Source organism: Flavobacterium degerlachei (assembly GCF_900106645.1).
Classification (GTDB): Bacteria; Bacteroidota; Bacteroidia; order Flavobacteriales; family Flavobacteriaceae; genus Flavobacterium; species Flavobacterium degerlachei.
In genome coordinates this window covers 115,343-230,685 of record NZ_FNMV01000002.1, presented here as the reverse complement: position 1 = coordinate 230,685, position 115,343 = coordinate 115,343, and the positions used below count along the sequence as shown (strand labels likewise).

Genomic DNA, 115,343 nt, shown 5'->3' with positions numbered 1-115,343 from the left:
AGCTGTTCCTGCTTTCATTCTGGAGCTTCCAGTTACAAATTCAGGACCTACAACTACGTCGATAGGAAACTGTGCTGTTTGCGAAAGCGGACTTGCTGCATTACAGGAAATACTTCCTGTGATAATGTTGTTTTCATTACAAGTCTGCAATCCTCCAATCACATAAGGAGTTGTTCCTGAGGCTGCAATTCCCACTACAACGTCATTCTCATTTATATGATATTCTTCTAAATCTTTCCAAGCTTGGGTAGCATTGTCTTCGGCATTTTCTACCGCTCTACGAATCGCCGTGTCACCACCTGCAATAATACCTACTACCATATCAAAAGGAACGCCAAAAGTAGGCGGACACTCTGATGCGTCCACAACTCCCAATCGTCCTGAAGTTCCTGCACCAATGTAAAAAAGTCTACCTCCTTGTTTCATTTTAGCGACAATTTGAATCACCAAAGTTTCAATTTGTGGTAGGGCTTTTTCAACAGCTAATGGAACCGTTTTGTCTTCCTGATTGATGTTTGTAAGCAACTCTTGAACGGACATTTTTTCCAAATGTTCGTATTTTGAGGATTGTTCTGTGGTTTTAATGAATGTCATTTTTTATAGCGGTTCAAAGTTGCAAAGATTCAAAGTTACAAAGTTTTACATGAAGTAACAATTCATGGGTTGTGACTGATTATTTTGCGTGAGGGAGTACCTCACTTTTATTTTTTTTTATCGGAGTTCGGTGAACTTCGTTTGCGGCGTAAATCCTTTTTGTTTTTTTAAATAAAAAGATTACTTCATATTATTTTTATTTTAGTCGGAATTCGGTGAATTTCATTTGAAGCGTATAGCCCGACCGCGCTGTAACGATAGTGGAAGTGTGGTCACGCCCAAAATCATAGAAAATATGCCAATGCAATTCCTAGAACAATCATGGAAACTTTGGCGATATTGAATTTATGTCCTTCGCTGCTTTCAAAAATAATAGTCGATGAAATATGGAATAATATCCCAATGACAACGGCTGTAATTTGTGTAGTATACTGATTTAAAACAGGTAAATAATCAGATACAAAGGTTCCTAATGGAGTCATAATTGCAAAGGTAATCATGAAGGCAAAAATGGCTTTTTTGTTTAAGTGTGAGTTAATAAAAAAGGTAGTCAGGATAATGGCAATAGGCAAATGATGAATAGCTATACCTATGGCGAGATTATCATGATGATGACCTACAGGGAAACCTTCCAGGAAAGCATGTATACAAAGGCTAACGAATAACAACCAAGGGATGTGAGACATATTTACATGACCGTGTACGTGACCGTGTTCTGCTCCTTTTGAGAAGAACTCGAGTATGATTTGGAATAAAATTCCCAGCATGATAAAGACACCAATGTTCTCTTCATGGCTTTCGTAAACATCCGGTAAAAGATGCATTACGGTTAATGAAAGTAAGAAAGAACCACTGAAAGCCAACAATAGCTTAAGGTTGGTTTTGTTTTTTGGTTTTAAAACCAATGCTATAACATATCCTAATAGTACGGATAGTAATGGTAAAAGATAATTCATGTTTTTGCTTACCCGTTTATTTGTTTAACCGTTTAATCTATCTGTTATTTAAAAATCATAATTAACCTTTCGCTTTCCGCCTTGTGGAATTTTTTCAATTTGTAATCTCCAAAAATGTCCAACAAATAGATGCCAGCTTCTTCCATTAAGGTTTCAAAATCTTGAAGGGTCAAGGCTTTTACCTTTTCAGTGAAATGAAATTTTTGTCCTTTGTCCTCAAAGTCAATTTCTTTATAGATATGACCGTCTTTCAAATAGCGTTTGATATGAAAATCAATATCATCAACTGTTTTTGTTTCTTCAGGAACTAAGGAGTTTAGGACTTGAGCCACGTTCATAAAGTCAATCACGGCAAATCCATATTCAGATAAACTCTCTTTGATTGCTTTTAAAGTCGTAAGATTGTCTTCGTCATTTTCAAAATAGCCAAAACTGGTAAATAAATTGAAAATAGCATCGTACTTCTCTTCAAAAGGCTCGCGCATGTCGTGCACTTTAAAATGCAAAGTTTCATTGGCATTTTTATTGGCTTCGGCTATACTGTTTTCTGATAAATCAGCACCCAAAACATCAAAGTCTAATTGGTTAAGGTAAATAGAGTGACGCCCTTTTCCGCAGGCCAAATCAAGCACTTTTGCTTTTTCCGGAAGGTTAAGGTAGTGCGTTAGATTATCCATGAAAATCTGCGCTTCCCTGTAATTACGGTCTTTATAAAGGATGTGGTAGTAAGGTGTATCGAACCATGAACTGAACCAAGTTTGAGTTGGTTGATCTTGATTTATTATCGTTGGTTTTTGTTCTTCAGACATTTATTCTTTTTCAATTTATTCTATCCGGCAAATTTAGTGTATTTTTGCTGAAAAATAACGAATACGGGTATATACAAGGACATTCTCGTAACAAATACTAAAATTTTTATTACAGGCAGAATTTTATATAGAAAATGCTTGTTTTAATTGACACAAAAAGATGGAAAATAATTTTAAGATGGTTGCCAAAACCTTTTTTGGTTTTGAAGAAATATTAGCAAAGGAATTACTGATGTTAGGCGCACAAGACGTTGAACAAGGGGTAAGAATGGTAAGTTTTAAGGGGGATAAAGGATTTATGTACAAAGCGAATTTATCTTTGCGTACGGCATTAAAAATCTTAAAACCCATTTATTTTTTTAAGGCAAACAACGAACAAGCTTTATATAAAGGAATTTCTGGTGTAAACTGGTCAAGATATATTAACGCCAATCAGACTTTTGTGATTGACGCTACCGTTCACTCGGATAATTTTAATCATTCTGAATTCGTTTCACAGAAATGTAAGGATGCGATTGTAGATCAATTTAGAGAAAGAACAGGACAACGTCCAAGTATTGATAAGATACATCCTGATTTAAGAATCAATATTCATATTGACAGAGACCAAGTTTCAGTAGCATTAGATACTTCAGGAAATTCATTGCACCAACGTGGATACAGAACAGCAACGAATATTGCACCTATCAACGAAGTACTAGCAGCAGGAGTTTTATTACTTTCAGGTTGGGACGGTCAAGGTGATTTCTTAGACCCGATGTGTGGTTCTGGAACTTTTCTTGCTGAAGCGGCTATGATTGCTTGTAATATTCCGGCAAACATTAACCGTAAAGAATTTGCTTTCGAAAAATGGCATGATTGGGACAATGAATTGTTTGACAATATCACAGACAGTTTATTGAAAAGAGTGCGTGAATTTCATTACACGATAAAAGGTTTTGACAAAGCACCATCAGCAGTTCAAAAAGCCAAAGACAATATCAAGAATGCTAATCTTGACGAATACATCACTATTGAAGAGCAAAATTTCTTTGATACTGAAAAAACTACTCAAGGAAAACTGCATATGGTTTTCAATCCGCCGTATGATGAACGATTGGATATTCACATGGAAGAATTCTACAAAAACATTGGCGATACGCTTAAGAAAAACTATCCTGGAACTAACGCTTGGTTTATTACTGGAAATCTAGAAGCTTTGAAATTTGTTGGACTGAAACCTTCAAGAAAAATCAAACTTTTTAATGCAAGTATTGAAGCACGTTTAGTAAAATACGAAATGTACGAAGGAAGTAAGAGAACTAAATTTCAGGTGACTGAAAAGGACGATGAAATTGAGGGAAAAGAGATTGAAGAGAATAAAGAATAAAGAGTAAAGAATACAGAGTATAGAAAAAAGAATGATGGGTGTTTGTGGAGCGTAATCATTTTCCAACTTTTTTAAACCTTAAAACTTAAACTTTAAACGAAAAATAAAATATAATATAATGACAAAATTACAAATAAGAGCATTTTTATACCAACTAGGGTGTTTCGCAATATTATTCATTTCAGCACGCTATTTAGTGGAACGTTATACTGAATTAACTGGATTGTGGATTCCTGGTACTGCATTTATTGTAGGTACGCTTTTATCTCCAAAGTTTCAGGCAGTAAAAACCAAAGACGGCGAGAGATTATTTATGAAATGGATTTTTGCCAAAGGGGTGAAAGAAATAGGATAATTTGTTGATTGCAACATAAAAAAAAAGGAGCTAATTATATTTTTATAATTAGCTCCTTTTTACTGTTCTATAGATTAGAAAATTTATCTTTTTGGCTGTGGTTTTTTAGGAACGACAACTGCTTCTACTTTCTTTTTATAAAGAGGAATGAAATAGCTAACGGTATAATTGAATCCTACTCCAAAATCACCATCATAAGTTCTATTGAATCCAGGGATGTATAGGTTCTCAAAATTGTCTGGCGTTTTATTGGAAACTAATAGGTTTAAACGAAGGCTGAAACCCATAAATACGTTGTCAAACACTTTTGCTTTGACACCTGCCACCACTTCAATCCAGCTTGCAGTTAATCCGTTGAATTTTTCTCCGGATGCAATTGATGGTATTTCACCAAAATAAGGATTGGCATTGTATATTTTGTAACTGTTGAGTTCTTGGTTGAAAGTACTGAAACCATATCGCAAACCAATAGAGATAATATTCTCCATATCTAACCAGTTTTCATAGGCATTGTAATCAAAACCTGCTTTTAGATAAGAACCTTTAGTGGTAAAATTCAATCGAGTGTCATCAGTAGTTTTATTTTCATTACCTAATTCGGCAGCCAAATAATATTTTTTTGTCAGTCGGTAATCTCCCACAAACTCAATTCCTTTATAGTCACTGTCATACAAACCGCGAGTCAGTTTATATAAATCAACACCTACACGCAAGCCGTATCGATTTGTTTTAGCAGGAACCACTACCTGTTGTTGTTCTTCAGGCAATTTTACGGTCTTTAAATTCCCGTTATCAGGAATTATAGCCTCCGTACTAGTGCTGTCAATAGTGTTTTTCAGTGTGGTAGTCTCCTGTGCTTGAACTAAAAACAGAGAAAAAACGAGGCAAATACTAAAAATATATTTCAAGGTGTGTTTCATTTTCGTTATCGATCGTGCTGTTTTTGACTGCAATATATTGAATCCACTTTTCATCAGCTACCGCTGCGTCAGTATGAACATAAGGCGTTATAGGGTCTAAAGTGAATTCTGTTTTAAAACCACAGGCTCTAGAAACAAAAACATTTTCTCTAGAATAATTAAGTTTTAATTCGTCTTCATTTACCAAGGCAGTATCTGAATTGCCATAATTTAAAATAAAACTAAAACTAGTGGCATCAGCGTCTATTTTTAATGGGATCGAAACGGTACTCCCGTTAACGAGGGTGCTCTCATTGAAAGTAATTCCTTCGGTCTTTCCTTCTCCAATTATGGTTAGATCAGTAACGCTTTTCAATTCAGATGGATTGTTTATGTCGTAAAACGAAATGACCAATCGGGGAGTGGTGATTGTATCTGCATCACAAATATCATCTTTCTCACAACCGGAGAAAGTGAAGGCAATAGCTAATACTAGAAGAATTATTTTTTTCATATAATAATATTGAATGAAGATTGTAGATTAACGATTGCTGATTTCAGATCTTTAAAAAAAAAATCAGCAATCAAAAATCACAATTCTTAAATCAGAAACCTTATCTCTTTTCAAGAAGTACTACGTTTTCAACGTGATGCGTTTGTGGAAACATATCTACAGGTCGCACGCGAGTTACTTTGTATTTCTCGTCCATCAACGCTAAATCACGTGCTTGTGTGGCCGAGTTACAACTTACATACACCACTTTATCTGGAGCAATTTTCATGATTTGTTCAACCACGTCTTTATGCATTCCGTCTCTTGGTGGATCAGTAATAATAACGTCTGGATGACCATGTTGTGCGATGAACTCATCGTTAAAAACCACTTTCATGTCTCCTACAAAGAACTCACAATTTGTGATTTCATTGCGCACCGCATTCGCTTTAGCATCTTTAATTGCATCAGGAACACTTTCTACACCTATTACTTTCTTTGCTTTTTTAGAAACAAACTGAGCAATAGTACCTGTTCCAGTATATAAATCATACACGATTTCATTTCCAGTAAGTCCTGCAAAATCACGTGTTATTTTGTATAGCTCGTAAGCTTGGTCTGAATTGGTTTGGTAAAAAGATTTAGCATTAATGCTGAATTTCAAACCTTCCATTTCTTCTAGGATATAGTCACGACCTTTATACAGTTTTATATCTGTATCATATAAGGTATCATTTGCCTTAGCGTTCACCACATATTGTAATGAAGTAATTTGCGGGAACTTCTCGTATAAATGATCTAGGATTAATTCTCTGTTAGCTTTGTCATTTTCAAAAAACTGAATCAAAACCATGATTTCGCCAGTTGAAGACGTACGTAACATTAAAGTTCTTAATAAACCAGAATGTTCTCTTGGGTTAAAGAAAGTCAGCCCGTTTGCATTAGCAAAATCTCTCACTTCGTTTCTGATCGCATTTGATGGATCTTCTTGAAGGTGACATTTGTTGATGTCCAGGATTTTATCCCACATTTTCGGAATGTGAAAACCAAGTGCATTTCTGTTTCCTAAGTCTTCGGTACTTGCAATTTCTGCTTCAGTTAACCAACGGCTGTTAGAAAACGAAAATTCCATTTTGTTTCTGTAGAAAAACTGTTTTTCAGAACCTAAAATAGGTTCAAATTCAGGAAGTTCTACTTTTCCTATGCGTTGCAAATGGTTCAAAACCTCATTTTGCTTGTAATACAACTGTTGGCTGTATTTCATATTTTGCCATTTACAACCTCCACAAACACCAAAGTGCTCGCAAACAGGTTCAGTACGATGTTCTGAATATTCATGAAAAAGTACTGCTTTCCCTTCATAATAGGACTTGCGCTTTTTAAACGTTTGCACGTCAACCACATCACCCGGAACCACATTTGGGATAAACACTACTTTCCCATCAGGAGCTTTCGCAACTGATACGCCTTTTGCACCTGCATCAAGGACTTTTATCTGATGAAAGACAACTTTGTCTGTATTTTTCTTAGCCATGGCGCAAAAATAAGCGTTTGTAAACTTTTATAAATTTAATTTGGCAAATATTTTCAAAAAGAAGTGTTTTTTATTTGGGCCAAATCCCGCTTTCCGCTACAAATCCTCGTTTCTACAGCCCAGATCCGGCCATAAAAGGAGCTTCCTGCGGTCGCTCTTTTCTTGCACGGCTTTGTAGGCTGTCGCAACTGCGGGTTTTGCGCTTCAATCGGGGGCAGGGAGATGGGAACAAATTGCATTTTGTTGTTTAAAATTATTTTTTTTCCAATCTCTTGAAAATAGGCAATTATTTCCTTCATAGAATGTAATCCCTTTGACAGTAAGTAATACTATTTATAGGTAAAACAACTTAGAACTAAGATACTTTACCTGTTTAAATAGTATGTCGCCAATAGTAATTATAACTTTCTAATTATTTATACCTTCTAGTTCTATTACCTTTTTAAACATTGGATCATTGTTAAAAAGAAACTCTTTTCCAAATACATTTTCTTTTGTAGTAGTACGCAAATACAAATTATCAATAGAGTATTGAACTGGGAACTCCACGTTGTTTTTAAAGCAGTCTTCCACTTTTTTGTTGTCTGTAAAATCAATTTGTGGCTCTACTCTAAAAATGACTTTACTATGTGGTAGCATCATAATAAAAGGGTCTCTTTGCATCCCACCCAGTAAGTCAGGTGTTTCTCCTATGCTGATTAGTTGTTCGGTGTTTTTTGCTAAAGCGGACAGATTACTGGATGCGGAATAAATGTACCTGTCTTGTAAAATATAAATTTTGCCTTCAAAAGGATATTTAATACTATCAGGAACTATTAAAGCACTAGCAAATGTGATATAAAACATTTCCGGTTCTTTTAAAGTAGGAACATCCACTTTAAAACTAAATATAGGCTCTTTTTGTATAGAATCACGATTGTATTCATAATAATTACGTGTGTATGGACTCCAGTTTATACCTAATACCACGTTCAGTCGTAAGGTATCCTTGATGATTGATTTTAAAGCGTTATTGTAAGTTTCGTCATTTCCACCGCCATTTCCACGGATATCAATCACAACGGCGTTTACATTGTGTTTGTTAATAATCGTTCCTAAACGTTGATTTATAGAATCGCCTAATGGTACGTCCATCCTTGGCAGTTTAGCGTAAAAAACACCTTGTTTTTCAAAAAAATGTGTTGCTAAAGAATCCTTAGCCTGATTGTAACCGTATTTCCAATTTCTTTCTTGCAAGAAAGTTACTTTATCATTTTTAATGATGGATATTTTGTGATTTTTAAATCCTTTATCTTGAAAAACCAGTTTTAGTACATTGTTTTTATAAATTTCAGAATTTCGGTAAAAATCTTCTTTATAAGTTCTATTATTTGTTCTATCCCAACGTAAAGGAGAGGCTAATTCGGTAAGACTATTTACAAATTGATGGATTTCTATTCCATTACAACTAATAAGTTTCATTGCAGTAGGATAGTTTTTTTCTTTGTAGGAGAATGGCAATAAGTTGTAATACGCACCGTTTGTATAAATCAGATTCAAATCTAATTTTGTATATACTTCGTTTTTAAAATAGTTGTTATATGTATAACTATTTTTGGCATCTGTGCTATCTATGCCCTTTATAGCTCCCAATGGAATACCATATTTTTTCATGTGATCTAGTAATGCATCATTCAATCTATTTGTATGTCCGTCTTGTGCCGCATTAAGTGTTTTGTCTACTATTTGAAGGAATTGTTGTGTTGTAGTCTTGGTATTAATTTGCTTTCTAAGAGTAGTTGCATGTTGATTAAAGTCTATGCCTCTAACTTCTTTATTGAAATAGATTATCGGACTTGTTTGCTTGATTTTAGACACTAAGGTATCATGGTCTTCCAGCATTTGTTGGTAAGATAGTTTAGGTAAACTTTCTGAATTAGAAAGGGTATGTTTAGGACTACTGCAAGCAATTAATAAACAAACTAAACTAATGGAAAAAAACTGTTTCATTTTACTTTATTTTTTAGAATACAAATGAAATCAATTGCTAGTGTCTAAAATTGTAAAAATCATTCACGATTCATTTTATTATAAATCCAAGTCAAATCATTTTGTTGAACAGATACTTTTTCGATCAAACTTTTTGGAGAATAGCCTGTATGTGTTTTGAAATCATTTATGAAGTGTGCTTGGTCGTAATATTGATTGAGGTAATCTACTTCAGTATGTGTATTCTGTCCAAGCATAATTTCATCCAGAATATTTCTAAATCGGATTGTTTTTAGGTATGATTTTGGATTTTGTCCTAAATTATTTTTGAATAATCGAAATAAGGAGCTTTCACTTATTTTAAGGTTTTTACAAAGTGTTTCAACCGTAAGATTTTCGTTATTGTTTTTTGAGATAAAATATAATCCTTCTTTCAATTTATCGGGAATTTCGTGTTTTAAATTCCCTAAAAGCAATGATTCTAATTTTTGAGTCCTTTTGGCAAAATCATCTTCTTCAAAAATTTGTTCTAAAAGAAAATCATTGTTGTTTAAAAAAATATCCTCAAAAACAGTATCCGATTTCATTAAATCAGTATAAGAAGCATTAGTGAACGATCGCAATGCTGAAGGGTGAAAAATGATACAAACTTGGTCAAGACTTGAGTTAATGTCAACTTGAAAAGGGGTTTTATGAAATCCATAAAGTTTACTTACAAACGGTTTGCTTCCTTGAGTAATGATACAACGATTTGTTTGTGATTTATTTACGTGTTTTATTTCATTTTGTTTATAAATAGCCAGACATAGATTATTATTAGGGAATGTAGTATAGCTGAGAATAGCGTTTTCTGTATTTTTAAAAAACAGAAAATATTGAATATACTTTCTCAGGATTTCATTTTTTGGTTTAATGATTATAGATTCCATATCTTTAAATTGTATTGAAATAAAAGTGTTAAAGTAATTGCATTAGCTGAAATTTTGCAACTTTGTAATTCTGATAACTAAAGTAATGCTTTTATAAATAAAGCATTATGATTATTAATGACTTGATATCGCTCCATTCTAATTTCTGATCAAAACTAGTTGCAAATAGTAAAGGGTGGCACTATCAATAAATACTACTTTAATTTCACATATAATTTTATTGCTTATTAATAGTGTTATGTTTCACGAATTAAATTTATTCATTAGACTAAAATATAAAAAAAAGTTACAAAATAACGATTCAATCATTATGAAAACAGCAGGTTAGTAGTGTCTATTTCAGCTAAAACATTCAAAAGGAATTGTTTTGCATTTTGGAATTTATAAAAAGAACTAAATTCAATCATAAATTCTGAAAAAGCATTGTGCTTGTTGTTCGTATCGAATTTCTTCTATATTAAAATTCCTATTTGACTTAAAAATGATTTTTGCGCTTCATCCATTCGTAGTTCACAATAGAGAGAAAGTAAAACAGGAAATCAGCGCAAAGTTTTCCCGCCATGATTCCCGTTACCGCATTTCCTGTCAAAATAGGCAACCAGTACATACAAAACGGACGTACTAATAAAATATCTAAAAGGGCAGGGTAACCAAATTCCAATACTAAGTTTTTGACAATCCTTAAAATGTCATTTAAAGAAGTCTGTTTTTCTAGGTCTTTATTCTTTTTGGCGAGTTGAATGTAGGCCATGCTAATAATAACCCCATAAAAAGCAAAGTACTCCATAAAGGTAATCAAGTAAGCCGTAGTCAAACCACTAAAAATCCTGCTGAACTGCGAACCCAATAAGGCAGCAGTAGTCGCAGCCAATTCGGCATATTTATAACGATCAAACCATTCTTTAAACTGTACTTTCGAAAGCATAATTGGGTGTTGCTATTTTTACAAAAAGCAAAATTAGACTAAATTAGGAATAAGAAGAGGAAAAACTACCTTGTTTAAAGGAAGGGATTGTACTTTAGTTTGCCGTATTTGTAAATGTTTTTTTGTCTTTCAAAATTTTAAAAACGTCACTAATATTGTTTTCTCCGCGATGCGAATAATAGTTTCCATAAGAATCTATTATAACGGTGCTATTACAAGGATAATGCACAGGAAAAAAAATAGTTTCTATTAATTTGTTTTTATCCATGATCCAATCAATATTTCCATAAGCTGCTGTTCCTTCGGGGGATTTATAGACAAAAAACTGTTTGATATTTTGGTTCTTTTTAAGCTTTTTTAAATACTCTTGATAGTTCTGTCTCGTCATTTCCTTGTCACCACTACTATTACAGGCATCTTGGCCAGGATAATAATAGATGACTATTTTATCCTCTTTATCATAATAGGCTGAACTAATTGCTAAATCTGCTTTTAAGGCGTTAAGTTGACTGTTACTTATTTTTCCTTTTTTAATTCTTTTAGCGCTAACATTTAAGTAGATAGAATCAGCATCAAATTTTAGATTCAAATAATCGTCGCCTGAATTGCGGTCGTAGTCTTGTTGAGTAATCAACTCTAAGTCGTCGTTTACATAAACTTCCTTTTTTTGCGCAGAAACAATCGAAATGCTAATAGTAATAAATAGAATTATAAACAGCTTGCTTTTTCTCATTTTGTTTAATTTACAGCCTTGAATTGCTTCATTTCTTGCAAGGGTTCGATGGCATTGTAGTCTTTCCAAATCTTTGGATCGTAGGATTTGATATTTATATATTTAAAATCTTCCTCTTTAATTTTTTCAATTGCTGACTGCGATATTTCAGTGCGGGACATATTTAGAAACTCTGTTTTATTGCGCATATTGGCTTCCATTTTAAAATCAAGTGCTAAAACATCTTTTTCACCCTTAGCTAACTCTATAAGTTTAAGTGGGCGATTTAGGTAAAAGTAATTTCCGCTTTCTGTTGCGGCATACTGCATGTAGTAGTTATCGTCTTCGGCTCTTTTTTTATAAATAATAGTTCCTTTACTTACATTCTCAGAGACTTTAATTCCTAAAAGAAACTTCATATTAAAATTACTCACTTTCTCTCCTTCATCTAGGACATAATCAGCTCTCAGAACGGCATAATCGGTTTCAGAAATATATAATTTCCCCACATACATCGCTTTACTTTTTCGAGGTTTAAAACTCAGTACATAAGCAAATTCATTTTGGTTTGTGTAGGTCGTTCCTTCATAAGCATAGTCATATAGCTTCGGATTTTGTATAAAATCAAATCTCTTGTTCTTTAAAAAGTTGTTTTCATTCATGAAGCTGTTCAAATTAATTTTTGCAGCAGTTAATTGATTCTTTTCTTCTTTGTCTTTAGAGGTTTTTTTGTTGTTGAAGTCTTTACGTAATGATATCGTATCTCTAGATCCTATAAGTCCACTTTTTATGCGGTAATATTTAGTAGTATCTAGGTGTTGTAGCATCAATTTTTCGGCTGTTTTTTCTAAATCGTCTATGGATATAGATTCTCCTGCATTTTTTAAAATAGTGGCTTTTAACACATCTAGTTTGGATCTAAACACAAACTTATCTGCTTTTTTTGTTTTAACTGAATAGTAATTGCAAAGCACATCAGTAAATGATACTGGTGGCCTCGAAATTAATTTAGTAGAGAAAGACTGCAAGTCGTTGTTGACTTTTGATAATGCTTGCTTGCTAAAGCCAGTTGATTTGTTAATTTCGATATCAATTATAGAAGGATTGAAATAATTAGATTTTCTGAAAAAGAACATTTCTTTTGACCCTTTTTCACCGGTAGTATAATTTTGGCTCAAGTTGGCTTTTACATTTGCCATAATCTCGTAAGGATTTGGTTTTATGTTAGACACCGCAACATCGCTCAATTCATAAATTCCGGCTAAGAGTTTAATAGTAAAGTCGAGTTTTTTCAATTGGGCAACACTCAATTGCTGATTAACAAAACCCAAATAAGAAACAGTAAGTACGGTTTCATCACGACTGTTGTTTTCAGATAAAGTAAAATAACCTTCCCCATTAGAAACTAAATTCTCTGATTCGTTTACTCTAATGTTTGCATAGGGAATACTTTCCCCAGTATTAGAATCAATAATTTTCCCCCTGATGTTTTGGGCAAATGCTGTTTGAATCAAAAATAGAATGAAAAAAGTATATAGTAAGCTAGGTTTCATGTAAGGTATCTTTATTATAAACAAGACGAAGAGAAGGGGTTTTTGTTACAGCATTTATGAGTTTAGAACTAGTTTGTGTTGGAATCATGATTTATTTGCCGTGCAAGATTTACCACACGAAAGGATTCGTGCCTTTACTTTGTGAAATTTCGAATTTCATTTGCAATTTCTTTCAATAAATCGTTTGAAACATTTGCACTTAATTGTCTTGTATGAATTACCAATTTTGTCTTGTCAGAATTATAGTGTGTCCAAAATAATTGTTTCCCATTACCATATTGTTTATCAAAACTCACATCAAAAATTTCTTTAATTTCATCGCCATTGATATAGTTGCTACAAGCTAAAACAACAACAGCAAAACTTTGAAAGAAATCACTTTCTTTGAAAAAAATTTTCTAGATGGAATTCCGCTTTTGTTTGCATCTTTAGTAAATTTAGCAGGAGAACTATTCATTTCGGTCAAAAAGAAATTATTGTGAAAATCAATCTCTTTTTCTTTTAGTGATGATAGATCATTTAAAAATATTAAGTCGTGTAGTTTTTGATATTTACGCCAAGTTTGTCCTTCTTTTAGTTCTGTCGGATGCAAACTTTTATAAGGAAACAATGGATTTGAAGTTAAAGGAGAATCTTTACCGCCAATCCAATTAGGAATTGAATTTACTACAACATTATTTTTAATATTTAAATCCCATTTGACGGCATTTTCTTTAAAATCTTGTAAATTCTCTATCTGAAACTTAACATAATGTTCATCACGATTTGCTTTGTTTTCTATATCAGTTGCTGTTTCCTTTCCAATAATTAAAATTTTACTATTTGGATTTCCTGTTCCAATGTAGGTTTCCGTTTTTTTACATTCTGATGTATTTTTCACAAAAATTTGTTGGTATTCCATTGATTAAAAATATTTCATTTTGGTTGATTTCATAGTGTCGGCGGTAAACTAGCCTATAACGTTATGCCACTTAGCGATGTTGCGAACTTCGTGACCTATTATTTGCCGTTAAAGATATAATTTCTTACGAAACGTAAACGTGAATTTACCACAAAACTCGCAATATTGCTAAATGGCTGTTATGCAACGTTTTTATTTTAGTAAATTATGCAATCAGTAGTTTTAAAATAAAACCCATTGCTTTTTGTGTTTTCGATATTTCCATTGTTATTGATAGATAAAGTAAAACTCTCTTTTGATTCTGGACAATTGTTGTATTTCATCATTTTAAGTTTGTAACCATCTTTTTGCTTTACAAATCCATTTCCTTTTTCTGAATTTTGGTCAATGTCGTATTCATTTATTTTTCCGATCAAATAGGCTTCATACACATTATCAATTTTATCAATGAAAGTTTTCAATTCTTTTTCTGACTGTATGATTTTCCACTGGTCTTTTTCCAAATAAGTAATTCTGTAAGCACAAAGTGATGGATGACAACCTGAAAAAAATCCATTTAAATTAAATTCGTTTTTCGGAATGGATATATTTTCCGTATTCCCTTTTGAAAATAAAATTTCAAAATCCAAATCCTCAGTTTTATAATTTGGAAAGTGTTCAACTTGCCAATATTTAACGTTTTTATTTGGTATAATTTTTTTCAACAGAACTCCGTTTTCTGTATTTTTTGCTGATAACATTTCAAATTTTTGATTACATGAGCAAAAGAATAAAATATAAAAAATGGTTGTAATTATCTTAAATTTCATTTGTCAAGGCATGTTTTAAATGTTGCATAACTCGTAAATAACATCTAGAACATACGTGTTTTAATACATTATTTACTTAATTGTAAATAAACACTTTAAAAACCACAACCACAATACCCACTTTTAGTGATATGTACAAATACTTAAAAACTAAGTGTTAAAATTAGTTTTATTCTAAATATCTTTACGCTTTTATAATTAGCTATTATTCAAATGAAAAAACTATTATTTATTGCGTTTTTCGCAATTACTGCAGGCGTTTTTGCCCAAGACAACAGTCTAAGTACTGTTGGCGAAAATTACACCAAGAAAGAGGTGCATATTAAAATGCGAGATGGCGCTACTTTGTTTACCGCCATTTACACGCCAAAAGACAAATCAAAGAAATATCCTATCATCATGCAACGCACGCCTTACAGCTGTGCGCCTTATGGGGAAAACGAGTTCAAAAAGAGCATTGGTCCCAGCGAAACAATGATGAATGAAGGCTACATTGTCGTCTATCAAGATGTACGTGGGCGCTGGATGAGTGATGGTTTGTATGACAATATGCGTGCTTTTATCCCTAATAAAAAAGGAAAAACCCAAGTTGACGAAGCTTCAGATACTTATGATACTATTGATTGGTTGGTGAAAAATGCAACAAACAATAACGGAAATGTAGGTGTTTGGGGAATTTCGTATCCGGGATTTTATTCTACCTATTCTTTGTTGAGCAATCACCCGGCTTTGAAAGCAGTTTCGCCACAAGCTTGTATCAGTGATTTCTTTTTTGATGATTTTCATCACAATGGCGCTTATTTATTGAGCTACTGGAAAGCAACACCTTTATTTGGTATTCAAAAATCAGAAAAAACCAGCAAATCGTGGTATACCTTTCCTGATTTAGGAACTAAGGATGACTACCAGTTTTTTCTGGATGCAGGACCTTTGTCTAATCTGGATAAATATTATGGTAAAGAAGATGAATTTTGGCAACAGCTAAAAGACCACAGCAGCTATGATGATTTCTGGCAAAAACGTGGGATTCTACAACATTTAAAAGATATCAAACCTGCAGTAATGACTGTAGGAGGTTGGTTTGATGCCGAGGATTTATACGGCCCTTTAAACACTTACCAAGCAATCGAAAAAAGCAGTAAAAACTACAATACAATCGTTATGGGACCTTGGAGTCACGGTGATTGGGCTAGAAATAGTGCAACAGCTACCATTGGAAATATAAAATTTGGAGATAGTGTTTCTAGTTTTTACCAAAAAAATATTGAAGCTAACTTCTTTCGTCATTTCCTTAAAGACAATGCTAAAGGGGAGAACAAATTGCCAGAAGCTTATGTTTTTGATACTGGCGCTAAAGATTGGAAAACCTACGATGCATGGCCTCCTAAAAACACACAGAAAGAGGCGTATTTTTTAACTCAAAATACTATTACTGAGGAAACAGGTAAAAGTAATGCTTTCGCAGAATTCATCAGTGATCCTAAAAAACCGGTTCCGTTTACCGAAGATATCAATCAAAAAGGGATTACCCCAAGAAAATACATGACCGATGACCAACGTTTTGCTGCAAGACGCCCAGATGTTCTTGTGTATGAAACGTCAGCTTTAAGTAAGGATATGACGCTTGCCGGAGATATCCTAGCGCAATTACAAGTGTCTACTTCAGGAACTGATTCTGATTGGATTGTGAAATTAATAGATGTTTTTCCTGCAGACGAACCTGAAACTGCTGAGGTCGCACCATACTTAAAGATGAGCAATTACCATATGATGGTGCGTAGCGAGGTAATGAGAGGCCGTTTTAGAAATAGCTTCATCAATCCGGAACCTTTTGTAGCGAATCAAAAAACAGCGGTGAATATCAAACTGCAGGATGTAATGCATACATTCAAGAAAGGACATAAAATTCAAGTGCAGATTCAGAGCACGTGGTTTCCTTTGATAGATTTGAATCCGCAAACCTATGTAGACAATATTTTCTATGCTAAAGAATCAGATTTCAAAAAGCAAACGCAACGTGTGTATGATAATTCTAAAATCATTTTTACGGTATTGAAATAATAGAAATTCCCAAAAAGTAAAAAACCCAATCCTAGAAATAGTGATTGGGTTTTTAGTTTATATCGCTTTTTGACTATCGTGTTTGCAGCGTAAATTGGATGGCTTTTTCAACCAGTGGCGCCATAATTTCATAACCTACTTTGTTAGGATGGACACCATCGCCTGAGTAGGTTTTAGGTAATCCGTTTTGGTTATCAACCATCACCGAAAAGTAATCGACAAAAGTGATTGCGTTATCATCAGCATAATTTATTAATAAACTGTTTAGCGCCATAATTTTATTAGCCGGATCCTGATCAGGTTTCCAAGGAAAATCAGCTGCAGGTAATACGGAGCAGAGAATCACTTTTATATTATGGGCTTTCGCCAAATCAATCATAGAGAAAATATTATTTGTAATCATTTCTAAGGTTGCCGGGCCAGTATTACCGGCAATGTCATTGACTCCCGCTAGAATTACTACAACAGCAGGTTTTAAAGCGATTACGTCAGCCCTAAAACGAAGAAGCATTTGTGGTGTTGTTTGCCCGCTAATACCACGATTAATATAATTATGGGTTTGAAAATATTCAGGTGCTTCACGGCTCCAAAACTCAGTGATAGAATCTCCCATGAATACCACTCTGTTAGGATTAGGCTGCGCATTTTGTAGTAAGAGGTTGACTTTTTGGTATTTGTTTAGATTTGGCCAGTCTTGTGCCTGTAGTTTTTGTCCCATAAAAAATGATGTAAATAGTATTCCGAAAAATAATCTGTAAGCTTTCATAAGTGACTAGATTAGGTAGTTGAAAATAAGTGCTGTTTTTTGGAAGAAACAAACTTAATAATTTCGAAGCAATAAACAAGATGTCAGTATTGAGGCTTAAATTTCTGATAGGGTAGCAATTTAGATTGGGTAGTTAAATAGGAGTTAGGGAAAGCAGATTAAATTTTCGTTAAAAAAATGATGGACTGAAAAACTTACATTTTAAAAAGGTTAAATTTGAGAAAACTAAAAAAGAACCCATTATGAAAAGACATGCAACCGCAGTGTGGAACGGTTCCCTAAAAGAGGGAGCAGGAAAATTGACCACCCAAAGTACACTTATAGAAAACGCACAATATTCATTCAAATCTCGTTTTGAGCAAGGTGTAGGGACAAACCCAGAAGAATTAATCGCAGCAGCACACGCAGGATGTTTTACAATGCAGCTTTCGGCTTATATTGGCGAATTGGATTTTGAAATTGAAAGTATCGAAACAAAATGTGACATTGACTTGGTTGATGGTGCAATCGTAACTTCTCATCTGACTGTTAATGCTAAAGTAAAAGGCATTTCAGATGATGTTTTCCAACAACAGGTTACAAAAGCGGAGAAAAACTGTCCAATTTCTAAAGTGTTGAATGCAGCAATTTCTACTTCTGCGACTTTAGCACAATAATTATTGCTTTGGTTTAGAAACGAATTTCTTTTGAAAATGTATCAAACCGACAAAAAAAGCAGATAAATAAATTACCACTTATGTGGTGAAACTGTATAAAAAAGGGCTCTACTAAGTAGAGCCCTTTTTGTAATTTAAATAATGCTGGTTTTAAGAGATTGTCTTCTGGAAACAAACACTATCTTCAACTAATTCATATTGTCCGTAATTAGCGGTTATGCTGTATCCATTTTTCTTGTACAGAGCAATGGCTTCAGGGTATCTTTTGCCTGTTTCCAGTATGCAGCTATTGAAGTTTTCTTCTCTTGCCCATGATTCCAGTTCTTTCAGTATTTTTGAGGCAATGCCTTTACCGCGGTCTTCTGGATTAACAAACATCCTTTTTATTTCGGCAACATCGCCTTTATAAAATTTAAAAGCACCACAACCAATGGCTCTTTGGTCTTCATAAACCACAATTGCATGTTTGATGTTGTCCGTTTTGTTAAACTGCGCGTAGAAGCTGTGTTCTTCTCCGTCACGTTTTTCAATATCGTTGTCAAGTTCCTTTATGAGGGCAGTAAAATCAACATTCTCCGGGCTAGTTCTTGTAATTGTTATCATTTTAATCAAATAAATCAGATGATAAATAGCGATCGCCTCGATCGCATATGATGGCTACTATCACTCCCGATTCCAGTTCTTCAGCAATTTTAAGCGCCGTAGCAACTGATCCACCGCTGCTCATTCCTGCAAAAACGCCTTCCTCAAGAGCTAAACGTTTGGTCATCGCACGGGCTTCTTGTTCGCTCACTTCAACGATACGATCTACCTTAGAAGCATTAAAGATTTTAGGCAAATATTCCTGTGGCCATTTCCTGATTCCTGGAATTTGTGAGCCGTCACTAGGTTGTGCACCTATGATTTGTATGGCTGGATTTTTCTCTTTCAAATAAGTAGAAGTCCCCATAACCGTTCCAGTGGTTCCCATTGCCGCAACAAAATGGGTTACAGTTCCATCAGTATCGTTCCAAATTTCTGGACCGGTAGTTTTATAATGGGCTTTCCAGTTGTCATCATTAGCAAACTGGTTTAGCATCACATATCCACCTTCGGCCACTTTCTTGTCGGCATAGTCTCTAGACCCTAGAATTCCTTCCTTTGCGGAGGTTAAAATGACTGTTGCACCATAAGCTCTCATCGTTTGAGTACGCTCTTTAGTAGAGTCTTCTGGCAGGACTAATTCTATTTCAATATTGAATAACTGCGCAATCATTGCTAGTGCTATTCCTGTATTTCCGCTGGTGGCTTCAATTAGTTTGTCTCCTTTTTTAATGTCCCCTCTTTCTAAGGCTGATGCAATCATGTTGTAGGCTGCGCGGTCTTTGACACTTCCTCCAGGATTGTTCCCTTCGAGCTTCAACAAGAGTTTTACATTCTTGTTTTTGATTAAATTGACAGTCTCCATTAAAGGCGTATTGCCAATTAATTCTAATAATTTTTTTGGCTCCATATTATCTTAGCTCTTTTATTTTTACTTCTGTAGTTGTAGTATTGGTAACCAATGATCTTGGGGGAATGGACTTGGTAATCCATGCGTTTCCGCCAATAATACTGTTTTTACCAATTACTGTTTCTCCTCCTAAAATTGTTGCATTCGCGTAAATACAGACGTTTTTTTCTACAGTAGGATGTCTTTTGTTATCTTTCATTTCTTTGCTGACACTTAATGCTCCCAAAGTTACTCCCTGATAAATCTTTACGTTTTTTTCGATCACGGTAGTCTCACCAATTACAATACCTGTAGCGTGGTCTATAAAAATAGGCGAATCAATACTGGCACCTGCGTGGATATCCGTTCCAGTGATGCGGTGGGCATATTCACTCATTAATCTGGAGAATAACAGCAGGTCTAAAAGGTATAATTCATGACTCAGACGATAAATCGCAATGGCATAAAACCCAGGGTAAGCAAGGTATACTTCTTGTACGCTATTTGAGGCAGGGTCATTTTCCAAAAAGAAATTGGCATCTGCATTTAGCTTTTCGAGTACGGAAGGTAATTTTTCAAGAAAACTATCCCAAATAGAATCGCATATTCCCTTTGGCTTTTTGCATGCTACTACTGATATTTCTTTGAAAAGAACCTTCAGTTCGTCAATGCTTTCGCTTAATGGAGCATTCGAATCAAATAAAGTATAGAAGAGTTTCTCAGTAAATACTTCCGTTTTTGTTTTGATTCCGTAATTAATATTGGTGTGGCTTTTTAAAGCGGCGATATTTTTGATAATCAGATCTTTTGTCATGATTATGGGGTTGAATTGTTAATAGAAAGGACGTAGAAAATGATGTTTTTAGTAATGGCAACAACAATTCCAGTAGGAATTTGAAACGTTTAAGTTGAAAATAAGTTGACTGTTGCTCATGACTGTATTTTTTGGTTTAAATAAAAAATGAAACAAATATATTGAACTATTTCGAATAATTCTGAAAGAACTGATAGACTCTGCTAATAGAGGTATAAATAACAGTTGCATGAAACTTGGATGTAGTATTATTTTAACATAAATAATTTTAAATGCGTAAATTAGCTTGTTAAAAACAGTTTAAATGAACGCTATTCCGACATTTACAAGTGATCTATCAAAGAAGGAGTTTCCACTGACTGACAAGGTTTCTGGGAAAATAGTTCGCAAGCCTATTTTATCTTTGATGAAAACCGACTTTCCTGATTTCAGTACCGATCAGTTTTTGTCTATTACAGAACTTAATTTGTATCGGGAAAAATATATTTCTGATTATTTGTCCAATGAAATAGGGGAGTTGTCTAAAATAGAAGATGCTGTTTCGGAAGAATTTATGGAGTCTGATTCCATGGTCAGTAAAATGGAAGAGAAGTTGGAAGTGAGAACTTTTGGACAGTTGGTAGCAGATAAAGTTGCTAATTTTGGCGGAAGCTGGAAATTTATCATTCTGTTTGGCGTGTTCATCCTGCTCTGGATTTTGGCTAATATTTATATTCTATACAATAAAGGCTTTGATCCTTATCCTTTTATTTTATTAAATCTGATTTTATCTTGCCTTGCGGCTCTTCAAGCTCCAGTTATCATGATGAGTCAAAATCGGCAGGAGGAAAAAGATCGGGAAAGGGCCAGAAAGGATTATATGATTAATTTAAAGTCAGAACTTGAAATTAGAATGCTGCACGAAAAACTGGATCATTTGGTAAGGCATCAACAAGAAGAATTGATAGAAATTCAAAAGATTCAGATCGAAATGATGAATGATATATTGAGTAGAATTAATAAGTAATTCCGTTTTTTAGCTAATATATTCGGCTCAAAAGTGTTTGTAAATATAGCCGGCAATCATAAAAAGAACGTTTATAATTGCGACTGCAAAAATTAATTTTTGAGAAAAAAAGCGTTTGAATATTAAATGAAATCCCAGTAAGCCCAAAAATAAAAGTGTTGAAAATAGCGCTGGATACATTTCAAAAGAAGCGGCAAATTCTCCGTTCAAAAGAAGCAGGAATGATCGCTGAAAACCGCAGCCCAAACACTCCACTCCAAAGAGTGTTTTGCTCAAGCAAGGGAACATATATTTTTCTAAATCCAATGGTTTTATTTTTTTACAATTTACAAAATAACAGGAATCCTTTTCAATAAAAAAGAAAGGCAGTTTTAAATTTATTACTTTTGGAATCTGATATGTAAAGAAATGAAAAAAATAATAATTCCAATTATGATTGTTGCGATACTGGTTGCTTTTTTTGAGCAGGTGAGTGACGATAAAAACGTGTATATAACGGTAATTGCAATCGCTATATTTATGTTTGGGATGATGAGGTTAAGTGCCAAAACGCCAAGTAAAAATCAAGAAAAAGACGATAAAGATGTTCAATAAGGGAGACAAGGTTACAGTGCTCGACGAAGCCATTAATGGAGTGGTCTTGTCAACCAAAGATAAAGAAGTAACGGTAGAAACAGAGGATGGATTCGTGATGACATTTCTTGTCAATGAATTACTTAAAGTAAACGATTCCAATAACTTAATGGATTCTATTAGAAGAATTAATGTAGATGAAATTTCGAAGGAGAAAGAGATTCCAAAACCACGTAGTTTTGTAAAAGAGCGCAAGGATAAACACGAAGTTTCGGCTCCTGAGTTCGATTTGCACATTGAAAAACTAGTGCCTAACAAACGTGGAATGTCAAATTATGATATTCTGACTTTACAATCAGAAACGGCAAAACGGCACATCGAATTTGCTATCCGTAATCGTATACCTAAAATTGTTTTTATTCACGGAGTTGGTGAAGGAGTGCTTAAAGCAGAGCTTGATTTTTTATTAGGACGATATGACAATATCGCTTTTCAAGAAGGCAATTATCAAAAATATGGGCAAGGTGCCACCGAGGTTTTTATTAAGCAAAACAGCAAATAAAAGCATACCATTTTAAATAAAAAAGCTCCCATTTGTGATTGCAAATGGGAGCTTTTTTATGAGGTATTTTGAGTTGAATTATGAGGCTTAATTTGTCGTTAAAAGTTCCCCGTAAATGTAATTATCACCAAGTAAAAAATTGTTATTTCCTTTGGCCAAAGATGCTTTTTTAAGCACGATTGTATGCTTAAAACTACTTGGTCCGTTAGTTGTTGTTGTAACCTCGATGATACCACTTATTCCAGATATACCCGCTACACCATTCCATTCTTGACTCAACGCAGGAGTAGTTGGTGTTGTTGCATTACAAAAATAGGCTGAGGTAAGTAATCCCGAAAATAAACGATACTTAAGGATGTTTGTAGTAGTTCCAATAATTCCTGTTCGCGGACTATTTAATGGAGTTACTTCATTAACGATTAAACTAGGATCTATAGTTAACATTAAAGCCTCGCTACTGGTATAGTTATATATTTGATTTGAAGTAGAACATTTTTCTAGCGTTTCATCAAATAGGAAAGGCAAAGTGGTGGCAGTTGTTACGTAATCGCCAAAAGCGAAAGTTTCATAAACCTGCGTTCCGCTACTCTTAGCAAATGTGATGTTCTTGAAAACAATATTATGATTGTATCCAGTAATTTTAGTACTATTATCAGTAGTATTTGTCGTTTTTACTGCTGTAGTGAGTATTTGAATAGTACCGTCAGTTGCAGTCCATTGGTCCGTTACAATAGGTGCTGCTGCTGGTATGGTCTCACAGATATTATCTGCTGATACGGTACCGTTAAAAAAGCGGTAAACAACGCGATTACTAGTGCTACTGATGCTTAGCTCCGTAGGTGTATTAGTAGAAGATGGCTCAGTTGTAAAGGAAGTTTCCGGAATTTCAACTAGTAAAGCTTCTTTTTCGTTTAGCTTGTAAATAATATTATTAGTACTACAACTTTGCATAGTTGCAGATTCAAAATCGATATCTTCTTGAATTAAATTACCGTCATCACAACCATTCAATAGTACCACAAAAACCAATAGGCTTAGAACTCTTTTCATCGTAAAATATATTTTGACAAAAATAGCGAAAAAAATGGCAATTGATAATTGAGAATACACAATTGATATTTCATAACTTTGCAGTAATGAAAAAAGTATATCTCGATAACGCATCAACGACAGCCATTCGTGCCGAAGTCATTCAAGAAATGACCAAGGTAATGGCAGAAGATTTTGGAAATCCTTCTTCAACACATAGTTTTGGCCGCAATGGAAAAAGCGTTTTGGAGCTCTCTAGAAAATCAATCGCCAAGCAATTGAATGCTGCGGCTCAGGAAATTATTTTTACTTCCTGTGGAACAGAAGCTAACAATTGGATTCTTCGTTCAGCTGTTGTGGATTTGAAGGTAAAACGAATAATAACAAGCAAAATTGAGCATCACGCCGTTCTATATACCGTTCAGGCATTGCAAAAAGAATTTGGTATTCAGGTCGATTATGTTGCCGTCAAGTCTAATGGTGATATCGATATTACTGATTTAGTGCAGTTGTTATCACAGGATGATAAAACTTTAGTGAGTTTGATGCATGTGAACAACGAAACTGGAAATGTTTTAGATATAAAACGAATAGGGGTGATTTGTGCAGAGCATAATGTCTTGTTTCACTCTGATACTGTACAATCCATAGGAAAAATAGAATTGGACGTGCAAGCGTTTCCAATAAATTTCCTAGTTGCCAGCGCACACAAATTTCACGGACCTAAAGGTGTGGGATTTGCATTTGTAAGGAAAAATTCAGGATTGCAGCCACTTTTTTATGGTGGCGAACAAGAAAAGGGATTGCGTGCTGGAACGGAAGCGGTACACCAAATTGCAGGAATGGCAAAAGCATTAGAGCTTTCGTATGCCAATTTAGATACAGAAAGGGCACATATATCCGAATTAAAGAAATATTTGATTGAACAGCTTGAAATTGAGTTTGCGGGCTATGTTGTAAACGGAAGCCAAGATGGACTTTATAATATGCTAAATGTTTTATTACCTTTTTCAGCTGATAAAACGGCAATGATTTTATTTAATCTGGACATGAAGGGGATTGCAGTTTCTAGAGGAAGCGCTTGTCAGAGCGGTAGCATTAGAGCATCGCATGTTTTAGCGGAAATGCTCTCTCAGGAGGATTTGAAAAAACCAAGCCTACGAATTTCCTTTAGCCATTACAACAGCAAGGAAGATGTCGATTTGCTAATAGCGGCATTAAAAAATATCTAAAAACAGAAAAACCGCTTCAAAGCGGTTTTTCTGTTTTTAGATAGTATAGATTTGATTTTATTCTACAACTCTTTCTAAAGCTTCTTTAGCTTCCTTTTCCTCTTTAGCTTTTTGTCTTTTTAACAAAATTGATTCTCTTGTTTTGGCAGTTACCATTAGGCCAACCATCATAACCAAGGCGGTTAATAGTATAACCTGAATAATAACTGATTTATTAATCAATAATATCTTGTGCTCAGGAGCGATCGAAAGGAATAATAAGATGGTTATAAGTCCTCTTGGTGCCACAAATAACAAAGGAAATAAGGGGATTTTTGAGATTTTTAGTTGAATGATTCTCAATATAAAAACGCCTAATACTATTCCAACTGACCATACTAATGTATCTAGGTTTATTATTTCAGAGGTCTTAATCAAATACCCAAACAAAAGAAAGAATAGCGCTCTAACAAGAAAAGTAGCTTCAACTATAAGTTCTTTAAATTTAGAAACCTCCTTGTTTAATAATAATAAATCAAGTCTAAAGTTTTGAATCCATTTAAAATGTTTTAGTTCATCTAAATTCCCAATTGATAATCCAAACACCAAGATAAAAATAAGTGCTGGCAAATGGAATATTTTTGAAATTTCATATATCAATATGATTAGCAATATGATAGGTACAAATTTGATATGATGGTCAATTTTCTTTAGAAGAAAAGAAAGCAAAATAGTAGCGACAAATGAAATCGCGATAATAATTAAAATCTCCAGACAAAAATACCCAAAAGTTTCTAAGCCAAAACTAGTGTTATAGATGATGAAGTTAAAAAATATTACCCCAAAAATATCTGACAAGCTACTTTCGTAGATAATAAATTCTTTTTGACTTGAAGATAGGTTTCTAACGCTTGGAATGGCAATGGCGCTGCTAATCACACAAAAAGGGATCGCATTTGTAAGGCTATCTTTAAACGAATATCCCCCGTAATAATGCAATAAGTAAGCTAAGGAAAAGGCCAAAATAATCAAAGGCAGAAATGCTCCCAATGAAGATTTTTTTATGAGTCCAATTTTAGACTTATTGAGTTCAAGTTCCAAGGAGCCTTCGAGTACGATAAGGATTAGTCCTATGGTACCTAATACAGGTAGGGTAGAGGAAAGGTCAGGAATCTCAATACTAAATAAGTAGGTAGCTTCTCTTACTATCCATCCCAATAGCAGTAATAATATTACAGAAGGTATTTTAGTCCTTGCAGCAGTAAGATCAAATAAATAAGCAACCAGTAACAATAGACAAAGTGAAATTATTATTGTCATAGAAAATTATTTTTTTTTTAATTTTAATGTGTATCCACTAATTATAATGGATGCAGCCGACCCGAAATATAGTACATTTGATTGTCAAAACATAAAAATTAGTTTAAATATCAAAAAAAAAGTTACCATCTGTTAATTCTATTTCTTTCACTTAGCTGTTTATCAGGCAGTAATTCTTTCCGTTCTTTTTTATTACATATAGGTATTGTTGATTAGCTGGAATATTTTTCCATTATCAGGCGGGCTTTAAAAAAGCATAATGTTGACTCAGCACCCTGATTTATGTTAATGCATTTGTCTTCTAGTCCGTCATAAGAGGCACCATTCTCAGGATTATACATAATTTGCTGTAGATGGTTATTGCCTAAAAACCAAATGAAAGCGAGCTTGAGTTGATCTTTGTATTTTCTATTCCTTGTTACTTCATTAAACAAATCTAAAGTGATTATCGTTGTAGCCACTTCGATGGGCTGTTCTCCATAAAAGGTCCTTGCGTTTTCTTTTTTAAACCAACTTCTGTTTGAAACTACCTTTAACTGCCCTTTCATGAAATAATGGGATAGTAGAAAGTCAAAGGTGATTAGTGCGATTTTTTTATATTTCATTTTTCCTGTTACCAGATAACTGTACATCATTGCTTCCGGCAGCACATTATTAGCATAAGTCATATAATCTTCATACCAACACCAGTTCACTTCTGAGTTAATTTGATAATGGCGTAATAATTCATTAGCTAATTTTTCAATATGTTTCTCGATTGCTTCATCTTTATGGGTAGAGTAATAATTATATAGTCCCTTTATTGCATAGGCCATGGCCCTCGGTGAATTGATATCGGCAAGTCTTAGGATTGCTTTATCCCAGCATTTTTTTGCTCTTAGTACAATTTCAATAGGCAGCGTTTCCTTATGACCAATTACAGTTCCCAAACTCCACAAAGCTCTTCCATTAGCATCTTCTAAATTGACTTCGCCATTCTGCTTTGTCAGTTGATTGTCGAAATCCTTATAGTTGTCAAACCAACCGTTTTCCCTTTGAATATCTTCAATGTATTTAAGATAGGTGCTTGCCATTATCAAGCTTTCATCATCTGGAAAAATTTTATTGTACATAACCATATCAATTAGCGCCCTTGCATTATCGTCTAAAGTGTATCCAGATTCCGGATCAGGTTCAGAAAATTTTGAAAACTGTAATATACCAAGGTCTGTTGTTAGTTTCTTAATATGATCTATTTTGAGTGGTGGCATATTGAACTGTAAATCCTCTACTCTGTTTGTCAATTCACCAAACATCAATCCATATTGTATGGCTATGTTCTCCCAAGCCGGGGCATGTGATAAGGAAAAAGCATTTTTCCCCATCGCAATTCGCTCTTCTTTATTTTCAACAAGTCGCAATATTGCGGCTTTAAATTCTTCTGGATTATCAAATTCTTTTAATAATATACCAGCATTATGTTCAAGCGCTTCAACGGCATGCGGAATTGGGGTCGAAATAACTGCACATCCGCAACTCATAGCGTAAGCAAAAGTACCGCTCACCGCCTGATTAGGGTCTTTTGAGGAAAAAAGATAGATATCGGATAATGTTAAATATTCCAAGAGTTCCTTCAATTCAAGATATTCATTGATGAATACAACGTTGTCTTCTAATTGTAGTTCCTGTACTGTGGCAATTAATAGATTACGATATTTCTCTCCCTCCTTTCTAATAATTTCAGGATGAGTTTTACCAATTATGAAATAGACAATTTGTGGATGTTTTTTTACGATTTCTGTTAAGGCAAATAATGTTGTTTCAATATTCTTGTTTTCGCTTATGAGACCAAAAGTGGACAGTACTATTTTATCTGATAGTCCATACTTATCTTTTAGCTTTGCTTTCTGCTCCCAAAGTATGCTGTGATTGCCATGTGGAATTACTTGGATTTTGGACATGGAACAGTCATAATGAGATGTCAAAATCTCACGAGATTTTTTAGTTAGCACTATTATTTTGTCTGATAGATCTGCTATGGCATGAACTATTTTTTTTCGTTTTTGATCAGGATTTGGTAATACTGTATGAAAAATAGTAGCGATTGGTTTGTTTAAAGCCAATATGAATGCAAGGACATAATCACCGTATTCGCCACCATAAAGTCCAAACTCATGCTGAATGCAAACCAACCCAATATCTTTTCGTTCGTTTATTTTTTCGGCTATAATTTGGAATTCTTCTAACTTGGAAGAAGTTATAGTGTAGACCACTTCCTGATTGTATTGGTATTGGTCTTTTTTATTTTGTAGAGCGCACACTTCAATAGGCAATGTATCACCAAATACATTTTTTACTGCATTGACAATGTCATTTGAAAAAGTTGCCAATCCACACTCTCGAGGGGGATAGGAACTTACAATTAGCATTTTTATTTCTTTTTCAAACTTCATTTCCGTAATGTTTTAAGGTTGTTTTTTTAATTCAAGAAGTACTTCATTGATATTCATTTTTGCCACAGCAATGTGCTTGTCAGCGGCACCGTAATAGATGTAAAGATCATTTTCAAATAATGCATGACCTGTAGGGAAGACAATGTTGTTTACCACGCCATTTTTTTCCCATTGTTTTATTGGTGAAAAAAGAGGGTAGGGCAATCTGGAAATCTCCATTTCAGGTTTGTCTAAATGCAATAGAGCGGCTTTTGCATGGTAGACTTTACCAGTTGTTGTTTCGTGTACACCATGATATATTAATAACCATCCGTCTGGAGTTTCAATTGGAGGTACTCCCGCTCCGATATAATTCATTTCATAAGAGTCTTTCGGGTCCAGAATAATATAATCGGTTAAATTTCTGAGGTATTCTACCCAAAAACTGAGAGTCAATTCGTTCCAGTCGTTAAACTTTACTATTTGGATTCCCGGCCATATTCTGTGCAGAAGCACAAATTGACCATTGATTTTTCTTGGGAATAACACCACATCCTTATCTCGTAATAACCGAGTCTCATCACCTACGACTCCTATTTGGGCAAATAAGTTATAATATTGATGGTATTTAGGGTTCAATTTGTTTTCATTGCAATAATTCACATGGCTTTCATATTGCTCGTAGTTGACTTTTGGGGTGATGATTCCTTGTTTTTCAAAATGGATTAAATCTTTAGACGTGGCTAGTGCTCCCATGGCATTAATACCGTCAAAAGCAGTATAAGTTATGTAAAAGGTATCTTCAATTTTTACAATTCGAGGGTCTTCGACTCCTTGCTTCTCATATTCAAAATCTCTTGTAATCAAAGGCTTTTCCATTCTCTCGACAATAGTCGTCGGGCCATCTGTTTTGGCGTAGCCAATGGTGGATGAATTTCCGTCTTGGACTGCCCGATATAGAATATGAAGTGTATTTCCGTCTTGATATACGGCTGGATTTAAGACACCAGTGTTTTCAAATTCGAAATTAGTGGGACTTAGTATAGTACCAAGTTTTTCTATAGTAATCATAATTGGCTGTTTTGGAATTTTAACTCTGTACTATTTCAATTGCCTATTTTTTTTGCTCCCGCAATTTTTCTCTTTCTAATTTTCTAAAGTATCCGCGAAATAGAAAATTGTGTTTTAAGGCTTCTAAATCTTCATTCAAGCGTATGCTGGCCTCATTCACATTTGTCATTGTCGAATCTATTTTTCGAACCAACCCAGGATCATTGGAAAGGTAGTTCAGCGCGCCTTTACCGTCTTTTATGTTTAAAACAGTTTTATTCACATTGCTAACCGCTTTATTTATTTCGATACTTGTATTGTCTAAATTGCCTACTATATTTCGGATCCTATTGGCTACAGCCGTATCCTTTAAAATACCAACAACATTATCCTTATTGTTTAAAGTGGCAATTAGTCTATTCAAATTTGAAATCGATTCGGAGGTTTTTTGACTCGATACTTTCAAATAACTCATGGTTAACTTTAGGTCCTTTGCCATGGCGATATCATTGACCAGTAATCCCACAGTTCCTTCTCCATCATTAATTTCATTTGTGATTTTAAGTAAATTCTCTGTTAGCTGTTCGGCATTTTTATTTGTTTTGCTAAACGTATTTAAAAGGTCATCTGTACGGATGCGATTTAGGGAGCTGATTTCATAACCTGGCTCAACTAAATCTGCCATGCCTTTGCCTGGTAAGATATTTATAACCATACTTCCCACTAATCCATCAGAACCTATGGTGGCGACTGCATTTTTTTTAATGTGTTTAAATATTTCTTTATCGATGATCATTTCTACTCGAATATTAGTATCTCCAATCATTTCGATGTTTCGTACCGTTCCCACATTTACACCGGAGTAGCGTACATTATTTCCTAATTGTAAACCATTTACGTTGTTGAAGCTGGTTGCTAGTTGCACGGTATTACCAAACATTTTTTGCTTATCGCCAATTAGATAAGTGGCTAAAACGAAAATTAGCAGCCCAATTATTACAAAGAGGCCTAGTCTTATTTTTTGTGTTGTTGTTTTTTCCATGTCTGTAGTTATTTAAAGAAAGCCTGAACCTGAGGATCAGTAGATTTTGATAATTCTTCAAAAGTGCCTTCTGCATAATTGATACCGTCGACGAGCAAAATCATTCTATTCGAAATCACTCGAGCACAATCGACGTCGTGGGTAATTATAATTGCTGATGTATTGTATTTATCTTGGATTGATTTCATAAGTATCAATATTTCCTTTGCTGTTATGGGATCTAGTCCTGTTGTGGGCTCATCATAGAGTATGATTTTTGGTTGCAGAATCAAGGTTCTGGCAAGAGCAATTCTTCGTTTCATTCCTCCTGAAAGTTCTGCAGGCATTAAGTTTACTGCATGTGCTAAGCCTACACTCTCGAGAGCCTCCATTACTAAGGGCGTTGTGTCTTTTAAGATTCCAAATTTTTTGGTATGTCGTCGTAACGGGAACTCCAAATTTTCGCGAACAGTCATAGAGTCATAAAGTGCACTTCCTTGAAAAAGAAAACCAATCTCTGTTCTTAGTTCGTCTAGTGTTGTCCGACTTAGTTCCCCGATAGTTTCTCCCATAACAATAATGGTTCCGCTGTCTGGTCTTTCTAGTCCGATTAAGCATTTTATCATTACAGATTTTCCAGAACCAGATTTCCCCATGATAACCAAGTTTTCTCCTTCATTTAATACCATATTAAAACCATTCAAAACATGATTGTCACCATAACTTTTTCTCAAGTCCTTGATTTCTATAATGGGTTTCTTATTTGGCATGGTTGTACTCATAATTAGTTATAAATCATAAAAAATGTCGGTTACGAAAACAGCTATAAAGTCAATAATGAATAGGAGCATGGAGGTAAAAACTACCGCTGAATTAGCGGCAACACCTACACCCGCTGTACCCTTTTTACAATAGTAGCCCTTGAAACAGCCTACTAGGCCTATTGCAAAACCAAAAAAGAACGTTTTGATTGTTGCAGGCATTAAATCTCCAAATTCCAACGCATCAAATACCTGATTGAAATACAATAAAAAGGAAACGTTCCCTTTTATATTTTCAACGAGATACGAACCAAAGAGTGCTATGGCGTCTCCAAAAAACACTAATATGGGTAGCATAAATGTCGTTGCCATAATTCGGGTAACAACTAGATATTTAAAGGGATTTGTACCTGACACTTCCATGGCATCAATTTGTTCCGTTACTCTCATAGAACCTAATTCAGCTCCTATTCCAGAGCCTATTCGACCCGCGCAAATCAGTGCCGTTATAATGGGACCAATCTCTCTTATTATGGAAATACTTACCATCGAAGGCATCCAGGAGACGGCTCCAAACTCCTGAAGCGTTGGACGTGATTGAAGGGTAAAAACTAATCCAATAATAAATCCTGTAACCGCAACAAGTAATAGGGAACGATTACCCATATTATAGCATTGGCGAAGGAATTCCTTGAACTCTACTGGACGTTTAAATGATTCTCTAAAAAAGCGCGCAGCGAAAAAAGAGAGTTCACCAATTTCAAGTAAAAAGGATTTGAAAAGTTCTATTATGTTAAAAACAGCATTCATAGGCATAATGAAATAATTTTTAATAGTAAAGGGGCTACTCAAATATACGGACTAATTTATTGATTATCAGACATTTCAGTTGTTGTTAATCTGTTATTTTGATGGTTTTGTCGATAAAAGGAGTTTGCAGAATGAACAATATGAACTTTAGCAGGTAAATTCTTATAAAGTGTAGCGAAGAAAAAAATAAAATGATTTTAGTATTGCAGTAGATTCTTGCCATGAAAGGAAGGGAAGGCAATAGCTCATAAGAGTTGAGGTAAAATTGTAAATTGAAAGCAATTTGGTGACTTTATATTCAGTTATTATGAAAAATCGGTATAACTTTTTAGATTATAAGCTCAACAAATCGCTAATATCGATTTGATTGCTTTTATGAGGAATGGTATTACATGTAATGATTTCCTTTGCACCAGAATCTTTAATTTCCTGAAATGAATTTCCTGCGAAAACGGCATGGACACCAATGCAAATAGCTGGCTTCATTCCTGCAGCTTTCAAATGACCTATGGTTTCTAGCATGGTTCGTCCCGTTGAAATAATGTCATCTATTAAAACGGGGATATGATTTTTGTAAATGTCAATATGAGGAATAGAAACTTCTACGTCGCGATCTCCACGTCTAATTTTAGTCAATATTATATAGGGAGCATTAGCCTTTTTAGCCACTTCAGATACCCATTGCTCACTTTCTCCATCTGGCCCAATTAATAGTGGGAAATCAATATTGGTTTTTATCCATTCAGAAATATGGTTTGCGGCATGCGCTACTTTTGTAGGGATGGTATAAATTTCAGATAATGAAGATCTTCTATGTAAGTGTGGATCAATCGTAATCAAAGAATCTACAAAACCAGATACTAAATGGGCAAAATAAGTAGAGGTGACTGCTTCCCCTGGATTAAAAATGGTGTCTTGCCGCATATATGAAAGATATGGAGCGACTAGGGTAAGAGTATTCGCACCCATCTCTTTTACTTTTTTAGACAAAAAATAAAGAGGGAGTAATTTAGCGTCTGGTTGATGAAGCGTGCAAACTAAAACCACTATCTTATTCTTTACACTTGATAGAATCCTAATATAAGTTTCTCCATCGGGAAACTGTCTCAGTTCAAAGGCGCCCTTTTCAGCATTTTCTCTTTGAATAAGTCTATCAGTCAGATTTTCGTTTCCTGGTAATGCAAAAAATATTTTTTTCATGACACTGATTCTATTAAAATAATATCCGGTTCGCTTTTCATATACTCTATTGCGTATTTCAATTCCCCTTCCGTTTCCGCATAAATGCAAAAGAGCAAATCACCTTTATTCACTTTTGTATTCAAAGGGGTTTGCAGAAAAACGCCTGCTTTGCGATCATGTGGAGCTCCGGCAAGCTTAGCAATTTTAGCCAGTTTTCGGTTGTCAATTTCGATTACAATTCCCGATTTCTCTGCATGAATTTCCATTTTATAGATGGCGTATTCAGGCTCCTTAAATCCACCTTGGGCTTTACAAATAGCCATGAATTTTTCATATGCCTGTCCAGAGGAAAGTATTTTTTCGGCTATATCTAACCCATTTTCATGTGGTTTGCTATGTACCAGATCGATTATATTAGCAGCAAGATATAACGCTTTATTTCTTAAGTCTTGGGGAGCATTTTTTTCATTTCGCAATACACTTAACACGTCCATGGCTTCAAGTGAAGGGCCAATTCCCCTACCTATGGGTTGCGAACCATCAGTAAAAAGTACTTTTACTTCTATACCAATTGCTTTTCCTACGACATTGAAGTAGTATTTCAATTTTTCGGCGTCTTCCTCTGTTCTGACCTTGGCTGTTTTTCCAATTGGAATATCAATAACTACATGAGTGGAACCTGCCGCTGATTTTTTGGATAATACGGAAGCAATCATTTGTCCTTCGCCATCGACATCAAGGGCTCGTTCAACGCGTATTAAAATGTCATCGGCAGGACTTAATTTTATTGAGCCTCCCCAGACAAAGCAACCATTTTGTTTTTCCACCACTTTTTGGATTTCTTTAATCGAAAGGTTAACTTCTGTCATCGTCTCTAATGTATCAGCAGTCCCAGCTGGAGATGTAATGGCACGGGAAGAAGTTTTAGGTATTGTAAGCCCAAACTCAGCTATGATAGCGACGACAATTGGTGTTGTTCTATTTCCCGGAAGACCACCAACGCAATGTTTGTCTACTACAATTTTTTTTCTCCAAGAAAGCTTTTTACCTGAATTAACCATTGCTTTCGTAAGGCCAATTATTTCATGAATGCTGAGGTTGTCTCCACCACAAGCAGTTATGAAAGCGGCAATCTCAATATTAGAATATTGACCCTTTACAATATCATCAATAATGTTTTGGAAGGCCTCATAATTTAGTTTTTTTCCATACATTTTAGCACGTATACTCCGCATAGAAATGACTGGTTGGACATGAGAAAAGCTGATTTCATCATCATCTTTTGCATTTAAATTGTACCATGCACTTTCAGATATTCCTGCTTTCCCAGGTTTCAGAATTCCATCTGTAATAATATATAAAGTCGCGATTAAAGATTTTCCTTTAACTGTTATTAACACCCTATTAAGTGCCTCAAAACCTTCTGATTTGCATATATAGCAGTCCTTACGAATGAATACGACATGTTCTTTTTGGGTATCGATACCAAGATGAACCAGTTTTAAAGTGTTATATGGTACAGACATCTAATTCTAGTTTATGGAGTTAAATAACTTATTTTTTTAATGTAATAAAGGAATCAGTACCTATAAAAGTACGAAATAATAAGTTAGTAACTATTTAGTAACTCTGTAGTTGTATGAAGAGTGAAATTTGTTGAGTGTTACTATATGAATTAAAACGTATGTTTTAGCTCAACTTAAAAAAAGGTGTTGGATGACTAAAGGCAATAAAAAAATGACACAAGCTTTTCCTTAGGTTATAAAGGAATAAGTAGTCTCATTTTTACTATTTAAAGAACTGTTTTAGGAAAGTAATTAAACCATCATTTTCTTTAATTCTTCCATCGTTATTGGTTTTACTATATAATTACTCACTAAATCATAGGATTTTGCTTTCTCAACATCCGCAGGGTCAACTGAACTTGTTATGATATAAATTGTAACGGGTCTATCATTTGGTATTTTAATAAACTCATCAAGAAATTCCCAACCGTCCCAAATAGGCATATTTAAATCTAGTAAGATTAAATCAGGTAGTTTTTCCTCATTAATTATAATAGCTTTTAATTTTTCATAAGCATCTTTTCCGTTATGAAATACCATGAAGCTTTCACAAAAATTAGCTAACTGCATAATTTTTTTTGTACCAAATACGAAAATGGGATCGTCGTCTATAATGCATGCAATATCAATTTTTTTCATTTTTGAAATATATTTTAAATGTTGTTCCTTTATTTAATTCACTATTGACCTCTATTTTTCCACCTATGGCTTCTATCTGGTTTTTAGTTATAAAAAGTCCAATTCCACGGGCGTCCGTATTATTATGAAACGTTTTATACATGCCGAAAAGTTTGTTTCTATTTTTTTTAAGATCGATTCCTATTCCATTATCCTCAATATGAAGTATAATATATTGATCTTCTTCGGTACAATGCATTTTAATGTAGCTATCTCTTTCTTCTGATTTATATTTTATTCCATTTGTCAAGAAATTTAATAGAATACTATCTAGATAGGCAGGTACTCCCTGAATCATTATATCTGGATTAATTTGATTTACGATTGTAACATTGGCGTTTATTGCTAGAATATTAATGTTTGTTAATGCGGATTCAAAATAATTATTCAAATTTAAATTAACTAAATTATCTTTTATAGAGGTGTTTATTAATACAACTTCATTTAGATGTTGTATTGTTTCTTTAAGATTATTTGAAGCAACACCTAATAATTCTATGAATTCGTTTTTTGCAAATTCGGGGTTTTCATAAATTAATAAGTCTAACATCATAGCCATGTTCCCTGAATGTGACCTAAGATTATGTGAAACAATATGCGTGAAATTCTTTAACCTTTCATTCTGGTCTTTGGTGACATGAAGTAAGGATTGAATTTCTTTTTCGGCTTCTTTAAGGCTGCTAATATCAACTGCAATTCCTAAGTAACCCGTTATTTCTCCATTTGTTTTTATGGAAGTGACGGTTAATTGTACTGGGAATTGAGTTCCGTTTTTTTTAATATATGTCCATTCACGAGTGTCAAAATTCCCTTTATTTGCTTCGTAAGTAAAAACACTAAAATCGTGAATCGAGTCACTAGGCTCATTTGAGATTTCTAACTTGCGTTTTTCTATCTCATCTTTTATATGAATTATTATAGGTGTTTTTTTGTTTAAAATTTCACTTTTACTGTAGCCTAATAAATTTTCGGCACCTTTGTTAAAAGTTGTAATGGTTCCATTTATATCGGTTTCAATTATAGAAACATGTGTACTGGCATCTAGTATTCCCTGTATTTTACTTAAAGCTTCGGCTAAGTTTAGATCGGCTTTTTTTTGCTGTGTAATATCAATTATTTGAGAAATAAAATACAATGGCTTATTGTTCGCATCTCTAACTAAAGATGCGGCAAGTATAATGTTAATGATACTTCCATCTTTACAAATGTATTTTTTTTCTAGATGATAGAATTTGCGCTCTCCTATAATGAGTTCGTTGAGTAGTTTCAGGTCGGCTTCTAAATCATCTGGATGGGTAATGTCCTGCAATGTTAGTTTCATTAATTCCTTGTCTGAATACCCCAATAAATTGCAAAAGTTTTGGTTGACCTTAAGCCATTGTCCTTTTTCATTAAGTAAGGCCATTCCTATGGCTGCGTTTTCAAAATTTCCTCTAAAAGCTTCCTCGCTAATACGCAGTTGTTCTTCGGTTTTTTTTCTTGCAGTGATATCTGCGGTATACATAATTAATCCAGCAACAACACCCTTGTCATTGTACCATGGTTTAACTTCCCATTCTAACCATTGTAATTCTCCGTCTTTTTTAATGAATTTATCTTCGTCATTCTTAAAGGATGTACCAGCGAGACATTTTTGATGAATTTCTTTCCATTCATCTGATATTTCTGGGAATATTTCATAATGAGATTTTCCTATAATCTCTCTATCGATGAGTTTATATTCTTTTTTCCATTTTTCTGATGCTGCTAAATAGTTCATTTCAATATCAAACATGGCAATGGCATTTGGTGTTTGCTCAATAAACATGATATTTCTTTGAATAATCATTTTTTGTTCACTGATATCTGTGTGTGTTCCAAACATCATTAAAGGGCTGCCATCATCTGTCCAGCTAATGATTTTACCTTTATCTAAAACCCATACCCAGCTACCATCTCTGTGTTTTAATCGATACTCACAATTGTAATATTCTGTTTTCTTTTCAAAACAATCATCCATTCTGCTTTTCGAGAGTTGTATATCATCAGGATGCACTAATTTCTCCCATTTTTCTGTGGTAATAGGATGTAGTTCGTCTAATCGATACCCGATGATTTTTGCCCAAAGTTCACTATGATGCGTTTCTCCAGTTTGTATATTCCATTCCCAAGTTCCAGAATTTGTAGCATGTATTACACTTTGGAGTTTTTCTTTTTCTTGAAGTAGTGCAATATGGTTTTCCTTTGCTAAAGTGATATCTTGAAATGTTCCATATATTCGGATACATTTCCCATCTTTTATGACAGATTGACCAATAGATCTTACCCATCGGCTATTGTTTTTCGCTGTTTTTAATTGCAGTTCAAGATCAAATGCTTGGCCCTTTGAAATTGCTATTTCAATAGTTGCAGTGATTTTATTTCGCGACTCTCCTTCTTTAAAAAAATCAATGGCGGTTTCAAGTTGAGGTTCGTAATCTTTAGGCACTTCATGAATTACCTTTGTCATGCTACTCCAATGTATCTGTTGCTTTATTAGATTGAAATCCCAATATCCTATAGAAGCTGCAGAATTGATTTTTTCAATAAAATCTTCTTGCTTTTGAAGTTTTTCAACTTGCTCTTCTATTTTTTTATCTTTTAATGTAGGTTGATTGGGGGTATTGATTTTTGTGAATCCTTTTAAAATACTTATAACTTCACCTTTTTCGTTTTTAACAGCGAGTGTTTTACACAGCATCGATATGGTAGTACCATTTTTATGTGCAAATTGTTGAGTATGGAGTAAAGACAGATCAGTATCTGAATTAATATCTATTTTTTTAAAACTGTTTAAGTCTTGTAGATGTGATCCGTCATTGTTTTTTTGTAGGGTTTCTTGATTTTTATAACCTAAGGTTAAGCATAACTTAGGATTTTTCCACTCCTGTGCATTGTTTTGATATGACAAGCCGTCTATTGCATGTTCTTGGATAAAATCAAAAAACCTACTGTCATTCCTTACAAGCTGATATAATTCTTCTTTGAGATAACTCATTTTACTAAAGGGACTTTTTTATAATATTATACACCTTCATAGCGATGTATTTTAATTTATCTATTTTTTTAAATATAAAATTTTATACCGCTAAAAACGGTATAAAAAAACAAAATTAAAGAAGAGTTTTGGAATTTTATAGGGCATGAATTATTAATATTAAATATAATTAATAATTATAAATAGGTATCGTGGTACTGATCCCAAATATAGCAAATAAATAAAGTTTTCGTTTAATTAATAATGGTAAAAAACAAATAAAATGGACATAATTAACTTTAGTTTTCATAGAGTAACAATCTATTTCTTACAGAAAGCAACTCAGCTTGTAAAGAATCTATTTTTTGTAGTAAATTAAAAACCACATCAATACCTTCGAGATTAACATCTAACTCTTGATGCATTCGAATCATTTTCTCAATTTGATAAATAGAATCTTGGTGAATATATTGTGTTTGCTCAACCATTTGGATTTCAATCAATCCAATTTCATCTAAATTGGAGAAAAAGGATAATTCCACGTTATAATGGCTACATAAGGTTTCTAGGGGAATGAAGTTTTCTGTGCTCATATGTTTCTTAACTTTGAAAGTTCGGTGAATAGTTCTTTCTCTTTTTCAGAAAGGGATGTGGGTATTTGTATTTGATAGCTGATGTATAAGTCGCCAAATTGACCTTCCTTTTTATAAACCGGAAAGCCTTTTCCTTTCAGTTTTACTTTTGTGTCATTTTGGGTTCCTGCTGCCACTTTTAATTTTACTTTTCCGTCAAAAGTATCTACAGTTATTTCGCCCCCTAAAATGGCGGTATACAAATCTAAAGCTACAGTTGTATATAGATTGCTTTTGTCTCGCTTGAAATTAGTGTGGTTTTCTATGGTGAAGGTGATATACAAATCTCCCTTTGGGCCACCGCCAGATCCCGCAGCACCATGACCAGTAATTTTTATTACCTGACCATTTTCAACCCCTGCCGGAATCGTAAGCCGAATGTTTTTGCCATTAATGGTTAAGGTTCGCTTGTGTGTAGTATAGACTTCCTTTAGATCAAGGTGAAGTTCAGCATTAAAGTCTTGGCCTTTAAATTGAGCACTACGACGCCCACCACCTCCTCGAGCGGATTGACCTCCAAACATTGATTCAAAAAAGTCAGAGTAATCGCCACCGCCACTAAAACCTCCAAAACCGCCTTGTTGACCACTTCCTTGGTATTGTTGCTGTTGCTTTTTCTGTTGTTCATACTGTTCAGCATGTTGCCAGTTCTCCCCGTATTCGTCATATTTTTTACGGTTTTCAGCGTTGCTCAATACTTCATTGGCTTCATTTAATTCCTTGAATTTTCTTTCAGCTTCCTTATTGTTTGGATTCAAATCAGGGTGGTATTTTCGAGCCATCTTACGGTATGCCTTTTTTATTTCAGCTTCCGTCGCTTTTTTGTCTACCCCAAGAACTTTGTAATAGTCTATAAATGCCATTTAGAATATATTTTATAATTATTTAATTGCAGAATTTCCTTAGAAATAAAGGTTCATCTAAATCGAAAAGTGCACTATCAAATTTAATCAATTTTTAACGGATAAGTTGTAATAAAATGTTTTATTTCAATAAGTTATAGTAATGAAATTGTTTGGTACACTACCTTTTGTGGTTTGAAAAATATTGAGTTTGTCAGTTGAATCAAAAAATAGTAATTCTAGATGTTTCCATATTTATGTATGATAGAAATTTGTCCAGCATGATATGCCGTATGAGAAATAATTCTTCCAAAAGCTTCGGCTTTTGTTTTAGTGCCAGCTTCTTTGATTGTAATTGTGGATTCCCAATCTGCATCTGTTTGTTTTTCGAGAATAGACAATAAACTTTTAAAGGCATAATCAGAATAGTCTTTTAAATCAGCGAGATTAGTCCAATCTCTAGTGTCTTTTTGTGCAATATCTGTTTTTACAATTGCCTTAATGTCAGTGGATCCTAATTCATTTTTTGCAAAAAGCAATTCCATGTCACCGATATGACGTATGAGAAATCCAAGATTATACGGACAAGGAGCTAGCTTCTTTGTTAAATCATTTTCTGTGATTTGTTGTAACTTATTTGTAAAACGAGTTCTGGCTTCTTGCCAAAGTTCAATAAGTACTTGTGTTGTTGCTTTCATATTAAATGGAATTTATAAATTAGGTAGTATTTAAATTCTGAAATCATATGTGATATAATATTGCAATTCAAAGCTAAAGAGAAGCAGTTTTTTAAGCTTCATTTCGCGACTCGATAAATAGTTAGTATAATTATAATAACCATGATTCCTGAGTAAATGCGTTTGTTGTATTTTGCTAGCCAATTGGGTAGATAAATATCAAAATTGTCTTTTGTAGAATCGGAATATTTTCGAGCAATAATGGTTAGTGGGCAAAAGAATTTAAAGATTAATAAGGTAATGCCTTCCGAGACTATTAGAGTATATCCAATCCAGAGGCAAATGTCGATTTTGTCTAAAATAACGGCATAAAGCATATAAAAAATGACAAAGTTGAAAAATACCTAAATCAAAGTATGTATTATGATCTTAATAAGTGTCAGTTTTGTTTTGACAATCTATACTGTACTTTAATTCTTTTTCTATATTCAATGTACTCAAATTTAGAAATGAGAACGTCCTACGAGGGGACGTTTTGGAGGTTTAATTTCAGTAAATGGAAAAGCGGCATTACATCAACAATGGCATAATTCTGTTATTGCTTGCTTCCCTTTTCTTTTTTAAGTCTTTAAGAAAAGATTTGTATCCTATAAACTCTGAGTCTTTTGGGTTGATCTGAAGGACAAAATTTATTTTTCCCAGCAGGTGCTCTAGGTAGTTGGCTTGATTGATTTCCTTATATTCGCGATGTTCATCAATACCAAATTTCTGGATGTAGTACATTGCTTGTCGCAGCGCGTTACGTTTGTGAAATACTACCTGCGGTTTTTCATTGACAACAATTCCTGTCACGGTTTGTCTAGAGTCAGGAGTCATCAATTTTGTTTTACTTGGGTTTATTTTTAGTTTCAGTTTCTCAACTGCTTCAGTCACTATATTAAATAGTTCCTTTTCGTCAAAATCTCCTGAAAAACTTAGGTCATCTGCGTAGCGGGTGTACCTGATTTTTTTTTGAATACAATATTGAGAAATGACTTTATCAGCTTCTTCAAAAATCAGGTTCGAAAGATAGGGGCTGGTTGGAGCTCCCTGTGGCAAGCTCCCATCTCGAGTGCATAATTTCGACAATAAATCGGAAATACTTCTAGTATATCCCACATCGGCAAAGACTTTTTCAACGCTTTCGATGCCAATGGAGGGAAAGAAATTTTCTAAATCCAGCGTAAAGACCTTAGCTTGATTTTTATGAAATTTCAAGTTTTCGATAAGGCTCACATTAGGCTTATAGGCTTTGGCGAAAGCACTGACTGGACGTTTATATAATATGTTTTTTAGAATCCAATGCTGAATTTCTTTCAAACTAGGTAAGGGCTCGGAGATTGGTCTTTTTTTGCCGTTCTTTTTAAGGATCTCAAAATCACGGTAAAAATATTTGGTATGAAGAGCTGCTTTTTTTAGGTATTCTTTTTTGTATCCCACTAGTCCCGCTAGATGCGATGAATTATAAATCACCGGCACATCATTAGAATACAACATTTCGGCATAATCCAAGCAGCGTTCGATACGCTGTGGACTGTAGCCCATTTTTGTGGCTTCCTTTGTAAAAGCATCTTCGTATTGTGAAAAATCCATAACGTTAAAATCGATAATGGAGTGAGGATTTTTACGTCTCTCACTCCAGTTAGGAATACGGGTTTAAAAGGTTCGGAGCTCTGCGGAGGGCCTTTTAAACCCAGTGCTTGAAAAAGCATTCAATTACAGAACAGTGACTCACTGCTCCGATGTTAGCTAAGCTAACAAAATCGTTAAAAATGATTAGAAAGGCAATTCGTTCTGAAGAGGTACGTATATTGTTTTCTTATCCAATTTTGGAATTTTACTCTTCATATCTTTTGAAATCCATTCTTCTTTTCTTTTTCGTTTCAATCTCTTGTTTGTTTCCATTTTATGAAAATTTTTATGGAGTCGTTGAAAATGTTATTTATTTATAAGTATCTCTATATAAATTATTTAGCCGTAAATAGTGCTTAATAAAGTTACGAAAAAATATATTTGCAAGCCTTGTTTTAAGTAATTTTTTTATAATGTTAGTTTAAAATAAAAAGCCTCCAAAATAATTATTTTGGAGGCTTTAGTTTTAGACAAAAGTATATTGTTTCTCTATTTTATAGGAAGCATTATCTTTTTACCAAGTATTTGATGTTTTTGATTTTTCCGTTCACTACTGTTTTTAAGAAATAAAATCCTTTTCTTAATTTGGATAATTCTAAATTCGTTACTGATTTTCCTGCACTTACTTCTTGTGTAGTCTGGCTAACTAATTGCCCAAAGAAATTATATACTAAGAAATCTACTTTGCCATTTGTAGAACTATTAATGCTAACGTTTACATTATTTACAAATGGATTTGGATACACATTAACGTTTGTAATATTGATTTGGCTATCATTTCCTGAACAACTTCCTAAAAGATCTCCGTGAGCCAAATGCCATTTTACTGCATGTTCATCCACACAAATAGCTTTTCCATTGTGGCAAATTTCGACTTTAGGGTTTCTAGGGTTATTTCCGCAACGCACATCTTCTACGATTACAGTTCTTTCAGAAACAGCAATGCAACCATTAGCATCAGTTACAGTTAGCGTATAAGTTGTAGTTTGTTCTGGACATACTTTAATAGCATTTGTTGTCGCGCCATTGCTCCAAGCATAAGAATAAGGTTGTACACCACCCGAAATACCGTCGTCAGTTAGAGTAGTACAGGATTTTTCACTGTACCCGCGATAAACAGTTACATCTTCAGCTGTTGGTATCTCAATTGCTGTAGCTTCAGTAACTGTAACCTCTTTGGATATTGTATTCTTTAATGCATCTTTAACAATAACAGAATAAGTTCCAGCCGCAATATTTGTAATACCGTTTGTAGTATCATTTGTACTCCATGTATAAGAGTAAGGAGAAATTCCGCCAGAAACAACGATACTAGCTGTACCATTTTCTTCACCGTTACAAGTAACATTGGTTACATTTAAGCTATCAACATTCATCAGTTTCATTTGTAATCTCACTGAAACTGGGAAGTGATCTGATGCTGTTTTTGTATAATCACTAGAATAAAATTCGTAATGAACTCTTGCTGATTCTGGTATATATAAATCAGTTAATTCATTTGAAAGTGTAATATGGTCAATCATGTTTTCATAAGTCACATACGATCTATAACCAGCATCGCTTAATGATTTTGTAGGTACAAAATATTTTGCAGCATCATTTACATAGGCTTCATAAGAAGACACAGTTGTAGAAACATCTGATACAGTTTGATCTACATCATCATTATAATCTCCTAGTAAAACTAAGTTAGCATTTGGATATTGTGCATCCAATGTGTCTTTTAAGACCTCAACATCAAATTTACGCATGTCGTATTTGCCTTGAGCGTCACCACTAGTATTTGCTCTAGCATGAAGGTCAATGATATTAATTTGTTTTTTGTTACCATCAATAGTAACATTGGCAGTTAACATAAAAGGCAATCTTCCGCTAGCAAAAAAGCGAGATTTATCAGTATCTGGATAATTAGCTAAAGCAGCTGCGTCACCACCATTATAGTAAGGGTGAATTGTTTTTAACAACACTTTAGTACTAACAGCGGCAACTGTTTTGTTTTTATAAATGAATCCTACTTTTTGTTTTGCCCCTGATGTATCATTAGGATATGAAGTAGCTTCAGATAAAATAAAGCTGTAATCATTCATCTCGCTTACCATTTGTGCTAATAATGCATCATCAGAAACTTCTTCGATAGCATAGATATCAGCATCTAAAGTTTGCAATACATTTTTTACAGCTTCTTTTTGGATAGCATCTGAATCTGGTTTTCCAGCTGCAGGCGAATTCGTTTCATCTCCAAACCAAGCTACATTCCACGTAGCGATATCTAAAGTTTTATCTTTAGAAATACTCAAATCACTTCCTGATTGTTGAAATTTATCTGCACAAGGCAAGTCGGTTCTCATTCTTGGTAAAAGTTGTTGTGTTGCAAAATAGTTACCCACAACTCCAATGATTTCTGAACAAGTTTCTGGTTGACCAAAACCTACAAGATCATTCACATCTGCATCAATTCGTAATTGAGCCGTTCCGCTTGCATCTGTAATATCAGTATTTGAATTACCAAATAGTATTGCTCCTGGTTTTGGGAAAGTGGTGTTTTCTATTCGAACTAATTCAGCAGGATGATTTACCATTTCACTCAAAGTGATCGTAATTGGTTGAATAGGCTGATTAGCTAATCCATTATTGGTAACAGCACTTACAGGACTAATTTGAACTTGGTCACTATAATTACTTCTTGTACCTGTAACAGTAATTGAATCACCTATTTTGAAAATACCTGTTCCATGAACCGTTTTGTCAAAAACAGCAATCGCTCCAGTTGTATCTTGAATATATGCAGAACCTGCAAATTGATCTGAAACAGTTAAAACACCAGTTACAGTCACGATTTCTCCTTCTGCTTTTGTTCTAGCTTCTGCAATTGGAATTACAACTAATATATCAGCAGCATCTCCAAAAAATTGTCCTGCATTTACTGCACCAAAAGTGTTTTTAGTAGCTTGCCAAGTAAAATCAGCATAAGTATAACCAGCGCCTGTCAATTGAAGTGAAGTTCCAATGGCAGCAGTACTAGCCTCAGGTACTCCAATATCAATACTTGTCATTCCGATTGCAGGACCATTGGTTGCTGTAAAACTACCTTCGTAGCTTAAAAATTGAATTACTTTTCCTGCGGCATCAACTAATGCAAGACCATCAGGCGCACCATTTTGCAATCCAGGAATATTTACGGATACCGTTCCATATCCATTTAATTGGTTAGGGATAATTCCCGAAAGGTTACCAGTAGGAGTATAGCTTGCCCCACCAGAACCGTTGTAAGGAATAATACTCCAACCCGTTAAATCAGTTCCTGCATATCCAGCAATTTCTACTGCTTCGTTAACATCTGTTCCAGCATTATCATAATGGATTTCGTTGATAAATACTAAATCACCAAATTTTTGTCCCTTATTTACTTTACCAGAAGTACTAACTGCAGCTTCCCAAGTAAAGTCAGAATATTGAGTTCCTTTACCTACTAATTGTAGAGAAGTTCCAACAGTAGCAGTACCTGCCTCTTCAATGCCAATGTCAGTACTAGTCATACCAGCAGCAGGACCATTAGTAGCTGTAAAACTACCTTCATAGCTTAAAAATTGAATGACATTATTACTAGCATCTACTAGTGCGATTCCGTCAGGAGCACCATTTTGTAAACCAGAAATACTTACAGAAATGGTTCCGTAACCATTTAATTGATTTGGAATTGTTCCTGATAAGTTTCCTATTGGCATGTAGCTTGCACCACCATTACCATTATAAGGAATGATTTTCCAACCTGTTATGTCAGTTCCAGCAAGTCCGGCAATTTCAACTCCTTCATCAATATCAGAACCCGCATTGTCATAATGAATTTCATTGATAAATACGGTTCCAGTTGGAGTAGGTGTAGTTGCGTCCTTGAGTGTAGTTATGGTAACTAGATTACTATCTTCAGAAGTATTGTCATCTGCATCAACCGCTTTAACGGTTAAGTTATAAGTAGTATTTAAAGTTAAACCAGTAAGTTTATAAGTTGTAGCAGTTGTAGCAGCAATTTCTGATGTGCCGTTCAGAATGATATAGGAAACTCCATTGGAAGCATCCCAAGACAAATCAACTGTAGTTTTTGTAATATTATTAGCTACTAAATTTGTTGGAGCGGCAAGGGCAACAGTAGTTGTTGAGAACGTTTGGCCAGTATTAATACTACCATAAGTACTTGCAGTACTTGTTTGCCATGTAAAATCACTATAATTTGTACCAGAACCAGTTAATTGCAAAGATAAGCCTACTGCTTCAAAACCTGTTTGAGAGACACCAATATCAGTACTTGTCATGCCATTAGCAGGACCATTTGTAGCAGCAAAGCTTCCTTCGTAACTTAAAAACTGAATTACATTACCTAGATTGTTAACTAATGCAAGACCATCAGGAGCTCCATTTTGCAAACCATTTATAGATACGAACACGGTACCAAAACCATTTGATTGGTTAGGAATAATTCCTGATAAACTTCCTGCAGGTGAATAAGAAGCTCCGCCATTCCCATTATAAGGAATAATGCTCCAGCCGCTAAGATCAGTACCGGCAGTACCAGCAATTTCAACACCTTCACCTACATCTGTTCCTGCATTATCATAATGTATTTCATTCATGAAAACGACAGAATTAGCAGGAGGTGTTCCCGCTGTTGTTGTTATTGAAATACTATTACTAGAGTTCGAAATATTGCCAGCTGCATCAAATGCTTTTATCGATAAAGAGTAGTTTGTATTTGAATTAAGCCCTGATAACACATAATTTGCCGTTGAGGAAGATCCTATTTGTACGGTACCATTGTAAACTCGATATCCTAAAACACCTATATTATCAGTAGATTGTGTCCATGATAACGTAGTCTCAGTTTGTGTAGTATTAGTAGCATATAAATTTGCGGGAGTAGTTGGTGCTTCAGTATCTAGTATAACACTTCCGTCAAATCTATTTTGAGCTTGTGGTCCACCCCAGATTATAGTTGCAAAAGCGGGGTTATCAATAAAAGGATTTCTGTTTCCTTGAACTCCCTCTAGAATTGTATTTCTATTAATTTCTACTTGAGAAACTGGATCTTCGGCATTCCATTGTAAGAATATATCTGACATGTCCGAACTGTAATTTTGTGCGCTTACAGCAACTGCACTGGGTAAACATTGGTCTCCGTAGCGTAAATGCATGTACATTACCATACGAGCTACATCACCTTTCCATTCATCTCCTGGATACCAGTAAGTTCCGTTAATTAATGTTGCATTACCTGAACCAGCACCAAAAGGATAGTTGTTTCTTGTTGAATTCAAAGTAATATCAGAAGCTCTAAGGTGATGCGCATCACTTCCAGGACCTGTAGTTCCTAAATTAGGATTCCCCAGTGATTTTGCAAATACGTGTTCTCTGTTCCATTGTCCCTGGTTTCCACCGTTTAGATCTTTTGAGCGAGTTCGGTCATTAGTGATGTCCCCATCAGTGTCATTGTAACCGTAAATTAATAATACTTTGGTCGGATCATTAGGATCTAAATCTGTTTGCTTTAATGCGTCCCACACTCCTGGGGTATAACTCAAATTTGTTGTATTACTACTAATTAAAGTGGCAAGGCTCGATTTTAAGGCATTTCCCGTTTGGTTTATGTTGGTTCCATTATAATAGGAGGGAACCTGACCAAATGATAAAAGACTTAAAAAAGAAAATACAGCGACCAATAACAGCTGCTTTTTTAAGTAAAAGTGTTTCATATATTTATAAGTTTATTAAAAAAGTAAAAATATAAATATTAATAATTACCTAAGAAAAATAGTATTAACAAATTGTTATTATTGTTAGCAAAAAGCACTCAATAATAATTAGTTATTTAACTAAAAGGGATGCTATTAATCAATAATAGCTATTGCCCATTTGTTCTTTTAAACGGAACCAGTTTGTGGATTCTAGTAAAATTTTTTGAGTCGCTTATGAGGGAAATAGGTGACAATGCTTAAAATCATTCTTGCAGTCCAATAAGACAGCCAATTAATGAAACCTGAGGGAATGGTGTTTCTTTTTTTTAGCTGATCTGGAGTTATCCTTTGGCATTGTGCTATTATATCTTTGAGATGCATGGAGTAGGCGCTTGAAAATGCAGCAGATTTAATTTCTACATTCATTTCCAGACTTCCGTAAGTACTTAAATTATTTAGGTTAAAAGAGCCAATGGTGGACCAGTAACCATCAACTACGGCTGCTTTTCCGTGTAGTACCGTTTTATTCCACTCGTATAATTCAATATCACTCTCAAGAAGCGCAGAGTAAATATGATATGTAGCTCTTCTAGAAAGGGGAATATCTGAAATTCCAGACAGAATTAATTTTACTTTAATCTTATTCCGTGCTGCTTTTTTAAGCGCATTATTCATTCTACTACCTGGAAGAAAATAACTGCCTACTATGATTATTTCTTCTTGTGCGTTATTAAAGGAATTAATATAAGCATCATAGATTTCGTTTTTTCTTTTCAGCCAATCGTTTTGAATAATGCGAATGACAGTTTCTTCTTGACTATGTAAAATGGATTCTATTTTTTTTTTGAATAAGTACCTTTTTTTGAAAAAAAGATCCCTGCAAAGTAATTGAAGCGCTTTTGCAATTTTTACATCATGTACCTGCACGGAATAATCTAACCAAGGTTTTTTTGTAGGAGTGCCATGATATTTATCCGCAATATTAATTCCTCCAATTAAAATAACTTCTGCATCGGCAACCACCACTTTATGATGCAATCTTCGGCCTATGTAAAAAGAGTTTGCTGAAAAGAAAGGAGAAAATAGCCGAAAGTTGATTCCAAGTTTTTTTAAGTCAATAATCACTTCTTTTGAAAAGGAGAAGGAACCAAAACCATCTAGTAAAATATATATTTTTACGCGACGGGATGCTGCTTTCTTTAATTCTTCCAAAATTTTTGTACCTATAGAATCATTACTGAAAATATAAAACTGCAAGTGAATCTCATATTGGGCGTTTTGAATAATATGTTCCAATCGTGAAAAATAGTCTGTTCCACTGTGCACTAATTCCACGCTTTCATCAGAAGCAGTAAAGTAGTTGTTAAGTGGCATAGGCTTTTTTTGATTTTACCCCTTTTATCAAAAGGAATTCCAAAAGGTTTTCAGTATCCAGTGTACCTATTAGTTCATTGTTTTCTAAGACTAGCATTAAATTGTTTTTGTTTTTGTAGACCAATTCGAAGATGTTTTCTAAAAGTGTTTCCACATCCAGATAAATTAAGTTCTCGTTCATTGCAGAATGAATTGTACTATTTTCACCTTTTTCGGAAAGTGCCACTATAATTTGATCTCGATTTAATGTCCCTACGGGTGCATTATTCTCAGTAATCAAAAAAATCTTAGATTGGGAATCTAGTAATAAAGCAATAGCCGTTTTTATAGGTTCACGAGCATCAATGGTAATATATTGCTTCATTAACACATCTCTCACTTTGTATCCTTGGAGAGAGTACTTAGAATCGGCATGTTTACTCTCCATTTGCGCACCCATAATGACAAATAAGCCTATAAAAATCAGAAAAGGGTTATATAGAAAACCGAGAAGCATAAAACCAATCGCTAAAAATTGCCCTATTCGTGCCGCTATTTTTGTTGCAATATGCCTTTCAAATTTAAATGATAATAATGCTCTGAGTATCCTTCCTCCATCCATTGGAAAAGCAGGGATCAAATTAAAAATAGCGAGTATGATGTTTACGATAAAAAAATTAAGGAAAAAATTACTGGCATTTACACCAGCCGATAATTCTTGAGCCAATTCTTCTGATGTAGCCGGGAAGCTTATAAATAGGCCCGTTATGAGTGCCAGAACGATATTGACTAACGGCCCCGCAAAGGTGACTATCAATTCCTCTTTAGGTTTCTCAGGAAGACTTTCTAATCGTGATACTCCACCTATTGGCAATAGGGTAATGTCTTTTGTTCCAATATTAAATAATTTTGCAGCAAAAGAATGGCCAAGTTCATGCAAAAAAACGGTTACAAAAACACAAAGTATGAACAATACAGACCAAGTTATTTGTAAGGCAGTATATCCTGTCCTGTAATTAATATAAATGATAAAAGCGATAAGCAATGAGAATGTCCAATGTACAAATATGCCAATGCCTCTTATTGTTCCCAGTTTCAGTGATCCTTTCATTTTTTTTATTTTTTTATTTCAATTAGTTTAAAGGAATTTAAAAAAAAATGCACAATTTATTTAAAATCAATAACTTGTAAGTAGGTTGTGGGAGTTTTGGGTTCCCAACAGCTAAACTAAAATACGACAATTTTTTGTACAAAACACCAAAAATTTGGTTTAGAATACTTCTACTATTTTGCTAAACAGCAACTTTATGCTAGTTGTTTTTATATCGAAAGATCCATTTTTCTATTTCCACAGCCCAAAAAACGACACTTGATGCGACTACCGTTATTGTTAACTCAAAAAGAGAAAGCGGTTGGGTTTTGAAGACAACATTACAAAAAGGGATGTAAATAATCAGTAACTGTAATGCAACAGTAATTGACAATGCTACTAAAAGAGGTTTATTTGACAGTAAACCTATTTTAAACAAGGAATTATGTTGGGATCGGATGGCCATAACATGTCCCATCTGGCTAAAACAAAGAACTGTGAATGCAATGGTTTGCCAATGCTGAATCTGTTGTTGTATTGCCCAAGCTTGAACTCCTAGGGTTACTGCAGCCATTAAAAAGCCGACGCGTAAGATGTGAAATGCCATTCTTTTCGTAAAAATATTTTGTTTAGGGTCTTTGGGTGGACGTTTCATAATGTCTAATTCTTCTGGCTCTGAAGCAAGAGCCAATCCAGGAAGCCCATCAGTTACCAAGTTGATCCATAGAATATGAATAGCTAGTAACGGAAAAGGTAAGCCGAAAAATGGCGCTAGGAAAATGGCGCATATTTCCCCGAAATTTCCCGTAAGAATGTATTTTATAAATTTCAAGATATTGTCAAAGATCATTCGCCCATGTTTAACAGCAACTACGATGGTGGCAAAATTATCGTCTAATAATATCATGTCGGCTGCTTCTTTGGCAACCTCGGTTCCGTTTATTCCCATAGCAATCCCAATGTTGGCACTTTTAAGAGCGGGGGCATCATTTACACCATCACCAGTCATGGCAACAAAATGGCCTTTGACTTGTAAAGCTTTGATTATTTTTAATTTTTGCTCCGGATTGACACGGGCATAAACCCGAACTCTCTCGACCATATCCTCAAACTGCTGATCTGTTAAAGAAGCCAGTTTCGAGCCTCCCAATATTATGTCTTCTTCAGAAGTGATTATTCCAAGCATCATCGCGATAGCTTTTGCAGTAAGTTTATGATCGCCAGTAATTAAAACAGGAATAATACCTGCTTCTTTGCACTCTTTTACTGCTTGCTTCGCTTCTTTCCTTGGCGGATCAATCATTCCCGCGATCCCTATAAATTGCAGTGATGATTCTAAGATTTCAATATCGAGAGTCTTCGGTAAAGTATCGATTTCTTTAATCGCATATCCAAGGACGCGGTAGCCCTTTGTAGCCATTTTGTTTGCTTTTTTTTGAAAATCAGAAATCAGTGGCTTTTGAGTTTCAACTAAATTGGTTAATAAGACATCTACAGCCCCTTTGGTGATGGCTATAAATCCTTTTTCCGTTTGATGTATTGTCGTCATGCATTTTCTTGAGGGGTCGAATGGAAATTCTGCTACTCTTGGAAATATTTTTTCCAACTCAATTTTTCCCACGTTTTTATTAAAAGCATATTGAACTAAAGCGATCTCAGTGGAATCTCCAAACCAACTATCGTTACTTTTTTGTGAGACATCATTATTAAGTGCCATTGCATTGAGTAGTGCATTATTTTGGAAAAGGGGTGATTTGGTTTTTATGTCGGGTGCAACGTAAATTTCCTGTACTGTCATTTTATTCTGGGTTAGGGTTCCAGTTTTATCTGAACAGATATAGGTAACTGAACCCAGGGTTTCAACTGCTGGAAGATTTCTGATGATTGCGTTTCTTTTAATTAACCGCTTAGCTCCATAGGCTAGAGCAATGGTTACTAAAGCAGGTAATGCTTCAGGTATGGCCGCTACAGCCAGTGCAATAGAAGTGAGCAGCATGCTCAGAATATTTTCACCACGCAACCAGCCAATTGTAAAAATGGCAGCGCAAATTAGAAGAATAACAATGGATAATTGTTTTCCAAAAGTGGCTAGTCTGATTTGTAAAGGGGTTAATGTTTCGCCACTTTTAATCATTTCAGCAATGTGGCCGAGTTCTGTTTTCATACCAGTAGTAGTCACATAGGCAGAACCACGGCCGCTTGTGATAAAAGTACCTTTGAAACCTAAGTTGACACGATCACCTAAGGGGTAATTCCCTTTTGGTAACTGTTGCACTATTTTTTCCACTGAATGTGATTCACCTGTAAGTGTTGATTCATCCACTTTTATTTGGTAGGTTTCAACAAAGCGAACATCTGCGGGAATCCTATTTCCAGCTTCAAGTAAAATTAGATCACCAGGAACTAAATTGGCTGAAGGTATTTCAATGGTATTGCCTGCCCTAATAACCCTTGTCTTGTTTGGGATTATACTTCTCAAGGCTTCCATCGCTTTTTCGGCTTTGTATTCCTGTATAAACCCGATAGCTGCATTGACTATAATTATAGCCAAAATTATAATCGTATCTGTTATACCTCCTATAAAACCAGATATAATGGCTACGACAATAAGAATGAGAATCATAAAATTAGTTAATTGCCTAAATAAAATAGATGCGATATTCTTTTTTTTATTGTCAGCAATCTTATTTTTGCCATATTCGACCAAACGTTTTGAGGCATTTGTTTGCTCAAGGCCAGAAGGACTTGTATCTAGCAAACGGGATACTTCGGAAAGAGGAAGTAAGTGCCAATTCATTTGAATTTATTTTAAAAGTTATTTCTTTCCATTTTTCAAAATTATAATTTACACTAATGTCTGATATTAGGGATAACATTTGAAAAGCAATATTTAGTTCAGTTCGTTTTCACAAATGCCATTGTATGCCCAAGCATTTAAATTAGCAATAGTTGTATTTGCAATTCCCTGCAATGCTTCATTGGTTAAAAATCCCTGATGCCCCGTTATCAAGACATTGGGAAGGGAGCGCAGAATGGTATAAATCTCATCGTCAATATTTTTGTCGATGAGGTCTCTGAGGAATATTTTTTTATCACCTTCGTAGGCATCCAAGCCTGCTGCATGAACATTTCCATGCTGTAAAGCATCTATCAAATCCTCTGTATTAACAATTTTTCCGCGAGCGGTATTAATAAAGACAACTCCTTTTTTCATTAAAGAGAAAATCTTTTTATGGAACATATATTTTGTTTCCCTGTTCAGTGGACAATGTATTGATATCACATCAGAGTTTATACAAACTTCTTCCAGAGTAGTGTAAGAAATATATATTTGTTGCTTCAATTCTTCGCTTTCGATGGGATCATGTGCTATAATGGAACAGCCAAAACCATGCATGATTTTAGCAAAAGCACTTCCGATTTTCCCAGTACCAATAATTCCAACCTTTTTTCCATGAAGATCAAAACCAATCAAGTGGTCTAAGCGGTAGTCACCCATATTCATCAGTTTTTGACCTAATACAATTTTTCTATTTAAAGTCATGAGCAAGGCAACAGCATGCTCAGCTACTGAATAAGGAGAGTAGGAAGGCACATTTGCTACTTTAATCCCCAATGCTCTAGCTCTTTTTAGATCAATGTAGTCATAAGCAACAGAACGTAGTGTAATATACTTGACACCATAGAAATATAATTTTTCTAGTATTGCTGCTGAAGCATTATCAGGTGTAAAGAGTGAGATGCCTTCAAAGCCTTCCGCTAGTTGTACAGTATCCTCATTGAGGGGCTGTTCTGAATAGACAAATTCAAGTTTTCCATGCATCGCATTTTCGATAATTGGTCTGTCAAATTCATAGCTGCTGTACATTAAAATTTTCATGATTTGTTTTTTTAGATTTTCATATTGAATACTGTTCGTTTATCTTTTGAATCTTGTTTCCCATTTTTTAATTAAGGCCGTTTTTATAAAATAATATCTTAGGTGGCTTTCCAACGGTTTAAGTTAGGCAAAATATTGATAGTCTGTTGTATAGCGTCGTCAGGAAGGTCTAGTTTTTTCATTAAGGTTTCTACGTTTTCCTGCATTTCTGACAATTTTAAGTTGGGATTCGTGAATGCCCCCTGATGATAACAGAACTTACAAAATTCTTCACTTTTTAAACCGTTTATTTCGACTCCTTTTATCGCTTCATTATCAAGCGGGATGCCGCAGCTTTGACATAATATTTTAATTTCCATAGTAATGAGTTTTAAAATTCATTTGTTTATTTATTATTGACCTCTGAGATATGCTGGGATGTCCTTTTTTCTCTGCTAAATTGTGTTGAAATCTCTATATTCAGTCCTTTTTTATATTCCAAAGGCATAATAATAGATAGCGGAGTCTCCCGCATATTTTCCTTCCAGCATTATTCCTCCTTGTTGCGCTCTCACAGCTTCAACAAAGGCCTTCACCGTGTTTACAGGTTTTCTGTTAACGGATGTAATTACAAACCCTTCCTTTATATCAGTATTGCTCTTCAATTTACCATCATAGAGTTTTATTACTTTTAAACCGTTTTTGACATTATAGTTTTTGCGGTCCTGCGCATTAATCTCGACTAGGTCGACTCCTAATTCCTTGAGCAATTCGCTTGTTTCAATTAGTGGTGTGCTACTGATTTCAGTTGGTTTTTGTAATGTCGCTGTTAGCTCTTTTTTTTCATTACCGTTTCTAATTAGAGATATTTTGACTTTTTCTCCTGGACGTTTTCGCATTACAATTTCCTGTAATTTAGATGCGGTTACGGTTTCGATATCATCAATTCCTATTATGACATCTTTCGCTTTCACTCCAGCTATTGCTGCAGCACCGTTAGCTATAACATCATCAACATAAACCCCGTTAGCTCGGTCAATTTTTATCTCCTTTGCAAGGCTGCTATTGAGATCACGAATGCTGATTCCTAAAACGCCTCTTTCGACTAATCCATAATTCATTAGATCATTAGTAACTTTTTTTACGATGTCTACGGGAATCGCGAAAGCATAGCCAGCATAAACTCCCGTGGGCGTTGCTATGGCAGTATTAATGCCAATCAATTTTCCTTCTAATGTTACTAAGGCGCCACCACTATTTCCAGGATTTACAGCGGCATCCGTTTGGATAAAAGATTCTATTGCACCTTGATCCCTTAATATGTTTATATTTCGTGCCTTGGCACTTACAATTCCTGCAGTAACAGTTGATGCTAGATTAAATGGATTTCCTACAGCAACAACCCATTCTCCTACCTCTATGTCATCACTTTCTCCAAATCGAATAAATGAAAGTTTCTTTTCCTCAATTTTAAGTAGCGCAAGGTCCGTTAGTGGATCAGCACCAATAAGTTTGGCTTCATATGATCGGCCATCGCTTAAAGTTATGTTGATTTCAGAAGCGCCTTTTACCACATGATTATTGGTAACGATATATCCATCTTCGGTGAGGATTACTCCTGATGCACTACCAATTAAAGGCATAGATTGATATCCTTGTGAATTTGGCGTTTCTAATTTAAACTGTCTGAAAAAAGGATCATCCCCGAAAAACTCTTTTAATGGATCAGGTAAATTATAAAATGGGGTTTGATCTCCGTTTTCTAATTGTTGCCTTTGCGATTTGAAAGTGCATTTGATGTTCACCACTCCGGGCGTAGCTAATCTAGCAGCGTTTCTGAAATCGACAATGCCTGTATAGGAAACTTTACTGGTAGTGGCGGTGGCATTATTCTGAATCGTTTCAATATCTTTTTCGTTTTTTTTATCTTGGGCCTGACAGCCCTGAAAAACCAGAATGATGATGAGTAGATAGAATCTGTTATTTTTAAAATTCATTTTGTTTAATGTAGTCATGATTAAAATCGATTTTAAAAATTAATTACTGAGCGACAAAACCCCCATCTACAGCCATAGCGTGTCCAGTCACAAATGAAGCTTCATTAGAACACATCCATACTACAGTATTTGCAATTTCCTCAGGTGTTCCCATACGAGCCATAGGTTCTAGACTAATAAACTGATCTTCTACCTCTTCTTTCTCTCCGGTTAAGCGGTCCATCATAGCCGTTTTTATTACACCTGGACAAACGGCATTCACTCTAATTCCATCTTTTGCATATTCTAATGCTGCAGTTTTTGTTAAGCCTATAACACCATGTTTAGAGGCTACATAAGCTGGTAAACCTGCAAATCCAACTAATCCGGCTACTGAGGAACAGTTGATAATCACTCCTTTGCTCTGTTTGAGCATTTCGTGGATTTCATATTTCATGCAGAGCCAAACCCCTTTCAGATTTACCCCAATTGTCTTGTCCCAATTCTCTTCTGAACAATCTTGAACGGGTGCCGACTCACCTTCAATTCCTGCATTATTAAAAGCAAAATCCAAGTGGCCGAAAGTGGCAATTGTTTTGCTGACCATCGCCTTTACATCTGACGATTTTGACACATCGCATTTAATGAAAAGGACTTCTCCTCCAGATTTTTTGATAAGCTCAATTGTTTCGGGATTTTCTTTCCTATCCACTACAACGACTTTCGCTCCTTTTTTGGCGAAAGCCAGAGCCGTTGCTCTACCAATCCCAAATGAACCACCTGTAACAATCACCACTTTATTTTTGAATTCAGTTTCCATAATTGATTTTGTTTAAAAATGATTTATAAGCGAACCATATTTTTCTTTTCGGCTACTAATATATTTTCAATGCCTTTTATCATCGCGTCAGGATTAAAGGAAATACTATCAATTCCTTCCTCTACTAAAAATTGGGCAAATTGTGGAATGTCACTTGGTGCTTGTCCGCACAATCCAACTTTTATTTTGTTTCGTTTTGCGGCACTAATGGTTTCTCTAATTAGACTTTTTACGGCTGGATTTTGTTCGCTAAATAAATAGCTTACTAATGAAGAATCGCGATCCAATCCTAGAGTTAATTGCGTTAAATCATTCGAGCCAATTGAAAATCCGTCAAAAAGTTGGGCAAATTCGTCAGCTAGTATCACATTGCTTGGAATTTCAATCATTACATATATTTCGAGATTGTTTTCGCCTTGAGTCAATCCGTTTTTTTTCATTTCTGCGATTACCTTTTTCCCTTCTTCGATAGTTCTGCAAAACGGAATCATCAGTTTTACATTTTGAAGCCCCATTTCGTTGCGTACTTTTTTCATAGCCTCACATTCCAAAGCAAATCCTTTTCTGTAAAAGTCACTGTAGTAGCGCGAAGCACCGCGAAAACCAATCATAGGATTTTCCTCATCAGGTTCAAAATATTTTCCACCAATCAGATTGGCATATTCATTACTTTTAAAATCACTCATTCGTACAATAACATCTTTAGGGTAAAAAGCGGCTGCTACGATGGATACGGCTTCGGCTAATTTATCGATGAAATAATTTTTGCCGTCTGTATAGTCTTTAGTCAATTCGTCAATTTCGGTTGCTATTTTCGCATCAATTATTTTCTCCGGCTCACACAAAGCCAGCGGGTGGATCTTAATGCTATTTGAAATGGCAAATTCCATTCGCATTAAACCAACGCCTTTGTTGGGGTAATAACTCAATTCGAAGGCTCTTTCTGGGTCGGCAAGAATAAACATAGGGTCTGTTTCCGGCATGGCTAATTGACTAAAATCCTGTTCCGTGATTTCCCATTTTAGTTTGCCGTCATAAATGTTTCCGTCCTTGCCTTCTGCACAGGATACCGTAATTTGTTGTCCGTTTTTGATAGATGTTGTGGCGTCTCCACATCCCACCACGGCGACAGTTCCAAGCTCTCGTGCAACAATAGCCGCATGGCTGGTTCGTCCCCCTTTGTTGGTAATGATGGCGCTTGCTTTTTTTAATATGGGATCCCAATCGGGATTTGTTAAATCGGTAACAAGAATTTCACCTTCCAGCAGTTGATGTCCTTCTTGTGGATTATGAAGTATTCTTGCTTTTCCAGAGGAGATTTTGTCTCCCAATGCGATTCCTTGCGTGATAAGCGTTCCTTTTTCCTTGAGTTTGTAAATCTCCCGAACTTGCTTTTTATCGATTCCATAAACCGTTTCCGGACGTGCCTGAACAATATACAGCTGGTTGTTTAAACCGTCTTTGGCCCATTCGATATCCATGGGTTTTTTATAATGTTTTTCAATGGCATAACACCAATGTGAAAGTTGGATGACTTCGGTGTCCTTTAAGGTAAATTGGTGTTGTTTTTCTATTGACGTTTCATTATTTAGGGTAGTTTCTTCGGCAGAATTTGCTGTTGATTGCTGTGCATAAATCATGGTAAATTCTTTTCTGCCACAATGCCTTTTTAAGATGGGGTTGTAGTTTTTATTTTGTAAAGTAGGCTTGAAGACCATCCACTCATCAGGAGTTACGGTTCCTTTTACAATGTTTTCTCCTAACCCCCAACTGCTGTTGATAATGATTGTGTTTTGAAATCCTGTATCAGGATCAATGGTGAAGGCAACACCCGAGGCCGCTTTATCGCTTCGCACCATTTGTTGAACACCAACAGAAATAGCTATATCCATTTTTGCAAATCCCATATCATGACGGTATTTTATGGCGCGGTCCGTAAACAAGGAGGCATAACAGCGATGTATAGCATCTTCTAACTGTTTTTCGCCACTAATATTTAGGAAAGATTCCATTTGTCCCGCAAAACTTGCTGTTGGTAAGTCTTCCGCTGTGGCGCTACTACGAACTGCTACTGCCATGTTTTCAATACCACTTTGTTCGCAAAGGGATTGGTAGGCAACATGAATTTCCTTTTTTATCTCTGTGGATAGTTTAGCTGATAAAATGTGTTTCCTAGTTTTATCTCCAATTTCCGATAGGTTGCTGTAAGTTTTTGAATCAAGAGTAACAAGTAATTCCGTTAGAACAGCTTCAATATTGTTTTCTTTTCGAAACAATCGGTACACATCTGCAGTCAAGGCAAAACCGTTAGGGATGTTGATCCCCAATGGATTCAATTGATTATACATTTCCCCTAAAGAGGCATTTTTGCCGCCCACTTTTTCAATATCAGTTATATTAATTTTATTAAAAAACAGAATGTGTCTTGAATTTTCCATGACTTATTTTAATTTATGCATTAGTGATAAAAAATGATGAATTATGCTAAAGCGATTCAAAAGGGCAAACAATAGTGTTTTTAATGTCACTTGGACCGTAGGTGATTGTAAAAGAAGGTAGTAGGAGTTCCCGCTTGTTGTATGCTTTATTGTAAATTTAGTAAATTTATTTTTTTTTAGAAACAAAAAGGACTATTTATTTCAGGGTTTTTTAGTTGTAAGTAATTGGTTAGTAATATGTTATTTAAATCGTATGTGTGATTTTGTTATTTGACAGGAAAATGTGTTTGAGTTTTTATCATTTCCTTGGAGGATAATAAGGATAGAATTTTCAGATAGGAATTTAAGCTTCTTTTGTACCGCGTATAATAAATTCGTGTCTGAATGATATAAAGAATGAAAAGGCACTGTTAATACAAAAATAATTTTATTTTTGTATTAACTCAAAAAGTATTATTACTGCTAATTAGGAATTTACCCCATTTTCTAATTTAAAAAAAAATATTCTACATGAAAGAAATTCCTACTATTTCTAATGAGCAAGATCGTCTTAAGGCACTTGAAAGTTATTCAATTATGGATACTTTGCCTGAAAGGGAATATGATGCTATAACTCAGCTGGCCTCTTATATTTGTGGTACCCCGATAGCCTTAGTGAGTTTATTAGATAAAGACAGACAATGGTTTAAATCTAGTGTAGGTCTAGAAGTAGAAGAAACTGCTAGAGACATTTCCTTTTGCCAATTTACCATTTTACAAGATGAGGTTTATGAAGTAAATAATGCATTAGAGAATAAATTATTTGCTAAAAACCCGTTAGTCACCGGAAATCCTGATATTCGATTTTATGCTGGAGCACCTCTTAAAGATGCTGAAGGTTTTAATTTAGGATCACTTTGTGTAATTGATACAATTCCAAGAATATTAAAAGAAGAACAAAGGAAGGCCTTGAAACTGCTGGCAGATCAAGTGGTTTTATTATTGCAATTACGAAAAAGGAATGTTGATTTATATACTACCCAAAAAGAATTTCAGAATTTTATAGAACTTTCAAAGGATCTCGTTTGTATTGCTAATGTAGATGGCAAGTTTCATAAAGTAAACCCTGCTTTTACGGACGTATTAGGATATTCAAAAGAAGAATTAGAAGGAGTCCCTTTTGTTAATTTTATTCATCCAGATGATTTAGAAAAAACTTTTATAGAAGTCGAAAAATTATCAATGGGAGACAAAACCATTAGTTTTGAAAATCGTTATAGATGTAAAGACGGAGAATACATTGTTTTAAGTTGGAATACCTCTCCGGATCCGGTTACTGGCAATTTATACTGTATCGCGAGAGACATGACCGTGGAAAAGCAAAGGGAGAATGAAATTCTTGATGTTACTGCTGATTTAACAGCCATACTAAACGCTTCTGAATTTTCTATGATAGCAACTGAGCTAGATGGAACTATTAAGGAATTTAATAGGGGAGCAGAAATATTATTGGGCTATAAAGCCGAGGAAATTGTAGGGAAGACTTCTCCCGCAATTTTTCATATTTTAGATGAAGTAATAAAACGTTCTGAAGATTTAAGCATTGAGCTTGGAGAAATGCTGGAACCTGGATTCGGGACCTTTGTTATTAAAGCATGTAGGTCCGGGATAGCTGATGTAAATGAATGGACGTATAAAAGAAAAGATGGTAGCACATTTCCGGTACAATTGTCAGTTACACCTATCAAGAGTGTTGCAGGGGATGTAACAGGATATTTAGGCATTGCGAAGGATATTACAAAAGAAAAAGAAGCGGAGCTAAATTTAATCAATAGTAATAATTTGTTAGACGAATCTCAAAGTATTGCCAAAACGGGGAGCTGGAAATTTGATTTGAGCACGAAGGAATTAGTTTGGTCAAAAGGAAATTATAAAATTTTCGAATTTGAGGAATTACCTCCAAATAAGCTATTTGACGCGTATCGAAAACTACTTCGTCCAGAAACTGTGATTCGACTTGATAAAGCAATAGCAAAAAGTGTTGCCTCGGGAAAGAATTTTGAGTTTCTCACTAATATCGAGTTTCCTGATAATAGAGTGAAATACATTTTAACCTTAGGACAGCTTATTAAAAATGAATTTGGAGAAGTGATTGCTGCACAAGGAAGTACGCAGGATATTACTGAGAAAAAACTTGTAGAGCAAAATTTAATAAACAGCAATACTTTATTAGACGAATCGCAAAGTATAGCAAAAATTGGAAGTTGGAAATTTGATTTGGCTACCAATGACCTGATATGGTCTAAAGGACATTATAGGATATTTGAGTTGGAAGAAACAAGTTCTGACAAACTATTTGAGGCATATCGTGCAACAATATTTCCCGCTGATTTGCAGATTTTAGATAAGATAAAAGGGGATAAAGACTTTAGTACTGAATATAGGATTTTACTTCCAGATGGTAGAATAAAATATATATCAGAAGTAGGTCAGCCTTTTAAAAATGAAAAAGGAGAAACAATAGGTTTAAAAGGTTCTATTCAGGATATTACAGAGAAAAAAGTTGCGGAACAAAAGATAGTAAGTAGTAATACCTTATTAGATGAATCACAGCGAATTGCCAAAATTGGAAGTTGGAGATTTAATTCAATCACAAAAGATCTATTGTTGTCTAAGGGGCATTCTACAATCTTTGAATTAGATGATGTAGCTGCAGATAAATTGTATGGAGCATATCGAAATAGAATACACCCAGACGATTTGGTTTTATTGGATAAATTAGACGAAAATGTCATAAAAACTGGGGAGGATTACAGCACTGTGTATCGAATTTTATTTCCTGATGATAGAATAAAATACATCTCAGAAATAGGAAGGCCTTTTAAAGATAAAAAGGGAGATATAGTTGGTCTCCAAGGTTCTGTTCAGGATATTACTGAAAAAACTTTAGCTGAACTAAAAATTCAAGAAAAATCGAAAGAAGTAAATGATATCAGGGCAGCATTAGATGAATCTGCTATCGTAACAGTTACAGATCACAAAGGTGTAATTACTTTTGTTAATGAAAATTTTTGTTCCATATCCAAGTATGAAGAAAAAGAACTTATTGGGAAATACCACTATGTTGATAATCCCGAATATCAATTAAATAAATTTATTAAAAATATTTGGACTACTATAGCTAATGGAAATGTCTGGAAAGGCGATATTAAAAATAGGGCAAGAGATGGTTCATATTATTGGGTGAACTCCACGATTGTTCCCTTTTTAGATGATAAAGGAAAACCCTATCAATATATAGCTATAAGTTCTGATATTACGCAACAAAAATTAGCCAAAGAAAATTTAGATAACGTATTAGTAGATCTTGAAAAAAAGAACAGGGAACTAGATCAGTTTGCCTATGTTGTATCACATGATCTCAAGGCGCCGCTAAGAGCCATAAATAATCTCTCAGAGTGGATTGTTGAAGATATGCCAGAAATGCCAACGATGGTTAGTGATAATTTTGGACTTTTGAGAGGACGTGTTCAACGAATGGAAAACCTAATCAACGGGGTTTTAGATTATTCAAGAATTGGGCGAACAAAAATAGCCACAGAAGAGGTAGATTTGAAACTGATGTTACATCAAATTGGCGAAACATTAGTTCCAAAGAAGGGTTTTGAAATTTCCATAACTGAAAATTTCCCTGTCATTACCGCAGCAAATATTTTGTTATACCAAGTTTTTAGCAACATAATTAGTAATGCAGTAAAATACAATGACAAGCCACATGGAATAATAGAATGCCGCTATGAATCCCTACCTAATTTTCATGAATTTACGATTGCTGATAATGGTCCAGGGATAGCTGAAGAATACCATGTAAAAGTATTTAAAGTCTTTCAAACCATTGAAGCTCGCGATAAAAAGGAAAGTACAGGTATTGGATTATCGATTGTACAAAAAATAATCGAAGAAAAAGGGGGGAGTATCAAAATCAAATCGAAAGAAAACGAGGGAGCAAGCTTTATTTTTACGCTTCCCAAATAAATGGATATGAAGGAGTCAGTAAACAATTGTGAAGAAGAGTTAGAAGCACTTAAAAAGGAATATGAAGAGTTTGTTTATATTGTATCTCATGACATTAAAACACCTATGAGAGCCATTATAAACATAACAACTTGGATTGAAGATGACCTAGGTAGTAATGTGGATCAGGATATTTTAGATAATTTCAGTTTATTGAAAAATAGAGTAGGTCGTCTTGAAAATATGATGAACGCTTTACTTGAAATTTCAAGGGTTAGTAGAACCAATATGGAATTATATGAAGTTAATATACCAAAATTGATTAATGACTGTGTAGAGATGTTAGATAATAAGTCAAATGTTGAATTTCACATGACTTATCATCTGAAAGAAGAAAAATGCATTACCTTGGGGAAAAAATTGGAAAAGGTGGTTTTTAGTTTGTTGGATAATGCGATTCGATTTCATGATAAAGAAATGAAGAATGTGATTATTGAAGTAAGTGAAAATGAAACCGACTATTTAATTTCAATTTCGGATGATGGTCCCGGGATACCGGAAGAAGTACAGGATAAGATTTTTGCTATATTCTATACTGTAAATTCAAAAGATGTTGTCGATACAACTGGTGCAGGATTAACAGTTTCTAATAGAATTTTAAAAATGGTTGGAGGAACATTAGAGTATGTTCCGGCTATAGATAAGGGGTCCGTTTTTAAATTTAATTGGCCTAAAGTAATAAGAATATAAAATTATAGTTATGACAAATAGATTAGTTAATATTTTATTGGTTGAAGACGATGAGGTTGATGTAATGAATGTTAAAAGAGCATTTGCAAAAAACAACATTCAAAACCCACTCTTTGTCGCTGGTAACGGTGTAGAAGCATTGGAAATGCTAAACAATTCAATTGTTCCTTTGCCGAGAATCATTATTTTGGACATAAATATGCCAAAAATGAATGGAATCGAATTTCTTAGATTAATGAGAGAAGATGATAAGTTTAAGAATATATCAGTATTCGTGATGACGACATCAAATGAAGATAGTGATAAAATTGATGCTTATAATTTAAACGTTGCTGGATATATTCTAAAACCATTGTCTTTTGAAAAATTCCTTTCATCTGTGGCTACGCTTAAGAATTTTTGGCAGTTATGCGAAATGTAATAATTTATAGAAGTTAGAATATGATTTGCTCAAACATTTTGCTGGTTGATAATAATAAAATTGATGTTGTCAGTACAAGAGATGCTTTCTCCAAGCTCGGTATTGGGACTACGTTACATTTTGCGGAAAGCGAAAGTGAAGCATGGTCATTGCTTCAGGGAGATAATAAAATCTCTCCTACCCCTAAAATTATTTTGATAGATATCAATGAGAACGGCTTGAGTGGTATAGATTTATTACATAAAATACGAGAAACTCCAGATCTAAAATCAATATTGGTATTCGTGATTACAAATACAGATAATGACGAAAATAAAGTTGCCGCCTTAAATTTAAATATTGCTGGATATATTCGAAAGCCAATTGAAAGCGAAAGTAATATCGATTTTTTTTCAATATTAAATGACTATTGGAATATCATTGAATTTACAAGTGAAAAAAAATAAAACACCATGGCCACAGCTTTAAAAATTTTGATAATAGATGATGATAAGGTTGATTTAATCACCATAAACAGGTCAATTTCGCAATCAGGCATAATAGCACATGTTGAAAATGCTTTTTCAGCCAAAGAAGCAATAAAAAAACTTAATGAAACTAATTACGATTTAATTTTCCTGGATTATCTGATGCCAGATAGTGATGGAATTTCTTTTTTAAGGAAACTAAATGATTTAGGAGTTGAAACACCAGTTATTTTTGTTACGTCTCAAGGTGACGAAAAAATTGCAAGTCAGGCTATTCTGGGTGGAGCTTCGGATTATATTCCCAAAACATTATTGACTCCTGATGGTATTTCGCAGAGTATTAGAAATGTACTTAAAATTCATGAGAGTATCCTACTTAGAAAAAAAACAGAGCAGGAATTAAAAATAAATGCAAACCGACTTTTTGAAGCACAGAAGCTAGCCAAGATTGGAAGTTGGGAAATAAATTTGAATGATGGTGCTGTTTTTTTCTCGGAACAATTTCAAGCTATTTTTGAAATCGAGGAACGCTGTGTTCCTTCGTTAGCACTTTTAAAATCACGTTTTATTAATGATGAGGATGTTGAGCTGTTTGAAAAGAACCTGAGTTATGTAAAAAACAATAATTCGGAGATCCAGTTTAGTCATAGCTTGCAAGCTAAAAACGGAACAAAAAAATATATCAATGAGTATATAAAATGTTTAAATGACGAGCACAATGAGCCATTTAAAATTTTGGGTACCATACAAGATATAACAGATCAAAAGCAAATAGAAGAGGAATTAATATTGGCCAAAAACTTAGCAGAGCAATCAGTAAGGGTAAAAGAACAGTTTCTGACTAATATGAGCCATGAAATCCGAACACCGATGAATGGAATCATTGGATTTGCAAGGATTCTGGAACGCACAAATTTAGATAGTAGTCAAGAACAAAGTGTAAAAGCCATAAAAAGGGCAGGAAAAAACCTAATGGTAATTATTAATGACATTCTTGACTTTTCAAAAATTGAGGCTGATAAAATAGTACTTGAAGAAGTAGACTTCTCTTTATCTAAAGCAATAAAAACTGTAATTGAATTACTTTCTACATTAGCGGAAGAAAAAAAGGTGAAATTATTGTTTAAAATTGACCCTGAAATAAATAATTTTCTGGTTGGAGATCCAACACGATTATCACAAATTTTAATTAATTTGGTGGGAAATGCCTTAAAGTTTACCGAAAAAGGATCTGTCGAACTGATTGTTTCCCAAGAAGAACAATCGGCTTCATCTGCTGTTATTCGCTTTACGGTAATCGACACTGGTATTGGTATTCCTGAAAATAAGATTGATTCAATATTCGAAAGTTTTAATCAAGCTTCAAATGAAACAACAAGAAAGTTTGGTGGAACGGGTTTAGGTCTTACCATCACCCGAAAACTTATTGAATTACTAGGCGGATCTATAGTTGTAAAAAGTGAATTGGAAAAAGGAAGTGAATTTACATTTTCAATACAGTATAAAAAGGCAGAAGAGAGAAACCCTGACGGAGCTGCAGAATTAATAAAACAATTATCTCCTGAATTCTTAAAAGATATTAATATCCTCTTAGTAGAAGACAATGAGTTGAACCAACTCTTAGCGATAAAAATATTTGAAGGCTGGGATAAAGAAATTACAGTAGCTGATAATGGAAAAACAGCTATAAATAAAATTGAAAATAACGATTATGATGTGATTTTGATGGATATCCAAATGCCCGAAATGGATGGGAACGAGCTTACTAAATACATAAGGAAGCATATGGGGTCAAAATCCAATATACCAATAATTGCCTTGACGGCACATGCTACATTAGCCGAAGAAAAACGATGTTTAGAAAACGGCATGAATGATTATTTATCCAAACCATTTCACTTTAGCGTATTGCTTCAGAAATTACACGACAATTTAATGAATATTGATAGAAATAATACATCGGTTGATTTAGTAGAACAAGAAATCAACAGCGAAAACTTAATTAATTTTAGCTATTTAAATGAATTTGCAGATGATGATTCTGAATTTATAGCGAAAATGGTATCTATGTTTTTAAATAATACACCCGTTTCCTTGCAGTTAATTCTGGAAGCGAATCAGGCGGATAACATGGCAGTTTTAAAATCGGAAGTTCATAAATTAAAATCTTCAATCAGTTTGTTAGGTATATCACAAGCAGCAAAGTGTATTGAAAATATCGAAAATGAAATTGAAATTAATCCCTTTGGAGAAAAAAGAAAGGCAGAAGTAAAAATATTTAACGATATTTGTATGCGCGCTTTCAATGAATTAGAAATGATACATGGTTTTTCTAAAGTATAGTTAGGTGTAAGTGCAGCCTAAATAATTACTGAAAATAGTAATAAATATGATTTTTAATAGTTAATTTTAAACCACCGAATAACAATTTTGAGAAGTGTTTTTTCCCCTGAAAATACTAAGCTCATTTATTTTAAATAATTATTTCCCCAAATAATAATTAATCTACGAGACATGAAAATTTTAATTGCCGAAGATGAAGAAATGATGCTTAAAACAATGGAGTTTAAGCTAAGAAAAGAAGGATTTCAAGTAATTGCATGTTCCAATGGTGAAGAGGCCATGGAAAAAATAGTATCTGAAAAACCGGACATTATAGTGACGGATATCAGGATGCCATTTATAACAGGACTTGACATCGTTAGGAAGGTCAAAGTAGAATTAAAACTCAATATTCCAATAATTGTTTTGTCAGCTGTTGGTTTAGAAAAAACGGTTTTAGAAGCTTTTGATCTTGGTGCAGATGATTTTATCACTAAACCATTTAGCCCGAATGAGTTAATTGTAAGAGTTAAAAGACTTTTAGTATCGGTACAGACCTAAGCCGAAAGATATCATATACTAAGCAATACTGTTCTAAATAGTATAATAATAATAATAGCCACCCTGTAGTTTTAATTAACTACGGAGTGGCTTTTTTATGGCTCCTAATATAACCGAATAATTTGCTGGAGTCACTGATTTATATTGCTTCCAAGTTTTTGTCTAATGTCAAATTTGACAGCTATAAAAAGCCCTAATATCTTATTTGTTGAGCAATTTTGGATTTCTATTGGACATCGGTCAAAAAGATTTACATTTGCAATTCTTGTAAATAGGACAATTTCGCCTATTTCTTAAGGTAGTTGTGCCTTTTTTAGGTCTTGTTAAAGAGATCATGTCCAATTTTTATTGGTTTATAGTCAGCTACGGAATTATTTATAGTTCCAAAACCATATTATTTTACAAATTTTTATAAAAAAGAATGAAACAGTATTTAAATTTATTTGACTTTACGCAAAAAGTGAATTACAGGACTGAAATCTTGGCCGGTTTAACGGTAGCGATGACCATGATTCCAGAATCGCTTTCCTTTGCTATTTTAGCTGGTTTTCCACCTTTAGTAGGATTATATGCAGCATTTATAATGGGTTTGGTTACTGCTATTTTTGGAGGAAGACCAGGAATGGTTTCTGGAGGTGCAGGAGCAACAGTAATTGTACTAATCGCCTTAATGAAGTCAAGTGGACTTGAATATGTATTTGCAGCGGTAGCTTTAGCCGGAATACTGCAAATTTTGGTAGGATTATTTAAGTTGGGTAAATTCATCCGACTGGTGCCGCAGCCCGTAATGTTTGGTTTTGTGAATGGATTGGCCATCATTATTTTTATGTCGCAGCTAGAACAATTTAAGACAATGGTTAATGGCGAGAGCGTTTGGCTGTCCGGAAACCCACTGTATATTATGTTAGGGTTAGTACTCTTAACAATTGCGATAGTTTTATTTTTTCCAAAAATAACGAAAGCCATACCAGCCTCTTTAGTGGCTATTATTGTAGTATTTGGATTGGTTTTAGGTCTGGGAATTGATACTAAAACGGTAGCTGATATCGCCTCTATTAGTGGTGGTTTTCCTCCGTTCCATATCCCGAATATTGAATTGACTTTTGAAACGTTAAAATTGATTTTTCCTTATGCTTTAATTATGGCTTCAGTAGGATTAACTGAAGGACTATTGACTTTAAACCTTGTTGATGAAATGACGGGTACTAAAGGAAAAGGAAATAGAGAATGTATTGCGCAGGGAAGTGCTAATGTACTGAATGGGTTTTTCTTTGGTATGGGTGGTTGTCCTATGATAGCTCAAACACTAGTAAACCTTTCTGCAGGTTCTAGAGCACGTTTGTCAGGTATCGTTGCAGCATTAACTATTCTTGTTATAATTTTATTTGGAGCACCTATAATTGAGCAATTGCCTATCGCTGCACTTGTTGGGGTTATGGTAATGGTTGCTATTGGTACATTTGAATGGATTAGTTTCAGGATTATTAATAAAATGCCAAAACAAGATATATTCGTAGGAATGTTGGTGGCGGTTATTACTATTTTATTACATAATTTAGCCTTGGCTGTTTTGATTGGAGTTATTATTTCTGCACTTGTTTTTGCATGGGAAAGCGCTAAACGTATTCGCGCCAAGAAATATGTTGATGCTGATGGAGTGAAACATTATGAAATATATGGGCCGTTATTTTTTGCTTCCACAACTGCTTTTGCAGAGAAATTTGATGTCTTAAATGATCCAAATGAAGTGATTATAGATTTCAAAGAGAGCAAAATTGCCGATATGAGTGCAATCGACGCGGTTCACAAACTTACTGAACGCTATGCTAAAGAAGGTAAAAAGATTCATTTGCGTCATTTAAGTGCTGATTGCCGTAGACTACTGCATGATGCTGATGATGTTATAGATATCAATATAATTGAAGATCCCACTTATAAGGTAGTAGCAGATTAAATTACAAAAGGCCCTGAAATTTTTCAGGGCCTTTTTTTTACACTTTATTAATTAGGGAAAATGTATTCGTTATTTAAATTTTAGATTGAATTTATCCTTTTATAATTAAATACGCATTAGCTTGAATTTGTGCTTTTCCTTCTAATATTTTTTGGTTGGATTTTACTATGACTTCTAAAGGATTAGCACTGAAATTAAAGTAGCATTTAATGTTTTCGCCGTTGTACGTTCTCACAAATGAAATGCAATCATTCGAAAAGGATAATTGAGAATACTTGCCATATTGTAACACAGCTTCTGTATTGCGCAATGTAATTAGCTTTTTATACCTATTTAACAAAGAATTATTTTGCGCTTCTAAAGAGGCTACATTTATTTTTGTGTAGTTTGGATTCACTTTTATCCATGAAGACTTATCCGAAAACCCTGCTAAATACTCAGCATTCCATTGCATCGGACTTCTGGATTTATCCCTATTATGTTCGTTTCCAATTGTAAGCGCTTCTGCCTCAGATTTGCCAGCTTTGATCGCTAAATTATAGTTAATTCGTCCTTGAACGTCCATCATTTCGGCTATGGTATTAGCTTTAATGTTTTCCATTCCAATTTCTTCACCGTAGTATATAAATGGAACTCCCTTTGCAGTGAGCATTAGTGCTGCCAAGGCTTCAGCCCTTTGGGGACTGTCTTTTGCCAAACGGTCAATAAGGCGTGGCATGTCGTGGCTTCCGAAAAATAGAGTAGGGTAGCTCTTCATGTTTTTCTCCATGCTTTGTAACTCATCATATATTTTTTTTGCCGAGAATTCTTTGATGCTTCCAAAGTTGAAATTAAACACTACATCCAGTAGTTCCGGAGATTGGTATTGTTTTAAAACTTCAATTTTATCGCTTCCAATCTCTCCCACGATAAAGCGATTGTCATACTCGTTTACAACTGATTTAATTGATTTCATGGCGGTTTTAACCCCTTTTTGGTTAATGTCATTCAGATGTTCCTGCGCACCATCTTTCGTGGGGTTGTCTTTTGTTATTCCATCTGTGGTCAAGAAATTAATCACATCCAAGCGGAAACCATCAACACCTAAATCCAGCCAGAATCGCAATACGTTCTGAATTTCTGCAACCACTTTTGGGTTTCCCCAGTTAAGATCGGCCATTCTAGTGTCAAATTGATGGTAGTAATATTGGTTTGTCGTTTTATCCAATTCCCAAGCTGAAGCACCAAAAAACGATTCCCAATTGTTTGGTTTATCTTTCCAGATGTAATAATCCCGATACGGATTGTCTTTTGATTTTCTGGACTCCTGAAACCATTTAGAATCGGTTGATGTATGGTTAACCACTAAATCCATGATTATTTTGATGTCCTTTTTATGTGCTTCCTCTAAGAATTGTTTAAAGTCTTTAAGCGAGCCGTAAGTGGGATCCACCTTGTAATAATTGGAAACATCGTAGCCATTATCCACTTTTGGAGATTCCAGAAATGGGGTTAACCAAATTCCTTTTACACCAAGACTTTCAATGTAATCTAACTTGGAAGTGAATCCTTTAAAATCGCTAAAACCATCTCCATTAGAGTCCTTATAGCTGGGCATGTAGACTTCATAGAATACCGTTTCTTTCCACCACACTTTATCCGAAGCAGTTTTTTTCTCTTTATTGCAGGAAAATAGTAGAAATATAATTGGTAGTAGTACTATGGGCTTTATAAGTTTCATGGTTTTATTTTTTGAAAGATGAATTAATAAATACGCTACTGCTTTTCATAATCGGGATCCATATCTGGGGTTCTTAAACCAGCAACTTCATCAGCCATAAGAATAAAAACATTCCAACATAAACCTCTTGTTGATGGCCACCAGGAATCGGTTGTAGTCCATTTTGTCGGAATAAATTCCTTGCTGTAAGGCCAGTTTGGATTTAGATTTATTTCTGCCCAAGCTCTATTTTCCATGTAAGCTTTTGCTTTTTTCCAGCCATGTCTTTGGCCAACGGCATAAGCACAATATTCAGCACGCATCCAGCTTCCGCCATTATAGTACATTCCATCACGAGAACCATCAGCATAGTTAGATTCTCCAAATTCCCCAAAAGGCTGATAATCTGATGATAAATAGGAATATCCCTTTTCGTCATTTGTCAATCGGAAACAGATAGGGGCAGTGGTTCCAAATTCTGGATGAGGAGAGTTTGGAACTTTATTCAGCATTGGCACTCTGTCCAATTGATTGCTTACCATTTCGTCCGTTAATATTGGTCTGTCGAATAACCATAAAGAGAAAAACTCTGGCTCTAAATCAGTTAATGACATGATCTCTGGATAGTTTCTGTCGAATAAAATATGTTTTCTTTCTACGTCATAGAAATTACGGTATTCTTGTTCGGCTTTCTCAACATAAGCATCAGAGATGTCATAGCCCAATTCTTTAATCGTTCTCAGGGCAATCGCAAGCATTCCTTGGTTCACTGCAAGGCGATTTGTTTTGGGTTGGTAGTCAATAATGTCTATCTGGCTTAAAGTAAAGCGTGATTCGCAAATTCCATCTCCATCTTCATCAAATTGTTTCAAAACATAGTCAACAGCTTTGTCAATTTTTTCTTTGGGAAGTGTAACGCCAAAACGTCTTTTGTTCATCATCGCCCAAATTAGCCATTGGATCGTTGCCTCATTGTCTTTTACTTCTATAGACCCCATGTATGGTGTAATGATCGTAGCAATTCCACCTTCGGGAGTTTGCGTATTTGCCCATTTCTCCCAAATACTCAAATTTAGCTCTTTGTTATAACTGGAAACTATGGAGAAGAAAGAATCTCTATTATACATATCTGGAGCGTAGTTCATATTGGGAACATTAAAAGGAGAAAAATCATTTACAGATGTAATCCATGTCAACATATTGAAGTTAGCATATAACATTTTCTCAATCTGCGATCCTTTAAAGCCTTTTCCTTCAGCAAGTCGGGATTGTGATGAAATCACAAAATCATGATGGTTTTTCCATGGTTCTACAAATATATAGGTAGTTTTTGTGGCCTTTTCGCCCATATTGAGCTTGTTGTAGGGTTGCTTTTGAGGGTAGTGTTCTACAATTTGCAATTCTTTTATTTGAAGGTTACAATGGTCAGAAGATTGTGCACCAATAAATAGGGATACACTATCATTTTCTATGTAGGGAACTAAAACACTGCCTTTAAAAAGCGTCCATTCATTTTCTTTGATCGGAAAACGATCAATGTATTTGACGCCGTGCTCTAATTCAACCGTCTTTTTTCCATTTTTAATTCTGAATAATTTCACCGCTATAGGAGCAGTTCCTTTAGAAAGAAAAGAAAGAGAATAGACTTTTTGATCTTTCATAGCTGTTATAAATTCAATTCCAGATTGTTCATTTGACTTATAATTGATGGCATAATTAGCTTCTTTATGTTCAATATCCACAGTCCCCACTTTTTTAAAATCAGGGTTGATTTTTAAGCTGACTTCTTTTCCTGCGTCCAAATTGTACATTTCACCAAAGGTTTGCTTAATGTAATTTTGGCCGTTTTCTCTTTCAGCAACAGTTGCGACTGAAACCAAAGCAGGATCAGGTAACCGTCTCATTCCTACAAAACCACCTCCATGTCCGTTGAAACGGCGACGTGTGGTTCTCGTATATTGGTTTTTATAACCGGCATCCATCAGAAAGCCTACAACAAGATTGTCTGGGGTTACAAATCCAGCCGAAGGGAACATCTCATGTACAAAGCCACCAGGAAAATTATCGTGTTCGAAAGTCAGGTATTTTAAAGGAGTCACGGCTGGTTTAGCCGTTTCTTCAATTGAATAATATAAAGACGGCATTCCGGATTGAAATAAATCAATGCTCTTTTTAATGATATTTTTATTTACTATTTCATAAGTAACATGAATCGTCAAATTTAAATCCAATTCAGATACATAAGTATCTCTGGACATAGTAAGCTTATTAGTATCTCCAGTCCATTTTGCTCCTTTCCAGGCTGGTATTGAAATATTTTCACTTAGGTCTAGATTAGCCATGTGGAGTGAAAATTCCTCTGTGTTTTGAAGGAGAATTTGCTTGCCATTATAAACGTTCACATTGTATCCTTTCTCGGCATCACCAACAACTTTTAGCTGTAGATTCTGACTCCAACCCATTGTTCCAATGATGCAAAATAGTAGTGTCAGAAACAGGAATGTATATTTATTATTTAAGTCAGTCATAGTATTTGGTTAGTTTTAATTTTGGATATTCTAGAGGCTTTAATAAAAAATGGACGAGTAACTTGTTGTAGTTATCGTCCATTTTTGCTGATAATTAAAGAAACGGATTATCGCTTTCAGTAATTTTATTTTTACTTTCTATTGAAAGAATACTTTACAAATAGGAAACTACAATGTTATTAGCATAATATTTCCCATCCTTTAATACAATTTTGGAATGAGAAGGAATTTCAATAATTAACCTTGAAGAAAGCCCCGGAATCGTAACTTTTCCCATTTTAGAAACGTTTTTCAATAGCACTTGGTGCGATATGGCATCATATAAATCTACGTTTGTGGTAGTTTGAGTGTTATAAGTCACCGTTTTTTCTCCGTCAAAAGGATTGTACATTAAAAAGGTAGGATAGGCTTCCCCACGGTAAAAATCAGTAGCCAGACAATTCAGTTTTAAAATTTCAGGAACATCTGTTTTTTCAATGATGGCACCTGCTATTCCTACATGCCCACTTCCGTATACACTAAATTGTGAAACATCAGGGTTTCCTTCAATCCAGTTTGGACCGTCACCAATGGCAACAGGAGCTTTTAGGTTTTCATATTTTTTAAGGTGTGATTTTTTGATTAAGCCTTCATAAGCAATCACTCCTTTGGTATGTTGTTTTTGTTCAGGTATCGTCTGATGTTCATCAGCTATTTCATACGGATAAAAGAATTTGATGGCATTACTGGCATTCAGCATCCATTTCCCAACAACATTAGCATACCTTGGATCGTAACGAACCATAGGTACTAATGGCCACATAGAGTCATAAGTATTCATCAAAAAGGCAAAACCTCCGTGATCTACTGTACTTCCCATCAATCCTGAAACATCGTATCCGTTCCAGTTATCTAGTAACATTCCCCATCCTTCTCTACATTCTGGCGTGCCATTGAATGTCCAATCCAGAATTTTTGAGTAGTCGTAGTTTCTTCCTTCTTCTGCGTTTAAACGTGCGGCTACATAGGCTCCAAAAGGCATCAATATTTCATAATAGCGATTGTCTTTTTGGTTTAATAATGCTTCCAAAGAAGATTCAGCGCCTTTTAAATATTTAGGGTCGTTGAACTTTTGGTAAGCTGAATACAGAACATAAGCATGACCCGCAGCAACATCTTCTTGTTTGCAAATCCAATTGTCTTTTGGTTCTAATGTTGAGTAATCAAAAAATGAATGTTTGTAGTTCCCAGCCATTGTTGAATCAGCTTTATAGAACTTATCTGCAACAGAACGTTGAATATCTGAATAGTCTTTTTCATTCGGATAAAAATCGGCAACAGCATAGAACATCAAGTTAGGATATACATCATACCACCAGTCTCTTGCGTAACCGCCTCCAAGAAGCGCAACTTCAGGAGAAGTGTTGTTCATGATAATATTCCATTTGGTGTCGCTGTTGTAATAATTTTTCAGCATCCCAACATAGTCCTTTCCTTCTTGGTTAGACTTGTCGATTCCCACTAAACTGGCGCCCATTACAGACCCAATACTGGCTAATGATTCATGGAAAATCCCTTTGTGATGCGTAACACCTTGTCTTACATCTCCCATAGCAGTGTAAATTCCAAAGGTTTCCTGATCAAAGTTCTTGCGGGAGTCATCTTTCCATATTAACGGCCAATATTTACCTGTTTGGCTGACATCATACACTTTCGCATCGTAGTCTTTTGCCAATTGGTTAAAATCAAGGATTTTAAACGGTTTGGGAAAGTTGGGCATATCTGTAATACGTTGTATTGATTCCTGTTTTACTGCAGGAATAGTAGCAACCGTAGATTGAGTTGTATTACAAGAACTTAAGCTAATACAGAGAAAGAGAACTATTAAATGAATTGTTTTACGCATCTTTATTTTCTAGTTTAGATTGTTGATCCAAAAGTTGTTTGGCAATTAGGATTGAGAGTAATTGGATTACGGCTATGATTAATAAGGCGTATCTCAAGGCATCATCTGCATTTCCGAAATAAGCAATACCTAAGAAAGTACCTGCGCCTAATAGACGTCCTACATATAATCCGAATTCGTGATTTAAGATATATGAAAATTCATTTCTGTTTTCGATTACAGACAAAATATCAATGACTTTCAATTGAATTGGAAAATACGCAATGTCAAGAATGGGTCTTGCTATTAACAATAGGAATATAAAGATAATTACTCCAGTTGAATTAAACATCAAAGTATTGAAAAAGGAGGCCAAAAAGAAAAAGATAAGCCCGATACTAAAAATCACCAATCGATGTTTAGGTGACGATAGTTTTCCCAGAATCAACATAATCACCGCAGCTATTATTGCTCCTACTGATTGTGCTGTTCCCAATGCACCTTCAGAAGCAAAAAACTTCATCATAAGCATGGCTGGAGCTGTTACAATAAATCCTTGCGCTAGGCCTTTTAAAACAGCCATTTGAAGCATTTTTGTCCAAAGTTTATGAAACTTAAAATACAGGAATTTTTCATTCCTTGGTTTTTCATAATCACCAAAATGAAATACAATGGAAGCAAAAATGGTGAATATAAATACCACTCCGGTAACGATTCTATATCCTGAATTTACACTTTCATTTGTAGTTGAATCACTACCATTCATTAGATACCATCCAATAATTATAGGTACAATAACGGCGGTTAAAGTATAGAAAAAGGTATCCAGACCGTAGTAGAAATTCCGTGTTTTATCCGTTGTCGTAGCCAATACGAGATAATCTCTATTAGCCCAATACAAACCAAAAGACATTCCCATTATCAATCCAGCTGAAATTAATCCAGTATAACTGATTTCGTCTAAAGACATCATATATACCATAGAGACCCCACTGAGTAGCATTCCGAGGGAGAATAATTTTTTGATATTAACGGTATTCAGTAAAAAACCATTTATAAAAAAGGTAATTGGGATACCGGTGTAAATAGCTAATTGATACATCATTACCTTAGATGGATCATTAGAGTTTCGCATGATGTACGAAGCTACAAAAATGTCGATTACGGGTAAAACGAACGCGTAAATTAAATTGGTTAGGATTAAAATCTTTGTGCTCCTGGAAAAATCCTTGAGTCCTATTCTTGCTAATTTTTCCATTATACGTTTAGTGTTTTTAAGATTTCTGCAATGGAGAATGTGGCTAAGCCTACAAATTCATCCGCCGCGCCATAATACATATGTATTTCATCTCCATCAACGATATGCCCATTGGTAAATATTACTTCACCAAAAAAACCTGTTCTTTCATAGGTTTCGGTAGGCACCATAATTGGTTCTTCTGAACGGGCCAAAACGATAGAAGGATCTTTAAGATCTAGTAAAATAGCCCCTAAACAATACCTGTTTTCTTTTGTAGCGCCATGATATATTTCTAACCAGCCTTTCTCCGTTTTTATTGGTGCTGCGCCAGCTCCTAATCGTTTGCTGTCAAATTTTCCTTCGCGAGTTTTAGCAATACATTTATGGTTTCCCCAATGTACACCATCAGGAGATTCTGCTAACCAAATATAATTACCACCTAGTTCAGGGCTGCTTGGACGATGCAAAGCATAGAATTTGTCGTTGAATTTTTCTTCAAAAATGGCACAATCTTTATTGTGTGGACTAAAAATCATCCCTTTTTTCTCAAATGTTTTCCAGTCGGTTGTAGTTCTAAGACCAACACCAACACCGTTTGAAGAAACCATAGTGTAAGTAAGGTGATAGGTGTCTCCAATTTTAGATACACGGCAGTCTTCGATACCATAGGATTCGTATTCTCCTTCTCCAAAAAGAGACGGATAGGCAGGATCTTCCTTGAAATCCACTCCATTTTCACTCCAAACCAATCGTAAATGAGATATGGTTGTGAGGTAGTCAACCCCATCGTACTGGATTACTCTAGAGTCTGAAGCATTTAATTTTGGATCATCAAGCTTAAAATCTAAAATTTCAATTTTTCCGACATTATTATATATTGGAACAGATAAAAGACCTTCTTTCTGGACTGTTCTTTCGGCTACTCGTACAAGTAATCCTGTTTTTCCATTGAATTCAAATGCCCCAGGATTTAGTAAACATTCGATAATCATGTTCCCATCACTTGCTTTTAAATCTTTAGGTGATAAAATGGGATTGTTCTTATAACGATTGGCAATATCTGTCATGTGTGATTTTTTTATATTTGATAAATCAAAAGTCTGAAATGTAATATATAATTAGTTTAAAAAGAGAGAAGTAGCAATTAATAATTAACTACTTCTCAAATGTATTAACCAAATTAAACAAACGTACTTTAAATATTAATATCCTGGGTTTTGAACTAATAATCCTGCTGAAGCATCAATTTCTGATTGCGGTATTGGAAACAAAAGATGCTTGTCTTGGAAGTTCTTTCCATGTGCTGTCATAACTGCTTTTGCAATTCCCCATCTTTTTAGATCTAACATTCTTTGGTTTTCAAAACCAAGTTCTGCTCTTCTTTCAGATATTAACCAGCCTTTGATAGTTGCTTTATCAGTAGATGCAACTCTATCTACTAAAGTTCCAACAGGAGGAATTGTTCCTAAAGCCGTTACCGTAGTTCTTGCTCTAGCTCTTATTTTATTGATAATTGCGATTGCGCCAGAATAATCACCAGTTTCATTAAGTGCTTCTGCTTTCCAAAGCAATGCATCAGCATAACGCATATAAACCTTGTTTGTAGGTGCATCATCGTTTCCTTTGTTAGCTCCGTTAAGTGTTCCCAATATTTTATTTACATTTTGATTAGGAGCATCTACAGTATATAATTTTCTTGGATCATTTGGTTCAAATGAATTTAAGAAATCGGTGCTCGGAGCAAAAAATCCCCATCCTAAAGGTGCACATATACCATTCCCACTTCTTGGATTGGTATTAGATTGATGATCGTAAGAAAAAATCACTTCATTATCTGTATATTCTTTGGCAGTGCTGAAATTGTCAAAATAATTAGCGTTTAAGCTATACCCTAGTGGAGCTAACTCATCAACTAAAGTAATTACTTCTGACCATTTTTCAGTGTATAAAGCGGCTTTTGCCTGAAGTGCAATTGCAGCTCCCTTAGAGACTCTCCATTTTTCAGTTGTCGACGAGTATTTTGAATTTGGCAATAAGCCTTTTGCTAAAGCTAAATCTGACTTAATGCTATCCCAAACTAAACTTTTGTTAGCGCGTACTGCAAAATCAAAGGCCTCTTGATAAGTTTGGACAGAACCTAGAATTAATGGCACATCACCAAAATTAGTAACTAATGAAAAGTAATAATGTGCTCTTAAGAAATAAGCTTCACCTAACAATTGGTTTTTTCTCGCTGCACTGATTCCTGTAATGGTCTCAATGTCTGATTTGGTTAAGAATCCAATAGCAATATTGGTTCTTTTAATTCCTTCATAATCGTATTTCCACAAACCGTTTGGACCTCCATTAGTTGAAGTAAAAGTGTAGTTATTGATATCGTCCATCCAAACTTGATCTCCATCAGGACTCCATTTTTTTTCCATGTCATCTGAGGCGATGTCTTGCATCACATAATCATTTTGAAACACAAGTCCTCCGTTCCAGTCCCATTCGGCCAAAATGTTCAATCTATTAGATAATAATTGGTAAGATGAATTGACTGAAAGTTCTACTGAATTTAGGGTAGGAGTAGTGTTTGCTTGCTCCAAAGTTGTTGCTCCAATCGGATCAGAAGTAAGCTCATCCTGGCAACTTGTTAAAAACAGTATGCTCATTAATAGCATCGATTTTAATATATTTTTCATGACTAAATATTTAGATGTTTAATTATAGTTTTACTTGGATTCCCAATAAATATGCTTTTGATTGCGGATACGTTCCTTTGTCAATCAATGAAGTAGATTCTGGATCCAATCCTGTGTAATCAGTTATGGTGAAAAGGTTTTGACCTGAAGCATAAATACGTAGGTTTTTAACACCTATTGTTTCTGCGTTAAAAGTGTATCCTATTTCAAGGTTTTTCAATCTCAAGTAAGAAGCATCTTCAACAAATACGCTCGATACATTTCCACCACCATTATTATTAAAAGTAAGTCTTGGTGTAGTGTTAGTAGAACCTTCGCCATTCCAGCTGTCTAATACTGCAGTTGTGGAATTAAAAGGGCGACTATCGTAGTTTAAGATTTGTTTTGAGTCATTATAACGATCTACTCCATTTACCCCTTGTAATAAGAAAGAAAAATCAAAGTTTTTGTAGTCTCCAGTGAAAGAAAATCCATACGTTAATTTAGGAATAGGACTTCCAATGATTGCTCTGTCATCGGCATTAATTTGTCCATCTTCGTTTATGTCTTTAAATCGAATGTCTCCAGGTTGTGCATTATTCGAATTTGCAAATAATTGCGTGCTTACCTCTCCTGCATTTTGGTATATACCATCAAATACAAGTCCGTAGTAAGAACTGATTGGTTGTCCAACTTCCGTTTTTGTATGCGTACCATCATCAATAATGCTTTTTACATAGGTTTGAAGCTTATTAACTCTGTTCGTTAGTGTAGCTATATTTGCATTTACACTGTACTTGAAATCATGATCGTAATTTTTTAAATTAAGTCCAAATTCAAATCCTTTATTGCTTACTTCTCCAGCATTTACAATAGTTTGATTGATCACTCCCACAGAAACTGCCGGTAGGGTCACGCCCAATAAAATATCAGTTGTGTTCTTAACAAAGTAATCAGCTGTAAATGAAAGTTTATTGCTAAATGTACTCAAATCAACACCAAAATTCGTTTGTGTAGTCGTTTCCCATTTTAAATCTGGATTTCCGTAACGAATGATGTTAACCACACCACCTGATGTAGAAACCAAAGTTTCGTAGGCGTTATTCGGTATTTCTTGGTTACCTGATTGTCCCCAACTTGCTCTTAATTTTAAGTTTGATATCCAATCTGCTTTTGCCAAGAAGTTTTCTCTTGAAACCAACCAACCTGCAGAAACAGAAGGGAAATAACCCCATTTGTTATTTGGTCCAAAACGAGAACTTGCATCTGCTCTTACTGTCGCTGTTGCAAAATATTTACTTGCATAACCATAAGTACCTGATCCAAAGAAAGACTGCAGCGCCCAGTTTTCAGCAGAACCAGAGCTATAGGCATTTGTTGTACTACCAAAGTCTAGGTATCTAAACGAGTTAGAGGTATTGTCAAAATTTTGTCTGCTACCACCTATAGCTGATGATTTACTACTGATGTTTTCCATTCCAAGTAAAAAGTCGATACTATGGTCGTCGTTGATCGTTTTAATATAGTTTAAGGTGTTACTGAAAGTAAAAGTCATATTTTGACCTCTATTTTCATCTAATCCATTAGGTCTATTGATTCTTCCCATTCCATAATACTGGTTTCCAGTATCACTAATGTCAGCATCCCCAAAATTAGCTCCAAAATTTTTGTTGTGACTGAAACTAATATCTGCCCCAAAGTTGCTTCTGAATTTCAAAGATTTATCTGCTAAGAAAGCATATTCACCATATAAGTTTCCAAAGGTTTTGTAGGTATTTCGTTTGTCATCAGTAAAATGCACAATAGCAAGTGGGTTTGAGGTATACTCATAATTTTTACTCCAGCCATTATCAGGTCCTGTATAGAAAGGTAAATCTGTGTATGGATTACTTGCTGAATAAGTAGGATCGTTTATGTCTTTATAAACCGCCAAAACTGGAGGACGAATTAAAGCATGACGTATAATTCCAGGTGCATCACCGCTTGAAGATAATTTGTCTTGTTTTTCGTAACTGATCTGAAGATTCGTTCCTACTTTAAAACGATCTGAGACGTTAGCGTTAATGTTTGATCTGAAATTAATACGTTGATATTGATCGTGGTCTTCCGTCACAATTCCATCGATACCATAATAACCTCCAGAAACTAAATATTGAATATTCTCTGAACCTCCACTTACTGAAGTTTGGAAGTTTTTAGAAATACCAGTTGTGAATAATTCATCTTGCCAGTCTGTGTCGGCTAAATCAGTTCTGCTTCTGTCTGCTGCATAAGGACTAATTGCAGATGCTGAATTACCAGCTGTATTATGCCAAGCTTGATCTTTTACGGTCAAATATTGGTCTGTATTTAACATATCAGGAAGGTTTGTAGCTACATGAAACCCAGTAAAATATTCTGAGCTGATAGTCGCTTTTCCTATTTTCCCGCTTTTGGTTGTTATTAATACAACACCTCCAGCAGCTCTTGCTCCGTAAATTGCTCCGGCAGCAGCATCTTTCAATACAGTCAAAGATTTAATGTCTGATTGATTAAGGAAAGAAATATCGCGGGTTGAAACTCCGTCAACAACGTACAATACATCATTGTTTCCAAGTGTTCCTTCACCTCTAATACGTATTTTGATTCCATCACCAGGAGCTCCGGTATTAGCGGCAACAAAAACACCAGCTACTTGTCCTTGAAGTGCTTGTGCAACATCTGCTACCTTTGTTTTTGCTAAATCATCAACATTCACAGTGGTTACAGCGCTACTAAGGGATGATTTTTTTGCTGATGAATATCCTATAAGTACCACTTCTTCTAGTTGTTGTGCATCTTGTGTTAAAGAAGCATTAACAGTACTCATTCCGTTTACTGCAATCTCTTTATTTATATAACCAATATAGCTAAAAACTAAAACAGCTTTAGGGCTTACATTGTTTAATGTATATTTTCCGTCAAAATCAGTTATTGTTCCTGTATTCGTTCCCTTAACAATAACATTTACCTGTGGTACTGGACCACTTTTATCAGTAACAATACCTGTAACGGTTTGCGCATTCATGATGCTTGCTGATAGTATTGTTCCCACTAAGAACAATTTATAAATAATACTTTTCTTCATCATAAGGAAGTGTTAGATTGATTAATAATTTGGCTAGTTGTTTTCATGGTTTTAAATAGTTTAGTTGATTTAAATTAATTTGTTTTGAGTTTTAATTAGATTTAATAATCAGTCCATAAAATTACTTAGAGAGCACAAGAAATTGTGTACACTATTTCATCAAAGGTGTATACAAACAGGTATGTAGCTTGTTTTTAAGTTTTTAGTACTTGGATTTGTACTTGAGCTGATAATTTTTAGGAGTGATGTCGTACATCTTTTTAAACTCGCGATAAAAGTAAGATCGGTTATTAAAACCTGATAGATAGCAAATCTCTGATACAGTCAAAACATTTTTACGCAATAGTTCAGCGGCATGTTTTATTCTGATAGTTCTAATCAAATCACCTGGAGTCAAACTAAAAATTTGTTTGGTTTTTCGATACAATTGGGAATTACTGATGCCCAATTCTTTTTCGATAAAAAGACTTTGTAGGTTCTCGTTATCTATATTCTTTCGTATTAAATCAATGACCTTTTTAATAAACTCCTTTTCATCATTTTCTATAGGTAGAGTAGATAGGTTTTCGACGAGACTGTCCTGCGCAAAGTGCTTTAATATTAATTCCTTTTCTTCCAGTAATTTTTGAATTCTTATTAATAGGTGGTCTGGATGAAATGGTTTCGGGATATAGGAATTGGCACCGCTTTCAAGTCCTTCAATTCGGTGCACTACAGATTCTTTTGCGGTAAGCATAATAAAAGGAATATGACAGGTTTGTATGTCCTTTTTTATTTTTTCGCACAATGCGATACCGTCCATCAAAGGCATCATAACATCACTGATGATAATGTCAGGAATTTCATTTTGAATGCTCTCTAAAGCTTCAACACCATTGTAAGCGATATTAATTTTATATTTTTCTCCTAATAATTCATTTAAAAAGGAATGGATTTCTTTTTCGTCTTCAACAATTAATATTGTTTTTCGATGATCAATAACTGCATCAAGGGTTGATATCTTATCAGGTACGGTATTATCCTTACTTGGTAGTTCTTCCAAGATGCTTTTTAGGTGTTGAGAAATGAAAACTTGGCTAGTTTCGCCAGCAACATCCTCATTGATTTCAAATTCCTTTTCAATAAATGCTTTCTTGCCACATGGAATCAGGATTGTAAAAGTGGTAGTCTCGTTAGCAATACTCGAAACTTGAACATCACCTTTGAGCACGGTCACGAGTTTCTTTATAAATGCCAGACCAATACCAGTTCTAAACAAATCATTGTCAGTGCTGGAATTAGTATCCGTTAATAAAAATTTATCAAATAGGGAGTCTAGTTTTTCTTGTGGTATTCCCTTTCCAGTATTTACAACCGTAATGTTTAGTTTTTTAGAATTGGTTTTATCGATAGAAATTTTTAGATCAATCTTACCGTTTTCGGGTGTGTATTTAAAAGCATTCGATAATAAATTGAATATTATTTTTTCAATTTTATCTTTATCAAACCATCCATTAAGTTTCGAAGGGATTTCAAGCTTATAATCTATGTTTTTATCCAATGCCCATTCGTCAAATAGTTCGGCAATTTGTTCGACTAAGTTGACCAAATCAAATTTTTTCACGACAACTTCTAAATAATCAAATTCTGCTTTTCTGAATTCCAATAATTGTTGCGTTAAAAAAAGCAATCTTGAAGAGTTGCGCTCAATCATTTGAATGAACTTCTGGTTTTTTTCGCTCAGGTTTGATGTTTCGCCAAGTTTTTGAATGGGCCCAACAATCAATGTCAAAGGAGTTAAAAATTCATGTGCAATGTTGGTAAAAAACGAAAGTCTGTTTTCATGTAGCTCTTCTTCTCTTTGACGGAAAAGAATATTTTGACTTAATGACTGACGTTTCTTGTAGTAACTTAGAACAAACAGCATAAAAAAGAAAAACAATATCGAGTAAATAAAAATTGCAAGGTTAGATTGCCAATAAACTGGTCTAACTCTGATGTCAATTGCATGCACAGGGCTAGTCCATACTCCGTCACTGTTTGTCCACTTTATCCACAAGGAATAATTTCCTCTTGGCACATTGGTAAAAGAAATATTTCTCCTATTACCAATCATGTTCCATTCCTTATCAAAATTTTCCAATTGATAGGCATATTGGCATTTTTCACTATTGATATAGGTTAATGCTGATAATTCAATGTCAAAAAAGTTCTGATTGTGATCCAAAACAATTGAAGGAGGCGTTTTTGAATCAGCAGAGATAACCAGTCCTTGATAATAGGGTTCAGCCTGATTTTGACCACTAATTTTATCAATTAATAAATCAGGAACTATTGCAGATTCCTTTATTTTTTGAGGAAGAAAGTAGTTGAATCCTTTTATTCCACCCATGAATATGAAACCTGATTTTTGATTTTGATAAAAGGCGCCATCAGCAAATTCATTGTTTTGCAGTCCTTCGTTTTTAGTGTAATTAATGAATTTGGATTCTTCAGGAATGAAATTGGACAATCCAAAATTAGTACTTATCCACAGATTCGATTTATTATCAGATACAATTCCATGTACTGTGTTATTAGGTAGTCCGTCTTTGACTGTATAGTTTTTGAATGTTGCACTACCGTCACTTTTTATGCCTTCCAGCATATTCAGTCCAAAACTTGTTCCAATCCAAAGCTTGTTTTTAGCATCTTTTTTCAAACACAATATATCATTGTTGGATAGACTTTGAGAATCATCCTTTTTGTTTTTATACGTACGGAACAAGCCTAATTCTTTATCAAAAAGATTAAGGCCGCCTAATCTGGTTCCTATCCAAAGTTGGTTTTGACTCTTTGGCACAATGGAAAAAATAATATTACTACTTAAGGATTTTCCATCCTCATTATCCGCAATGTATTTCTTGTATTGAGATAATTTTAGTTTGTTGCCTGAACGTTCTATTTTACATCGAATCATTCCATAACCATTAGTACCAAGCCATATAAAACCGTTTTCATCTTGATAAATAGAATATATAGACTTAAAGTAGTCGCTTTGTTCGTTTCCTATAATTTCAGACCAGCTAATAAGTTTTGAGTTTTTTAAGTCATAAACGGTGATACCTTTTCCATCTGTCCCTATAAATAAGAGATCATTCTGTCCTTTGCATAATGAAAACACGGCATTATTAATGATGCTATTATTTTCATTGAAAGTCACATACTTTAATGGTTGTTCGCTCTGATAAAAATTAGAAGGAAATTTAAAAAGGCCCTTTCCCTTTGTTCCCACCCAAAATGAATTCCCCTCTAATTCTAGAAAAGCCCTTATAATACCGCCATCTAGTTCGGGAATTTGCGCTTTTGAAATAAGATTAAATGATTTTTTAAGCGGAAAGATTTTAAAAACTCCATCTCCATCTGTACCAGTCCAAATCACATTTTCGCTACCTTGAATTAAAGCGGTTATTTTCTGATTTTTCAGGTATCTTAACCAAGAACTTGTAAGTAGAGTTCCCGTGCTATCAATAATACTATAACCTGATTTTCCTGAAATAACAAGGCCTTCAGGAATACGTCCTACAAGATTATCGATATTTTTTTCTGAAAGAACTTGATTTTTTTTATCTAACACTGAATATATACGGGCATTTTCAGAAGTCGGAATAATGCAAATTTTATCAGTGGAGATGGTTTCAAATGTTCTGATGTTTTTTGAAATCAACTCTGATTTTGTAATTGTTTTTTCGGTTTCATTGCTATTTGCAATGGACAAAGAATAAAGTTGGTCGTCTTCAAACAAAACCAATAAATTGCCTTTGGAGCTGAACTCCATTTTTTTAACAGCTTTTGAAGGAAGAGTTTTTGATTTTAACAATTGGAAATCGGTGCCGTTATAATAACCAATTCCCCAATCTTTTACGGCGCAAAATACTTTTTTTGAGTCGTCAAGGGCTATGTTGAATTCAGATTCAGATAATGGGGGAGTATTCTTTCTGGAAAAATAAAAACGTTTAAAACGGTCGGTTTTTTTATCATACTGATTTATTCCGTGCATCGTCAAAATCCAAATTCGACCTAAATCATCCTCGTCTATTTTTAGGATCACCTGATTGCTCAAGCTATTTTCATTATTTAATTCGGGTCTGAAAATTTTAAATGTATTTCCGTCATAGCGGTTTAATCCGTCCCAAGTACCAATCCAAAGTAAATTTTCAGAGTCTTGAAAAATAGTGTTTACAGAACTATTCGAGAGTCCTTTGGTGTTGTCTAATTGTTCAAGAGAGTACTTTAATTCTGAAGTTTTTGCTGAGTCTGCAGCTGATTTTATTGCACTGCTTTGCATTTCTGGTGCTGTGGCCTTTTGAAGATTAGCATTCGCGGTATTGGGCGACTGTTTTTCTTTGTCGTTGCAGGCAACAAAACCTATAAAAAGAAAACAAATAAATAAAATCTTGATTTTCAATTTAATAAATGTTTTTGTGATTTGTTTTTCAAAATACTACAATAGAAGTTCCCGCTTCATAAAACAAGAAATGACGTAATCGATGTAGCTGAGTGGCCAAATATACATAAAATATTAGAAAGAGAATAGGACGTCTACCTAGTCTCTCTTATCTATGGATTGTGTTTTTTTTAGGTTTAAAAATAATATGGAAATAGGATAGTTCAGTAATACTAAACTATAGTTTCACCATTAGAATCTGTAGTCAATAATTCGCTCATGTAATCAAAAAAGGGCATCACTGATTTGTAGATAGAATTTACTTTCGCTAAAAAGTCATCTGAAAGTACTTCCTGATCGGTAAAATCATGTCTTAAAAAAAATTGTTTGTGACGGATTAATTCAATAGCAACATGGTCTTTCTGGAATCCTCTAGGCGTGGTCAAAACGGAATTTCCTTGTAGATCACCAAAGTTAGATTGTATTTCTTTTGATTGAAGTAACGCATTCCATTGTGAATGATTGGCTGTGATGTCTAAACGAATCCTTTTTAAATCTTCGGGATTTGGGGCAAAAAAGCCACAGGCTAAATAACTATTTCCGGGCTTAATATTCATATAATACCCACCTCTTCTTTGCTTGCCGAATCGTTTTAAATTAAAGTCAAATTTTGAGTGATAGGGTAGTTTGTCCTTGCTGAATCGCATGTCGCTGTAAATTCGGTAAAGACTTTTTTTAGCAGATCGATTTTCTAGTTGGTCGTGTTTGTTGATTTCCAAGATTAGCCCTTCAATAAAAGAATGCATGTTTTGCTGTGCCTCAAGATAAAATGGCTTGTTCGTTTGAAACCAATCCCTATTATTGTTTGCAGCAATATCAGTAAGGAATTTTAATGTTGATTTGTCTATGGTTTCTATTGTCATTTTATTTCAAAATTGGCGAATTGCTTAAATTCGGATTTTTTAGAGCTTCGGTCGAAGCTTTGTAGTGACAAATTTATGAAACTATCCTCGATATTTACAGCAGCATCCTATTTTAAGCTGTTCAAATACCGACAAGCGGTAGATCGAAAAGGAATTACTTATGCTCTAAGTTCCTTCGTAATGGAGGGAATAAAAACGATTTGATCTACTATATATAAAGTCTCAGTTTTTTCGAAAGTTAAGCAACTAAGAACTATCGTGAAAAATGTCTAAACATGATTCTGATTATTTTTAGTAGAATCAACTATAGGGGAAATTAATGAAGCCAATAGTTGGGACTACAAACAATCGCTATTCTTAATGTAACGTATAGGTGTTATTCGTTTTTTGAAAGAATGGTATTTATTGTTTTAATCATTTCATCTGTATTCATTGCATTAGTGTCAATCGCTACGCTATTATTGCCATAAGGTTCGTATTTATTCACCACAGTTACTGAAAACAATCCAACTGTTGGTGTTTTTGAAGCACTTGCCAAATGCATCATACCGCTATCCGCTCCAATGAAGATATCTGTATTAGCAATAAAAGCCGCTATTTCTCTAATGTCTTTACTATAAAATGATGGCGCTTTGAAGCCTATTTGCGAAACATTTTCAACGGGTAGTAATTCAACAATATTGTAGTTGCTGTAATCCTTTTTCAGTCTCTCGTAGAATTCATTCCACCAAGCTTCCGAATAGCATTTTGCGCCCGTGGCGAAAGTAAATATGCAGATTGTTTTTTTTTCTTTATCGATAAGTTTTTCTAATTCTAGCTTGGCTGCTGCAAGTTCTGAAGGACTCAATTTAAGGTCTAATGTTGGTATTGGATTCTCTTTATTTGGGACTCCAAGTTTAGATAAGTAGCTTCTTAAACTGTATACTGGATATTTTGCAATGTGTTTGTGGTCTGGGTATTTTGATTCAAAGTCAGTTTCCTCATCCCCGAATAATTTATAGTCGGACTTTGCAAATTTGGTAGAAAGCCTTCCTGAAGAAGAGTTTTTATCTACATTTATGACAAGGTCGTAGTTTTTTTTCTTTAGCGCTAACCAACCGTTTAGGTAAGGAAGTAAATCGTTAAAATGTTTTTTTGGCAATTTAATGATGCTGTCAACGCTCTCGAAATTTTCAAATATAATTGGCGCTACATTTCCTTTTACAAACAAATCTATTTTACAGTTTGGGAATGTATCAGCAACCTCTTGGACCAGTGGAGTAATTAGTAATTGGTTTCCTAATCGGTGATTGGGTCTGCAAATTAATACAGTCTTTACCGCATCCTTATTGATCATTGGTAGGTTTTGATTCATGGCAGAACCACTAATTTTCTTAGTCATTCCCTGCATCAAATTCCTTCTAACTGAATTTATTTTTTTTAAAATACCCATGCTTGTAAAATAGTATTAACTGTAGTGTGTTTTTTTGCCAAAAAACAAGCACCATATTATTTTGATAGTAAACTTTTAATAGGATTGACTTTTAGCTAATTTTATCGGGCTTAAGCAATCTATATTACTGTTATTTTGAAGCGCAAATATAGAACAAACTTTGGGACGTCCATAAAGTTTTCTAAGAATCGTATTTAGAATGGGGTAATTGTTATTTTGCCTCATTAGCTTTTAAAACTCTTATAAAATTACCTCCTAAAACTTTGTTTATCTCTTTTGAAGTATATCCTTTTTCAACCAAAGCTTTTGTGATAAGCGGATATGTGGTGACATCATCCATTTGTAAAGGAAGAGACTCTATACCATCATAATCGGAACCTAATCCTACGTAATCGACTCCCACTAATTTGATGATATATTCGATATGTTGCATTAATAAAGAAAATGGTGGTCTCATTAAATCAGATTCCGTTTTGTACTTAGCGTACAATTCTAATTCAACTGCAAAATAAGATTTACCGCTTTTGGATAATAAATCAGCTTCAACCTTGTGTTTTTCCATAAATGCCTCTTCTTTTTTTGCATAATTGGGGTCTAAAAAACCTGAGTAAAAGTTAACTTGTATAACACCTCCATTTTTTGCAATTGCTTTTATTTGGTCATCTTTTAAGTTTCTTTGGTTGGGACATAGTTCATAAACAGCACTATGAGATGCCATCACGGGCTTTGTTGTGGTATGAATTACATCCCAAAAAGTCTGCTCTCCCACATGGCTGATATCAACAATCATCCCTAGTTTGTTCATTCTCTGAACTATTTGTTTACCAAAGTCAGTTAAACCATTATGAGGCAAATCTTTTGTAAATGTCTCGTCGTAGGCACTTGTAGCCCATGGAGTAGAATTGTTCCACGTGAGGGTCAGGTATCGTGCTCCACGATTAAAAAAGTGATCTAAATTAATCAGATTATTTTCGATCATATGGCCACCTTCAACACCAAACATGGCCGCAATTTTGTGCTGCTTTACAATTTTGAGAAGATCTTTACTATTTGATACTTTTGCAATTTTATCAGGATTGCGTTTTAGGGTACTATCCAACTCGTCCATTTGTTGGTTAGCATAAGCAAATGGGTTTGCTTTTTCACCAGTACAAAACACGGAAAAAATCTGAACATCTAAACCGCCTTCCTTCCATCGGGCTAAATCAGTATGGGTGGTAGGTTTTAGATCTGTATCGATTGCAAGTTTACTATCAAGCATTTTGGTCAGAATATCATTGTGGCTATCGATAACAATAGCATTAGTATGAATTTTTTTATAGGATTGCGCTACGAATTGTTGTGTAATTAAAATACATATAATCGCTATTTTTATTTTCATGTTGGTCTTTTGTTTTGGTATTGATACTATAAATGCATTGTAATTTGGGGAGTAAATATTCGCTTTCTAAAAATAGCCGTCAGCTTTTTTTAGTAAAATCGATACGCTAAAATACCATTAATATTTAGTTCAAACACCATCGTTTAGTCTTATAAACCAATTGTATGAGGCACAGACTTTATTTTAATAAATAACCTTAATTCGTTAGCACTATAGTTTTATTTTTTGAAAAAATAATTACGGTTGTAAAAACTATGGGAATTAGCAACTGAAATTTATAAAATAATAAAGCATGTAATTATGGTAAACATCTGAATTAAAGCGGACTGGTAGTCGAGTGGATCTTATCTATTGTTTGAATTCACAACTTAGATTTATTGCTTAAGTTTATGAGTCTGGAGATGCCAAATAAAAGTTTGGACATAGCTGTATAGTAGCTTGGAATATGGTTATGAATTTAAATTAGTTCAATCTAGCGTAATTTTGGTTGAAGTAAGTCGGATGGTCAAGAGTATTAATTATGAAGCAGAAAAAGGTGATCTGGAAACAGATCACCTTTTTTTATTTGATGATTTCCGGACTATTACCGAAAATTGCGACTTAACTGTCCTAATGTTACCATTAGTAATACCTTTAAAAGCATAATAAAGGTAAGGTAGATAAACAGCTTTTAACTAGAAGTTGTTATTCTGCGTATGCTCCTGAAGAGTACGTAAGTTCGTAACTGTGCGTATAAACTTCAAACACAATTCCAAACGGATCTTCAACATAACACATTTTATAGGGCTTGTCATTAGGATAATATTCTCTTATTGGCATGCGTTGCTTTCCACCTAAAGAAACTATTTTTTCTACTAACTCTTCAATATTTGGGTCCTGAATACAGAAATGAAAAAGTCCTGTATTGAACGGGTTAAATTCGGGAGCTTCTTTTACACCATGAGGAAAAGAAAACAATTCGATCCCAATACCATCTGAAGTGGACATATGGGCAATTTCAAATTCTTCCCAGTCTTCGCCAAAAACATCAATGCACATTTGTCCTATAGCTGTTTCTTTTTCTTTTTTAACCGTTGATGGCTGCATGATTATATACCAGCCCATTACTTCGGCATAAAACTCTACTGCCTTTTTTATATTTGGTACGGTAATTCCAATATGTGAAAATGATTTCGGATAATTTTTTTTAGTTGTCATATCTTATAATTTAGACCACAAAATTAATCTATATTTGCCATAATAGCAATAACTTACTAAAAAGTTATATAGTTACCTAAACGAGTAAAATTAAGATTATCAACACTATAGTATTTAAATTTTGGATAAAAATAACAATTGCCCTTTAAATTATACCATGAATTTAATAGGGACAAAATGGAAACCGCTCATTTTATTTCATTTGTTGGAAGGTCCTTTGCGATCAGGAATGTTACAGAAACATATTTTGGGAATCTCTAATAAAATGTTTACCCAAACAGTTAGAGAATTAGAAAAAGACGGACTAATAACCAGGAAAGTATTCCCGGTAGTTCCTCCCAGAGTTGAGTACGAATTAAGCGCAAGAGGAAAATCATTGGAAAACATTCTGAAAAACTTAGATGAATGGGGTTCAAAGGATATTCAAGAGGAAATATAAAATCAGTCCATTTTTGATTCCAGCTTATTAAGCCAAGCGAACATTTCATTAAAAGCCTTTTCTCTTACATTTTTGCTTGATAGGAATATATCATGTTGGGCATTTTCAATTTCTAGCAAAGTAACTTGGGCACCAAGTTTTGCTCCAATTCTTTTAATATCAGTAACATCTAAAACGATGTCTTTTACCATGGCCTCTTCTGAAAATTTTGAAAGATTAGAGGAAGCACTAGAATACATAACTAAAACAGGGACTTTTATATTGGAATTTGCTAATTTTTGGTGTGCTGATCGTATGGCTAAGAGCCAAGCGAAATAGGTAGGGAAGCCTGTAATAGGTTTCCAGTCTAAGTTGTAGTCCCATTCACCATGAAAATCTTTGTGTAAACTTTTCGCATAAGCAGTAGGCAAGGCTCCATTGACTTTTGCGTAAGGAAAGATGCTTGCAATTACTTTTGCGGCTAAATAAACGAGCGTTTTCTGAAGATTATTCTGGTAGAAATCAAAAAAAGGAGAATTTAATATAAGTCCTTTTATTAAATTTTTTTCCTGTCCAAAATTCATATAATTACTAGCGATTAATCCTCCTGTTGAATGGCCCATTAGAAAAAGCTTTCCACTACCAGATTCATGAATTTGTCGAATGGCGATTGTGATTTCTTCGAAGTATTCACTAATATCCCTGCAATAATTGGGGTGTTGATGGGGAAGTAGTGATCGTCCGTATTTTCTTAAATCGAGTGCATAAAAATCAAAACCTTGGGCATTGAATTTTTCTGCAACATGCGCCTGAAAAAAATAGTCCACATAACCATGCAGATACAATACACTCGTTCTGGTCCCTAAATTAAATTTTGAACTAACGAGCGTTGCTACGACTTCGCCTTCGTAATCGGGCTTCAACTTAATTGTTTGGTTCGTGAAATCTTTAAGGATATCCATATCTGAAATGTTACTAGTTTTTTATAGGCAATATAACGGTTTGTTTACGAAATCTAGCATGTAAAAGTCGCTGATTTTTAGAACAGAAAACGTTTTTTTCTTTTCTTTTTTTAAAGCTAAATATTAAAATCTTTAAGCCATTAAACAAAACTAACTATTTAAGTTTCGTTTAAGTGTCTTTTCAGGCATCTTTTCTCTTTAGAGCACTTCCTCTTGGCTGGTCAGCTTCATGGAGCACAATTTCGGAATGTAGGAACTGCGCGGCCTCTGCCGAATCTTTTACTTTAGATGCACTGCGTTCTAACATTTCTGATTCAAACTCGGTCAATACGCTTTCTCTTACTCCAACTTTTCTCCATTGCGATAAGGGGCTGCATCCTTTTGCAATCCCTCGAGCGAGCATGAGTGCATCTAGTAAAGCTTGATTTGCTCCCTGTCCTTTAAATGGACTCATGGGGTGTGCTGCATCTCCAATCAGAGTCAATTGCTTTCCTTTTTTTAGCAATTCTGGTTCAAGTAATTTTCGGTCATAGACAGGATAGCCAGAAATCTGAGCTTCTGAGGTTGCCGCTAAAATTTGTGGAATTGGATCGTGCCATTGCGTCCTACGACATGCTTCTTCTTTGAGTGCTTGGGGTCCTTGCGCACTTAATGCCTGAGCCTCTTTTTCTGGCATTGGAAAACTAAGCTGCCACATTACTGAGTCTGAATTATACGGCATCATGTAAATCCTTTCATTGCCATTGGCGGTTTGAAATACAGTCGCCGAGTCGAGTAAAGAACTATTCAGCCCTTCGAGAGCCTCCAAAGGACAAATTCCCAATATCACAATACAATCTAGATAGCGTAAAGGGGTACTATCCTCAGGAATCAGCAACCTCCTCACTGAACTACGAATGCCATCGGCGCCAACCACAAGGTCCGCTTTGGTAGTTTTTATTTCGCCGTTCACCTCAAAAGTTAAATTAACAGCTTCGCCCTCAGATTCTTTAAAATCGATTAACTGGTGTCCCCACTGTACCGCATCATGTCCGCCGAGTTGCTCTAGCAGTGCTAAGCGCAAAGATTGCCTTGCTATATGAACATTAGTGCGTTTAGAATCTGTTTTTACATTTGACTGCATCCATTTTCGCATTCCCCATTCCCCAATTACTTTTCCCTCTGTAGTATGAATCAAATGTCTTGTTGAAACCACACCTTCTGCTAATGAGAAAATACCCAACCCCTCAATTGCTTTGCTCGCTTGTTGCAAAGTGAGTCCGTAGCCCTGAGATCGAGCATCGAAGTCGCTATCGCGTTCATATAATGTAAAGGGGATTCCGCGGTGTAAACAAGCAACAGCTAGAGCAACTCCTCCTATACCACCACCGATAATAGCAAGCTTCGGGTAGTTTTCTTTATCCGGTATAGGGGCGCTAAAAGAATGAACCAAGCCAGATCCGCAGCAATTTACGCAGGAATACAGATGTCCTTTTGGAAGCTCTGGAGCTGTTCCTTCGCCTTTGTTTTTTTCAAATTCATCGAGCGCCAAACGGTAGCTATGTCGCACTTTCTTGCTAAGTCCCCGACTTTTTTTGCCGCGTCCCTGACATTCCTTACAAATAGCCCATCTTGTGGCTTCATTTCCCGGCTTTTTCACTTCCTAATTTATTTACCTTGATCTTGACTCTCCTCTATGATAAAAAAAAATAATCCTATACAATTGATGCACAGCCTAATTGTGAAGTAGTGATCATTACTTCTATATAAGTTAACTTAAGAAATTCTTTATTTCAGTCTTTCCGCAAATATAACCGTTTTACATCTTATGAAGAATAGTGTTTTTAAGCAAAAGTAAAATACGAATTAAAAACGGCAATAACACTGAATTTGCAAATGGATAGAGACGTTTGCTATTGGCGGGAATTATTACATTTCAACTGCCATTTTCTTTTTTTTAAAGGTCTCTTTTGCTTTTCTGATAAGTTGATTTGTTGATTCTATTTCCTTATAGTTTTTAGTGAAAGGCTGTACTTTTCCATTATAGAAGTTAGAGGACCATTTTATAGTTTCTGGTAAAAACTCTTTGCCTTTCCTTTTATATGAAAGTACAGTGCTTTCTTCTTCGGTAGTTCATCGAATAGAGAAGACTGCTCTGGATTTGTTTTTTTTCTAATTTTTCCCATAATTGGTTTAACCCTATATTTTTTATGGTATCAGTCTGGCTTGCTAAATAAATAATTGGCTGAACTGAATTATCTGAAAAAATTCCATAAAGATCATTGTTATTCTCTAGAAATGAGATAAAATTTTCAGCATCATTAGTTAGCAAATATTCGGGTCTAAGTTCAATGTAATTTGGATATTCAAAATCTTGATTAGTATCAGATCCCGAATGAGTTTTTTCTGTTTGATAAACATAAACTTTAGTTGAGTCCAAAATAAAAACTACATCTGAATACTATTTTAAATTGTGTGGTGTCAAAGGTGGAGGAACTTTCGCTGATTTCATCCAAGCTGTTCTACTCGAATCAGCCTTTGAAATCACGTAGTTTTTCTTTGCTACAATCTCTTTTTTACAAGCAGTAAGTGTCAAAATCAAAGCGAGCGAAAAGAGTAATTTGAATTTCAGAAGTTAATCAACTAAGGTTTTTGTATCTAACTCGTATATAGTACTGGCGATATCAGACTTATCACCCTAAATGATGTAGATAGGCGTGACAGCCATTATACTTTATTCATTATCAAATATATAATAATATTAATAACCTTATAAAGGATTAAAAAACTCTTCTGATTCCCATAAACCTTATTGTTTTTTTGCAGCTTTATATTTCTTTTGCCTTGCTATTATATGGATTAATAATTTCTGGGAGATAGCCATAGTTTGAATTAAAAGCGGAGCTCTTTATAGGAATTTTTGTTACATTTAAGGAATCTAAAAATAGATTATGAAACAGTTCGAAGAAACTAAAGAATTATTGAATAAGTCTGCTTTGTTTTATTTGATAACTATTGGTATGGATGGTAATTATTCTTATATAAATGAAAATTATGCTAATCAATTTGCACATATAAATAGCAATTTTGTTGGACAAGCATGTCATATTACAATGCATCCAGATGATATGAATACATGTAGCGAAGTTGCTGCCAAATGTTTTGAATCCCCGACTGATTTATTTCCAGCAACAATAAGGAAGCATGATGGACAAGGAGGTTATATTTATACTCAGTGGGAATATAGAGCTATTATGGATGATGATAAAAAACCTGCTGGAATATATTGTATAGGATATAATATAACAAAATATGTTGCTGAGGAATTACATTTAAAAAATGCAAATGAAAAGATTGAGAGAAATAGTACTATCATTGAAAAAATTATTTTTCAACAATCACATCTTATTCGCGCTCCACTAAGTAACATAATTGGACTTACCAGTCTTTTAGACAAAGAATTGCTAGATAGTAATACAAATAATATTTGTGACATGATATTAGAAAGTTCCAACCAACTAGATGAAGTTATTAGAAGTATTATAAAGATTGCTAGAGTCTAATTTAAGTTTTGTCTTATTTTTGCATTTAAGAGAAATCAACATTAATTTGAATAAAGTACTAGGCGAGAGCTATTACTATTTAAGTATCTGGATTGTTTTATTTGTTTTGATTTGTGTAAAAAATGGTAGTGGAAGTCGTTTTATTTAAGACGGAATGAAAAATAAAGCCGTACTCGTCCTGGCGATTACGCCCAAAAATCCGTTTTGGCCTTATTCAGTAGAATGGGCCAAAACGGATTTCTTGCTTTAATTGCTAGTTGTTAACTGCTTTGATAGTTAAGATTCTTAATTTTTACTAAAGGTTAAAAAGTCTGTTATACCATTTCCAATGCTTAGGTCTTTTATTTCAAAAAAGTTGACCGTGTTTTCAATATCTTCCCAACCGTCAATTATTTTTACAAAATGAATTGGGTTAGCATAGGTAATATTGAATTTTACATCAGCGATGCTTTCTTGATTTCTATTAAGATCTAGGATGGACCAAGTTCCCTTGTATGTGTTTTCCCCATCCGTTACGGTTAGCGAGTCATGGGCTCCAAAACTAAAATTAAATCCATTGAAATTGATCATTTCACTGTCTTCGCTTTTCCAGTAACAATTTATTTTCCAACTTCCGTTAGTCACAATTATAGCAATAATATCGTGCTCATCTGAAGGGGCGCTAGCATTTGGATTACTATCGATATCTGAATTGGAACTGGTTATCGGAACAATTGAAAAAATAACCATTATTAGTATTGGGTCTAGACTGAATTGTTTTACGGTTTTCATAGTCAAATAGTTTAAAAGGTTAGTGTTTTAACATATTTACTTATAAATACAAATCGGCAAGACTAAAGTTACAAATTAATAAATATTTATTTGTTAAAATGGAGACCTTTTTCTAGATGGATGTGTTTTTTAAATGAAAAAATCCGATTTGCTTTCGCAAATCGGATTTTATTAAATGTAGTAGAGACGCACTGCAGTGTGTCTCTAACACGCATATTTTATTTACAAATGGATTACTTCACCGTAAGCATCAGCCACAGCTTCCATAACCGCTTCACTCATTGTAGGGTGTGGATGTATCGCTTTTAGGATTTCATGTCCTGTAGTCTCTAGTTTACGTGCTACAACTGCCTCAGCAATCATATCTGTAACTCCAGCACCTATCATGTGACATCCCAACCATTCGCCATATTTGGCATCAAAGATTACTTTTACGAAACCATCAGGAGTTCCTGATGCTTTTGCTTTTCCTGAAGCTGAGAATGGGAACTTACCAATTTTTAAGTCGTATCCTTTTTCTTTAGCTTGTTTTTCAGTTAAACCTACTGAAGCAATCTCTGGAGTAGCATAAGTACAACCTGGTACGTTTCCGTAATCGATAGGTTCTACGTGCATACCTGCAATTTTCTCCACACAGTTGATTCCTTCGGCAGAAGCTACGTGAGCTAAAGCTTGTCCTGGAGTCACATCACCAATAGCATAATAACCAGGGATGTTAGTTGCGTTGTATTCGTTTACTAGGATTTTATCTTTATCAGTGGCAATTCCTACTGCTTCTAGACCTATGTTTTCAATGTTAGTTTTGATACCAACAGCTGATAGTAAAATGTCTGCTTCAAGAACTACTTCTCCTTTAGCTGTTTTTACAAATGCTTTTACACCTGCTCCAGTAGTATCAATTTTCTCAACAGAAGAGCTGGTCATAATTTTTACACCTGCTTTTTTCATAGAACGTTCCATTTGTTTCGAAATGTCTTCGTCCTCAACAGGAACAATGTTTGGCATAAATTCAACAATAGTCACATCAGTTCCCATTGAATTGTAGAAATGTGCAAATTCAACCCCAATCGCTCCAGAACCTACGATAATCATCGATTTAGGTTGCGTAGGTAAAGTCATTGCTTGTCTGTATCCAATTACTTTTACACCATCTTGTGGCAAGTTTGGTAATTCGCGAGAGCGAGCTCCAGTAGCAACAATAATATGGTCAGCACTGTATTCAGTAACTTTATCGTCTTTGTCAGTAACATCAACTTTTTTACCTGCTTTTAGTTTTCCAAAACCATTGATAACGTCAATTTTATTCTTTTTCATTAAGAATTGAACTCCTTTGCTCATATCACTTGCAACAGTTCTACTGCGTTGAACTACAGCAGGGAAATCTTTATCGAATGATGAAACAGTCAATCCGTAATCGGAAGCGTGTTTTAGGTAATCAAAAACCTGTGCTGATTTTAGTAATGCTTTGGTTGGGATACAACCCCAGTTCAAGCAAACTCCACCTAAGCTTTCTTTTTCTATCACGGCAACTTTAAAGCCTAATTGTGATGCTCTAATGGCAGTAACATATCCGCCTGGTCCACTTCCTAAAACAATGATATCGTATTTCATATTGTATTTGTTTTTCTTCGATTAAATGATTTTGCGAATTTAAGGATTTATTCTGTTTTTGGAAAGCTTAGAAGTGATAAAGTAGTAAAGTAACAAATTTTATAAAATTCACTATCATTTTTAATCAAATAAGTTGAGCTTCGACCGCTCTCTGCCTTTAATAAAATCGCAGTAATCCTTGCGAAAACTCAGCATTAATTGCGGTTAGAAAAGAGTTCACAGATGATACAGATTAAACGGGTTTCCGCTGATTTTTTAGTGTATTTACAGAACCTTTTAACCTAAAAAATAATGAGCTATTTGCTAAGACCCCAGTGCTTTAGTGGTTAAGCTGCTAATTAGCCACTGAAAACTGAGAATCATACAAATTCTTGTAATACCCACTTTTGCGATTGATTAATTCCTGATGTGTTCCCTGTTCCACAATCAAACCTTTGTCCATCACCACAATTTTATCTGCAGTGACAATAGTAGCTAGTCTATGTGCAATTACAATAGATGTTCTGCCTTGTGTAATGGTTTCTGTAGCGCGTTGTATTAATTCCTCTGAATAGGTATCAATAGACGACGTGGCTTCATCTAGAATAAGAATACTTGGATTACTGACATATGCTCTCAAGAAAGCGATCAATTGTCGCTGTCCAGAAGACAACATCACCCCACGCTCCTTAACGTCAAAATCATAATTGTCAGGCAAACTCATGATAAACTCATGGACGCCTATCTCTCTTGCTGCAGTCAAAACGTCTTCTCTCGTAATATCAGGATTGTTAAGCGTAATATTATTGAAAATCGTATCGGCAAAAAGGAATACATCCTGCAATACCACAGCAATTTGCTTTCTCAGTGAACCTAAAGTGTAGTTTTCGATATTTTGGTTGTCAATACAAATTTTTCCGCTGTTGATCTCGTAAAAACGGTTCAGTAAGTTGATAATCGTTGATTTTCCAGCACCTGTAGAACCAACAATAGCTACGGTTTCGCCAGCTTTTACGTTCAAATCGATGCCTTTGATTACTTCTTCGTCTGGAATGTAGCTAAAATGAACATCTTGGAAACTTAGGTTTCCTAGGAAAACAGGTGCCTCAATTGTTCCTGTATCTTGAATCTGGTCTTCGGTATCAATAATTTCAAAAACGCGATTTGCAGCAATCATTCCCAACTGCATTTCATTGAATTTATCAGCAATTTGACGCAAAGGGTTAAACAACATACCAATGAACATGGTATAAGAAAATAAATCCCCAAAAGTGGTAAACGTATCACCATTCAAAATCTTGATTCCACCGTAAAGCACTATAAAACCTAGTGTTAAAGATGAAATGATATCAGCAATAGGAAAGAAAATCGAGTTGTAAAGAATCGTTTTTATCCAGGCTTTTTTGTGTTTGTCATTGATGCTTTTGAATTTATCAGCCTCAATTTCTTCTCTGTTAAACAACTGCACAATTTTCATTCCCGTAACCCTTTCTTGTACAAAAGAGTTCATGTTTGAAATTTGGTTACGCACATCCTCAAAAGCGACCTGCATTTTTCGTTGAAATATTCGGGTGATAAAAACCAAAATTGGCATGGCAACAATTACGATCCAAGTCAATTGCCAGTTCATGTAAAACATAAAAACTAACACTACGACCATTTTCATCAGGTCACTTATAATCATAAATAAACCCTGACTAAAAATACGAGCGATCGACTCAATGTCTGAAACGGAACGTGTAACCAATTGGCCTACAGGAACGAGGTCAAAATACTTCATTCTGAAGCTCAAGATATGCTTGAACAGTTTCGTTCTAATGTCTTTTACGATGTCTTGTCCCAGCCAGTTTGCCCAAAATACAAAGTAAAACTGCGAAAAAACTTCACATAAAAGAACTACTCCCATCAAGGTGATGTAAAATAAAAGTCCGTTTGCATCTCTGGTCTGGATGTAGCCATCAACGGTTTGCTTCAATAAATACGGCCGCAATGCCGCAAATACCGAAAGGGAAACTGCGAATGCAATAACGCCATTAAAACGCCATTGGTATGGTTTTGTATATTGTAATATTCGTTTGAATAATCGGGTATCGAATGCTTTTGCTTTCATTTTATTTTAAGCTGAATTTAGTTCAGTTTTAGGAGCTATTTCCTGCTATTCGTTACAATCTTTTTGTTTTTTAAAGAAAAAAATAAAAAGGATTTTCACTGCTATCAGGGCTATTTCGTTAAGTAATCGTAATCAATTTCGGTTAAATATAATCCGTGTGCTGGTACCGAAAATCCAGCTTTATCTCTGTTTTTACCTTCGATAATGGCATTAAAATCGTTAAGCGTAATCTTGTGTAATCCTATGTTTACTAATGTTCCTACTATGGAACGTACCATATTTCTCAGGAAACGATTTGCTGATATGGTAAATACCAGTTTATTGTTTTCTTGTTTCCAATGTGCTTCAAATATTGTGCAGTCAAATGTGTTGACGTCCGTGTTGACTTTTGAGAAGCATTGAAAATCAGTGTGCTTAAACAAGATTTTTGCTGCCTCATTCATTAAATCGACATCTAGTTTTTGATGAAAGTACCAACTAAGCTCTTGCAAAAACGGATCTTTGAAAGTGTTGATGTGGTATTCATATGTTCTTTTGGTCGCATCAAAACGAGTATGTGCTTCGTCAGCAACTGGAATAATGTCATAAACAACAATATCCTTAGGCAAGTAGGAGTTGAGTTTGTGTACTAATTTTGTAATCTCAATAGATGCTTCAAAATCAAAGTGGGCATACATTACTTTAGCGTGAACCCCAGTATCTGTGCGTCCTGCTCCCATGAGGTTGATATCTGTATTTAGCAATGTCGAAACCGCCTTATTCATTGTTTCCTGAACAGAGGAAGCATTGGGTTGGTATTGCCAGCCATGATATTGGGTTCCGTTGTATGCTAATTTTATAAAATACCTCAATTTGTTTTTTTCAAGTGGCAAAGATACTTATTAATTTTTTTGTGAACCAGTTAAGGCGCAAAGTTTGTTGTATTTCAAATAGATTTTTTAATTGGAATCTGAATGATTATTTTTACCACAAAATCCTAGCCCTGACTGAAACGAAAATACTTTTTATACGCTTTTTGGCGGATAAAAAGATTGTAGTGCAAAGCAGGAAAAAGCTCCTAAAAAAATATTTTGAAAAAAATTCTACTCCTTTCAGATACCCATAGTCATATGGATGACAGTATTTTAAAATATGTGAACCAAGCTGATGAAGTCTGGCATGCTGGTGATATTGGCGACTTGAGTGTTACTGATACTTTAAAAAAACTAAAGCCATTGCGGGCAGTTTACGGGAATATTGATGATGCGACGGCGCGTTTGGAATTCCCGTTGCACAACCGTTTTATGTGCGAAGGAGTTGATGTTTGGATTACGCATATTGGCGGTTATCCGGGAAAATACAACCCGAATATTAAGGCCGAAATGGTGTCAAATCCTCCTAAATTGTTTATTTGTGGGCATTCACATATTCTCAAAGTGATGTTTGATAAGAAGCATGATCTCTTACACATGAATCCTGGTGCCTGTGGTAAAAGCGGTTTTCATCAGGTACGCACGATGCTTCGTTTTGTGATTGAAGGGGACAAGATCAAAGATCTGGAGATTATTGAGCTGGAGAAACGGGTATAATTATTTTTTATATAAAATAGGCGTTTTAATATGAATTGAAGTTCCTGATTTTACTTTAGACTGGATTGTTATCTCTCCACCTATATTGTTTATCCTCGCTTTAATCTGATTCAGACCAAAACCTTCAATTATGGAGTATTCATTAGTGTCAAAGCCTTTTCCGTTGTCTCTTACATGAATTAATAGGGTGTTGTTTTTTTCTTCTATTCCAACAAATGCATGCGTAGCATTACTGTGTTTTATGATGTTATTCAGTAGTTCTGTAATTATAAAATAGATCTTCATTTCAAAATCCTCATTATAGCGCACGCTCATTTCCATTGTGCTTGAATATTCAAAACTGATGCTTGAGTTTGAATTTTTTTCGCACAAATCATTGAGCGCATAATATAGGCCAAAACGAGTTAAGAGTGAAGGTAAAAGCTCGTGCGAAAGGTCACGGACTTTATCGTGGGCCTCTCTTAGCACCGCTTTTGTCTTCATAATTTCTTCTGATTCTAACTGGTTTTTAGCGCTGAAAACACTTAAATGTAATCCAGCTGTCGAAAGTAGGGCGCTTATGTTGTCGTGCAAAAAATTGGCTATTTTTTTTCGTTCCATTTCCTGCCCATTGACTGAGGCATTGATGATATTCTCCTGAATTTTACTTTGTATATCCTTGAGTTTGTTGTTTTGTTTCAATCTGGTATTTTGAAAGAAAAAGTAAAATAATATAATAACCAATAGCAGCAGCGAAATGATGATGATACTAATTTGTTTGTTTTTAGACTGTTTCTCTAAAAGGATTTGTTCTTTTGTCTTGTATTTAGTTTCGATGTTATCAATCTCCCTTTTGTACTCGTCTATTTGCAGATTGATTCCTGCAACGTTTACTTTTTTGAGATTGTCTTCATCGACTACCTGAGCGTTTGTGGTGTTGTAAAGCGCTAGGTTTTGATATGCTTTTTTATGGTCGCCTTTTTTTAATAAAAATTTAGAGTATTCTAAATAGGCAAATGCTAAGTCAGACTTGAATCCTTCTTTAATTGCAAGTTTAATGGAATTATTAAAAAAATAATTCGCTTTTTCATCCTCATTAGTATGGTTGAAATACATGCCGTTGAGCATGTTTAAGGCTGCAATTGTAGTGCTGTCACCAAAATTTTCGTGGTGTTTATTGACGAATTCCAAATAGGGTAGGCCGTCCTTAAAATGACCAATGTCAAAATAGGCCCAGGTTATATTGAGTTTCGTAAAAACAATAGCTGATGAATCATGAATTTTGGTGCTGTAGTCTAGTGATTTTTTGTAATAAAAGATGCCTTTAGCATATTCCTTTTTGTTAAAACAGTAGATGTTACCCAAATTGTTGTAAAGCCAGTTTTTAAGTTGGCTATTATTGGTTCTGCTGGCATAGATAAGTCCTTTTTGATAGTAGAAAAAAGCTTTGTCAGGCTCGGTCAGTTCGTCAAAATTGGCAGCAATAGTATTGTAGCAAGTGGCAATCGCATCATCGTCTTTTAAGGCAATAGCGTATTTTAAAGCGACTCGAGATTTTATTAACGATTTCTCGTATTTTCCATCTTTCATTAGGCTGGTAGCCTCTGCTGTTAGCTCAGTGATTGTTTTTGTCGTAGGGGGTGTGTTTTGGGACAATAACCCATGATTAAAAAAAGCTGATAGGAGCAGGAGTAATAATAAGAATCGGTTTTGAATCATGAAAAATTGATGTAAATTAAACAGTTCTTGTTTTTTTTGGTCAAATTCCTGTTGGATCTGTAGTTGATTGCGAACCAATTTAGGCTTTAATTAATTTGTTTTTAAGGGCAAATTTAACCAGACTGATGGTGTTTTTTGCTTTTAGTTTTTTCATGATGTTTTTGCGGTGTGTTTCAACAGTATTCGCACTGATGAATAACTGTTCGCTAATTTCTTTACCACTATATTCTAACGCAATTAAAGTAATGATTTCAATTTCTCTGGAGGTCAACAGTAAATTGATTGTAGGCTTGTATTTGTTTAGTTTTGGAATGTTTTTGGTTGCCGAATTAAAGATTTTCTCCCTAACTACATTACAAAAATAATCTTCACCAGATGCAACTGCATTAATGGCCTCTACGATATTTTCTCCGGCACATTGTTTTGTTAAATAGCCATTAACACCAAGTTTCATGACCTCTTGTATTATTTTTAAATCATCATAGCTGGAGAGGATGATTACCTTGCAAGGGAAGCCTTTTTTTGCAAATTCTTTGACTACCTCAATACCGTCTTTTACAGGCATGCTAATGTCAAGAATGAGAATACTTGTGTTGTTTGATTTTACTTCGTCGTAAAGTGTGCTTCCTTCCAATGAAAAACCGACCACCTCAAAATTAGAGACGGTGTTTAATAGCGTTTTCATACCATCTATAAGAACTTGATGATCGTCTGCAAGATGTATTCGTATTTTTTCGTTCATGTTATATAATACTGCATTCAAATTTAGAAAAAAATATGCTAACAAATCATTTATGCATTATTATTTACTAAATTATTCTTAGTAAAAGTCATAAAAAAACCCGAATAATTAAATTCGGGTTTCCTTCGCACTAATAAACTAAGTTTATAGGTTTACCTCAATCTGTCCACAGATTTTACAAGATCTTCATCCTTTTTGATGGCCTTATTAGCCAAGACTAATAATACGATAGCAACTATAGGTAGAAACATCCCAATACCTTTCTCAGAAACAAGAACTGTTTCTCCAGATACATTTAGTGAACGATATACAAACAATCCTAATAAAATTAAATTTAATATCATGTTCAATCTGCCAACGACAAATTGATTCTGTCTTTTTTTATAGGAAACAATACTAAAAACGGTAAGTGTTGTACTTAATCCCAATAAGATTACATAAAATTGGTTTTGCATAAAGTAATATTCCTTTCCGTCATTCATTGTCCATAATGGAAATAAAAACGGTAATATTCCTGTAACTACAAAAGCAAGAATTAAATAAATCGTCTGTATTCTCTGTATCATTGTTTAATTTTGTTCTACAAAAATATATTTTCTTTTTTTAAAATACTATTGTATCATTAAATTTTATTCGTATTATTGCATGACAATACCGTAAGCACTTCATACTGCGGTCAATTCGAAATAAAAAATCACTACCTATCTTTTTATAGTGTTACCAATTTAATTAAACTCATAGAACATTCATGTTTGATATTTCTGCATTAAAGGAAATGAAGCTTGCTGAGCTTCAAGAAATAGCTAAATCAGCTAAAACCATAAAATTTAATGGTGTAAAAAAAGACACCTTAATAGGGGCGATTTTGGATCATCAAAATAGCACTGTTGATTCAACATCAGAGAAACAAGCGGTAAATAATACTGAAGATGATAAGCCAAAAAGAGCACGGATTGTGCCTGTAAAAAAGGCAGCCATTCAAAAAGCGACAACAAAACCTTTATTTTCAAAGAAAGAAGATGCTGTGGATACAGAGTTACAAGCTAAAATTGAGGTGCCAGCAGAAGTTACTTCGCAAGTTGAAGCTGTAAATACTCAAACTGAAACTCCTGATGAAGCTCCAGTAGTTGAAAAGAAAGTAGGAAAGGTGATTAAATTCAATAAATCTGCTTACGAAAAGAAAATTGCTTTGAAAAAAGATAAGGAAGAAGCAAAAGAAGTATCAAAAGAAAACGAAGAAGCTACGGATACTGAAACAAAATCAACTCAAGAAGTTATTGCTCCTGTTAAAAAAGTAAACCCAAACCAGTTAAATAAACAAAACCAAAACCCTACTTTTAAAGCTAAAAAGAGCAATTTTAGGGATTCTGATTTTGAATTTGATGGAATCATAGAAAGTGAAGGAGTTTTAGAAATGATGGCTGATGGCTATGGTTTTTTACGTTCTTCAGATTATAACTATTTGGCATCGCCAGATGATATTTATTTATCTACATCACAAATTAGACTATTCGGACTTAAAACCGGAGATACAGTTAAAGGTGTGGTACGTCCTCCAAAAGAAGGGGAGAAATTTTTCCCTCTTGTAAAAGTGCTTAAAATTAATGGACACGACCCACAAGTTGTTCGTGACAGAGTTTCTTTTGAACATTTAACCCCAGTTTTCCCGTCAGAAAAATTCAATTTGGCTGCACGTGAAAGCACGATTTCAACACGTATTATCGATTTGTTTTCTCCAATAGGAAAAGGACAGCGTGGTATGATTGTAGCCCAGCCAAAAACGGGTAAAACAATGTTGTTGAAAGAAATTGCAAACGCAATTGCAGCTAACCACCCTGAAGTTTATCTTATCGTTTTATTGATAGATGAGCGTCCTGAGGAAGTTACTGATATGCAACGTAGCGTACGTGGAGAAGTAATTGCTTCTACTTTTGACAGAGAGCCACAAGAACACGTTAAGATTGCTAATATCGTTCTGGAAAAGGCAAAACGATTAGTAGAATGCGGACATGATGTTGTTATCCTACTGGATTCGATTACACGTTTAGCCAGAGCCTATAATACAGTACAACCTGCTTCAGGTAAAGTATTGAGTGGTGGTGTGGATGCGAATGCATTGCAGAAACCAAAACGTTTCTTTGGAGCGGCCCGTAATGTTGAAAACGGAGGTTCATTAAGTATAATAGCTACTGCATTAACTGAAACAGGTTCTAAAATGGATGAAGTTATTTTTGAAGAATTCAAAGGAACTGGTAATATGGAGTTACAGTTGGATAGAAAAATTGCTAACAAACGTATCTTCCCAGCAATTGACTTAACATCTTCAAGTACACGTCGCGATGATTTGTTATTAGACGAAAAAACATTGCAAAGAATGTGGATCATGAGAAAGTATCTTGCTGACATGAACCCAGTGGAAGCGATGAGTTTTATAAACGACCGTTTCAGACAAACTAGAAATAATGAAGAGTTTTTAATCTCGATGAACGATTAAATTAGAGAGAATAGAATAAAGCAAATAGAGTAGTCTGTTTTCTATCAAAAAAAATCCTCGAAAAGTAATTTACTTTTCGAGGATTTTTTATTTATGATATGAGCTAAAAAAATGCCTTCGATTGAAGGCATTTTCTATTATTTATAAGCTGATGTTATTCTGCTTTAGCTTCTTTTATTTCTTTTACTTTTGCTTCTTTTGGTGGTTTAGCTACTTCTTCTTTTCTTTCTAAAAGAGCCATGTAAAAACCATCAAAACCAGATTCTGAAGCCAGAATTTTTTGGTCTTTGATAAAAGTAAATTCTTTACCAATGTCTGTTGTCAAGAAACGTTCTACCTGCTCTTGGTTTTCAGATGGTAATACAGAACAAGTTGCATATACCAGTTTTCCACCTGGTTTTACAATTTTAGAATAACTTTCTAAAACTTCTGATTGTATCTTACGAATATTGTCAATAAACTCCGGTCTCAATTTCCATTTGGCATCTGGATTTCTTTTAAGAACTCCAAGACCGCTACATGGAGCGTCAATCAAAACACGATCTGCTTTTTGATGTAGCTTCTTAATAACCTTTGTGGTATCGATTATGCGGTATTCTATATTAAAAGCACCGTCTCTTTTTGCTCTAATCTTTAATTGCTTTAATTTACTTTCGTATAAATCCATAGCAATCAATTGTCCTTTGTTTTCCATCAAAGCGGCAATATGCAATGTTTTTCCACCAGCACCAGCACAAGTATCAACAATGCGCATTCCTGGTTTTACATCAAGGAAAGCAGCAACAAGTTGAGAATTGGCATCCTGAACTTCAAAAAATCCTTGTTTGAAAACATCAGTCATGAAAACATTTGCTCTTTCTTTTAAAACTAACGCATCTGGTTGGCCTTTTAGAGTGTCTGTTTCAATGTTTAAGTCCATCAAGATGGCTCTTAGATTTTCTTTGGTAGTTTTTAGCGTGTTGACTCTTAGAACCACTTTTGCAGGTTGGTTTTGAGCAGCTATTTCAGTAGCCCAAACTTTTTCTCCCAATTCTTTTACTCCCATTTCATCCATCCAATCTGGAATAGACTCTTTTAAGGCTCTTACTTTTGAAAGTTCGTCAAAACGACCTTTTATTTTTCTTTCTGGAGTTCCTTCCAGTTGACGCCAATCTGGAATAGGGTAACCTCTTAATACAGCCCATACTGAAAACATTCTCCAAATATTATCTCTGTCAAATGGCTCTTTTACTTCGGCAATTTCTGCATATAGTCGTTTCCATCTTACTACTTCGTAGATGGTTTCAGCAACAAACTTTCTGTCAGAGCTTCCCCAACGTTTGTCTTTCTTTAAGGCTCTTGCAACCACTTTATCAGCATATTCCCCTTCGTTAAATATTGCATTTAGGGAATCAATGGTGGTATAAACTAAATTTCTGTGTAATCTCATTTTTAATTATTGAGGTGCAAAGGTACTATTAATTGGTTGAAAGTTAAATTTTTAATAATGAATGTTGATTTTAAATTTTTAGCATAAAAAAAACACTGCCTATAGGGGCAGTGTTTTTGATTTTTAAGGAATGAAATCCTTTATTTAACTCGTGTTAATCCGATGTTTTCAGGAGCATGGAGCACCATAGGAAATTTCTCAATTTTTACCGAGCTACTGTCTAATCCGAAGGCGCTTTCTTCTGATAAGCTTAATTTTTTAATTAAGAAATAAGAGTTCATGACTATTTTCTCATGCCATCTCATATCACTATCGTTGGATAGGAATTTTTCAGATAATACAAACTTGAAGTCACCAATGATATTGTTCTTATTCAATGATTCATATCGGCTGGTAATATCTACTTCTCCTTTTTTAACCATGTCTCTGATTACTTCGCGGAACATCAGGTTTATTTTTGTTGGCTCTCTAAAACCTAAATTGAAATCTATACGATACAAATCATCTTTGATTAGTTCACTTACTTTATATTCTGTTTTATACGGTTCGCTTAAAATGTTTACATGCACAAACCAATAAATATCTGCTCTTTTAGGCCTTTTTTGTAAAATGGAATACATTACTTTTTCTTCAATTTCATCTGCACGATTTGCATTCGTCATGTAAACTAAATGAGTAGCGTATTTTGGAATAGATAAATCAGCACTTAATTCCATAAGTACTTTTTTATAATGCTCAATTTTTACAATTTTAGTGTAGTTTTTGCTGATTTTTTTGGCTAGATACCAAGTTGTCATTACTGATATTAGTAATACAGCTATAATTAAAGTAACATAACCACCATCGGCAAATTTAGTAATATTGGCAACAAGGAAACTTAGTTCTATTGCTAAGTATATTGTGATCAATGGAACAATAAGGTATAATTTTACTCTTTTCATAATTAAATAAAAATTAAGTAAAATGGTGGTCATTATCATGCAAAGTATAATTGCCAATCCATAGGCATGTTCCATATTGCTTGATTCTTCGAAATGAAGTACAATTCCAACACATCCAAAGAATAACAACCAGTTGATGGACGGGATATACAATTGTCCTTTTAATTCCGTAGGATATTTTATTTTTACTTTTGGCCAGAAATTTAATCTCATGGCTTCGTTTATTAAAGTAAACGAACCGCTAATAAGGGCTTGGGACGCAATCACAGCAGCAAGTGTTGCGATTACAATTCCGACAGGTTGAAACCAGTCAGCCATTATAAGGTAGAACGTATTTCCATTGATACCGCCTAGGCTTTGCAATGTTTCTCCTTCGTGATGAATTAAATAAGCTGCTTGCCCAAAGTAATTTAGTACCAAGGTTGTTTTTACAAAAATCCAACTTATTCTAATGTTTTTTCGACCACAATGTCCCATATCTGAGTACAATGCTTCAGCCCCTGTAGTACAAAGGAATACAAATCCCAGAACAAAAAAACCGTCAGGGTGAATGGATAGCAAATTGTATGCGTAATAAGGATTGAAAGCTTTAAAAACTTCAGGATGCTTTGTGATTTGGATCAAACCAAGGATTCCAAGCATGCTGAACCAAACCAGCATCATTGGAGCGAAAAATTTACCAACTAGTTTTGTACCAAATTGTTGAATCGTAAACAATACGAATAGGATTCCGATAACAATGGGAACAGTATTTAATTGAGGATAATAGGTTTTGATTCCTTCTACGGCTGATGAAACGGAGATGGGAGGAGTAATGATACCGTCAGCGAGCAAGGCACTTCCCCCAATAATGGCGGGGACGATGAGCCATTTAATTTTTGTTTTTTTGACCAATGCATATAAGGCGAAAATCCCCCCTTCACCATGGTTGTCAGCACTCAAGGTTATAATTACATATTTGATAGTGGTTTGAAGGGTCAGAGTCCAAAAAACGCATGAAATACCTCCTAAGACGATATCAGCATTTATAATATTATTACTAAGGATGGCTTTCATTACATATAATGGAGAAGTCCCAATATCACCGTAAATTATTCCTAAACTAATTAATAAACCACCTAACGTTAATTTTGAATGCAGGTTTTTATGCGATGTGCTTGTGCTCATGAATTATCTTTAAAAAACTCGTCAAATTTACTCTTTTAAAATAAATTAGAACTGTTTATCTCGAAATAAGACATAAAAAAACACGGTTCAATTAAACCGTGTTTTTAAATTTTGTTGAAAAACTATTATGTTCTTCTATTGTTTCCTCGTGATGAGTTATTCCCTTCTTTATTTGAAGAAGAGTTGCTTCTTTGACTTTCAGCTCTTTGTGGCGCAGCTTGTCTTGCAGAGTTGCCTCTACTTTGCGAATTGTCTCGCTGCGTTTCAGTTCTTTGTGGTGCAGCTTGTCTTGCAGAGTTGCCTCTACTTTGCGAATTGTCTCGTTGCGTTTCAGTTCTTTGAGGTGCAGCTTGTCTTGCAGAATTGCCTGTAGTTTGTGAATTGTCTCGCTGCGTTTCAGTTCTTTGAGGCGCATTTTGTCTCGGTGAACTAGATCTATTTTGAGAATTGTCTCTTTGCGTTTCAGTTCTTTGTGGCGCATTTTGTCTCGGTGAACTAGATCTGTTTTGAGAATTGTCTCTTTGCGTTTCGGTTCTTTGAGGTGCATTTTGTCTTGGTGAACTAGATCTGTTTTGAGCATTGTCTCTTTGCGTTTCGTTTCTTTGAGGCGCATTTTGTCTAGCTGGACTCGTTCTATTTTGGGAATAGTCCCTTTGATTCCCTACTCTTCCACTTTGTTCTCTTGAAGGACTTGTTCTAGTTCTAGAGTTACCGTTGTCGTTGCGTGCGCTTATACTTCTGGAATTTCTTCTCTGGTCTAATTCATATCGATTTGACACGGTAGCGTTTCTTCTTGAAAAAGCATAATCAGGATGGCGTCTTTCAAAACCATTTGAACGTCTTGAGCTATATAAAACAACTGCTTGGTTACTCCTTCTAGAAGTTACATAATTGTAGTTGTTACGTATATTTAAGCTAAGTTGAATGTTGTTCCTGTATCTGTAAACCGGAAAAGGATTCCATGCGTAATAATAAGATGGGTAAAAGTTCCAATACCAGTTTGAAACATAAGGACGATAGTTATAAGACCATAATGAGGCATATATTACAGGAGTACTATAATAATCTGGTTCATAAATGTAATTGGGACCATACATATATTCATTTCCTACAACTTGTATATGAACTCTGTTGTATCTGTCTTTTTCTACCTCGATTGTGGCAACGTCTTGATATACATCGCGATCAAGTACTGACTGGATGATGATAACGTGAGTGTTATAATCAACAGTTTCGATAACTCGCAAGTAATCAACTTCATTGTCATAATTCAGATCCAAATTTGATATTTGAAGCTCTGGATCATTTAAACGTTTTTCAAAGTCTTGAAGATTTCTAGAATCTCCAAAAATATCGGTAACAGCTCGTAGGTCTAAATTATCACTAATTTCGTCGTTCATTGCATTTACCCTAGTTCTATTTTGTCCCTGCATTTGCAGCGCAAAAAAGGAAGTCATAAGACTCAATAATAGTATTTTAGTTTTCATAATCAGTGTATTAAAATATAACAATTTTGAATATCCAATTACTGTGCCAATTAATTTTAAGTTGATTTGCCATTCCTATAATTAGTTGTAATTTAGCTTTAAATAAACATAGAATGAGAAAAAATATATTTTTGGTAGGGTTAGTGGCTGTTGTTTTAGTATCTTGTAAAACAACGGTGTATGAAAAAATAAGTAAGGATATGACTACTTATAAAAAGGTTGTAATCGATACGCTATTTGAGGATAACATTTCTATTCGGGCCGTAGTTGTAGACGAAAATAAAATCTGGTATTCGGCAAATAATTCACGATTTGGTTTTTACGATTTGAAAACAAATGTAAAATTTGAAAGAAAAATAGTTAAAGACAGTTTAAAGTTAGAATTCAGAAGTAATGCACAAACGGCAAGCGCTGTTTTTTTGTTGAATGTTGCTAACCCAGCTTTACTATATAAAGTATCTAAAAAGGACTTTACAACTAAATTAGTGTATCAGGAAAATCACGAAAAGGTGTTTTATGATAGCATGCAGTTTTGGAATAACAAAGAGGGAATTGCAATGGGTGATCCGATCAATAATGCACTTTCTGTAATAATAACGCGAGACGGGGGGAATACATGGAATAAAATACCAGCAAATGAATTACTTGAAATTGCGGAAGGTGAAGCTGCTTTTGCGGCAAGTAATACTAATATTGTAATAAAAGGAAATAATACCTGGATCGTTTCGGGAGGAAAAAAAGCTAGGGTTTTCTACTCATCTGACAAAGGAAGGAACTGGAAAGTGTACGATACTCCAATAGTGCAAGGTAAAGCAATGGCAGGTATCTTTACAGCTGATTTTTATGATTCCAAAAGAGGATTTATTGCGGGGGGAGATTATGAGGCGCCAAATCAGAATTATGGTAATAAGGCAATTACATATGATGGCGGGAAAAAGTGGGAATTGATTTCAGAGAACCAAGGTTTTGGATACGCTTCATGTGTTCAGTATGTTCCTCATAGTAACGGGAAGTCACTAGTTAGTGTAGGTGCTTCGGGGCTTTATTATTCTTATAATGGCGGACATTCATGGGAACAACTGGCCGCTGATCCAGATCTTTACACAATACGTTTTGTAGATAAGCAAACGGCAATTGCTGCAGGAAAAAATAAAATGATTCGGATTAAATTTTTGAAATAAAATAAAAACCCAATCCAATAATTAAAATTATTGGATTGGGTTTTTTAATTTTGATTGCAGAACAAGATGTTATTTTTTGTTATGTCTGTCTCTATATTGGTGCAATAATTTTCTGTTGAAACCTTCTTCAGAAATACGAAGCTTTATGATCTTTACTGCAGGGAGCACCTTTCTTAGATTCTTAGTGTAATTTTTGCGTAGTAAGAATAACTCCTCATCTGTGTTTTCCATTTGCGTCAATAATAGGACTGCTTGATTTTCAGTCATTTTATCTAAAGCAGCTTCACTCATTCTCTGCTTATAGGCTTTCATTTTCATGTGCCTTAATTCAAATTGTTTGTCATCGAAGGTATTGTAAACAGGCCAGAATTTTTCAGCTTCTTTAGTGGTTAAGTCTAGTTCTGTGGTTAAATAAGCCACTTTCAAAGCTTTTATTTGTTCTTTTTTGTCTTTTATACTTTCGCTCTGAGCATAAAAATTAAAAGAGCTGATTAGCAAAAGTATC

Annotated in this window: 91 protein-coding genes (2 of these 91 running past the window's edge); 21 read left to right on the top strand and 70 right to left on the bottom strand. The window is 34.6% G+C overall.

Features of this window, described 5'->3' with window-relative positions:
* The 3 genes from murQ to BLV91_RS03125 form a co-directional block, all read right to left on the bottom strand.
* Positions 1-594, bottom strand: partial view of an N-acetylmuramic acid 6-phosphate etherase gene (gene murQ / locus BLV91_RS03135; RefSeq protein WP_091429537.1) — the 5' portion only. The gene continues 225 nt to the left of window position 1, outside the view; the window shows 594 of its 819 coding nt (coding positions 1-594); its start codon is at positions 592-594; the stop codon falls past the left edge of the window.
* A gap of 284 nt (positions 595-878) precedes the next feature.
* The gene (locus BLV91_RS03130; protein ID WP_091429535.1) at positions 879-1,550 is read right to left on the bottom strand and encodes a ZIP family metal transporter; all 672 of its coding nucleotides are present in this window, start codon (positions 1,548-1,550) and stop codon (positions 879-881) included.
* Between the two features lie 44 nt (positions 1,551-1,594).
* A complete protein-coding gene (locus BLV91_RS03125) occupies positions 1,595-2,359 on the bottom strand; it encodes a class I SAM-dependent methyltransferase (RefSeq protein ID WP_091429533.1) in 765 nt (254 codons plus the stop codon).
* A gap of 160 nt (positions 2,360-2,519) precedes the next feature.
* Between BLV91_RS03125 and BLV91_RS03120 the strand changes: the two genes are divergently transcribed.
* Positions 2,520-3,728, top strand: a complete 1,209-nt coding sequence (locus BLV91_RS03120) for a THUMP domain-containing class I SAM-dependent RNA methyltransferase (protein WP_091429530.1) — start codon at positions 2,520-2,522, stop codon at positions 3,726-3,728.
* A 118-nt stretch (positions 3,729-3,846) separates the two neighbouring features.
* Entirely contained in the window at positions 3,847-4,083 is a 237-nt protein-coding gene (locus tag BLV91_RS03115) for a hypothetical protein (RefSeq protein ID WP_091429527.1), read from the top strand.
* 83 nt (positions 4,084-4,166) lie between these two features.
* Here BLV91_RS03115 and BLV91_RS03110 read toward each other — a convergent pair whose 3' ends face one another.
* The 11 genes from BLV91_RS03110 to BLV91_RS03060 form a co-directional block, all read right to left on the bottom strand.
* Positions 4,167-5,003 carry a DUF6048 family protein gene (locus BLV91_RS03110; RefSeq protein ID WP_175513941.1) on the bottom strand — a complete coding sequence of 279 codons (837 nt, stop codon included), beginning with the start codon at positions 5,001-5,003 and terminating at the stop codon, positions 4,167-4,169.
* A complete protein-coding gene (locus BLV91_RS03105; RefSeq protein WP_091429525.1) occupies positions 4,975-5,496 on the bottom strand; it encodes a DUF6452 family protein in 522 nt (173 codons plus the stop codon). Before BLV91_RS03105 ends, BLV91_RS03110 begins: the two co-directional genes overlap by 29 nt.
* Before the next feature lie 100 nt (positions 5,497-5,596).
* Entirely contained in the window at positions 5,597-7,009 is a 1,413-nt protein-coding gene (gene rlmD, locus BLV91_RS03100; protein ID WP_091429523.1) for a 23S rRNA (uracil(1939)-C(5))-methyltransferase RlmD, read from the bottom strand.
* Between the two features lie 408 nt (positions 7,010-7,417).
* Positions 7,418-8,998, bottom strand: coding sequence for a S41 family peptidase (locus BLV91_RS03090; protein ID WP_091429520.1), 1,581 nt, complete (start codon positions 8,996-8,998; stop codon positions 7,418-7,420).
* A 59-nt stretch (positions 8,999-9,057) separates the two neighbouring features.
* Entirely contained in the window at positions 9,058-9,906 is an 849-nt protein-coding gene (locus BLV91_RS03085) for a helix-turn-helix transcriptional regulator (protein WP_091429517.1), read from the bottom strand.
* Positions 9,907-10,381: 475 nt separating this feature from the next.
* Positions 10,382-10,831, bottom strand: a complete 450-nt coding sequence (locus BLV91_RS03080; RefSeq protein WP_091429515.1) for a hypothetical protein — start codon at positions 10,829-10,831, stop codon at positions 10,382-10,384.
* A gap of 94 nt (positions 10,832-10,925) precedes the next feature.
* On the bottom strand, positions 10,926-11,564 hold the full coding sequence (locus BLV91_RS03075; RefSeq protein WP_091429513.1) for a hypothetical protein: 639 nt from the start codon (positions 11,562-11,564) through the stop codon (positions 10,926-10,928).
* Between the two features lie 5 nt (positions 11,565-11,569).
* Entirely contained in the window at positions 11,570-13,096 is a 1,527-nt protein-coding gene (locus BLV91_RS03070) for a carboxypeptidase-like regulatory domain-containing protein (protein WP_091429511.1), read from the bottom strand.
* 134 nt (positions 13,097-13,230) lie between these two features.
* Positions 13,231-13,392: a hypothetical protein gene (locus BLV91_RS16950; protein WP_175513940.1), complete on the bottom strand. Its 162-nt coding sequence runs from the start codon at positions 13,390-13,392 to the stop codon at positions 13,231-13,233.
* A gap of 47 nt (positions 13,393-13,439) precedes the next feature.
* On the bottom strand, positions 13,440-13,997 hold the full coding sequence (locus BLV91_RS03065; RefSeq protein ID WP_091429509.1) for a hypothetical protein: 558 nt from the start codon (positions 13,995-13,997) through the stop codon (positions 13,440-13,442).
* A gap of 197 nt (positions 13,998-14,194) precedes the next feature.
* Positions 14,195-14,737, bottom strand: coding sequence for a hypothetical protein (locus BLV91_RS03060; protein WP_091429506.1), 543 nt, complete (start codon positions 14,735-14,737; stop codon positions 14,195-14,197).
* Positions 14,738-15,019: 282 nt separating this feature from the next.
* Here BLV91_RS03060 and BLV91_RS03055 point away from each other — a divergent pair, with 282 nt between their 5' ends.
* Entirely contained in the window at positions 15,020-16,867 is a 1,848-nt protein-coding gene (locus BLV91_RS03055) for a CocE/NonD family hydrolase (RefSeq protein ID WP_091429504.1), read from the top strand.
* Positions 16,868-16,940: 73 nt separating this feature from the next.
* Here BLV91_RS03055 and BLV91_RS03050 read toward each other — a convergent pair whose 3' ends face one another.
* The gene (locus tag BLV91_RS03050) at positions 16,941-17,585 is read right to left on the bottom strand and encodes an SGNH/GDSL hydrolase family protein (RefSeq protein WP_091429769.1); all 645 of its coding nucleotides are present in this window, start codon (positions 17,583-17,585) and stop codon (positions 16,941-16,943) included.
* A gap of 290 nt (positions 17,586-17,875) precedes the next feature.
* On the opposite strand from BLV91_RS03050, the gene BLV91_RS03045 reads away from it, so the two are divergent.
* Positions 17,876-18,289, top strand: a complete 414-nt coding sequence (locus BLV91_RS03045) for an OsmC family peroxiredoxin (RefSeq protein WP_091429502.1) — start codon at positions 17,876-17,878, stop codon at positions 18,287-18,289.
* Between the two features lie 150 nt (positions 18,290-18,439).
* Here the strand turns inward: BLV91_RS03045 and BLV91_RS03040 are convergent, their stop codons facing one another.
* Genes BLV91_RS03040 through epsC form a run of 3 tightly spaced genes read right to left on the bottom strand, consistent with a single transcriptional unit; the run spans position 18,440 to position 20,574 of the window.
* Positions 18,440-18,892: a GNAT family N-acetyltransferase gene (locus BLV91_RS03040; protein WP_091429500.1), complete on the bottom strand. Its 453-nt coding sequence runs from the start codon at positions 18,890-18,892 to the stop codon at positions 18,440-18,442.
* A 1-nt stretch (position 18,893) separates the two neighbouring features.
* Complete coding sequence (gene cysM, locus BLV91_RS03035) at positions 18,894-19,781, bottom strand: cysteine synthase CysM (RefSeq protein WP_091429497.1); 888 nt, start codon at positions 19,779-19,781, stop codon at positions 18,894-18,896.
* Position 19,782: 1 nt separating this feature from the next.
* Positions 19,783-20,574 carry a serine O-acetyltransferase EpsC gene (epsC, locus tag BLV91_RS03030; protein WP_091429495.1) on the bottom strand — a complete coding sequence of 264 codons (792 nt, stop codon included), beginning with the start codon at positions 20,572-20,574 and terminating at the stop codon, positions 19,783-19,785.
* A 304-nt stretch (positions 20,575-20,878) separates the two neighbouring features.
* Here epsC and BLV91_RS03025 point away from each other — a divergent pair, with 304 nt between their 5' ends.
* The gene (locus BLV91_RS03025) at positions 20,879-21,580 is read left to right on the top strand and encodes a DUF1003 domain-containing protein (RefSeq protein ID WP_091429493.1); all 702 of its coding nucleotides are present in this window, start codon (positions 20,879-20,881) and stop codon (positions 21,578-21,580) included.
* A gap of 27 nt (positions 21,581-21,607) precedes the next feature.
* Here the strand turns inward: BLV91_RS03025 and BLV91_RS03020 are convergent, their stop codons facing one another.
* Positions 21,608-21,886 carry a DUF2752 domain-containing protein gene (locus tag BLV91_RS03020; RefSeq protein WP_245709595.1) on the bottom strand — a complete coding sequence of 93 codons (279 nt, stop codon included), beginning with the start codon at positions 21,884-21,886 and terminating at the stop codon, positions 21,608-21,610.
* Between the two features lie 102 nt (positions 21,887-21,988).
* Between BLV91_RS03020 and BLV91_RS03015 the strand changes: the two genes are divergently transcribed.
* Together BLV91_RS03015 and BLV91_RS03010 are read left to right on the top strand one after the other, a co-directional pair.
* Entirely contained in the window at positions 21,989-22,174 is a 186-nt protein-coding gene (locus BLV91_RS03015; protein WP_091429492.1) for a hypothetical protein, read from the top strand.
* Positions 22,164-22,715, top strand: a complete 552-nt coding sequence (locus BLV91_RS03010; RefSeq protein WP_091429490.1) for a Smr/MutS family protein — start codon at positions 22,164-22,166, stop codon at positions 22,713-22,715. Before BLV91_RS03015 ends, BLV91_RS03010 begins: the two co-directional genes overlap by 11 nt.
* Before the next feature lie 87 nt (positions 22,716-22,802).
* Here BLV91_RS03010 and BLV91_RS03005 read toward each other — a convergent pair whose 3' ends face one another.
* The gene (locus tag BLV91_RS03005) at positions 22,803-23,765 is read right to left on the bottom strand and encodes a hypothetical protein (protein ID WP_139262260.1); all 963 of its coding nucleotides are present in this window, start codon (positions 23,763-23,765) and stop codon (positions 22,803-22,805) included.
* An 86-nt stretch (positions 23,766-23,851) separates the two neighbouring features.
* On the opposite strand from BLV91_RS03005, the gene BLV91_RS03000 reads away from it, so the two are divergent.
* A complete protein-coding gene (locus tag BLV91_RS03000) occupies positions 23,852-24,976 on the top strand; it encodes a cysteine desulfurase family protein (protein WP_091429486.1) in 1,125 nt (374 codons plus the stop codon).
* A 57-nt stretch (positions 24,977-25,033) separates the two neighbouring features.
* Here the strand turns inward: BLV91_RS03000 and BLV91_RS02995 are convergent, their stop codons facing one another.
* The 24 genes from BLV91_RS02995 to ppsA form a co-directional block, all read right to left on the bottom strand.
* Positions 25,034-26,275, bottom strand: coding sequence for a cation:proton antiporter (locus tag BLV91_RS02995; protein WP_091429484.1), 1,242 nt, complete (start codon positions 26,273-26,275; stop codon positions 25,034-25,036).
* Between the two features lie 212 nt (positions 26,276-26,487).
* Positions 26,488-28,707, bottom strand: coding sequence for a glycosyltransferase (locus BLV91_RS02990; protein ID WP_091429482.1), 2,220 nt, complete (start codon positions 28,705-28,707; stop codon positions 26,488-26,490).
* A 12-nt stretch (positions 28,708-28,719) separates the two neighbouring features.
* Positions 28,720-29,757 (bottom strand): glycoside hydrolase family 130 protein, encoded by a 1,038-nt coding sequence (locus tag BLV91_RS02985; protein WP_091429479.1) that lies wholly within the window; start codon positions 29,755-29,757, stop codon positions 28,720-28,722.
* A 43-nt stretch (positions 29,758-29,800) separates the two neighbouring features.
* Complete coding sequence (locus tag BLV91_RS02980; RefSeq protein WP_091429477.1) at positions 29,801-30,778, bottom strand: MlaD family protein; 978 nt, start codon at positions 30,776-30,778, stop codon at positions 29,801-29,803.
* A gap of 8 nt (positions 30,779-30,786) precedes the next feature.
* Positions 30,787-31,539 (bottom strand): ABC transporter ATP-binding protein, encoded by a 753-nt coding sequence (locus BLV91_RS02975; RefSeq protein ID WP_091429475.1) that lies wholly within the window; start codon positions 31,537-31,539, stop codon positions 30,787-30,789.
* A gap of 6 nt (positions 31,540-31,545) precedes the next feature.
* Positions 31,546-32,328: an MlaE family ABC transporter permease gene (locus tag BLV91_RS02970; protein ID WP_091429762.1), complete on the bottom strand. Its 783-nt coding sequence runs from the start codon at positions 32,326-32,328 to the stop codon at positions 31,546-31,548.
* Between the two features lie 333 nt (positions 32,329-32,661).
* Positions 32,662-33,528 carry a ribose-phosphate pyrophosphokinase gene (locus tag BLV91_RS02965; RefSeq protein ID WP_091429473.1) on the bottom strand — a complete coding sequence of 289 codons (867 nt, stop codon included), beginning with the start codon at positions 33,526-33,528 and terminating at the stop codon, positions 32,662-32,664.
* Positions 33,525-35,036 (bottom strand): thymidine phosphorylase family protein, encoded by a 1,512-nt coding sequence (locus BLV91_RS02960; protein ID WP_091429470.1) that lies wholly within the window; start codon positions 35,034-35,036, stop codon positions 33,525-33,527. The genes BLV91_RS02965 and BLV91_RS02960 overlap by 4 nt, the downstream gene beginning before the upstream one ends.
* A 291-nt stretch (positions 35,037-35,327) precedes the next feature.
* Positions 35,328-35,714, bottom strand: coding sequence for a response regulator (locus BLV91_RS02955; protein WP_091429468.1), 387 nt, complete (start codon positions 35,712-35,714; stop codon positions 35,328-35,330).
* Complete coding sequence (locus BLV91_RS02950) at positions 35,701-38,769, bottom strand: PAS domain S-box protein (protein ID WP_091429466.1); 3,069 nt, start codon at positions 38,767-38,769, stop codon at positions 35,701-35,703. Before BLV91_RS02950 ends, BLV91_RS02955 begins: the two co-directional genes overlap by 14 nt.
* A gap of 278 nt (positions 38,770-39,047) precedes the next feature.
* Positions 39,048-39,341: a chaperone modulator CbpM gene (locus BLV91_RS02945; RefSeq protein ID WP_091429464.1), complete on the bottom strand. Its 294-nt coding sequence runs from the start codon at positions 39,339-39,341 to the stop codon at positions 39,048-39,050.
* Positions 39,338-40,243, bottom strand: coding sequence for a DnaJ C-terminal domain-containing protein (locus BLV91_RS02940; RefSeq protein ID WP_091429462.1), 906 nt, complete (start codon positions 40,241-40,243; stop codon positions 39,338-39,340). The genes BLV91_RS02945 and BLV91_RS02940 overlap by 4 nt, the downstream gene beginning before the upstream one ends.
* Before the next feature lie 218 nt (positions 40,244-40,461).
* Positions 40,462-40,920 (bottom strand): DinB family protein, encoded by a 459-nt coding sequence (locus tag BLV91_RS02935; protein WP_091429460.1) that lies wholly within the window; start codon positions 40,918-40,920, stop codon positions 40,462-40,464.
* Positions 40,921-41,469: 549 nt separating this feature from the next.
* Positions 41,470-42,531 (bottom strand): reverse transcriptase domain-containing protein, encoded by a 1,062-nt coding sequence (locus tag BLV91_RS02925; RefSeq protein ID WP_091429458.1) that lies wholly within the window; start codon positions 42,529-42,531, stop codon positions 41,470-41,472.
* Between the two features lie 183 nt (positions 42,532-42,714).
* A complete protein-coding gene (locus BLV91_RS17235) occupies positions 42,715-42,843 on the bottom strand; it encodes a hypothetical protein (protein WP_262488596.1) in 129 nt (42 codons plus the stop codon).
* A gap of 233 nt (positions 42,844-43,076) precedes the next feature.
* Positions 43,077-48,314, bottom strand: a complete 5,238-nt coding sequence (locus BLV91_RS02920) for an endonuclease (RefSeq protein WP_091429454.1) — start codon at positions 48,312-48,314, stop codon at positions 43,077-43,079.
* A gap of 192 nt (positions 48,315-48,506) precedes the next feature.
* Positions 48,507-49,670 (bottom strand): phospholipase D-like domain-containing protein, encoded by a 1,164-nt coding sequence (locus BLV91_RS02915; protein WP_091429450.1) that lies wholly within the window; start codon positions 49,668-49,670, stop codon positions 48,507-48,509.
* Positions 49,660-50,760, bottom strand: a complete 1,101-nt coding sequence (locus BLV91_RS02910) for a site-2 protease family protein (RefSeq protein WP_091429447.1) — start codon at positions 50,758-50,760, stop codon at positions 49,660-49,662. The genes BLV91_RS02915 and BLV91_RS02910 overlap by 11 nt, the downstream gene beginning before the upstream one ends.
* 199 nt (positions 50,761-50,959) lie before the next feature.
* Positions 50,960-53,536 carry a cation-translocating P-type ATPase gene (locus tag BLV91_RS02905; protein WP_091429445.1) on the bottom strand — a complete coding sequence of 859 codons (2,577 nt, stop codon included), beginning with the start codon at positions 53,534-53,536 and terminating at the stop codon, positions 50,960-50,962.
* 93 nt (positions 53,537-53,629) lie between these two features.
* Positions 53,630-54,607: a 2-hydroxyacid dehydrogenase gene (locus BLV91_RS02900; protein ID WP_245709594.1), complete on the bottom strand. Its 978-nt coding sequence runs from the start codon at positions 54,605-54,607 to the stop codon at positions 53,630-53,632.
* Positions 54,608-54,717: 110 nt separating this feature from the next.
* The gene (locus BLV91_RS02895; protein ID WP_091429441.1) at positions 54,718-54,978 is read right to left on the bottom strand and encodes a zinc ribbon domain-containing protein; all 261 of its coding nucleotides are present in this window, start codon (positions 54,976-54,978) and stop codon (positions 54,718-54,720) included.
* Between the two features lie 111 nt (positions 54,979-55,089).
* The gene (locus BLV91_RS02890) at positions 55,090-56,613 is read right to left on the bottom strand and encodes a trypsin-like peptidase domain-containing protein (protein ID WP_091429438.1); all 1,524 of its coding nucleotides are present in this window, start codon (positions 56,611-56,613) and stop codon (positions 55,090-55,092) included.
* A 25-nt stretch (positions 56,614-56,638) separates the two neighbouring features.
* A complete protein-coding gene (locus BLV91_RS02885; RefSeq protein ID WP_091429436.1) occupies positions 56,639-57,394 on the bottom strand; it encodes an SDR family oxidoreductase in 756 nt (251 codons plus the stop codon).
* Positions 57,395-57,417: 23 nt separating this feature from the next.
* On the bottom strand, positions 57,418-59,832 hold the full coding sequence (gene ppsA / locus BLV91_RS02880) for a phosphoenolpyruvate synthase (protein WP_091429433.1): 2,415 nt from the start codon (positions 59,830-59,832) through the stop codon (positions 57,418-57,420).
* A gap of 510 nt (positions 59,833-60,342) precedes the next feature.
* Here ppsA and BLV91_RS02875 point away from each other — a divergent pair.
* From BLV91_RS02875 to BLV91_RS02845, 7 genes are all read left to right on the top strand, one after another.
* Entirely contained in the window at positions 60,343-63,846 is a 3,504-nt protein-coding gene (locus BLV91_RS02875) for a PAS domain S-box protein (RefSeq protein WP_091429431.1), read from the top strand.
* A gap of 6 nt (positions 63,847-63,852) precedes the next feature.
* Positions 63,853-64,575, top strand: a complete 723-nt coding sequence (locus tag BLV91_RS02870; protein ID WP_091429760.1) for a sensor histidine kinase — start codon at positions 63,853-63,855, stop codon at positions 64,573-64,575.
* 10 nt (positions 64,576-64,585) lie between these two features.
* Entirely contained in the window at positions 64,586-64,996 is a 411-nt protein-coding gene (locus tag BLV91_RS02865) for a response regulator (protein ID WP_091429429.1), read from the top strand.
* Between the two features lie 20 nt (positions 64,997-65,016).
* Positions 65,017-65,442, top strand: a complete 426-nt coding sequence (locus BLV91_RS02860; RefSeq protein ID WP_175513939.1) for a response regulator — start codon at positions 65,017-65,019, stop codon at positions 65,440-65,442.
* Positions 65,443-65,448: 6 nt separating this feature from the next.
* A complete protein-coding gene (locus tag BLV91_RS02855) occupies positions 65,449-67,806 on the top strand; it encodes a hybrid sensor histidine kinase/response regulator (RefSeq protein ID WP_091429426.1) in 2,358 nt (785 codons plus the stop codon).
* Between the two features lie 171 nt (positions 67,807-67,977).
* The gene (locus BLV91_RS02850; protein ID WP_091429423.1) at positions 67,978-68,346 is read left to right on the top strand and encodes a response regulator transcription factor; all 369 of its coding nucleotides are present in this window, start codon (positions 67,978-67,980) and stop codon (positions 68,344-68,346) included.
* A 421-nt stretch (positions 68,347-68,767) separates the two neighbouring features.
* Positions 68,768-70,300: a SulP family inorganic anion transporter gene (locus tag BLV91_RS02845; RefSeq protein ID WP_091429420.1), complete on the top strand. Its 1,533-nt coding sequence runs from the start codon at positions 68,768-68,770 to the stop codon at positions 70,298-70,300.
* A gap of 91 nt (positions 70,301-70,391) precedes the next feature.
* On the opposite strand, the gene BLV91_RS02840 is transcribed toward BLV91_RS02845, so the two are convergent.
* From BLV91_RS02840 to BLV91_RS02800, 9 genes are all read right to left on the bottom strand, one after another.
* A complete protein-coding gene (locus BLV91_RS02840) occupies positions 70,392-72,020 on the bottom strand; it encodes an alpha-glucosidase (RefSeq protein WP_245709593.1) in 1,629 nt (542 codons plus the stop codon).
* Between the two features lie 35 nt (positions 72,021-72,055).
* A complete protein-coding gene (locus tag BLV91_RS02835; RefSeq protein WP_175513938.1) occupies positions 72,056-74,527 on the bottom strand; it encodes a hypothetical protein in 2,472 nt (823 codons plus the stop codon).
* A 154-nt stretch (positions 74,528-74,681) separates the two neighbouring features.
* Positions 74,682-76,412, bottom strand: coding sequence for a hypothetical protein (locus BLV91_RS02830; protein ID WP_175513937.1), 1,731 nt, complete (start codon positions 76,410-76,412; stop codon positions 74,682-74,684).
* On the bottom strand, positions 76,405-77,649 hold the full coding sequence (locus tag BLV91_RS02825; RefSeq protein WP_091429415.1) for an MFS transporter: 1,245 nt from the start codon (positions 77,647-77,649) through the stop codon (positions 76,405-76,407). The genes BLV91_RS02830 and BLV91_RS02825 overlap by 8 nt, the downstream gene beginning before the upstream one ends.
* The gene (locus tag BLV91_RS02820) at positions 77,649-78,698 is read right to left on the bottom strand and encodes a glycoside hydrolase family 130 protein (protein ID WP_091429413.1); all 1,050 of its coding nucleotides are present in this window, start codon (positions 78,696-78,698) and stop codon (positions 77,649-77,651) included. Before BLV91_RS02820 ends, BLV91_RS02825 begins: the two co-directional genes overlap by 1 nt.
* 135 nt (positions 78,699-78,833) lie before the next feature.
* A complete protein-coding gene (locus BLV91_RS02815; protein ID WP_091429410.1) occupies positions 78,834-80,315 on the bottom strand; it encodes a RagB/SusD family nutrient uptake outer membrane protein in 1,482 nt (493 codons plus the stop codon).
* A 22-nt stretch (positions 80,316-80,337) separates the two neighbouring features.
* Complete coding sequence (locus BLV91_RS02810) at positions 80,338-83,403, bottom strand: SusC/RagA family TonB-linked outer membrane protein (protein WP_091429407.1); 3,066 nt, start codon at positions 83,401-83,403, stop codon at positions 80,338-80,340.
* A gap of 199 nt (positions 83,404-83,602) precedes the next feature.
* Entirely contained in the window at positions 83,603-87,826 is a 4,224-nt protein-coding gene (locus BLV91_RS02805) for a hybrid sensor histidine kinase/response regulator transcription factor (protein ID WP_091429404.1), read from the bottom strand.
* A gap of 212 nt (positions 87,827-88,038) precedes the next feature.
* Positions 88,039-88,728 carry a DUF2461 domain-containing protein gene (locus tag BLV91_RS02800; protein WP_091429401.1) on the bottom strand — a complete coding sequence of 230 codons (690 nt, stop codon included), beginning with the start codon at positions 88,726-88,728 and terminating at the stop codon, positions 88,039-88,041.
* Positions 88,729-88,803: 75 nt separating this feature from the next.
* Here BLV91_RS02800 and BLV91_RS17230 point away from each other — a divergent pair, with 75 nt between their 5' ends.
* Positions 88,804-88,932 carry a hypothetical protein gene (locus BLV91_RS17230; RefSeq protein ID WP_262488595.1) on the top strand — a complete coding sequence of 43 codons (129 nt, stop codon included), beginning with the start codon at positions 88,804-88,806 and terminating at the stop codon, positions 88,930-88,932.
* 172 nt (positions 88,933-89,104) lie between these two features.
* Here the strand turns inward: BLV91_RS17230 and BLV91_RS02795 are convergent, their stop codons facing one another.
* From BLV91_RS02795 to BLV91_RS02780, 3 genes are all read right to left on the bottom strand, one after another.
* Positions 89,105-90,160 (bottom strand): glycosyltransferase family 9 protein, encoded by a 1,056-nt coding sequence (locus tag BLV91_RS02795; protein ID WP_091429399.1) that lies wholly within the window; start codon positions 90,158-90,160, stop codon positions 89,105-89,107.
* 211 nt (positions 90,161-90,371) lie between these two features.
* A complete protein-coding gene (locus BLV91_RS02790; protein ID WP_091429396.1) occupies positions 90,372-91,541 on the bottom strand; it encodes a dipeptidase in 1,170 nt (389 codons plus the stop codon).
* Positions 91,542-92,225: 684 nt separating this feature from the next.
* The gene (locus tag BLV91_RS02780) at positions 92,226-92,738 is read right to left on the bottom strand and encodes a lactoylglutathione lyase family protein (RefSeq protein WP_091429392.1); all 513 of its coding nucleotides are present in this window, start codon (positions 92,736-92,738) and stop codon (positions 92,226-92,228) included.
* Positions 92,739-92,895: 157 nt separating this feature from the next.
* On the opposite strand from BLV91_RS02780, the gene BLV91_RS02775 reads away from it, so the two are divergent.
* Entirely contained in the window at positions 92,896-93,177 is a 282-nt protein-coding gene (locus tag BLV91_RS02775) for a winged helix-turn-helix transcriptional regulator (protein ID WP_091429390.1), read from the top strand.
* A 2-nt stretch (positions 93,178-93,179) separates the two neighbouring features.
* Here BLV91_RS02775 and BLV91_RS02770 read toward each other — a convergent pair whose 3' ends face one another.
* The 3 genes from BLV91_RS02770 to BLV91_RS02760 form a co-directional block, all read right to left on the bottom strand.
* Positions 93,180-94,118 carry an alpha/beta hydrolase gene (locus tag BLV91_RS02770; protein WP_091429388.1) on the bottom strand — a complete coding sequence of 313 codons (939 nt, stop codon included), beginning with the start codon at positions 94,116-94,118 and terminating at the stop codon, positions 93,180-93,182.
* A gap of 181 nt (positions 94,119-94,299) precedes the next feature.
* Positions 94,300-95,757, bottom strand: coding sequence for an FAD-dependent oxidoreductase (locus BLV91_RS02765; protein WP_091429386.1), 1,458 nt, complete (start codon positions 95,755-95,757; stop codon positions 94,300-94,302).
* Between the two features lie 438 nt (positions 95,758-96,195).
* Complete coding sequence (locus tag BLV91_RS02760; protein WP_091429384.1) at positions 96,196-96,537, bottom strand: hypothetical protein; 342 nt, start codon at positions 96,535-96,537, stop codon at positions 96,196-96,198.
* Positions 96,538-97,048: 511 nt separating this feature from the next.
* Between BLV91_RS02760 and BLV91_RS02755 the strand changes: the two genes are divergently transcribed.
* On the top strand, positions 97,049-97,660 hold the full coding sequence (locus BLV91_RS02755; RefSeq protein WP_091429382.1) for a PAS domain-containing protein: 612 nt from the start codon (positions 97,049-97,051) through the stop codon (positions 97,658-97,660).
* A 285-nt stretch (positions 97,661-97,945) separates the two neighbouring features.
* On the opposite strand, the gene BLV91_RS02750 is transcribed toward BLV91_RS02755, so the two are convergent.
* The 4 genes from BLV91_RS02750 to truA all read right to left on the bottom strand — a co-directional run bounded on the left by BLV91_RS02750 (position 97,946) and on the right by truA (position 102,982).
* On the bottom strand, positions 97,946-98,431 hold the full coding sequence (locus BLV91_RS02750) for a hypothetical protein (protein ID WP_091429381.1): 486 nt from the start codon (positions 98,429-98,431) through the stop codon (positions 97,946-97,948).
* A 222-nt stretch (positions 98,432-98,653) separates the two neighbouring features.
* Positions 98,654-100,042: a dihydrolipoyl dehydrogenase gene (gene lpdA, locus BLV91_RS02745; protein WP_091429379.1), complete on the bottom strand. Its 1,389-nt coding sequence runs from the start codon at positions 100,040-100,042 to the stop codon at positions 98,654-98,656.
* Positions 100,043-100,376: 334 nt separating this feature from the next.
* On the bottom strand, positions 100,377-102,131 hold the full coding sequence (locus BLV91_RS02740; RefSeq protein ID WP_091429378.1) for an ABC transporter ATP-binding protein: 1,755 nt from the start codon (positions 102,129-102,131) through the stop codon (positions 100,377-100,379).
* Between the two features lie 110 nt (positions 102,132-102,241).
* On the bottom strand, positions 102,242-102,982 hold the full coding sequence (gene truA / locus BLV91_RS02735) for a tRNA pseudouridine(38-40) synthase TruA (RefSeq protein ID WP_091429753.1): 741 nt from the start codon (positions 102,980-102,982) through the stop codon (positions 102,242-102,244).
* Between the two features lie 219 nt (positions 102,983-103,201).
* On the opposite strand from truA, the gene BLV91_RS02730 reads away from it, so the two are divergent.
* On the top strand, positions 103,202-103,699 hold the full coding sequence (locus BLV91_RS02730) for a metallophosphoesterase family protein (RefSeq protein ID WP_091429376.1): 498 nt from the start codon (positions 103,202-103,204) through the stop codon (positions 103,697-103,699).
* On the opposite strand, the gene BLV91_RS02725 is transcribed toward BLV91_RS02730, so the two are convergent.
* The 3 genes from BLV91_RS02725 to BLV91_RS02715 all read right to left on the bottom strand — a co-directional run bounded on the left by BLV91_RS02725 (position 103,700) and on the right by BLV91_RS02715 (position 106,705).
* Positions 103,700-105,334 (bottom strand): tetratricopeptide repeat-containing sensor histidine kinase, encoded by a 1,635-nt coding sequence (locus BLV91_RS02725; RefSeq protein WP_245709592.1) that lies wholly within the window; start codon positions 105,332-105,334, stop codon positions 103,700-103,702. It lies immediately after the preceding gene.
* Between the two features lie 142 nt (positions 105,335-105,476).
* Positions 105,477-106,139 (bottom strand): response regulator, encoded by a 663-nt coding sequence (locus BLV91_RS02720; protein ID WP_091429374.1) that lies wholly within the window; start codon positions 106,137-106,139, stop codon positions 105,477-105,479.
* A 152-nt stretch (positions 106,140-106,291) separates the two neighbouring features.
* The gene (locus tag BLV91_RS02715; RefSeq protein WP_091429372.1) at positions 106,292-106,705 is read right to left on the bottom strand and encodes a DUF4293 domain-containing protein; all 414 of its coding nucleotides are present in this window, start codon (positions 106,703-106,705) and stop codon (positions 106,292-106,294) included.
* A gap of 182 nt (positions 106,706-106,887) precedes the next feature.
* On the opposite strand from BLV91_RS02715, the gene rho reads away from it, so the two are divergent.
* Positions 106,888-108,633: a transcription termination factor Rho gene (gene rho, locus BLV91_RS02710; protein ID WP_091429370.1), complete on the top strand. Its 1,746-nt coding sequence runs from the start codon at positions 106,888-106,890 to the stop codon at positions 108,631-108,633.
* 154 nt (positions 108,634-108,787) lie between these two features.
* Here the strand turns inward: rho and BLV91_RS02705 are convergent, their stop codons facing one another.
* From BLV91_RS02705 to BLV91_RS02695, 3 genes are all read right to left on the bottom strand, one after another.
* Positions 108,788-110,062 carry an RsmB/NOP family class I SAM-dependent RNA methyltransferase gene (locus BLV91_RS02705; protein WP_091429368.1) on the bottom strand — a complete coding sequence of 425 codons (1,275 nt, stop codon included), beginning with the start codon at positions 110,060-110,062 and terminating at the stop codon, positions 108,788-108,790.
* Positions 110,063-110,202: 140 nt separating this feature from the next.
* Positions 110,203-112,170 (bottom strand): KUP/HAK/KT family potassium transporter, encoded by a 1,968-nt coding sequence (locus BLV91_RS02700; protein ID WP_091429366.1) that lies wholly within the window; start codon positions 112,168-112,170, stop codon positions 110,203-110,205.
* 125 nt (positions 112,171-112,295) lie between these two features.
* On the bottom strand, positions 112,296-113,657 hold the full coding sequence (locus BLV91_RS02695) for a hypothetical protein (protein WP_091429363.1): 1,362 nt from the start codon (positions 113,655-113,657) through the stop codon (positions 112,296-112,298).
* Positions 113,658-113,770: 113 nt separating this feature from the next.
* Between BLV91_RS02695 and BLV91_RS02690 the strand changes: the two genes are divergently transcribed.
* Positions 113,771-114,838, top strand: a complete 1,068-nt coding sequence (locus BLV91_RS02690; RefSeq protein ID WP_091429361.1) for a sialidase family protein — start codon at positions 113,771-113,773, stop codon at positions 114,836-114,838.
* Between the two features lie 69 nt (positions 114,839-114,907).
* On the opposite strand, the gene BLV91_RS02685 is transcribed toward BLV91_RS02690, so the two are convergent.
* On the bottom strand, positions 114,908-115,343 hold the 3' portion of the coding sequence (locus tag BLV91_RS02685) for a sensor of ECF-type sigma factor (protein WP_175513936.1). 23 nt of this gene lie beyond the right edge of the window; 436 of the gene's 459 nt are visible here — the last part of the coding sequence; its start codon lies beyond the right edge, outside the window — the gene reads right to left on this strand; the stop codon is at positions 114,908-114,910.

Coding starts and splice junctions, on each gene's coding strand:
- BLV91_RS02830 (WP_175513937.1), bottom strand. CDS start 76,412: ATGCGTAAAACAATTCATTTAATAGTTCTCTTTCTCTGTATTAGCTTA.
- BLV91_RS02755 (WP_091429382.1), top strand. CDS start 97,049: ATGAAACAGTTCGAAGAAACTAAAGAATTATTGAATAAGTCTGCTTTG.
- BLV91_RS02975 (WP_091429475.1), bottom strand. CDS start 31,539: ATGAGTACAACCATGCCAAATAAGAAACCCATTATAGAAATCAAGGAC.
- BLV91_RS02905 (WP_091429445.1), bottom strand. CDS start 53,536: ATGAATTGGCACTTACTTCCTCTTTCCGAAGTATCCCGTTTGCTAGAT.
- BLV91_RS02815 (WP_091429410.1), bottom strand. CDS start 80,315: ATGAAAAATATATTAAAATCGATGCTATTAATGAGCATACTGTTTTTA.
- BLV91_RS02970 (WP_091429762.1), bottom strand. CDS start 32,328: ATGAATGCTGTTTTTAACATAATAGAACTTTTCAAATCCTTTTTACTT.
- BLV91_RS02790 (WP_091429396.1), bottom strand. CDS start 91,541: ATGAAAATAAAAATAGCGATTATATGTATTTTAATTACACAACAATTC.
- cysM (WP_091429497.1), bottom strand. CDS start 19,781: ATGGAGCCAAAAAAATTATTAGAATTAATTGGCAATACGCCTTTAATG.
- BLV91_RS03015 (WP_091429492.1), top strand. CDS start 21,989: ATGAAAAAAATAATAATTCCAATTATGATTGTTGCGATACTGGTTGCT.
- lpdA (WP_091429379.1), bottom strand. CDS start 100,042: ATGAAATACGATATCATTGTTTTAGGAAGTGGACCAGGCGGATATGTT.
- BLV91_RS02750 (WP_091429381.1), bottom strand. CDS start 98,431: ATGAAAACCGTAAAACAATTCAGTCTAGACCCAATACTAATAATGGTT.
- BLV91_RS02795 (WP_091429399.1), bottom strand. CDS start 90,160: ATGGGTATTTTAAAAAAAATAAATTCAGTTAGAAGGAATTTGATGCAG.
- BLV91_RS02800 (WP_091429401.1), bottom strand. CDS start 88,728: ATGACAATAGAAACCATAGACAAATCAACATTAAAATTCCTTACTGAT.
- BLV91_RS02715 (WP_091429372.1), bottom strand. CDS start 106,705: ATGATACAGAGAATACAGACGATTTATTTAATTCTTGCTTTTGTAGTT.
- BLV91_RS03110 (WP_175513941.1), bottom strand. CDS start 5,003: ATGAAACACACCTTGAAATATATTTTTAGTATTTGCCTCGTTTTTTCT.
- BLV91_RS02810 (WP_091429407.1), bottom strand. CDS start 83,403: ATGATGAAGAAAAGTATTATTTATAAATTGTTCTTAGTGGGAACAATA.
- ppsA (WP_091429433.1), bottom strand. CDS start 59,832: ATGGAAAATTCAAGACACATTCTGTTTTTTAATAAAATTAATATAACT.
- BLV91_RS03080 (WP_091429515.1), bottom strand. CDS start 10,831: ATGCTTTCGAAAGTACAGTTTAAAGAATGGTTTGATCGTTATAAATAT.
- BLV91_RS03115 (WP_091429527.1), top strand. CDS start 3,847: ATGACAAAATTACAAATAAGAGCATTTTTATACCAACTAGGGTGTTTC.
- BLV91_RS02965 (WP_091429473.1), bottom strand. CDS start 33,528: ATGAAAAAAATATTTTTTGCATTACCAGGAAACGAAAATCTGACTGAT.
- rlmD (WP_091429523.1), bottom strand. CDS start 7,009: ATGGCTAAGAAAAATACAGACAAAGTTGTCTTTCATCAGATAAAAGTC.
- BLV91_RS02915 (WP_091429450.1), bottom strand. CDS start 49,670: ATGCCACTTAACAACTACTTTACTGCTTCTGATGAAAGCGTGGAATTA.
- BLV91_RS02955 (WP_091429468.1), bottom strand. CDS start 35,714: ATGAAAAAAATTGATATTGCATGCATTATAGACGACGATCCCATTTTC.
- BLV91_RS02870 (WP_091429760.1), top strand. CDS start 63,853: ATGAAGGAGTCAGTAAACAATTGTGAAGAAGAGTTAGAAGCACTTAAA.
- BLV91_RS02900 (WP_245709594.1), bottom strand. CDS start 54,607: ATGTACAGCAGCTATGAATTTGACAGACCAATTATCGAAAATGCGATG.
- BLV91_RS02705 (WP_091429368.1), bottom strand. CDS start 110,062: ATGAGATTACACAGAAATTTAGTTTATACCACCATTGATTCCCTAAAT.
- BLV91_RS03025 (WP_091429493.1), top strand. CDS start 20,879: ATGAACGCTATTCCGACATTTACAAGTGATCTATCAAAGAAGGAGTTT.
- BLV91_RS02960 (WP_091429470.1), bottom strand. CDS start 35,036: ATGTCTGTACCATATAACACTTTAAAACTGGTTCATCTTGGTATCGAT.
- BLV91_RS02740 (WP_091429378.1), bottom strand. CDS start 102,131: ATGAAAGCAAAAGCATTCGATACCCGATTATTCAAACGAATATTACAA.
- BLV91_RS03050 (WP_091429769.1), bottom strand. CDS start 17,585: ATGGGACAAAAACTACAGGCACAAGACTGGCCAAATCTAAACAAATAC.
- BLV91_RS03075 (WP_091429513.1), bottom strand. CDS start 11,564: ATGAGAAAAAGCAAGCTGTTTATAATTCTATTTATTACTATTAGCATT.
- BLV91_RS17235 (WP_262488596.1), bottom strand. CDS start 42,843: ATGGAAACAAACAAGAGATTGAAACGAAAAAGAAAAGAAGAATGGATT.
- BLV91_RS03045 (WP_091429502.1), top strand. CDS start 17,876: ATGAAAAGACATGCAACCGCAGTGTGGAACGGTTCCCTAAAAGAGGGA.
- BLV91_RS02855 (WP_091429426.1), top strand. CDS start 65,449: ATGGCCACAGCTTTAAAAATTTTGATAATAGATGATGATAAGGTTGAT.
- BLV91_RS03070 (WP_091429511.1), bottom strand. CDS start 13,096: ATGAAACCTAGCTTACTATATACTTTTTTCATTCTATTTTTGATTCAA.
- BLV91_RS03005 (WP_139262260.1), bottom strand. CDS start 23,765: ATGAAAAGAGTTCTAAGCCTATTGGTTTTTGTGGTACTATTGAATGGT.
- BLV91_RS02775 (WP_091429390.1), top strand. CDS start 92,896: ATGAATTTAATAGGGACAAAATGGAAACCGCTCATTTTATTTCATTTG.
- rho (WP_091429370.1), top strand. CDS start 106,888: ATGTTTGATATTTCTGCATTAAAGGAAATGAAGCTTGCTGAGCTTCAA.
- BLV91_RS02895 (WP_091429441.1), bottom strand. CDS start 54,978: ATGGAAATTAAAATATTATGTCAAAGCTGCGGCATCCCGCTTGATAAT.
- BLV91_RS03090 (WP_091429520.1), bottom strand. CDS start 8,998: ATGAAACAGTTTTTTTCCATTAGTTTAGTTTGTTTATTAATTGCTTGC.
- BLV91_RS02935 (WP_091429460.1), bottom strand. CDS start 40,920: ATGAAAGCAACAACACAAGTACTTATTGAACTTTGGCAAGAAGCCAGA.
- BLV91_RS02695 (WP_091429363.1), bottom strand. CDS start 113,657: ATGAAAACTAAAATACTATTATTGAGTCTTATGACTTCCTTTTTTGCG.
- BLV91_RS02860 (WP_175513939.1), top strand. CDS start 65,017: ATGATTTGCTCAAACATTTTGCTGGTTGATAATAATAAAATTGATGTT.
- BLV91_RS17230 (WP_262488595.1), top strand. CDS start 88,804: ATGAAACTATCCTCGATATTTACAGCAGCATCCTATTTTAAGCTGTTC.
- BLV91_RS03120 (WP_091429530.1), top strand. CDS start 2,520: ATGGAAAATAATTTTAAGATGGTTGCCAAAACCTTTTTTGGTTTTGAA.
- BLV91_RS02850 (WP_091429423.1), top strand. CDS start 67,978: ATGAAAATTTTAATTGCCGAAGATGAAGAAATGATGCTTAAAACAATG.
- BLV91_RS03105 (WP_091429525.1), bottom strand. CDS start 5,496: ATGAAAAAAATAATTCTTCTAGTATTAGCTATTGCCTTCACTTTCTCC.
- BLV91_RS02890 (WP_091429438.1), bottom strand. CDS start 56,613: ATGACTACATTAAACAAAATGAATTTTAAAAATAACAGATTCTATCTA.
- BLV91_RS02995 (WP_091429484.1), bottom strand. CDS start 26,275: ATGACAATAATAATTTCACTTTGTCTATTGTTACTGGTTGCTTATTTA.
- BLV91_RS02720 (WP_091429374.1), bottom strand. CDS start 106,139: ATGAACGAAAAAATACGAATACATCTTGCAGACGATCATCAAGTTCTT.
- BLV91_RS03010 (WP_091429490.1), top strand. CDS start 22,164: ATGTTCAATAAGGGAGACAAGGTTACAGTGCTCGACGAAGCCATTAAT.
- BLV91_RS03130 (WP_091429535.1), bottom strand. CDS start 1,550: ATGAATTATCTTTTACCATTACTATCCGTACTATTAGGATATGTTATA.
- BLV91_RS02700 (WP_091429366.1), bottom strand. CDS start 112,170: ATGAGCACAAGCACATCGCATAAAAACCTGCATTCAAAATTAACGTTA.
- BLV91_RS02925 (WP_091429458.1), bottom strand. CDS start 42,531: ATGGATTTTTCACAATACGAAGATGCTTTTACAAAGGAAGCCACAAAA.
- BLV91_RS02820 (WP_091429413.1), bottom strand. CDS start 78,698: ATGACAGATATTGCCAATCGTTATAAGAACAATCCCATTTTATCACCT.
- BLV91_RS03055 (WP_091429504.1), top strand. CDS start 15,020: ATGAAAAAACTATTATTTATTGCGTTTTTCGCAATTACTGCAGGCGTT.
- BLV91_RS02910 (WP_091429447.1), bottom strand. CDS start 50,760: ATGAAAGGATCACTGAAACTGGGAACAATAAGAGGCATTGGCATATTT.
- BLV91_RS02875 (WP_091429431.1), top strand. CDS start 60,343: ATGAAAGAAATTCCTACTATTTCTAATGAGCAAGATCGTCTTAAGGCA.
- BLV91_RS02690 (WP_091429361.1), top strand. CDS start 113,771: ATGAGAAAAAATATATTTTTGGTAGGGTTAGTGGCTGTTGTTTTAGTA.
- BLV91_RS02780 (WP_091429392.1), bottom strand. CDS start 92,738: ATGACAACTAAAAAAAATTATCCGAAATCATTTTCACATATTGGAATT.
- BLV91_RS02990 (WP_091429482.1), bottom strand. CDS start 28,707: ATGAAGTTTGAAAAAGAAATAAAAATGCTAATTGTAAGTTCCTATCCC.
- BLV91_RS02980 (WP_091429477.1), bottom strand. CDS start 30,778: ATGGAAAAAACAACAACACAAAAAATAAGACTAGGCCTCTTTGTAATA.
- BLV91_RS02865 (WP_091429429.1), top strand. CDS start 64,586: ATGACAAATAGATTAGTTAATATTTTATTGGTTGAAGACGATGAGGTT.
- epsC (WP_091429495.1), bottom strand. CDS start 20,574: ATGACAAAAGATCTGATTATCAAAAATATCGCCGCTTTAAAAAGCCAC.
- BLV91_RS02945 (WP_091429464.1), bottom strand. CDS start 39,341: ATGAGCACAGAAAACTTCATTCCCCTAGAAACCTTATGTAGCCATTAT.
- BLV91_RS03060 (WP_091429506.1), bottom strand. CDS start 14,737: ATGTTATCAGCAAAAAATACAGAAAACGGAGTTCTGTTGAAAAAAATT.
- BLV91_RS02940 (WP_091429462.1), bottom strand. CDS start 40,243: ATGGCATTTATAGACTATTACAAAGTTCTTGGGGTAGACAAAAAAGCG.
- BLV91_RS02950 (WP_091429466.1), bottom strand. CDS start 38,769: ATGAGTTATCTCAAAGAAGAATTATATCAGCTTGTAAGGAATGACAGT.
- BLV91_RS02920 (WP_091429454.1), bottom strand. CDS start 48,314: ATGAAACACTTTTACTTAAAAAAGCAGCTGTTATTGGTCGCTGTATTT.
- BLV91_RS02985 (WP_091429479.1), bottom strand. CDS start 29,757: ATGATTACTATAGAAAAACTTGGTACTATACTAAGTCCCACTAATTTC.
- BLV91_RS02845 (WP_091429420.1), top strand. CDS start 68,768: ATGAAACAGTATTTAAATTTATTTGACTTTACGCAAAAAGTGAATTAC.
- BLV91_RS03000 (WP_091429486.1), top strand. CDS start 23,852: ATGAAAAAAGTATATCTCGATAACGCATCAACGACAGCCATTCGTGCC.
- BLV91_RS02770 (WP_091429388.1), bottom strand. CDS start 94,118: ATGGATATCCTTAAAGATTTCACGAACCAAACAATTAAGTTGAAGCCC.
- BLV91_RS02835 (WP_175513938.1), bottom strand. CDS start 74,527: ATGACTGACTTAAATAATAAATATACATTCCTGTTTCTGACACTACTA.
- BLV91_RS02885 (WP_091429436.1), bottom strand. CDS start 57,394: ATGGAAACTGAATTCAAAAATAAAGTGGTGATTGTTACAGGTGGTTCA.
- BLV91_RS03085 (WP_091429517.1), bottom strand. CDS start 9,906: ATGGAATCTATAATCATTAAACCAAAAAATGAAATCCTGAGAAAGTAT.
- BLV91_RS02825 (WP_091429415.1), bottom strand. CDS start 77,649: ATGGAAAAATTAGCAAGAATAGGACTCAAGGATTTTTCCAGGAGCACA.
- BLV91_RS03125 (WP_091429533.1), bottom strand. CDS start 2,359: ATGTCTGAAGAACAAAAACCAACGATAATAAATCAAGATCAACCAACT.
- BLV91_RS02840 (WP_245709593.1), bottom strand. CDS start 72,020: ATGAAACTTATAAAGCCCATAGTACTACTACCAATTATATTTCTACTA.
- BLV91_RS03040 (WP_091429500.1), bottom strand. CDS start 18,892: ATGATAACAATTACAAGAACTAGCCCGGAGAATGTTGATTTTACTGCC.
- BLV91_RS03065 (WP_091429509.1), bottom strand. CDS start 13,997: ATGGAATACCAACAAATTTTTGTGAAAAATACATCAGAATGTAAAAAA.